This window comes from uncultured Gimesia sp., assembly GCF_963976445.1.
Lineage (GTDB): Bacteria > Planctomycetota > Planctomycetia > Planctomycetales > Planctomycetaceae > Gimesia.
The window spans coordinates 288,358-403,700 of sequence record NZ_CAXBKP010000002.1 but is presented as its reverse complement, the minus strand read 5'-3'; the positions used below and the strand labels follow the sequence as shown (position 1 = coordinate 403,700).

Annotated in this window: 73 protein-coding genes (2 of these 73 only partly in view); 39 read left to right on the top strand and 34 right to left on the bottom strand. The window is 46.8% G+C overall.

The genetic code is table 11. The annotated features are described in order from the left end of the window. Together AAC022_RS04040 and AAC022_RS04035 are read right to left on the bottom strand one after the other, a co-directional pair. On the bottom strand, positions 1-4,999 hold the 5' portion of the coding sequence (locus tag AAC022_RS04040; RefSeq protein WP_339728234.1) for a protein kinase. It extends 161 nt beyond the left edge of the window; 4,999 of the gene's 5,160 nt are visible here — the first part of the coding sequence; its start codon is at positions 4,997-4,999; the stop codon falls past the left edge of the window. Between the two features lie 129 nt (positions 5,000-5,128). Continuing rightward, entirely contained in the window at positions 5,129-21,526 is a 16,398-nt protein-coding gene (locus AAC022_RS04035) for a LamG-like jellyroll fold domain-containing protein (protein ID WP_339728232.1), read from the bottom strand. Positions 21,527-22,229: 703 nt separating this feature from the next. On the opposite strand from AAC022_RS04035, the gene AAC022_RS04030 reads away from it, so the two are divergent. Continuing rightward, positions 22,230-23,219: a hypothetical protein gene (locus tag AAC022_RS04030; RefSeq protein WP_339728230.1), complete on the top strand. Its 990-nt coding sequence runs from the start codon at positions 22,230-22,232 to the stop codon at positions 23,217-23,219. On the opposite strand, the gene AAC022_RS04025 is transcribed toward AAC022_RS04030, so the two are convergent. Next, complete coding sequence (locus AAC022_RS04025) at positions 23,216-24,412, bottom strand: enolase C-terminal domain-like protein (protein WP_339728228.1); 1,197 nt, start codon at positions 24,410-24,412, stop codon at positions 23,216-23,218. The two genes, AAC022_RS04030 and AAC022_RS04025, sit on opposite strands and share 4 nt — an antisense overlap. 139 nt (positions 24,413-24,551) lie before the next feature. On the opposite strand from AAC022_RS04025, the gene hpnH reads away from it, so the two are divergent. The 3 genes from hpnH to AAC022_RS04010 all read left to right on the top strand — a co-directional run bounded on the left by hpnH (position 24,552) and on the right by AAC022_RS04010 (position 29,394). Then, complete coding sequence (gene hpnH, locus AAC022_RS04020) at positions 24,552-25,712, top strand: adenosyl-hopene transferase HpnH (protein ID WP_339728226.1); 1,161 nt, start codon at positions 24,552-24,554, stop codon at positions 25,710-25,712. Between the two features lie 497 nt (positions 25,713-26,209). After that, positions 26,210-26,608, top strand: a complete 399-nt coding sequence (locus tag AAC022_RS04015) for a BlaI/MecI/CopY family transcriptional regulator (protein WP_339728224.1) — start codon at positions 26,210-26,212, stop codon at positions 26,606-26,608. Then, complete coding sequence (locus AAC022_RS04010) at positions 26,608-29,394, top strand: M56 family metallopeptidase (RefSeq protein WP_339728221.1); 2,787 nt, start codon at positions 26,608-26,610, stop codon at positions 29,392-29,394. Before AAC022_RS04015 ends, AAC022_RS04010 begins: the two co-directional genes overlap by 1 nt. A gap of 21 nt (positions 29,395-29,415) precedes the next feature. Here AAC022_RS04010 and AAC022_RS04005 read toward each other — a convergent pair whose 3' ends face one another. The 12 genes from AAC022_RS04005 to AAC022_RS03950 all read right to left on the bottom strand — a co-directional run bounded on the left by AAC022_RS04005 (position 29,416) and on the right by AAC022_RS03950 (position 39,530). Beyond that, positions 29,416-30,570 (bottom strand): hypothetical protein, encoded by a 1,155-nt coding sequence (locus AAC022_RS04005; protein WP_339728220.1) that lies wholly within the window; start codon positions 30,568-30,570, stop codon positions 29,416-29,418. A gap of 29 nt (positions 30,571-30,599) precedes the next feature. Continuing rightward, on the bottom strand, positions 30,600-31,088 hold the full coding sequence (locus AAC022_RS04000; protein WP_339728218.1) for a hypothetical protein: 489 nt from the start codon (positions 31,086-31,088) through the stop codon (positions 30,600-30,602). A 185-nt stretch (positions 31,089-31,273) separates the two neighbouring features. Continuing rightward, positions 31,274-31,474 carry a hypothetical protein gene (locus AAC022_RS03995; protein WP_339728215.1) on the bottom strand — a complete coding sequence of 67 codons (201 nt, stop codon included), beginning with the start codon at positions 31,472-31,474 and terminating at the stop codon, positions 31,274-31,276. Between the two features lie 105 nt (positions 31,475-31,579). Continuing rightward, complete coding sequence (locus tag AAC022_RS03990; RefSeq protein WP_339728213.1) at positions 31,580-31,981, bottom strand: F0F1 ATP synthase subunit epsilon; 402 nt, start codon at positions 31,979-31,981, stop codon at positions 31,580-31,582. 97 nt (positions 31,982-32,078) lie between these two features. Next, positions 32,079-33,533 (bottom strand): F0F1 ATP synthase subunit beta, encoded by a 1,455-nt coding sequence (atpD, locus tag AAC022_RS03985; RefSeq protein WP_339728211.1) that lies wholly within the window; start codon positions 33,531-33,533, stop codon positions 32,079-32,081. A gap of 74 nt (positions 33,534-33,607) precedes the next feature. Further along, complete coding sequence (atpG, locus tag AAC022_RS03980; protein ID WP_339728209.1) at positions 33,608-34,486, bottom strand: ATP synthase F1 subunit gamma; 879 nt, start codon at positions 34,484-34,486, stop codon at positions 33,608-33,610. Positions 34,487-34,532: 46 nt separating this feature from the next. After that, entirely contained in the window at positions 34,533-36,050 is a 1,518-nt protein-coding gene (gene atpA, locus AAC022_RS03975; protein WP_339728207.1) for a F0F1 ATP synthase subunit alpha, read from the bottom strand. Beyond that, positions 36,001-36,645 (bottom strand): ATP synthase F1 subunit delta, encoded by a 645-nt coding sequence (atpH, locus tag AAC022_RS03970; protein ID WP_339728206.1) that lies wholly within the window; start codon positions 36,643-36,645, stop codon positions 36,001-36,003. The genes atpA and atpH overlap by 50 nt, the downstream gene beginning before the upstream one ends. A gap of 77 nt (positions 36,646-36,722) precedes the next feature. After that, positions 36,723-37,340: a F0F1 ATP synthase subunit B gene (gene atpF, locus AAC022_RS03965; RefSeq protein ID WP_339728205.1), complete on the bottom strand. Its 618-nt coding sequence runs from the start codon at positions 37,338-37,340 to the stop codon at positions 36,723-36,725. Between the two features lie 91 nt (positions 37,341-37,431). Beyond that, positions 37,432-37,623, bottom strand: coding sequence for an ATP synthase F0 subunit C (locus AAC022_RS03960; RefSeq protein ID WP_232101088.1), 192 nt, complete (start codon positions 37,621-37,623; stop codon positions 37,432-37,434). Positions 37,624-37,844: 221 nt separating this feature from the next. Continuing rightward, positions 37,845-38,705 carry a F0F1 ATP synthase subunit A gene (atpB, locus tag AAC022_RS03955; protein ID WP_339728204.1) on the bottom strand — a complete coding sequence of 287 codons (861 nt, stop codon included), beginning with the start codon at positions 38,703-38,705 and terminating at the stop codon, positions 37,845-37,847. Positions 38,706-39,242: 537 nt separating this feature from the next. Beyond that, complete coding sequence (locus tag AAC022_RS03950) at positions 39,243-39,530, bottom strand: AtpZ/AtpI family protein (protein ID WP_339728203.1); 288 nt, start codon at positions 39,528-39,530, stop codon at positions 39,243-39,245. 909 nt (positions 39,531-40,439) lie between these two features. On the opposite strand from AAC022_RS03950, the gene AAC022_RS03945 reads away from it, so the two are divergent. Next, on the top strand, positions 40,440-41,549 hold the full coding sequence (locus AAC022_RS03945) for a DUF4912 domain-containing protein (RefSeq protein ID WP_339728200.1): 1,110 nt from the start codon (positions 40,440-40,442) through the stop codon (positions 41,547-41,549). Between the two features lie 48 nt (positions 41,550-41,597). Here AAC022_RS03945 and AAC022_RS03940 read toward each other — a convergent pair whose 3' ends face one another. From AAC022_RS03940 to ilvN, 3 genes are all read right to left on the bottom strand, one after another. Further along, positions 41,598-42,470 (bottom strand): radical SAM protein, encoded by an 873-nt coding sequence (locus AAC022_RS03940; protein ID WP_339728199.1) that lies wholly within the window; start codon positions 42,468-42,470, stop codon positions 41,598-41,600. A gap of 205 nt (positions 42,471-42,675) precedes the next feature. Then, complete coding sequence (gene ilvC, locus AAC022_RS03935; RefSeq protein WP_339728198.1) at positions 42,676-43,680, bottom strand: ketol-acid reductoisomerase; 1,005 nt, start codon at positions 43,678-43,680, stop codon at positions 42,676-42,678. 177 nt (positions 43,681-43,857) lie between these two features. Beyond that, the gene (gene ilvN / locus AAC022_RS03930) at positions 43,858-44,376 is read right to left on the bottom strand and encodes an acetolactate synthase small subunit (protein WP_339728196.1); all 519 of its coding nucleotides are present in this window, start codon (positions 44,374-44,376) and stop codon (positions 43,858-43,860) included. A gap of 342 nt (positions 44,377-44,718) precedes the next feature. Between ilvN and recJ the strand changes: the two genes are divergently transcribed. Further along, on the top strand, positions 44,719-46,482 hold the full coding sequence (gene recJ / locus AAC022_RS03925) for a single-stranded-DNA-specific exonuclease RecJ (protein WP_339728195.1): 1,764 nt from the start codon (positions 44,719-44,721) through the stop codon (positions 46,480-46,482). A 22-nt stretch (positions 46,483-46,504) separates the two neighbouring features. Here the strand turns inward: recJ and AAC022_RS03920 are convergent, their stop codons facing one another. Together AAC022_RS03920 and AAC022_RS03915 are read right to left on the bottom strand one after the other, a co-directional pair. Next, positions 46,505-50,851, bottom strand: coding sequence for a PQQ-binding-like beta-propeller repeat protein (locus AAC022_RS03920; protein WP_339728193.1), 4,347 nt, complete (start codon positions 50,849-50,851; stop codon positions 46,505-46,507). Between the two features lie 61 nt (positions 50,852-50,912). Continuing rightward, positions 50,913-51,083 (bottom strand): hypothetical protein, encoded by a 171-nt coding sequence (locus tag AAC022_RS03915; RefSeq protein ID WP_339728191.1) that lies wholly within the window; start codon positions 51,081-51,083, stop codon positions 50,913-50,915. Between the two features lie 428 nt (positions 51,084-51,511). Between AAC022_RS03915 and AAC022_RS03910 the strand changes: the two genes are divergently transcribed. From AAC022_RS03910 to AAC022_RS03830, 17 genes are all read left to right on the top strand, one after another. Further along, the gene (locus tag AAC022_RS03910) at positions 51,512-53,074 is read left to right on the top strand and encodes a DUF1549 and DUF1553 domain-containing protein (RefSeq protein WP_339728189.1); all 1,563 of its coding nucleotides are present in this window, start codon (positions 51,512-51,514) and stop codon (positions 53,072-53,074) included. Positions 53,075-53,087: 13 nt separating this feature from the next. After that, complete coding sequence (locus AAC022_RS03905) at positions 53,088-54,761, top strand: hypothetical protein (RefSeq protein WP_339728188.1); 1,674 nt, start codon at positions 53,088-53,090, stop codon at positions 54,759-54,761. A gap of 28 nt (positions 54,762-54,789) precedes the next feature. Continuing rightward, positions 54,790-56,412: a hypothetical protein gene (locus tag AAC022_RS03900; protein WP_339728185.1), complete on the top strand. Its 1,623-nt coding sequence runs from the start codon at positions 54,790-54,792 to the stop codon at positions 56,410-56,412. Continuing rightward, positions 56,409-57,452 (top strand): extracellular solute-binding protein, encoded by a 1,044-nt coding sequence (locus AAC022_RS03895; protein WP_339728182.1) that lies wholly within the window; start codon positions 56,409-56,411, stop codon positions 57,450-57,452. Before AAC022_RS03900 ends, AAC022_RS03895 begins: the two co-directional genes overlap by 4 nt. Next, positions 57,449-58,915, top strand: a complete 1,467-nt coding sequence (locus AAC022_RS03890; protein ID WP_339728180.1) for a hypothetical protein — start codon at positions 57,449-57,451, stop codon at positions 58,913-58,915. The genes AAC022_RS03895 and AAC022_RS03890 overlap by 4 nt, the downstream gene beginning before the upstream one ends. A 5-nt stretch (positions 58,916-58,920) precedes the next feature. Next, positions 58,921-60,783: an ATP-binding cassette domain-containing protein gene (locus AAC022_RS03885; protein WP_339728178.1), complete on the top strand. Its 1,863-nt coding sequence runs from the start codon at positions 58,921-58,923 to the stop codon at positions 60,781-60,783. Next, on the top strand, positions 60,780-63,827 hold the full coding sequence (locus AAC022_RS03880; protein WP_339728176.1) for a VWA domain-containing protein: 3,048 nt from the start codon (positions 60,780-60,782) through the stop codon (positions 63,825-63,827). The genes AAC022_RS03885 and AAC022_RS03880 overlap by 4 nt, the downstream gene beginning before the upstream one ends. A gap of 26 nt (positions 63,828-63,853) precedes the next feature. Beyond that, positions 63,854-64,870 carry a MoxR family ATPase gene (locus tag AAC022_RS03875; protein WP_339728175.1) on the top strand — a complete coding sequence of 339 codons (1,017 nt, stop codon included), beginning with the start codon at positions 63,854-63,856 and terminating at the stop codon, positions 64,868-64,870. A 78-nt stretch (positions 64,871-64,948) separates the two neighbouring features. Beyond that, positions 64,949-65,782 (top strand): DUF58 domain-containing protein, encoded by an 834-nt coding sequence (locus tag AAC022_RS03870; RefSeq protein WP_339728174.1) that lies wholly within the window; start codon positions 64,949-64,951, stop codon positions 65,780-65,782. Then, positions 65,779-67,662: a VWA domain-containing protein gene (locus tag AAC022_RS03865; RefSeq protein WP_339728173.1), complete on the top strand. Its 1,884-nt coding sequence runs from the start codon at positions 65,779-65,781 to the stop codon at positions 67,660-67,662. The genes AAC022_RS03870 and AAC022_RS03865 overlap by 4 nt, the downstream gene beginning before the upstream one ends. Positions 67,663-67,771: 109 nt before the next feature. Next, on the top strand, positions 67,772-69,865 hold the full coding sequence (locus AAC022_RS03860; protein WP_339728171.1) for a hypothetical protein: 2,094 nt from the start codon (positions 67,772-67,774) through the stop codon (positions 69,863-69,865). Positions 69,866-69,909: 44 nt separating this feature from the next. Then, the gene (locus tag AAC022_RS03855) at positions 69,910-70,857 is read left to right on the top strand and encodes an ABC transporter ATP-binding protein (RefSeq protein WP_339728169.1); all 948 of its coding nucleotides are present in this window, start codon (positions 69,910-69,912) and stop codon (positions 70,855-70,857) included. Continuing rightward, positions 70,854-72,731: an ABC transporter permease subunit gene (locus tag AAC022_RS03850; RefSeq protein ID WP_339728167.1), complete on the top strand. Its 1,878-nt coding sequence runs from the start codon at positions 70,854-70,856 to the stop codon at positions 72,729-72,731. The genes AAC022_RS03855 and AAC022_RS03850 overlap by 4 nt, the downstream gene beginning before the upstream one ends. After that, positions 72,728-74,638 (top strand): hypothetical protein, encoded by a 1,911-nt coding sequence (locus tag AAC022_RS03845; protein WP_339728166.1) that lies wholly within the window; start codon positions 72,728-72,730, stop codon positions 74,636-74,638. Before AAC022_RS03850 ends, AAC022_RS03845 begins: the two co-directional genes overlap by 4 nt. After that, positions 74,635-75,597, top strand: a complete 963-nt coding sequence (locus tag AAC022_RS03840) for an ABC transporter ATP-binding protein (protein WP_339728165.1) — start codon at positions 74,635-74,637, stop codon at positions 75,595-75,597. Before AAC022_RS03845 ends, AAC022_RS03840 begins: the two co-directional genes overlap by 4 nt. Next, entirely contained in the window at positions 75,597-77,162 is a 1,566-nt protein-coding gene (locus AAC022_RS03835) for an ABC transporter permease (protein WP_339728163.1), read from the top strand. The genes AAC022_RS03840 and AAC022_RS03835 overlap by 1 nt, the downstream gene beginning before the upstream one ends. Before the next feature lie 132 nt (positions 77,163-77,294). Then, the gene (locus tag AAC022_RS03830; protein ID WP_339728161.1) at positions 77,295-78,194 is read left to right on the top strand and encodes a TIM barrel protein; all 900 of its coding nucleotides are present in this window, start codon (positions 77,295-77,297) and stop codon (positions 78,192-78,194) included. An 85-nt stretch (positions 78,195-78,279) separates the two neighbouring features. Here the strand turns inward: AAC022_RS03830 and leuB are convergent, their stop codons facing one another. Continuing rightward, positions 78,280-79,353 (bottom strand): 3-isopropylmalate dehydrogenase, encoded by a 1,074-nt coding sequence (gene leuB, locus AAC022_RS03825; protein WP_339728158.1) that lies wholly within the window; start codon positions 79,351-79,353, stop codon positions 78,280-78,282. A 461-nt stretch (positions 79,354-79,814) separates the two neighbouring features. On the opposite strand from leuB, the gene AAC022_RS03820 reads away from it, so the two are divergent. Beyond that, positions 79,815-80,087 (top strand): hypothetical protein, encoded by a 273-nt coding sequence (locus AAC022_RS03820; protein WP_339728155.1) that lies wholly within the window; start codon positions 79,815-79,817, stop codon positions 80,085-80,087. Positions 80,088-80,153: 66 nt separating this feature from the next. On the opposite strand, the gene AAC022_RS03815 is transcribed toward AAC022_RS03820, so the two are convergent. After that, positions 80,154-80,741, bottom strand: coding sequence for a hypothetical protein (locus AAC022_RS03815; RefSeq protein WP_339728152.1), 588 nt, complete (start codon positions 80,739-80,741; stop codon positions 80,154-80,156). A 213-nt stretch (positions 80,742-80,954) separates the two neighbouring features. Between AAC022_RS03815 and AAC022_RS03810 the strand changes: the two genes are divergently transcribed. The 4 genes from AAC022_RS03810 (at position 80,955) to AAC022_RS03795 (ending at position 85,579) form a co-directional block, all read left to right on the top strand. Beyond that, positions 80,955-83,495: a hypothetical protein gene (locus tag AAC022_RS03810; RefSeq protein WP_339728150.1), complete on the top strand. Its 2,541-nt coding sequence runs from the start codon at positions 80,955-80,957 to the stop codon at positions 83,493-83,495. A 139-nt stretch (positions 83,496-83,634) separates the two neighbouring features. Beyond that, a complete protein-coding gene (locus AAC022_RS03805) occupies positions 83,635-84,093 on the top strand; it encodes a hypothetical protein (RefSeq protein WP_339728148.1) in 459 nt (152 codons plus the stop codon). 194 nt (positions 84,094-84,287) lie between these two features. Further along, entirely contained in the window at positions 84,288-84,515 is a 228-nt protein-coding gene (locus tag AAC022_RS03800) for a winged helix-turn-helix domain-containing protein (RefSeq protein WP_339728146.1), read from the top strand. 113 nt (positions 84,516-84,628) lie between these two features. Next, positions 84,629-85,579: a tetratricopeptide repeat protein gene (locus AAC022_RS03795; RefSeq protein WP_339728144.1), complete on the top strand. Its 951-nt coding sequence runs from the start codon at positions 84,629-84,631 to the stop codon at positions 85,577-85,579. A gap of 25 nt (positions 85,580-85,604) precedes the next feature. Here AAC022_RS03795 and AAC022_RS03790 read toward each other — a convergent pair whose 3' ends face one another. Together AAC022_RS03790 and AAC022_RS03785 are read right to left on the bottom strand one after the other, a co-directional pair. Continuing rightward, positions 85,605-88,202: a ComEC/Rec2 family competence protein gene (locus tag AAC022_RS03790; RefSeq protein WP_339728141.1), complete on the bottom strand. Its 2,598-nt coding sequence runs from the start codon at positions 88,200-88,202 to the stop codon at positions 85,605-85,607. A gap of 29 nt (positions 88,203-88,231) precedes the next feature. Further along, positions 88,232-89,182, bottom strand: a complete 951-nt coding sequence (locus AAC022_RS03785) for a glycosylase (RefSeq protein ID WP_339728139.1) — start codon at positions 89,180-89,182, stop codon at positions 88,232-88,234. Positions 89,183-89,341: 159 nt separating this feature from the next. Between AAC022_RS03785 and AAC022_RS03780 the strand changes: the two genes are divergently transcribed. The 5 genes from AAC022_RS03780 to AAC022_RS03760 all read left to right on the top strand — a co-directional run bounded on the left by AAC022_RS03780 (position 89,342) and on the right by AAC022_RS03760 (position 96,305). Next, positions 89,342-91,210 (top strand): ABC transporter ATP-binding protein, encoded by a 1,869-nt coding sequence (locus AAC022_RS03780; protein ID WP_339728135.1) that lies wholly within the window; start codon positions 89,342-89,344, stop codon positions 91,208-91,210. Positions 91,211-91,383: 173 nt separating this feature from the next. Next, complete coding sequence (locus AAC022_RS03775) at positions 91,384-91,839, top strand: CAP domain-containing protein (protein ID WP_339728133.1); 456 nt, start codon at positions 91,384-91,386, stop codon at positions 91,837-91,839. Positions 91,840-92,088: 249 nt separating this feature from the next. Next, positions 92,089-94,035: a peptide-binding protein gene (locus tag AAC022_RS03770; RefSeq protein WP_339728132.1), complete on the top strand. Its 1,947-nt coding sequence runs from the start codon at positions 92,089-92,091 to the stop codon at positions 94,033-94,035. Between the two features lie 111 nt (positions 94,036-94,146). After that, positions 94,147-95,133 (top strand): ABC transporter permease, encoded by a 987-nt coding sequence (locus tag AAC022_RS03765; protein WP_339728131.1) that lies wholly within the window; start codon positions 94,147-94,149, stop codon positions 95,131-95,133. Positions 95,134-95,195: 62 nt separating this feature from the next. Then, complete coding sequence (locus AAC022_RS03760; protein WP_339728129.1) at positions 95,196-96,305, top strand: ABC transporter permease; 1,110 nt, start codon at positions 95,196-95,198, stop codon at positions 96,303-96,305. 11 nt (positions 96,306-96,316) lie between these two features. On the opposite strand, the gene AAC022_RS03755 is transcribed toward AAC022_RS03760, so the two are convergent. The 3 genes from AAC022_RS03755 to AAC022_RS03745 form a co-directional block, all read right to left on the bottom strand. Beyond that, the gene (locus AAC022_RS03755; protein ID WP_339728126.1) at positions 96,317-98,650 is read right to left on the bottom strand and encodes a DUF3488 and transglutaminase-like domain-containing protein; all 2,334 of its coding nucleotides are present in this window, start codon (positions 98,648-98,650) and stop codon (positions 96,317-96,319) included. Positions 98,651-98,688: 38 nt separating this feature from the next. Beyond that, positions 98,689-100,101, bottom strand: a complete 1,413-nt coding sequence (locus tag AAC022_RS03750) for a DUF58 domain-containing protein (RefSeq protein ID WP_339728123.1) — start codon at positions 100,099-100,101, stop codon at positions 98,689-98,691. Positions 100,102-100,265: 164 nt separating this feature from the next. Further along, positions 100,266-100,802, bottom strand: a complete 537-nt coding sequence (locus AAC022_RS03745; RefSeq protein WP_339728121.1) for a peptide chain release factor-like protein — start codon at positions 100,800-100,802, stop codon at positions 100,266-100,268. A 288-nt stretch (positions 100,803-101,090) separates the two neighbouring features. Here AAC022_RS03745 and AAC022_RS03740 point away from each other — a divergent pair, with 288 nt between their 5' ends. Continuing rightward, entirely contained in the window at positions 101,091-101,498 is a 408-nt protein-coding gene (locus AAC022_RS03740) for a leucine-rich repeat domain-containing protein (RefSeq protein ID WP_339728119.1), read from the top strand. A 12-nt stretch (positions 101,499-101,510) separates the two neighbouring features. Here the strand turns inward: AAC022_RS03740 and AAC022_RS03735 are convergent, their stop codons facing one another. Together AAC022_RS03735 and AAC022_RS03730 are read right to left on the bottom strand one after the other, a co-directional pair. Further along, on the bottom strand, positions 101,511-102,893 hold the full coding sequence (locus tag AAC022_RS03735) for a sulfatase-like hydrolase/transferase (protein ID WP_339728116.1): 1,383 nt from the start codon (positions 102,891-102,893) through the stop codon (positions 101,511-101,513). Between the two features lie 62 nt (positions 102,894-102,955). Beyond that, on the bottom strand, positions 102,956-103,648 hold the full coding sequence (locus AAC022_RS03730; protein WP_339728114.1) for a phospholipase D-like domain-containing protein: 693 nt from the start codon (positions 103,646-103,648) through the stop codon (positions 102,956-102,958). 113 nt (positions 103,649-103,761) lie between these two features. Between AAC022_RS03730 and AAC022_RS03725 the strand changes: the two genes are divergently transcribed. Then, positions 103,762-104,682 (top strand): TIGR01777 family oxidoreductase, encoded by a 921-nt coding sequence (locus tag AAC022_RS03725; protein ID WP_339728112.1) that lies wholly within the window; start codon positions 103,762-103,764, stop codon positions 104,680-104,682. Between the two features lie 24 nt (positions 104,683-104,706). On the opposite strand, the gene miaB is transcribed toward AAC022_RS03725, so the two are convergent. The 3 genes from miaB to efp form a co-directional block, all read right to left on the bottom strand. Then, positions 104,707-106,248: a tRNA (N6-isopentenyl adenosine(37)-C2)-methylthiotransferase MiaB gene (gene miaB / locus AAC022_RS03720; protein WP_339728109.1), complete on the bottom strand. Its 1,542-nt coding sequence runs from the start codon at positions 106,246-106,248 to the stop codon at positions 104,707-104,709. Positions 106,249-106,344: 96 nt separating this feature from the next. Continuing rightward, positions 106,345-106,563 carry a hypothetical protein gene (locus tag AAC022_RS03715; protein ID WP_339728107.1) on the bottom strand — a complete coding sequence of 73 codons (219 nt, stop codon included), beginning with the start codon at positions 106,561-106,563 and terminating at the stop codon, positions 106,345-106,347. A 262-nt stretch (positions 106,564-106,825) separates the two neighbouring features. After that, positions 106,826-107,398 (bottom strand): elongation factor P, encoded by a 573-nt coding sequence (gene efp / locus AAC022_RS03710; RefSeq protein WP_339728105.1) that lies wholly within the window; start codon positions 107,396-107,398, stop codon positions 106,826-106,828. A 240-nt stretch (positions 107,399-107,638) separates the two neighbouring features. Between efp and epmB the strand changes: the two genes are divergently transcribed. Continuing rightward, positions 107,639-108,646: an EF-P beta-lysylation protein EpmB gene (gene epmB, locus AAC022_RS03705; protein WP_339728104.1), complete on the top strand. Its 1,008-nt coding sequence runs from the start codon at positions 107,639-107,641 to the stop codon at positions 108,644-108,646. Positions 108,647-108,649: 3 nt separating this feature from the next. Here epmB and murD read toward each other — a convergent pair whose 3' ends face one another. Further along, entirely contained in the window at positions 108,650-110,065 is a 1,416-nt protein-coding gene (murD, locus tag AAC022_RS03700; protein ID WP_339728102.1) for a UDP-N-acetylmuramoyl-L-alanine--D-glutamate ligase, read from the bottom strand. A 159-nt stretch (positions 110,066-110,224) separates the two neighbouring features. Here murD and AAC022_RS03695 point away from each other — a divergent pair, with 159 nt between their 5' ends. Beyond that, positions 110,225-112,204 (top strand): sodium:solute symporter family protein, encoded by a 1,980-nt coding sequence (locus AAC022_RS03695; RefSeq protein WP_339728100.1) that lies wholly within the window; start codon positions 110,225-110,227, stop codon positions 112,202-112,204. Between the two features lie 524 nt (positions 112,205-112,728). On the opposite strand, the gene AAC022_RS03690 is transcribed toward AAC022_RS03695, so the two are convergent. Beyond that, positions 112,729-113,199, bottom strand: a complete 471-nt coding sequence (locus AAC022_RS03690; RefSeq protein ID WP_339728097.1) for a hypothetical protein — start codon at positions 113,197-113,199, stop codon at positions 112,729-112,731. A 568-nt stretch (positions 113,200-113,767) separates the two neighbouring features. Here AAC022_RS03690 and AAC022_RS03685 point away from each other — a divergent pair. Then, on the top strand, positions 113,768-114,871 hold the full coding sequence (locus AAC022_RS03685) for a hypothetical protein (RefSeq protein ID WP_339728094.1): 1,104 nt from the start codon (positions 113,768-113,770) through the stop codon (positions 114,869-114,871). Between the two features lie 70 nt (positions 114,872-114,941). Further along, on the top strand, positions 114,942-115,343 hold the beginning of the coding sequence (locus AAC022_RS03680; protein ID WP_339728092.1) for a trypsin-like peptidase domain-containing protein. Its footprint extends 558 nt past the window's final position; the window shows 402 of its 960 coding nt (coding positions 1-402); the start codon lies at positions 114,942-114,944; the stop codon falls past the right edge of the window.

Genomic DNA, 115,343 nt, shown 5'->3' with positions numbered 1-115,343 from the left:
TGAGGATTTCTTTCCCTTTTTTAGCGTCCCAGAGTTTTGCGGTTCCATCTTCACTGGCCGTGAATGCGCGACTATCGTCTGGAGAAAATACCACGGAAGCAACGGGAGCCGTGTGACCTGCGAGGACTATCTTTTTCTGTGTGGCGATATCCCAGATGATCGCGTTGGTATCTTCCGATCCGGAAATCAAATGTTTGCCATCATGTGAATAGGCGACAACATTGACAGGCCAGGCATGTCCTTTAAATGTTGTCTTTTTCTGACCTGTTTTAGCATCCCACAACACAAGCGTTTTGTCGTCCGATGCGGTAACAATATGCAAGCCATCGGGAGAAAAGATGGCGCTTTTGACATGAGTGCCCGGTTGTTCGAGCGTTAACAGTACTGCGCCACTGCTGGCGTCCCAGAGCTTCGAGGTGCCGTCATCGCTGGCTGTCAAAATCTGTTTGCCATCGGGTGAGTAACGTACGGTATTGACGTATCCCTTATGTTTCTGTTCCAGTTTCTTTTCAGCATGTCCGGTCTGTGTGTTCCAAATTTTCGCGGAGTTATCCCAGCTGCCGGTGACCAGCCATTTCCCGTCAGGCGAGAACGAGGCTGAAGCAACAACGCCATGCGGGTGAAAAGCCATGACCTGTTTGGCGGTCATGCCGTTCCAGAGCCGTGCATCTCGACCACCCACGGTTAAGATAGAATCGTGATACGGTGAGAAAATGGCCGTCCATAACATGCCGCCCTGTTTTTTGAAATCGAGAAACGGGTTTAACTTTCCGTTTTTGCCGGGAACCAGTAGTTCTTTACCTGTATCTACAGACCAGACCTGAATCACTCGTTGTTGAACATTGGCTGTGAGTAATCGTTTATTATCGTGTGAAATGCTGACCGAATTGATCAGACCGTTTACTGGTTTGATGGTTTGAACGACTTCAGGCGTCGAAAGATTCCAGATTCTGACCAGCCCATCGGCACAACTGGTGACGGCTTGTTTTCCATTCGCAAATACTGCCAACGACAGAATGGCATCGGGGTGCTTGAGAATCTGTTGCCGGTTTTCTTTGCCAGTTGTAATATCCCAGTTTCCAACAGTGTTATCGCCGCTGGCTGTGAGTAGCGTTTTTCCATCGGGTAGAAAATTGACGGCGGAAATTCTACGGGTATGACCTTCCAACTGATGCAGTTGTTTGCCAGTGGCGACTTCCCACAACATGCACCGGCCGCTGGCATCGCCGCTGGCGCAGAAACGCAGATCGGGAGAAAAGGCGACCGCACTAACTTCAGATCGGTGGCCTGTCATCTCCCGAATTAATTTTCCAGTTTCAATATTCCAGATGCGGACCGTTTTTTTATCGCTACCTGTCAGTAAGAAACGTGAGTCAGAAGAAACATCAATGGCAGCGCTGCGGCCAGTGTGATCGAATCGCTTGTGTTCAGTTCCGGTCTGAATGTCCCAGATGCGTACAGAATTATCGACGGCGGCGGTTGCCAGATGTTTCTGGTCCGGTAAGAAAACGGCATTTGATGCCAGAAAGGCATGACCTTCTGTAAATTCGATTTGCGGTTTTCCGGTTGCGACGTTCCAGGAAATAGCAGTTTTGTCGCGACTGGCTGTGACGAGTTGTGTTCCGTCTTTGGAAAAGGAGACGTCCAGAATGGAATCGACATGCTGCGCGAGGACTCTGCCTTTTAAGGTACGGATTTCTTCATAGTCGGCGATGCTCCACAATTTTAACCGGGCATCGTGGCTGGCTGAGAGAATCCATTTTCCGTCCTTCAGCAAAGTCGCTGCCTGGACCCAACTATCATGTCCGCGAAACGTTTTAAGGGCTTTTGTCGTTTCGATGTCCCAGAGCTTCAACGTATTGTCGTGACTGGCAGAAATAATCATCGTGCCATCGGGTGTGAACTCAGCAGATTGAACGCTTTCCTGATGACCGTTGAAGGCGATATACGGCGGTTGCTTGTTTTTCTTACCAGAAACGATTTTAGAAAAGTCGAAAGGAACAATATCTTCCGGTCTCCATAACAGGATCCGCCGATCGTAGCCGCTGGTGACCACATGCGTGCTGTTGGTGTCAGGGGAGAAGTGCGCAGAGTAAACGGGACCTTGATGACCGGTGAAGGGGGCACCCTGTTTACCGGTTTCTACTGACCAGATGACGGCGGTTCCGTCCTGGCTGGCGGTAACGATGCGACGTTCATCAGTTGAAAAACTTGCATCCCAGACCCACCAGTTATGCCCCCAGAATCGTCTGAGCTGTTTGCCGGAAGCGACTTCCCAGAGACGTGCGGTTTTATCGTAGGAACTGGTCAGTAGTCGTGTTCCATCTTTCGAATAAGTAATACTCAAGATACCTTCGGTGTGTCCTTTGTCAAAGGGCATTATTTGTTCGAGGTCCTGAAATATACGTGGGATTTGTAAATGGGTTTCCAGATCCCAGAGTTTGATAAATCCTTTTCGGTCTTCACAGCCTGTCGCCAGCGTTTTTCCATCGGGACTGAAGGCGACTGCTAATACGGGGTTCTTGTTGTGATCGAACTTGGCGATCATTTTTCCACTGGCTCGATCCCAGAGCCGTGCGAAACCGTCTTTGCCTCCCGTGACGAAATGGGCCCCATCTGTGGAGACGGCTAAGGCATCAACTGGTGCCTGGGCGTTGAAAGTCCTGCTGCTTTGCGAGCAGAGGTGCATGAGACGTCCCCATTCCCAGTTGCGCAGTTCTTCAGGGCATCCTTTGAGTAATTGGATGGCACTTTCAAAAGCGTTTTCATCGATCTTGGCGGCTGCCAGACCGATGCGGGCGATGTAGGCCTCGTATTCTTCTTTTTCTTTTGCTGCGATGGCTTCTTTTTCAGACTCTACTGCTTTCTGGCGTGCGAGCATTTCTTCTTGACGTGCGACTGCTTCCTGTCGTTGTGCCTCTTCCGCTTTTTCTTTTTCCGCGATGGCTTCTTTTTCAGACTCGACAGACTTCTGGAGTGCGATTGTTTCCTGCTCACGCGCTTTATCCGCTTTTTTACGTTCCTCGATTGCGGTGTCCCGTTCTGTTTCAGCGACTTCTTCTGCTTTCAAGGCCCGATTTGCTTCAGCGCGAATCCAGAAAAAAGCACCGGTGACCACAACCATCACCGTTGCCAGCATACCAACAAAAACTCGTTTTGCTGCGCGGAGTCGTTGCTGCCTTGCGTCTCGTTCTGTCTGGGCTGAGCGGATTTGTTCGATCAGTTCCGTGTGTGCTGGATTCTTTTCATTCAGCATAGATAAACCGAGGTCGTAGTCCCCTTTCGAATACGCGGTACTGGCGTAGCTCAGAGTCGTTTTGTCTGCGCCTGCTTGTGCCGCGTGGTTTTTGGGCCAGAGAGAAAGTGCTTCCTGGAATCCAAATAAGGCCCGTGAAAACAGTTCATAATTTTCTGTTGCTTTTGCCCCTTTCAAATCGGATTGTGCTCTTGTCGCAAGCGAAATACTTTCCGAATGAGATTGGTAAGCCATGATGGCCTGTTGCAACGCCTGCACGCTGGGGAAGCGGTCCTTTTGTTGCGTGGCCATTGCTTTCATGGCGATGTCAACAAGTTCCCCTTTTTTATCTGTGGGGACAATTTCATTTTTCGCGGCCGCCATCAGGCATTTCATGGCAGTCTTGCCAGTATGTGGCGGACGCCCTGTGAGGATTTCGTATAAAATCGCACCTAACAGATACACATCAGAGAGCGGCGAAATTCTATCGACGGGGCCGGTTGCCATTTCCGGCGCCATGTAAGCAGGGGTTCCCCCCATGCTGGATGTGGTGATGATGCTATTGGACTTGCGAAATCCGGAGGTAGACTGTGCCAGTCCCCAGTCCATCACCAAAACTTCGCCGAATTCCCCAAGCATCACATTTTCGGGTTTTAAATCACGGTGGACAACGCTGCGGGAGTGTGCGAACGCAACGGCGTCTGCGACTTTCATCAGGATGTTTAAATTTTCAGCGAGAGAATTCTTACGAACCGTCTTCAGCCATGGGCGGCCTTCGACTTTTTTCATCGAGTAATACAAATCGCCGCTATTATTACTGCCCACGTCATAAATGGGGACGATATTGGGGTGATCCAGTTCGCCGGTGACGACCGCTTCTGCCAGGAATTTGTGGCGTTGATCACTGTTTTTGGCCGTTTTACTTTTCAGCATTTTGACCGCTACCTGGCGGTCAATCGAAGTCTGCCGTGCGGTATAGACAACGCCCATGCCACCCTGACCGAGTACTTCCAGTAATTCGTATTCGGCATTATTTAAGTATTCCGACTTTATCTTGTCACTGAAATCTCGTTTTTTAATGACGAGCGATGTTTGATTCGTCAGATCATCACTAGAAAGGTCCTCGGCTTTGATGGTCATTTCCGGGCCTTCCGGCATCGTCGCCATGCCATCGCCCCAGGCCGAATTCATTGTGGCTACCAGTTCCGGAGGGACATCATCAGAGACGATCGTAGCATCGATCTCTTGCGGCGCATTGTGGTCTTCAATCAAAGTTGCACCGATCACAGAAGCGTTGTCAGATTCGTCGAGAACCAGTGTCTGCTCGTGTACAGAATCGGAATGCTCTTCTTCTGGACTTTCGCTAATCGTTTGCGCGCCAGCCCAGTCTGCATGATCTTCTTCTGTGATTGTTCGCTCAAGGTCCGCAGATGCGGGGTCGACGATTGTGGCATTGATGTCTTCTGAGGCACTGTCTTCGACAATTGTATGATCGTTTACCGAGAAATCGTCTGCTGTACTCAATTCCGAATCGGAATCGTTTTGTGTTTGATAGATATCTTCAGCGCTGGAATCTTCGAGTGTCTCATTCCCTTCAGGGGAAATCGTTTCAGACTCCCATTGATCGGAGATGATCGTCTGATCATTTTCAGGAGCATGATCATCAGCATCAAATTCGAAATCGGATTGCGTCTGATCATTGAGAGAGCTCTGATCGTCTGACGATTCTTCGTTTCGTTGATCTTTGTCTGGGATGTTGTTCATAATGTTACTCGCATGCTGTCGTTGATTTCTTGGTTGAGAATAACGACGGTCTCATTTTATTTAAAATATTGTTTTACAGCTGATGATGTTGCTTAATGATATCATGAATGATGTCTGGGAAGACTCAGCTTAGTGGTTTCTTCTGTAAATATTGTAATGGCGATTCATTAGACGGTTGCCGTATTTCCCCATTGCTATCTCGCATTCTTCAGCCGTTGCCGGTTTTTTGAGTAGTGACTTTCCATGGAAGTATCCCGAAAGTAATGCAGCACTGCTCCATGCTTTTTCGAGTGATACGACCGGTGCGCTATTTGAATCTAGATTTGTGTTTGTGTTTTCGGTCGTGTTTGGGGTTAAGTCAGACGGGCTGTTAATCAGTAGTCTTTCCGAGAAAATTGGTTCAACGGAAAATTCTTTGGTACCGGTTTCTGTGATGATGACCGTCGACAGGTCTGCATAATCTGAGGACGACAGAGGCGCTGATTCTTCGATATCTTCTAACAGGGTTGTGCTGTCTGGCCCTGTGGCATCCTGCATTTCGGTTGAAGTGGAAGGATTCGCCTGTTCCTCGGTGACATCGCTTGCTTTGCCGTTACGAATGTCAACGTCCATCAGAAGTCGAATCCGTTCTTCGCCGGCTTCCTTTAAGTAAATCTGGTATCGTCCATCAGGCAGCGACTTGAATAACTTTGGGAAGTTATCCAGATCAGATTCATCAAGAGGTACATCTTCGATTGTATTTCCATTGGGTGCCAGTATTCGCAGAAAGACCAGACGTTCGACGTTTTTATTCGCTTCCTGGATCGCTGATTCGATTGACAGGGTATCTTTTGCTGTGAAAACACTCTGCTGATTGGAAGTTGCATCCAAGACCGCTTCAGTTTCCGGAAACAGTAATTGAGGAACCTGAGGAGTCGTATCGATGGCGACGTTTGCCAGTCCTTCACCGGGGGTTTCCAGTAATCCGGCTTCACTGTTGAAGTCCAGGCTGCCACCGCTATCAGAGAATGTAAATTGCAAATCTCCCTGCATCGTAACCAGGATTGGAATGTCTGCAGCCGGGTTTTGCGCACTCGGATTCGTGGCATAGTTATGCTCAAATTCGAAAGAACCTGGATCAGCAAAATTAAAGGTTTCGACGGTCCCATCACCCCAGTCAATGGTGATGAAGAAGTTTTGTTCTGAGAACCGACCGAAGTCTCCGGTTACAGTGGCATCTCCAGCGGCTGAAATTTGCGGCGTTAGAATATTCTGCAGAACAGGAGGGACGCCCGCGATGGCGCCCGTTTCCGAACTAAGTGTGGTGTTTGTGTCAATTAAAACACCACTCGCACCATGCCCCGAGAAGACGCCCGTGCCTGCGACGCTATGATCGGACGCGACTCCCGTATCGTTAATATCGAGAATTCCGTCGCCCGCTTCAACGTTAATATTTCCGTTGCCCCCAAAGGCACGCACGGATGCATTCAGGATTAAATCGCCAGGCCCCGTTGATTCCAAGCCAATGTTACCCCCCGAACTGTTAGTGACTTCTGAGTTAACGGTTAGCGGGCTGGCGTTTGTGATCATAATGTCGCCGGCGACTCCTGCTGAGTTGGTGATGCCATTAATGCCGTCGACCGTGCCGATGGTTAACAGGGCACCTCCCAGATCATTGTGGATTTGAATGTTGCCTGAATTCGTATTCAAAGAGGCAAGCAGAGAGACAGCTGTTTCCAGCGGGTCAGCAGAACCGGCGCCGGCTGCGGAGCGGATAACGAGTTCGTCTGCCGTGATGTCTCTGCCCCCAGTATCGCCTGCATCGACTACGCCACCGCCGGTACTGGTGAGCCTTGTGAAAGTGGTAGTGAATAATTGGCCGATGGTAAGATCATCGCCAGCTTGCAAATCAAGAATTCCGGTTCCGGCATCGAAGATAGTGCCGTCTGACATGGTGATACCACCGCCGTCTGTTCCTATAGAAGCGGAGTCAGCGAGCAGAGTGATCATTCCATTAGACGAGCTTAAATTACCGTCGCTGCCGAAGCTGAGGCTGTTCTGTGCTGTCAGGTCAATCGTGCCGCCAGCTGTGCTGAAGCCGTCATTGATTTCAATGGATGAATTCACGCCGGTGGCAGTCACTTGAATTATGCCTGCACCGTCTGTTGAAACCACGTTCGTCAGTACACCAAAGTTTTCAAAGGAAAGTGCACCATCCGCCTTAACGGTGATGTCAGAACCCGATGTGGTAATTTCCTCGAATGTGGTATTTTGTCCGCCAGTTTGTGAATAGTCGATTGTTCCACTGCCGGTAGTGATTCGTGAGACACTCACCGGGCCCGTTGCCATCGACGATGTGTTGGCAACGTCGATATTCCCGGTAGCGGTATTGACTGAGAGTGTTCTGCCAGCCAGTTCCACCAGTTGATTATTTCCGATTCCGTTGACTGCTTGCAAGGTGATCGAACCGGATGCGGCGTTCAGGTCGATCTCAGGAGTCATCTGATCGTTGAATGCGTCATTGATTTCTCCGGCTGAGGTCACTGTAATGACTCCATCCAACGCGGTGAGGTTACCCAAGAGGATATTTCCGAAGTTGATTGTGGAAACGTGGATCTCCGGCGTCGCACCACCTGCAGAGAGGGAAGTTAGTTCCAATGTATCCGACTGGGAATCTCCTTCGTTAGAGATGGTCATGGTTCCATCCTGAGTCATAGCGAGATCGATCGTTAATGCTTCATTACCGATCTGTTCCAACGCAATATTCCCGGTTCCGGTGGTGATGCTGGTGGCTGTAACAGAAGTACTGGCAGTGTTGTGTAACAGAATATCGCCGTTGGTGGTATCAGCCGAGAAGGTGTCGACACTCAATTCAAGCGTATCCCCGACGCCGATACCGGTGATGGCGTTCAGGTCCAAACTAGTGGAATTGATATTGAGTTGTCCTGGGATGCCGTCGTTCTGATCAGTAATCGCTGCTTTGGAATCAAGAAGTACATGGTCGGCAGCTGATTCGATCAGACCAGAGAGCAAAATGTTGCCGCCGGCAATGACATGAATGTCACCAGCCGTCGTCTGCAGAATATCGTGAATGATCACATCATCAGTTTCAATGATCCGGATTTCACCTGAGGTCTGATTCGAAATGTTGATCTGATCGACCTGCGTTTCGATTTCGCCATTCAAATCAGCGACTTTACCGGCTCCCAGAGAAGCGATGATCGTGACGCGGGCGCCGGTCGCATTGGCAATCAGGTCTTCTCCGGCATTGTCTCCGGCGTCGATTACGCTGCCTTCGGTTTCGAGGTGAATCGCGAAGTCAGTGGCATTGGTCGTGGTAATTTGACCGACCGTAATATCATCGATCGCTGTCAGTGTGACTGCACCATCGCCGGCATTGATGAGAGTACCGTCGGCCATTGTGATTCCGCCGAACAGCCCACCGGCTCCGTTGTCGGCATCCGCAGTGAGAATTACGTTGCCCGAGGTGCTGCTCAGATTACTGGACCCGTTGAAGATGATGTCATCGGCGGTTGCAATCGTCACGCTGCCCGTTTCACTTTGGATATTTTGATTCAGAATCAGGTCGGCGTCGGTATTCGTGGTTTCGATGAATAGCGTACCGGTTCCCAAAGTCTGCACCAGGTTCGTAACGGTAACACTGCCGACTGATGTCAGTGAAATATTGGTGTCTGTGCCTCCGGTCAAAGCCATCAAATCGACATTCAGGTCAACGAGTTCTAGAGCAGGGGAGTCATTCGTAATAATGAAATCACTGCCAGTGGCGGTACCATCAAATTGTTGCGCTGTGATCGCAACGGTTTCTGCAGACATGGATTGGAACAGAATTGCATCGACGGCGTTAATATCAAGGTTCCCACCGCCCGCGTTGATGATATCAGGCGCATCCAGTCGCAAGTTTGCTGTTTGAAACCCGGTAGGGACAGTGATCGAAACATCGGAGACAAAACCGATGGTGTCCAGTGTATTGTTGATTCCTGTTGTAACTGAAGCATCCAGCGCGCCGCCGGTGGCTTTGATGAAGGTGGTCCCTGCTGTGCCGGTGCCTGCATCCAGATTGATTAATTGAGGAGCGGTGCCTGTATTGTGAATGGCGATAATGTTGCCGCTGGTCAAGTCCAGGTGATCAACGGATGTCTGCAGTGGATCAAAGCCTGCTTCGGTAAAGATGCTGTTGATGCCGCCAATATTTTGTCCGGCAATGATCGTCAATTGATCGCCGACAGTGATGTTCATGTCGGAGCTATCGGAATCGAGTACATCACGGTCGGAATTCAGGATGATGTCTGCCGTGTTCTGGGCCGTCAAGGCTGTGACAATGATGTCACTGTCAGGGCCTGTTGCTGTCAGCGTGATTCCGTTATTCGTATCGGAAGCCGAGTTGTTTGCAGAATTGATGTCGAGAGCTTCAATTGTGCCGGCTGCGTTGATGGTGATAAAACCGTCGAACGTTGTGACCTGAGTCAGGGTGATACCATCCATTTCATCAAGACGGATACCGCCCGCGTTCGTGTTTACGTTTGCCGTGAGTGTGTTGACATCAGTATCGACGTCGATTCCATCCTGAGTACCACCGGCACTGCTGGATGTCAGCATCAAGTTGTCAGCGGTGATCCGGTTAGTGTCGGCACCGTTGGTGTCGAGGATACCGTCATCAGCGGTCAGTGTGACATCGGCGTTCCCGACGGCAGTAATCGTTGTAACCAGAATATCGCTGTTGGCACCCGTTGCAGCGAGTGTAATGTCGTTGCTGTCATTCGTTGAATTATTGGTAGAGACGACTGAGGTCGCGGTGATGCTGGCTGTGGCATTGATTATAATTTCACCATCAAATGTGGAAAGATCCAGCAGTTCAATGGCATTCGAGTTGTCGATGAAGAGATTACCCATCCCGGAGACGGTGGCAGAGAGTGTGCTGATTTCTGTTTCCAGTGGATTGCCATTACCAATACCCGTGACGGCGTTTAAGACAGCCGTGGATGCAACGAGATCTGTATGGGTATCTCCATTATCGACAATCGAGGCTGAAAGAGAATCAAGCGTCACAGTTCCTGTTGTCAGTAATCCACCTAGTAGTACGTTTCCATCTGCAGTGAGGTTGATGTCACCTGTCCCGGCATCAATTAAGGCACCATCAGTCATTGAAAGAGGGTTGCCATTATCGCCGGCTTCATTGTCGGCAGTCATGGTGATGGTGCCGGAAGTCGAGTCGATTAAAGCGACGCTGCCCAGCAGAATATCGTCTTCTGCTGTGAAGGTGACGGTTCCCGTGTTACTCTTGATGGTGGCGTCGAATTCAATGCCGCTGCCGGTTCCCGTTGATTCACCGATCAGTTCGATATTTCCCGTGTCGGTCGCCGCAACACTGGAGCTGTCTGAAATCTCAATGCCATTATTGCCGTTTGAGGTTCCGTTTAATGTGATGCTACCATTGGTTGAATTCACCTGTCCTGCGGCGGATTGAATCAGCACCCCATTGGAAACCGTTCCGCCTCCAGTTGAGATGCCTGTGATTGCAATATTTCCGTCTGATGATTTTACATTACTATTTATCGCCACGCCTGCATGGTCAGAACTGGTAGTACCATTGATGGTAATCGACGCTGCGTTGATACCAGTGCCAGTGGAAATAACCGTTGCTTGGTCAGCAAGCAGAAAACCCTCGCCGGTACTCGCGTTTGCAGTCAGCAGAATGTTACCGTCAACAGATTTTACATTCGTAGAGGTACCCTCAATGAAAATACCTCTGTTGTTGTCAACGCCAGTGCCCCCTGTTCCGTTAATCGAAACAGTGCCGGCTGATGCCCCCGTACTGGTGCCCATGACGGTTGCGCCTGCATGCAAGTGTACACCGTAATGGTTACTGGTCGGTGCGTCATTTCCACCAAAACCGGTCAATAAAACATTTCCATCACCGGTTGTGTGAATCGTGGCGTTCTCCGCTTCAATGCCACTAAAATTGCCTGCAGCCACGCCACCATTATTGGCCAGTAATGTGATGCCGCCATGAACGGTCTTCAGATTGCTCCCACTATTAAGTTTAATATTTCGAGTGGATGTGAGAAACAGGGCTCCGGTACCAAAGGTGGTAATTGTCGTAGCGAGATCGACGGTCAGTGTGTCGGTGGCGTCAAACGTGACGGAACCAGTGGCCGACTGAACGTCTTCATTGATGTCGAGCGTTCCCATGACATTCACCAGGATTTGTTGGTCTGCGTCCAGGCCGACCTGAGTGGTGATGTCCCCGATTATCAGATTCCCCATGTTGTCCAGGAACAGTCCGCCCGTACCTGCATCAGCTTCCAGGAAGGAGATGGCAGTGTCGATGGCATCCGCTAATTGGCCTACACCCATATTGGCGTTAATGACGAGTTGATTTGCGGTCACGTTTTTGGCGGCCGTCAAATCATTATCGGTGATACTGCCGTTAGTAGAAGTGAGATCGACGCGACCGCCAGTCGTCGTAACGGCAGAGACCGCGATATCATCATAAGCGGAGAGCTGAACCAGTCCGCCTTGCGATTCGACCGTGCTGCCGGAAGCCATCGTAATGCTGCCCGCGTTGGAACCGTCATTGTCGGCTGTCAAAGTGATAGAGCCGCTGGCCTGGCCGATGATCTTAGCTGTGGATGTCAGTGTGATATCGTTATCGGCCAGTATCGTGATGCTGCCGTCCAGACTGGTTAATTCTGAGGAAATCAGAACGTCCGAAGCGGCACCTTTCGCCGTCACGAGAATGGTACCTGCGCCGTTGACCGTGATGCCTCCATCAGTAATGGAACTGCTGCCGGCAGAGGTGTTGATGTCTACTTTTCCTCCGCCCGTTCCTGCCGTCGTATTGAAACTGCTGTTTAAAGCGGTGAAACCGGTGACTGCGTCAATATCGATATTTCCGCCATCCCCTGTAAGCAGGCTGCCGTTGGAAATATCAACTTTACCAAGAGTTGAAGTCACTGTGACTGTACCCCCAGAGGCCGCACCGAGCGTTGTATCGACCCCAGTGCCAGTGGATGTGATATCACCCTGTGCCTGAATCAGAACACTTCCCCCTTCGCCGGTATTAATGCCGTCGTCTTCGAGGGTGACTGTTCCCGTAGCGTTCAGCGTAATATCACCGAGTGAATTCACGCCGGTGTCACTGGTGGTGATGTTTCCATTATTTGCGTCGATGGTGATTGAAGTCGCAGAACCATTGGTTGTGGTCAGCGAACGTGCGGTGACGTTGGCACCGTCGAGATCAATTGTTCCCGATCCTGCATCCAGGCTGGAGCCGGCCAGCATGGTGAAGTCACCAACTCCGGATGTATCCGAATCTGCGGTCGCTGTCACATTTCCATCGGTTGTAAAAGTGCCGTTTAAGATAATGTTGTTCGTGGTTTTGATATCGATATTAACCCCGGTGCCGCCTGTTACCGAAGCATTAAAGGTAATATCTCCTGACGAGGTCGATACGAAGCTGGTAGACATACCCAGTGTGACGTCGTCATGATACGTCTGGGCGCCGCTGGTGGTTACGCTGCTTCCGTTGATTGCGGTTGCTCCATTGGCGTTCATTGTCAGGCTGGTTAAAGCAAATGTATTCCCGACTTGATCTTCAAACGTAGTTGTTCCTGCGGTGTTGACATCAAGCGAAAAGGCACCATTCAGTGTGGAAATGAATGTTATGGCGTCACTCGCGGAACTGCTGAGGATGGTGTCGGCACCGAGTAGGACAGCATCGTTAAAGGTCTGAGATCCTGTGGTGGCGATGCTGCCGCCATTGATGTTGGTTGTTCCGTTGGCGTCGGTGGTGAGGCTGGTCAAGGCGTCTGAACTGCCCACGGTTCCGTTGAAGGTGGTTACACCATTCGTGTTGATTCCAAGTGTAAAAGCACCGTTTACCATCTGGTTAAAGGTGATGGCGCCGCTGCCGGTACTTGTGAGGTTTAAATTCGCCCCCAGAGTAATGTCGTCATTAAAGATTTGATCACCAGTGGTATTGATACTGCCACCATTGATCTGGGTAATGCCGCCGACATTAGTTGTCAGGCTGGTCAGAGCGGCAGAGCTTCCGACAGCACCTCCGAAAATGGTGTTGCCCGTCGTGTCGATATTGAGATCGATGGCACCATCAATGGTTGAGTCGAATTCAATATTACTGCCACCGGAACTGGTCAGCGTAGAATTGGTTACAAAGTTGACCGCATCATTATAGAGTTGTGAACCGGTAGTGGTTACGGTTCCGCCGTTAAAGGTGGTACTGGTGACGCCTGAAGAACTAATCTCAACTGAGGCAGCATCGATATCAGCCAGGATGTCTACGGTTTCTGCGGTAACAAAAAGATCTCCTGTGGCGAGATTTGTCGTTGTCTGGAAGGTGATGCTGTCATCGCTGCCAGCCAGAATCGTCAGGCTGGCAGCGAAAGAACTATCGAGAGTGTTAACCAGAATTGTATCAATACCAGCGGGAGTCCCCATACTGTCGGTGCGAATGGTGATCGAATTCGTCGGGTCGAGGAAGAGCACCGATTCGCTGAGTGTGGAGTCGATGAAGGAATAATTGTCGCCAGCAACGCCATCGTCCGAAAGAGAGATCGTTTCGGTAGCATCGGTAAAATCAAAATTACGATCTGCGACGAGCAGGTTGTCGATAATCGGTTCCAAACCGGTGAACGTGATTGTGGTCGAGCCGTCGCTGAGACTGGCATCGGAAATGGTGATGATACCATCTTCACCTTCTGATGGAACGAGATCGGGAGTGAAAACGTATGCGACGGAATCGGCTTCGAGTGGCGTATTATGATTGATGAAAAGTGTATCACCGTCGACACCAGTGATCCCCAGAGAATTACCGTCGTTATTCTGTGAACCACCGTTAAAGATGATTCCATTTTCAGCATTGAAGAACTGGTTGTCGGGCTGATTGATGATCAATACATCGTCGCCCCCCAGTCCATTGAAGGTGATGGATGTAATGTCGGTGATAGCGACAGTCCCCAGAATCGTTTCGCCGGTACCGCCAATATCACGCGTCAGCACAAACGTAGCGGTGTTTTCTCCGGTCAATGTCAGTTCTAACTGATCATCTTCGCCGGTCCCAAAAATGACAATGTCACCTGTTCCATAAAGACCTGGGTAAACAGTGGGAGGATTCTGATAAGCACCAATATGCGGTGTGGTCGTGTTTGTATCGCCCGCGAATTCAGATGAAGTATAGGCGGCGGAAGAACCGAAGCCGATCGTGAACTGTTCTTCCAGTGAGTCGGTACCGACAAACAATAGATCGTTTGTATAAGCGAATAAGGGGTCGTTAAATACGTTGGTGGCATCCAATGAAATATTTGAATCAAGGTCGTTACCATTAAAAGCATTGTAGGTGATATTTGCATTCAGTGGTGCGATGACGCCAAAACCTTCAATTGGTGGCAGTGGAGGTTCGGCCTGCAGATATAGTGTGATATTGGTGCCACTGTCTCCTGATACGATAGTGGTGCCTGTCGCATCATCCAGATCCCAGTGTGCGACGAGACGTGCATCTCCGGTTAGTGCGGCGACACCATTATTCATGATATCAGCTCGATCAGAAGTATCTAACACATCGTTAAACCAGCCGATATCGTCCATCAGTCCATCGAAATAACGCCCCGCATCACCGGGGTCGCGGCCGACATTCATCAGACCATTGATTGTGTCGGTAAAGTGAGTACTGTCAAATCCAGCCAGATTTTCATCAAAAGAGGAAAGGTAGGGTTCCTCGGAACCATTCAGGTAGATGTGCATTTCGCCGGTGTCGGCGTCCCATGTGTATTGAATGTTGGTCCAGACGCCGGCAACGCCAGCCTGGCCTCCTTGCTGAATCGTGAAGTCGGCACCGTCCTGAGTTCTGCCATAGAACTGACCTCCATCGCTAGTGCGAAACTGGAATTCGAGACCACCATTATCAGGGCCTTCGAAGAATTGATTTCGTTTGCCTGTATCGTCCATGTTGACCCAGAAATTTAATGTTCCTTTGCGGCCCACATCAAAACTGGCATCCTGGAATGTCGCGAAATCATCGAGGCCATCGAATTCAAGTGCGCCGCCGAACTGACCGGCAGTGGTCTGGAATTCTGGACCAAAGGGGACGATACCATCTGTCGAGAGGAACATCTGAATGCCACTAACGTTGTCGACAGCGATATCCCCAGAGGCCTGGTCGAAGTCCCAATGAGCAACGAGTCGTGCATCTGCGGACAGTGTCGCGATACCCGATGCCCGAATCGTATTCAGGTCGGTCTGGTTCAGTGCTGCGTCAAACCAGCCGACATCGTCCATCAACCCATCAAAGAACCGACTGGTATTGCCGGGGTCGCGTCCCACATTCATCAGTTCATTGACGGTACTGACTGTGGCGGTCCACTGTGAGAGATCAGAATCGTAAGTGGAGCTGAGGTAGCCGACTTCGACACCATCGATATAAAGGTGCATTTCGGGATTTACACCACCGTTGAAATCCCACGTATATTGAATATTTTGCCAGACGCCTGTAGTGCCGCCAGCAGAGCCGTCTTGGATGACATAAGTGTTGCCATTCCCATCATTACGGTTGGGGCTACTGAAAAACTGACCGCCGCTGTTTGAGCGGTACTGGAATTCCATGCCGCCGTTATTGGGGCCTTCGAAGAACTGGTTTCGGCGTCCCTGATCATCCATGTTAACCCAGAAACTAAGTGTGCCGGATTCGCCGACATCGAAGTTCGCGTCCTGGAATAGACCAAAATCGTCGACGCCATCAAACTCCAAGGCACCGCCGAAAACACCTGCTGTCGGATTCCAAAGTGGATCGGTCGTCGGTTGAGGCCCCTCATAAGTGAAACCATTGAAAATATTGTCCGTGATATTGACGGTTCCAACAGCCACTGAAAGCGAAGGATCAAAGTAAACGCCACCGGGCTGGGCGTAGATGCCATTGGCGTTGGTCGTGGTTGAATCCTGCCAGTCGAACGTGTTGTGGATGATATCCAGTCCGTCGGTAGTCATACCGCCATTCGTGATTGTAACCGTATAGTTCTGGTCGCCGGCTTCCTGGAATGATCCTGCTTCAAGACCGTTACCGAAGTAATTATATGAGATGACACCACTGAAGTCGAAGTTGTTAGGATCACCGAATGTCCCTTGCGGACCAATGGCGATTGGCCCCCAGCGGAAATGGTCAGCTCGAAATTCATTGCGGGTGATTAGAAAGTTCTCGCCACTGCCGCCGTTGCCATCACGAATGGCTGCACGACCGAATTTGCCTTCAAAGATTGAATCAGAGACTTCGAGATTGTTAGCACCTTCGAAAACGACCGCACTGCGATAGTTATCGCCAAACAACAGATCATTGAGCGTGGTATTATCGGCTGCTGTGTAGACGGCATAGCCTTGGTAATCAGTGGCGGAAGTGTGTGTCTCCCAGCCGAGTTGGGCGCCGGTGATGGTCACATCACTCGCCGAAATGTTGATTGCGATGTCAAAATTACTCGTCGGAGCACCCGCTTTGCGAATTTCGACAACGTCTTTTCCTGCTCCCAGAATCGAAACGGATTCGTCAATATCCAGTGTGCCTGTGGTAAGGTAAATTCCTGCTGCGACATTGATCGTGCCACCAGTGCCTGCGACATCGACGGCGTCCTGAATGTCGGCGCCGCCGGTTGAGTCCAGGACATTCACGGTTGTGGCATCGCCAGAAACGTTATTCGAAACGAGATCGCCGTCCAGGTTAACTTCGGTTGCGTTGAAGGCAATTCCAGTGGCCGTCAATGTGATTGCATTGGCGACGTTGATTGTTTCGACGTTCAATTCCAGTGTGTTGCCAGTATTCAGAGAAACGCTGCCGTTGGCGTTAAGCGTATCTATATCTCCTTCGCCGTTTATTACCAGGGAAGCAGTGAAACTGGAAGTCAGCGAGTTTAGATCAATCACATCAGCGCCGTCACCGGTATTGATGGTGACCGTACCTGTAGGATTCGTGAAAGTTAATGTTTCACCGGCCGTGGAAGTGATCGTTGTTTGACCGCTGCCGGCATCGGTGATGGTAATCGTCTCAGAAACGCCGCTATAGTTGAGAGTAACATCCACAGCATTGATGGTCGAAGTGATCGGTTCCAGTCCAGTATAAGTGATGAAATTGTTTATTGAACCGTCGATACGAATTGCACCAGAATTACTGTCAGTAAAGAGGTATTCGACAGAGGTGGATGTTCCTAAGAGACTCAGGACATCGCCTGGATTTGTTGAATTGTTTCCTTCGCCGTCATAGTCGACAGTGATGCCTTCTGCGGCCAGGGCACTGTCCACAGTCAGGCTGTCATCGCCATCACCTGCATTGACTATGATGCTGTTGGTGTCAGCCAGCGAACTGGTGCCGATCAGTGTTCCCCCCAGACGATATTCGATATTCGGACCGACAACAAAAACTTCGATTACATCGTTGCCGCTGGTTCCATCCAGCTGAATGTCAACCACCCCGGAAAGTGCGAAGTTTTCGATTTCACTGTAAGTGATTGTGGGGAAAGTTCCCGTAACACTGCCTGAACCATCGCTGCTATTGGAAACCAGTGCGGTCCCAGCAGCCGACGTATCCACATTCAGCGAATCCCCCCCAGGGTTAGAGGTGGGGTCGCCACCCGTAATCTGGAACGCTTCTGAATCAGGAGTTACATCAAAAGTATCAGCATCACTCCCGCCATCGAGATTCACAAAGTTACTGAATTCCAGCGCGTTCGTGCTTTGGTACGAGTTTGTTCCGTTGAGCGTCCAGCTGGAAGCACTGTTAATGCCTACCAGGGAATTGGTAGCCGAGCCACCGGTTAGCTGGTCGATGTTGGCAAAGCTAACGGACTTCGAAGACTCGGTGCCGTCAAAACCATCGGTGCTGCTGATGCCGGTTAAAGTCACAGTCAGACTGGTGGTGTAGTTTGTTAAATCCAGATGATCGGTGCCGCCCTGGCCATCGATGGTGCCGTTCAGGAGAGAAGCATCATCGCTAAACTGAAAGATGTCGTTGCCCATACCCCCCAGCAGATTCAACGATTGGGAACCGGTAATTGTAAAGGTGTCGGCATCGCTGCCGCCGTTCAGGTTTTCTACATTCGTGAAGGTGACTGCACCGGCGAGTAGGCTCCCCGCGTTGACGCCATCAAGCAACCAGTCATTCGCCTGGTTGGCTGCGACCAGTGTATTGGTCCCGCCGCTCCCATCAAAGCTGATGCCGCCGGCTGGTAGAAAACTACCGCCACTTAAGTCGAGTCGTAGTGTGTTATCTAAGCCGTTCCCGGTAATCGTAACACTCGATACGCTGGCAAAATTGTGTGCAGGGACTATTTCAGTCAAGGTCCCTGTTTCGAGGACACGGAGTTGTGTTCCGTCTCTGACGATGGTGATATCGTTGGCCGACCAGTCACCCGCATCAACGACCAGTGTTTCGACGACGTCATTCAAGTTAATCGTAATTGTTGCTGCGGTTGTACCGCCGACGTTGTCGTCGACCAGGATGTCTAATGTGTAAGTCGGGTTAGTTTCGAAGTTGAGCAGGCTCTGATCCGTGACTAAGATCTGACCACTTGTGGTGATTTCAAAGGCGGTTGCTCCGGTTCCCCCGGTTTCAGTAAAGGTGAGTATGTCGCCGGGCTGGTCGGCATCAGACGCTACGATGACGGCTCCGACAGAAGTACCATTCGTGGTGTTTTCATCAATGTTACGAATCTGATTGGCGACGACCGGATCGTTATCGTTTAACGGGTAGAGGTTGATGGTAATCGTTGCTGTATCTGTGGCACCGATATTATCTGTAACCAGTATTTCCAGATCAAACGAAGTCACTGTTTCATAGTCCAGCAGACTCTGATTGGCAACAATGATCTGCCCACTGGATGTAATGTCAAAGGCAGTCGCACCGCTACCACCAATTTTTGAAAATGTGAGCATGTCATTAGGAAGATCAGCGTCAGTTGCGCTGATTGCCAATCCAACGTTTGTTCCGTTCAGCGTGTTCTCATCAACGTCACGTAACTGATCGTTAACGACGGGGGTGTTGTCATTGACAGGATTCAGATTGATCGTAATCGTTGCTGTGTCAGTAGCTCCGGCACTATCCGTGACGAGAATATTCAAGTCAAACGAGGTCGTAGTTTCATAGTCGAGTTCATTCTGGTTGGCGACGGTAATTTCACCAGACGAACTGACGTCGAACGCGGTTTGTCCGGTTCCGCCAGTGACGCTGAACGTTAAACTGTCTGGGGGGACGTCCGGATCGGTCGAAACGATCGTTCCAACCGACGTTGTATTGACTGTGTTTTCATCGACGTTAAAATTCTGATTGAGGGCAGCAGGGGGTGTGTTGACGGTCAAAGCGACATCGTTTCCGTCGCCTCCCTGATAGGTAATGTAGACCTGATTACCATTGAAGGTTAGCAGTGTGCCTTCTGCGAGCCCGTCAAAGATGCCGATGATGTCGTCGACCTCGTCATTGGCAATCAAGAGGAATTCATTTCCCGCAGCGGCGGTAAAAGTGCTGATCAAGTTGAGTGTGGTTCCCGAGAGATCGACAATGCCAGTGACTTGAATCTGATCGTAGTCGGTGCCTGCTGTGGTGCCATTAATTTCGACGTTCAAAGTTGAACTGGCAGTGAATGTCAGATCGCCCGTGCTGAGGATTCCGGGGCTCGAACCCGGGGTCAGAACACCGCTGGCATTGATGGTCACTGGGGCTTCGATGCTGCCGGAACCTCCCAATGTCGCTCCTGAGGAGACAATCACTTCTATTGTCTTCAGAGTTCCCTCGACTTCAAGTAAACCGTCCTGCACAGTAGTGGAACCGGCAATTGAATTGTTTCCGGTGAGAGTGAACTCACCGGTTCCCGATTTAGTCAGACTGCCATCGCCGCTGATGCTACCCGCAAACGTGGATGACGTAGCAGCGGCCTGATTCACATCAAGCGTTCCAGTAGCACCGCCTAGAAGCACTTTGCCGGCACCGGTTAGTGAAGTGAGTGAGACTTCATATCCATTCAGGTCGAGCACACTGGTGATGGCGGTTAAATCGACATTGGACGTATTCGGAATGGCAAAGGATTGCGCGAGTTGCAGGGTACCATCATTGATAATTGTCTGTCCGGTATAACCACTCGCTGCGTCAAGAATCACCGTCCCCATGCCATTTTTAATCAGGTTGGTCCCGTTTAATTGTGCTTTCACTGCGCCTGAGCGTAGATCCAGATCTGACTGGGCAGAGAGGATGCCGCTGGTAGCGATGATGGTGCCGTCTTCCAGAATAAAACCATCGACGGTTTCATTAAACGCTCCCAGATCGAGAGTCACGCCTCCAGATAATGTTAAGGAGACCGAATCCGCCAGTAGATCATTTGCGGTGAGTTGGTAGGCATCTCTGGGCTTCCCACTGAGAATCAAATCGGTGGGGGCAAATGCAGCGTCGAACGAATCCAGCGCAACCACTGAGTTGCCGCCGGACGCGTTTATGGTGAGTGAATGTGCTGGAACTGCAAACGTAGTGAACTCAAACGCGGCACTCAGGCTGCGGATTTGCATTTCTCCAGAAGTGAGCGAATTTTCCAGAACCGCATCAAGAGTTGACGTGGGAAGATTGATGATGACGTTATTGGCCGTACTGGTTCCACCAAACACGGGTTCGAGACCGGTGTAGCTGATTTCCGTAATCGCATTGCCGCTGAAATCAATCGAACCGGATCCGGGACCGGATAAATTATGTATTACCGTATCAAAGGTGCCGTCTGTGAACTCTAAAGCGTCATTGCCACCAATGCCCCCTTCAAATGAAATGGCGACATTCGTCAGATCGGTCGAACTGTAATCTAGTGTCAGGAAATCGGTTTCCCCATCGGTGCCAGTGATTTTGATTGAATTCAAACCAGCAGTGGGAGTTGAAAAGAGCAGGGGATTAGCACGATCCGGATCAAGGATTTCGAGGTTGGGGCCATTGATCTGGATGACAAAGGCATCGTCGGCATTCAGTTCGTTGGGTAAGATCACGTCGAGTTGATCGCCCGTCAGTTCAAATTGTCCCAGGTAGGTTACAGAGGATGCCGGATTGAACTGTGGGGGATCTCCCATACCGATTTGGAGTTCAATTCCGATATTCACGTCACCTGAAAATCCGGTGAGGTCGACGGGGCCGGCGATAACCAAATCCTGCTGGCCAAGAAACTGAATGGTTTGAGAAGGATCAGTGCCTGTTACCAGAATCGACGAAATCTGGCTGGCATCAAATTGCAGAATGCTGCCGGGGAGACCAAATCCGTCATCGACTTGAATTGTAGCACCACTGTCAACCACAGAGACAGTCGCTTCATCATTGGTGGCATCGAGATTGAGTTGAAGCACATCACTGGTCGTGCCTCCAATAGCAGCACTGACATTGAGTACAATTCGATCTTCCAGTCGAACTAACTCCAGCCCCGCATAGCTGTCTTCTCGAAAGCGATTGAACTTCAGATTATTCGATGATTCCGTTTTACCGAGGCATCGATTCAGCCATTTTAAAAATCTCACGTTGAGAAGCTCCTTCGAGTTCCTTGAAATGCTCTAAATTTAAAAGGCATATAATTTAGGACGACCATCGTGCCGCTACACAACAAATGAGGGGGTTTAAAAAAGGAAAGTTGCGTACGGTCTTTCCTCTTAACTCATCACTTATGTGCGAAACGACCTTCGGGCATCTATACATAATAGTGTATGAGCGGGCCTACTGCATATCCCTCCTATATTATCCTTGCTCTCTAAATGGTATGTCAATCATTTTTAACGGGGTACATACATCTGCTAAAAATGTAAACCTGGCGGCTACACAAACGTCATACCCGTGCTAACTAATCCGAATCCTACTGTCGTGCTCGAAATGATCCCATTGCCCCTATAATCATCTCAATTCTCATACGCTGGCATACATCTAAATAACGAATCAAGTTCTCAATCATTTCAGTAATCACGTGCAAAAAACGAGAATCAAGCAAATCCCAAGAGCTTCGCAGTGTTTTTATGTGCGCTTTTTTGTGGGTTAGCCAATTTAAAGGCAGTAATCAGGCAGGTAGGGGGTATTGCAAAGACCTTGCTGTTTAGTCCTTGGAAGATGTGCTGCCGCCATAACCCCTGCCGATATATGATAATGAGTCCCTTTGATCAAACGATATCTAAAATGCAGTCTGTCGCCTGTAAACCAACGCAGGCAATCTATCTCACTGGAGCGCCTGAACTTATGAGGTTGCTAACTGTTCAATCCTGGATCGTTGCCGGTCTGTGCTGTCTGCTTCTTGCTGGCTGCGCATCAAAACAGGTTGCGCACTTTTCGATCGCTCCTGAATTTGATCAACGCAAAATTAACGCGATTTCCAAGTCTGTTGCTGCCCAGACCAAGGGCACAAAGAACAAGACGAACGGACGCGTAAAATCTGACCCAATAAGGGTTACTGGCTTCAATAAACGGACGATCCCAAGCCGAATACAACAGCCCGAGACACAACCCGCTCCTTTGGGAACAGTAAAACCAAGCGAACCAGATTTACAGTTTGACGAATTTGAAGAGTTTCATTCGATCGCATTACTTGAAATCGGCTCCCCCCTAACTGCTGAAGTGAATTCTCCAGTTGAAGCACGCAAACCAGAGCTTACCGATGTGCAACCTGTCTTTGTGATGGATCTGCTGCCTGCCACAGAAGTGGTACTCAGTAAAAATAATACTGCTTTCCAGGCAGATCAGAAGATTATATCAGAAACCAAGTCACCTCATCTGGTTGAACTGGGACTGAAGCCGCTGAGTCAATTATCGATCAGCGCCAAACCCCCAGCGGGGGATCTGCCTAAGAACACGGCTGCGGAACAACTAGAAAAACTTCCTACCCGACAGGTTGTGATGGGAGAAACTCGGAACTGGGCGTTAAGTACTAAAGAATGGGAAGCGCCCGGCATTGCCTATAATCCGCTGTATTTTGAAGAACCTTACTTGGAACGCTATGGGTATAACTATGGTGCTCTGCAGCCTTTCCTTTCTGCGGGACGTTTTTTTGGACGCATTCCAGCGCTGCCCTACATGATTGGTGCTTATCCGATGGATGAATGTCGCTACCCGTTGGGATATGCCCGACCTGGAGATTGCCCACCGTATCAGGTAGAAAAGCTGCCTTTAAGTGCACGTGGGGTCTTATTTGAAAGCCTGACCGTTACCGGTCTGGTATTTCTGATTCCCTAACAGAGCTTCCAGTGCTGCTCGCGTTGAGTCAATTGCGCGAGTCGTTGCTCGTTCACCGTAATTCCCAGTCCGGGGCCCATTAAGGTCGGCGCTGCTCCTCCCCAGCCAAATGAAATCTCTTCGTTGATGAGATTCTGTACGAGCAGGAATCGATCAAAACTTCCTTCTAAAAATGTGATGCCTTTGACGGATGTTGCAAAGTGACGCCCGGCGGCTGAAAGAATTCCCGTTTCCCCCACCTGACAGCCGAGTTGATACTTGAGTCCCGCCTGCTGAGCCAAGTGCGCTATCTGTAAAGTGGGGATGACTCCTCCCAGCTTTGAAATACGGAGGTTGAAGTAATCACAATAGCCTTCTGTAATTGCTTGTTCGGCGTCTTGCTGACTGCAGAGAGACTCATCGAGCATCACCGGTGTTGCGATCTGGTTTCTGATATCTCGCAAGCTGGCTATGTTTTGATGTGCGACCGGTTGTTCGATGGAACTGACCTTAAAGGGGGTGAATTCACGATCTTTTTCTTCCAGAATCTCGCGTGTCCAGGCTTCATTAGCGTCAACACGCAGGTTCATTTTGCTCCCAGTCAACAGTCGCAGTTTTCGAAATAAAGCTTGGTCATCAATCTGTGGAAGTCCGACTTTCACTTTGCACTGCTGGAAGCCGGTCAGCCGGTAAACAAGTGCCAGCATGTATTGTTTGACGGGCTTCATGGAAGTTAGAACGCCACTGTATCGGACGGTCGTTTGTGGTTTGAGCAGATTCTGACAAGGCTCTAAATGTTGAAATATCTTAGAAAATGAAACATTTTCTGCACGGGTTGCCGCGTCAATGAGACTGATTTCCAACGCACAACGGGCGGCATTTCCAAAACAACCTCGGTGTAGGTACTCTGCCGGAGAATCTGTTGGTGTGGGCGAAGTGATTTCCTGGCAGAGTGCGATTAGTTCGTTTAACGAATGCCAGTTGTCCCCTAACATCGATAGAAAATCGGTGTTTTCATATTGAGAAAATACGGATTTGACGCTTTCGCCGGTTACGTATTCTCGCGGCACCGATTCACCCCAGCCTACGGTTCCATCTGTTAATTGGCAGCGGACGATGATGGACTGAGATTCAGAGCGACTGAAGGAAGCATGTGTGATTTTTCGCCGTAATGGTACGCGGACCTGATACGCCGAAATCTGGGCGATTCTCATTTTGCCGGATTTCCAACCTTTATTAACTCTAAACGGGATTATGACATACGTGCATTTTGGGGGTGACAAGCTATCGGAATAATGCTATGAAACTCTTATTCTGAATGGATTTAGGATTTTTCGCAATATGGAGGCGATTGTGGGTGTTCCCCTTTCCCAAATGTGGACTGTAGCAAAATATGTTTTGACACAACGGTTTAAAGGCGTAAAGCGTTATCCGCTTGTACTGATGCTGGAACCGTTGTTTCGCTGCAATCTCGCTTGTGCCGGTTGTGGAAAGATCCAATTTCCCTCTCATATTCTCAAACAGAATCTCAGTCCCGAGAAATGTTTCCAGGCGGTTGATGAATGCGGTGCTCCCATCGTTTCGATTCCCGGTGGGGAACCACTGCTGCATCCACAAATGCCGGAAATTGTCGCCGGACTCGTCGCACGCAAGAAGTTCATTTATCTTTGTACCAATGCGATCTTACTGGAAAAGCATTTAGAGAACTATCCCCCTTCCAAGTATCTTACTTTCTCGATTCATCTTGACGGTATACGCGAGGATCATGACGCCGCTGTCTGCCGTGATGGGATTTATGACAAAGCGATCAGTGCAATCAAAGCGGCTGTGAAAGCAGGGCACCGCGTAACTACGAATTCAACTCTGTTTGAGAATGCGGAACCGGAACGAGTCCGACAAATGTTTGATGAGCTAGCTGAACTGGGGATCGAAAGTATGATGCTCTCCCCAGGTTATCAATATGAAAAGGCACCCGACCAAGAGCATTTTCTGAAGCGTAATCAGACGATTCAAAAGTTTCGCGAGATCCTGGCGACTCCCAAAAAGGCATGGAAATTTAATCATTCGCCTTTGTTCCTGGAGTTCCTCAAAGGGAACTGGGAGCTGGAATGTACCCCCTGGGGCAATCCGACCTATAACATTTTCGGCTGGCAGAAACCTTGCTATCTACTTGAAGAAGGGTATGCCGATACCTTTGGCGAACTGATGTCTTCTACCAGTTGGGAACGTTACGGACGCAAGAGTGGTAACGAAAAATGCCGTGACTGCATGGTGCATTGTGGCCATGAACCGACGGCCGTGGATCAGACATTTTCATCCTGGAAGGGCTTTATGAAAGTGGTCTCTCTGACGCTCTTCGGGGCAAAAGATTCCAACAAGCCGTTACCAAAGCAGTCACCAGAAAGTATGCCTGCCCCGCACTACACTGTGGCAGACCACGAATTGATTCAATTGGCACCTGTCGACGACGCGAACTGCGATGAGGATGTGGAAGTGCTGAATCTCTTAAATTGATCGCTTTGTTTTTCCGTTTCGACCACGAAGATCCTAAAAGTGAAGAGGAGTAATCTCTGAATATCCCCTTCGTTTTTTTGCTGGTGAAGCATCAGATGTGATCTTTCAAGCTATGGCATTCGTAGAATTAAATCGAGTCTCATGAATTAGAAACAATCGTTTTCTAGTCTGGCCGATTCGTGCCGCTGATGACGCATGACTTCTTACGCTCATTTCATGTTTGTGGTAGAAAATATGTATTGATTCAATTTATTTCTATCAGGAAAGACGCGAAAATCACGAAAGGTCAAAGGGAAGCCTTCGATCTTTTTGCAATTTGATTTTCTGTTCGCACATGTGATTTCAGTGAGAACAATAACGCGCAAGTTTAGGTTCATGGCTTTTCAGACAACTTTTAAAAAACTGTTTGACAAATTACATACCCACAACTACTATAAAACCAAATCTAATAAACCAAATATCGATTATGTAATTTGAATATAAGCCAGGGAGGTCCAATGGCCAGGCCAAGAGCGAAGGAACTTACCGAGCGTGAGTTAGAAGTGATGCATGTTTTTTGGGACGAAGCTCAGTCGGAAGCAGCGATGGCGATCTCTGTTTCCGATGTGCGGGACGCGCTACACAAGTCGGGACGCGAGTTAGCTTATACGACTGTCGCAACATTGGTGCGGATATTAGTGGAGAAGGATTTTCTGAAGCAGACAAATGAGGAACGCCCTTTTCTTTACCGCGCAGCCCGATCGTTTGACGAAGTCTCAGGCAGCCTGCTGGGAGAGATGGTTCAGAAAGTGTTTGGAGGATCGCGGGAAAAATTATTGTTGCGACTGATGGATGAACGCAAATTAACGCGGAAAGAACTTAGGGCTCTAGAAGACATTTTACGGGAGAAATCCTGATGCATGAAATCGGTGTTTGTGTTGTCTGGTTGAGCCTGCAAGTGACAATTGTTGCGGTTGGAACGGCTCTGTTTTACTGGTGCCTGCGACGCCGGGGGCCTCTGATGCGGTCGCTCGTGATTTCTTCTTCTTTAGTTGTGACTCTACTTCTGGCGACATTCGTGTTGAGTCCTTGGCCTCGCTGGACTACACAACAAACACAGCAGAGGAGAAGCGAAGTATCACATGTGGAAAAAACCATCCGGGAGAATAATCCCACCGATTTGGCGGAGTCCCCTCTTCCTCAACAGAAGACAATCGAACTGGATTCCGTGTGGAGTTCTGCCTGGACCGGATTTGTCGAGGGGCTTAAAAACAAACAATCGGTCGAAAATCAGGATGCACCGCTGACATGGCCAGCCTTCATTGGATTTCTGTTTCTGGGGGGAATGGCACTGGGCTTTCTGCGTCTATGCGTCGGTTACATTCTATTGAAACGTGAAGTGGAACATTCGATAGAGTTAGATCACTCTGCCGCTCGAGAGCTTCTGGATAGATTACTAATGGAGCAAGATCATCCACCTGTACTTTGCCTTAGAGAGACTCAACGACTGGCGACGGCGGCAGTTGCCGGCTGGTGGCGTCCGATTATTTTATTACCTGCCAGCTGGCAAGCGTGGTCGACTGAGCAGTTAAAGGCCGTTCTGACGCACGAACTTTCCCATATTCAACAGCGTGATTTCTTGTCGAATCTCTGTGCTGAGATCAGTCGGTCGATTTATTTCTATCACCCATTGATGCATTGGCTGGTCGCTCGTTTGAGGTTGGAGCAGGAACTGGTGGCGGATGCAGCAGCAGCCGAAGCGGCCGGTGGACCAGAATCATATCTGGTTATTCTCGCTGAGATGGCGATGGCGCAATCCAACCGAGGGGTACGTGGACCCGCCCGCGCTTTTTTACCCACACAATCCACTTTTTTAAGGCGAATTGACATGCTCAAAGGAAAGAAAACGTTCCGCGGCACTGTGCCTGCAAGTACTCGTGCGTTTGCTGTTATGGTTATTGTGCTGATGGGGTTATTAGCGGTTGGGTTTCGTGGAGACCGCGTCAGCCTTGCTCAAGATGTCTCTCCCAACGTTGCTGATTCAGAGGAAGTAAAAAGGACGCCGGAAAAATTCCGCATCGATTTTGTTCCGAATAACGCATTAGCCATAATTGCAATTCGTCCCGCAAAAATACTTGACCTCAAGGTGATGAAACCAATCCGTCAATTGATAGAGTTGGATGAAGAAAAAAGGAAAGAGCCGGGGGCTATTCCTTTTAACCCGAAAGAAATTGAAACAGGAATCGTATTCTTTCTTCCTCCGGACCCGCAGACTGTTAACAAATCTCCCCTGAATAAAGTTATCGTGGTTCAGGTGCGGCAAGTATTTGAGCAGAAATCTGTTATGGAATCTTTTAATGGCCTTAAATACATTTCACAAAAGTATGGCGACAGAACGTATTTCAAGGTCCCTAAAACAACTAGTGCGCCAGCTTTATTATTTCTCAATGATCGTACACTCATGATCGCAGATAATGAGACTGCTTTGTTGAATGTAATCAACACCTTAGAAAGCAGAAGCGTATCTCGTTGGGAGAAGAAATGGGAGTCGCTTGAGAATGGTTCCCTGGCTGTACTATTAAATATGCGCCTGGCGCGTGAAATGGTCTGGTCCACGGGAGCTAGTATTGGTTTTTCTAATGCCACAACAAAGGGGCTCGTTTCGCCAATCTGGGAAAATACAGATATTATATCGCTCGGGATGAACATCAACCAAAAGATTTCTTTAAAATCGATACTCTATCAGGATGTAAATGGAACGAGGGTTCAGAAAACGCTCACTGCGATATTTACACTTTCAGAGAATGTATTGCAGCAATATAGAAAAGGAATACGAGTTAGAACTCTAGAAGAAAGACTCGCAGTCTTGGACGCGATTGATGTTGCAGAGAAGCTTGTTCGGTCGGTAGAGGTCAAGCAGGAAGGTGAAAATGTTAGTCTAACCATGTCTCTGCCTGCCACTTCTGGTGCCCAACTGGTTGCAGCCCTAATGCCAGCGATTACGCAGGCACAGAAGGCAAGCATCCGCACCCGTTCTCGGAATAATGTCAAACAGATCATGCTGGCATTACATAAATTTCACGACAAACATAAACATTTCCCTTCAGCCGTCTTGTTGGGGCCAGATGGAAAAACACCGTATAGCTGGCGTGTGGCACTCCTCCCATTTCTGGATCAACAAATTCTGTATGATGAGTACAACAAAAATGAGCCTTGGAATAGTGAGCATAATAAAAAAGTGCTTGCCAAAATGCCCGTCGTCTATCGCTGTCCTGCTGATAACGGTGCTGAGAACTATACCTCTTATTTTGGTGTAGTTGGTCAGAATACGATGTTCGGTAAGACTGGCCAGCTTGGTAAGCCGGGCCCCTTTGGTGGTGCCTTGGCAGCTGGCACGGACTCTAGAGGCGTTGACAATCTTGCAGGTAGCAGTCTGGATGGTGTTCGATTACGTGACATTGTTGATGGCACATCCAACACCATTGCGGTGGTCGAAACAAAACGCGAGATTCCGTGGACGAAGCCTGAGGACCTCACATATGATGGTAAGAAATTACCGAAACTAGGAGGATTTTACCAAGGAGGGTTCTTTGTTGGGCGTTGTGACGGAGCAGTGCTATTCACTGACCAAAATATAGACCAAAACATCTTGAGGAACCTGTTTTTGATCAACGATAGAAATCAACTTGATCCCCAACGTTGATCTGTGTCAATCATGTGTGATTCACAGCTTGACACGACCGGGAGCCTCTTCCAGTTCGTCAAATGAACCGGGGGAGCGAAATGGATTATCGCGGGGTTGCGATTGGACTTCATTGGCGGGAAACGTTTCTGATTCTTCGAATCCAATTTGTGACGGTCTCCATTGTGGCTCAGCACTGGGAGTGCTGTTTGACCAGTCGGGCTCTTCCAACTCGGCGATACGGGAATCAATGTGTGTGGGACGTGGTCCTGCAGAAGCTTCTCGCTGAACTGGGAACGAAGCTCCCAGATCCATTACGGGGTATCCTGGGATTTGTGGTAGCCCCCAGACTTCTGGAGGAATGCCTGCTGGATTGACGTCAATGTTCGCCATTGTCATGGTGAGGACGATGCCTGCTTGCGGCCAATCGAGTTTAATAACATGCGGCAGCGTCGCTCCGGAATTACTACAGACGCGATATTCGCCTAGAGTGGCTGTGGCGATCCTCTGTCCCCGGCTGTCGTAAAGTGATTGCTCGATAATATGACCGGTGCAGAGGTTGACGACCAGAATTTTCTGCACAAGTTTGCCATTTGGCATAAGGCGATCGGAAATCAACTTGATATTTGGTGAATTCTGGCCTTCTTTTTGAATGGAAAGCTCTGTTTCATTTAGTGGGACGACGCGTAATGCCTCGAGTAACCAGTCCGGTTCAAAGGGAATATTTAACTGCGAGCCCATCGACTGGTATTGATCGTGGCGAACGGTAAACACTCGTTTTTGGTCATTTCGTTTGACCCAGAACCAGAACCGTTCGTCGTTCGAGCCAAAGTCAACTTCTGCCCCCAAGGGAGAACTTGCGCGCAATCGGAATCGTTTGGGTTGTTCGACCGCCAGCATGGCATTCAAGCTGACCGGAATTCCCCCTTTTTGCCGCGCTCTGATTTTTACATTTGAAGACTGCCAGCCATAGACGCCTTCGATCTGTGAGTTCAAGTGAGTGACAATTTGAGTGTAGCTGGCGTTAGGAGGCAGCACGCAGACAGGGGGCTGTTGTGGGAGGAACGTTCGAACGGAAGCGCAAGCAGGTAGCAGCATCAGCGCCAGCAGCACGAGAGTCACTTTCGTGACCATAGAGCGCCAGTTTAAGGTGCCGTAGGATTGATTGTGTGCTGTTCTTCCATGAACATTCAACATGTTAGCGATCCATCATGGGGGCGTGCCCCTTATTCCCACTCTTCAAAAAATTGGTTATTCAATTGATTCTGTAGTTGTTCGATTTCAGATTCTTCCAGGTTTTGATCACGGATTTCGAAAGATCCTTCTCCATGAGTTCCAGACAGCTGGAGATATGATGCCTTGTCTTCCTCGCGTGACCCTTCCAGTTTGAGTCGGCGTTTTTGGACGAGAAATAAGGCAAGCACGTAGAGAAACTTTTCCTGTACCTGACTGGGGGCTTCATACAATTGTTCAAAGTATTGCATAAGTGCATCTGGATCGATTTTTTTCGTGCCTTGGGTCGCTGGTTCTGGTACCTGGCATTTCCATTCGCCAACAAAGCTTTCTGGAGGCCCAGTCCAGCCATCCTGTGAAAAATCGAGACGAATCAGTTGGCCATTTTGTTCGATAATGACAGAGTGAACCGTCTCGCCTGGGATAAATTCTTTTCCAGTCGAAGAGCAGGATTTTCCCAATGGTTTTAAATGATAATCCATTTAAGAAACTCGAAATCGGAATTCGGACAGTTGTTTCAGGGTCATTGTTGAGGCTTGTTTGCTGATAGCGAGCGAATCCTAGACTATTACAGGATTTAGCTCAAGGTGTTTCTAACGGGATCACACCTTTTCTGGCGATCTAAATAAAATTTTTATTCAGATGTAAGATATTTGTAGACAGAGGGTTATGACCCAGAAAAGAATTTACTGGAAGAACCACCATTTTCGACAATTGGAATTTCAATGGGGCAGGCGCAACGAGGACAATGCCCGGTATAAGCGGTTGCGGCATGGTTGATATAGATTTTGGAATAGATGTTACAGCACTTGAAATGAACACCAACAGACGGACGCTGCGGACTCGGTGAGGCATCTTGATCAGCCATAAAGGACTCCATAGAAAAATACGCTGAAATGCACGGAGCGATTTCAGCGTATTTATGAAAATCGATGATTTAAATCAAGAGATTTTGAAGTCTGCGTTTAATCTGTTATTTTTGATGCGATAGCATCAGCATGGCACGTGCCCGGCTTTGATCACGCTCGCGGGCATTGCATTGTTCATCACCAACTGCTGGTCTTGCCAAGGCTTCTTCAAGCAATTTTTCCGCATCGGCAGCGTTTAATTCGCCGACAGGAATCGCTTGTTCTGTTAGGACTGAAATCACATTTCCCTGAACCTGAAGAAATCCACCATCAACAAAATAAGTGATTTCTGCGCCATCGGTAGAGTCGAAAGCTAGTTCACCATAACCCAGGCGGCCGACCATTGGCATGCGACCTGGAAGAATTCCAATTTGTCCGTCAAATAAAGTACAGCGCAGACTCTGGATCGATTGATCTAACAGGGTCGTTTCCGGAGTAACTAATAACAGGCGAAATTCTTGAGCCATTGGCGCTCTAACCACATTGAAAACAGGAATTCAAATTGAACTTGTGAACGGAGCAAAAGTTGTCAGTTCACAATTTTGTCGATACTCTTTTAACGCTTTACTCTTCAGCCATCCGCTTGGCTTGTTCTTCTGCTTCTTCGACAGAACCGACATACATGAATGCGGCTTCGGGAAGGTGGTCCCATTTGCCGGCACAGATCTCTTCGAAGCTGCGAATGGTGTCTTCCAGCGGAGTGATTTTACCCTCTTTACCGGTAAACACTTCAGCTACGAGGAATGGCTGTGACAAGAAGCGTTCAATCCGCCGTGCACGATGCACGATGAGCTTGTCTTCTTCGCTTAATTCATCAACACCCAAAATCGCGATAATATCCTGAAGCTCACGATAACGTTGTAGTGTTTGCTGCACTTCACGAGCCACTTTGTAATGACGCTCACCCACATATTGTGGATCCAGAATACGGCTGGAAGATGCCAGTGGATCGATGGCCGGATAAATCCCTTTTTCTGAAATCTTACGTTCCAGATAGATGAAGGCATCCAAGTGAGAGAATGCAGTCGCGGGAGCAGGGTCGGTTGGATCGTCTGCCGGCACATAAACTGCCTGCACACTGGTGATCGCCCCATTTTTCGTTGAAGTAATTCGTTCCTGCAATTCACCTAGCTCTGTTCCCAGGGTAGGCTGGTATCCCACGGCACTTGGCATACGTCCTAAAAGCGCGGAGACTTCACTTCCTGCCTGTGAGAAGCGGAAGATATTATCAACAAAGAGCAGGGTGTCTGTTCCTGTTGTGTCACGGAACCATTCCGCCATGGTTAAAGCGGACAGAGCGACTCGCAAACGAGCTCCTGGAGGTTCGTTCATCTGACCAAAGACCATACAGGTTTGCTCAATCACAGAACGATCTGTTTGACCAATTTTTGTTTCCTGCATTTCTAACCAGAGGTCGTTTCCTTCACGGGTTCGTTCACCCACTCCAGCAAATACAGAGTATCCACCGTGAGCACTGGCGATACGAGCGATGAGCTCGGTCAAAATCACAGTTTTACCAAGACCGGCTCCACCGAACAGCCCCGCTTTACCACCACGCACGAATGGGGTTAACAGGTCAACCACTTTGATACCGGTTTCGAACAACTCGGTCTTGGCACTCAGGTTTTCCAGCAAAGGTGGTTTGCGGTGAATCGGCCAGCGTTCGTCAGACTCGACTTCACCACGACCGTCTACCGGTTCACCCAGCAAATTGAAGACGCGTCCCAAAGTTCCTTTACCGACGGGAACGGAGACCGGTGCACCAGTGTCGGTGACGTTCATTCCTCGGATCATACCATCAGTAGACGCCAAGGCCACACAACGAACACGACCGCCACCCAGGTGCTGCTGGACTTCGCCGGTTACATTGATCTCTATGCCCTTAATTGTGTCTTTCACAACCAAGGCATTGTAGATCTCTGGCATCTGATTTTCTGGGAATTCAACATCAAATGTTGAGCCAATAATCTGTGTAATTTTACCAACCGCAGTCGTTGTACTGGCTTCCGATGTCGCCATTGATATGTCTCTACTTTCTGATATTTATCAATTTGTAAAAAACCATAAAGTGCCTACGCAAGGCACGCCGGAAATTACTCCAAGGCAGCTGCACCACCAATAATTTCGAGGATTTCCGAGGTGATTTGTGATTGTCGTGCACGGTTATATTGAGCAGATAGAGAGCCCACCATGTCATTGGCGTTTTCCGTGGCACCTTTCATGGCAACCATTCGAGCAATCTGTTCGCTCACTGCTGCGTCCAGGAAGCACTTGAATAAACGTGCTTTGAATGCTGTTGGAACGATTTCCTCCAGAATTTCCTGAGCAGAGGGAAGAAATTCATAATCATATTTTTGAGCTGTTTCGGATGTCTCTGCCGAAGATCCGAGAGCACCAATCGGAAGCAGGGACTGGACAACGGTCTGTTGTCTGGATGACGAAACAAATTCCGTATAAGCAACATCCAAGCGATCAATTTTGCCTTCAATATAGTCCGTAATAAAGCGGCTTGCCAGTTGATCAACTTCTTCAAATGTCGGACGATCTTCAAAGTGCGTATATGTCTCTGAAGCAGCGATGTTCTGAAACTTTAAAAAGCTGATCCCACGTTTACCGGAAACTTCCAGATGAACGTTTAATCCAGCTGCCTGTAAATCTTGGTAGCGTTTTAAAGAAGCCTTTAGTACGCCTGAGTTATAGCCGCCACAAAGACCCCGGTTTGAAGTCAGGATTAACAGGACCGCATTTTGTTCGGACTCATGTTTTTCCAGCAGCGGGTGATGAAACTCAAGATTTGCTTGAGATAGATCCGCAACCAATTCCGAAATCTTTTTAGTATAAGCGGCAGCTTCCGAGGCACGGTCCATGGCTTTCTTAAATCGCGCAGTGGCGATCAATTCCATGGTCCGTGTAATCTTACGGATGTTTTTTACCGCTTTTAATCGTTTTACGATGGCACGTGCTTTGGCCATTAGATCCTGAACCTGTTTTTGATTATCTATTCAAACAATAAATCAATTACGCATTTTTTCGCAGATACTGATCAACGAATGTTTTCAGAACAGACGTTAATTGTTCGATGGTATCGGCTTCCAGTTTACCGGTTTCTGTGATTTTGTCAGTGATTTCCGGATACTGATCGTGAATAAACTGCAACATTTCTGTTTCAGCCTGTTGAACCTGTGGAATCGGAACTGAGTCAAAGAAACCTTTGGTTCCGGCATACAGACTCACGACCTGATCTGCCATGGACATCGGATTGAACTGAGGTTGTTTCAGTAATTCAACCATTCGATATCCACGGTCAAGCTGGGCTTGAGTCGCTTTATCCAGTTCCGTACCCATTTGCGCGAACGCTTCCAGTTCACGAAAGGCAGCCAGGTCCAAACGCAAACTACCGGAGACACTCTTGGTGGCTTTGGTCTGAGCATTACCACCGACGCGTGAAACACTAATCCCCACGTTAATCGCAGGTCGAATACCGGCGAAGAACAAATCCGGTTCCAGATAAATCTGACCGTCCGTAATGGAAATCACATTCGTTGGAATATAAGCCGAGACTTCACCTTCCAGTGTTTCAATGATGGGGAGGGCTGTCATGGAACCGCCACCCAACTCATCACTCAAACGGGCAGAGCGTTCCAGCAGTCGACTGTGACAGTAGAATACGTCCCCAGGATAGGCTTCACGTCCTGGAGGGCGTCTCATCAATAGTGATAATTGACGATAAGCCTGTGCCTGCTTGGAAAGGTCATCGTAGACAACCAATGTATGTTTGCCCTGATACATATAGTGCTCTGCAATGGCAGCACCAGCATAAGGGGCAATGTATTGGAGTGGGGCAGGGTCACTGGCTGTGGCACTAACAACAACCGTATAATCCATTGCGCCGTGTTCTGTAAGCTGATTAACAACACCCGCGATAGTCGCGGCACGCTGACCACAGCCAACATAAACGCAGATGACGTCTTTGCCCTTCTGGTTTAGAATGGTATCAATGGCGATCGCGGTTTTACCCGTTTTACGGTCACCAATGATCAATTCACGTTGCCCTCGACCGACTGGCGTCATGGCGTCGATCGCCTTGATTCCGGTCGCCATAGGTTGAGTGACGGGTTGTCTAGCGGCAACACCGGGAGCAGCAACTTCCAGAGGTCTGGATTCCGTTGCTACAACAGGACCTTTACCATCCAGAGGAATTCCCAGAGGATCGACAACTCGTCCCAGCAATTCATCACCAACTGGTATTGAAAGCAGAGTACCCGTGCTACGAACCTCATCCCCTTCGGCGATTGCTAAGTAATCACCAAAGATAATGATACCTACAGAGTTCTCTTCCAGGTTGAATACCTGCCCGCGAACTCCATTGGAAAACTCGACCATTTCACCAGACATGGCAGAAGAGAGTCCGTAAACGCGTGCGATACCATCGCCGACTTCAAGGACTCGTCCTACTTCACTGGTTTCAATTTCGCCGCGAAAGTCTTCAATTTCCTGCTGGATGACTGAAGCGATCTCGTCCGCTTTGAATTTCATGAATGCTCCTATTGCTCAAACGCCCTCGTAATTGTTTCAAACGAGTCCGAAGAGAACCATCATATACTGTGTCATCAACTTGAATAACCAGACCACCTATAACAGACTGGTCTATCGATGTTTTTATTACTGGAGAAAAACCCAGTGTGTCACTCAAACGTTGTTTAATGCTTGTTAAAGTATCATCCGAAAGCTCAAAAGCTGAACGCACAACAACCGCTTTTTTACCGGTTTCTGAATCACGTTGTTTTGATATTTGTGAAAAGATCTGTTCCAGCAGGTCCAACCTTTCATGTCGAACCAGAACTCTTAAAAAATTAGTAAGAAGTTCAGAGGCATGGGGAGCTACTACACGATCAATCAGGCTTAATCGTTCATCTTTATTAAGCGATCTTGATTTGAGTATCTTCCCGAAGGCCGGATTATCCGTGATCGCCACATTCAGAAACTCGGTAAACTCTTTGATTGCAGAATCCCTATCGGATTCCTTAATCGAACCAAGAAACGCTTTGGCATAAACCTTGGCAATTGATGTTGCACCGGGGTCTTCCATTACGCTTGGGATATGAGTCTTTACTTGTTTCTGATCGTTCACGCGGATCACAACTCACAGCTAAAGGATAAATAATTCAAACTTGACAAATAACGTTTGAATAAATGCCGTATCTTTATTTAATTTGAACTACTGGAGATCTGAGACAGTGCCTCTTCAATCAGTCGTTCGCGGTCTGATTCATTCAGAGCACGTCCCAGGACATGCTCTGTTGCATCAACAACCCGCCCATTCATTTGATCAAACAGATCTTTCAATGCAAGCTCACGAGCCCGTTCAATTTCACCAATGGCATGAGTCTTGATGGACTCTGCTTCCTGACGAGCCTGTTCGAGAACATCCTGCTTGATCCGATCTGCATCAGAACGAGCTTCAACCATCATTGCCTGAATTTCATCCTGAGCTGACTCGATTTTACGAGTATGCTCTTTGACCAGATCTTCTGATTCTCTTTGTTTTGACTCTGCTTCATCAATTGCGGTAACCACTCTTAATTCTCGCTCATCGAGAGCTTGAATAAGGGGGCCCCAGGCAAATGACTTAAGGACAAAGATAAAGGCAACGAAGACAATAAATGACCAGAGTGCTAAGTCGGTTTTCCAGTCTAATGGCGCCCCTTGAGCGCCATCAGCTGCATACAAGGATGCCTCGGAACCGATCAGCCCACTGCCTAGCACCATAACACTGAAAACAATCAGGATAATGATGGATCGGCTTGTAAATAGACTTTTAAACATGATCAAATATTCTCACATCGTGAATCAGAATAAGTGGTATAAAATTCGTACTCATAGAATGAACATCGCTTCTTATGGAAGCGTATTCACACTATTTACCCAGGCAGATAATGAGTGCAAAGAATGTTGCACCTTCGATTAAAGCTGCTGCAATAATCATTGCTGTCTGAATTGCACCACCAGCTTCAGGTTGACGGGCAATCGCTTCTACTGCAGAAGCACCAATCTTACCAATACCGAAACCAGCACCGATAATTGCGATGCCTGCACCAATTGCTCCCAGTGGAAGCGCATTTGGAGCTTCTTGTACTGCGGCCCCAGCCGCAGGCGCATCCGCAGGTGCTTCTGCTGCCATTGCAGGAATCGCTGTGGCCAATACAACAACGCATGTCATGTAGATAATCCGTAAAGCATGGATCATTGTTATTATCCCCTGACCTTTCTGAACGAGGAACACTCAAACAAAATATACTAAGCAAGTCTGATAGGCTGCTGCCTGTTTCTCTAGTGAGGGTTTACAGCAGCACCAATAAACAGAGTCGCAAGAAACGCAAATACATATGCTTGCAGGAACGCAACAAAGAGTTCCAGTAAGCCAACTAAAATCTGGGCAATGATACTGGAAGGCATCACAATTGCCCACATTCCAGAGTCAGCAGTCATCGCAATGAATCCCAGAAAGACTGCGATCACGGTATGACCTGCCATAATATTGGCAAACAAACGAATTGCCAACACGGCATGTTTAATTAAAAATCCAGCCAGTTCTATGAGCCAAATCATAGGGACTAGAACCAGTTTCAGTGCCAGGGGTAACTCCATCGGAGGCGCAAGAGACAACCAGAACTGAATTGGCCCTTGCTCTTTTGACCCAAAATAAACGACTGCACAGAAAGTAGTAAACGCCAGTGCAATCGTCACATTCAATTCGCCAGTCGCAGACCCCATCCAAGGGAAAACCCCCAGTAAATTACAAATCAATACATAGAAGAAGCATGAGAGAACAAACGGTAAATACTTGTCAGCCGGATGTCCTACTTTTCGTTCTTGATGATTTGTGTGGCTATGATCATCATCATGATGGCCTTCGCCAATCGTAGGCCGAACGACTTGGTCTCGCATGTAAAGAACAATAGACTCCCAAAAGTTCCACCAGCGTCCCGTTACAACCTGTCCGCCAGCAGCCCTTTTAGCTAACCCGCGAAAGACGAGAAAGATAAAGATGACAGCCACTAACTGCAATAGCATGAACTTCGAAATTTGCAGACCGAAGATATCCGGCAAATGCAACTTCAATTGCCAAGGAAGTTCGAAATGCGGGAAATCGCGAACATGATGAAATTTATCAGCGTGACCAGCGGCCATTTTTTAAGCTCGATTCAAAATTGTTTCTGATCAATACATCGTTAAATACAAACAGCTTCGGCAGATTACCGAATGATCAACAAGGTTTCAACCAATAGAGAGGCAAAGTAGCAAATCAATAACCAAATCGAAAAATTAGCTAGCCCAAAGTCAGGACGAATGTTTAAAATGATTAATGCACCGATTCCCGCGATCAGGATTCTAGTCAGAGTCGAGACGGCCATAACTGATGCTGGAGGTGCTTCACGGAAGAAGTAGCCGGACATCAGGAGAATAATGAGCCCTGGCACTAAGCAGAGCAGACTCGAATAAGCAAGTCCTTCAACGGATGTCACTCCAGCTGTCAAATACGCAGGAACGCAGAGAACCAAAAATACCCCCAACAGTGCACTGATAAGAATGCCACATTGCTTGAGGGGGTGTCTGCTTTGTGAATGCGTTGAAGAAAGCATGGTGTCGAGAAGGTTTTTGTTAATTGAATATTGGTTAATCTAATACATTGAAGCAATTCAGCTTGAATTTCTATACATCAACTACTTACGGAAGGCCATCGTGATGCTTATCAGCATTTTGTGATGGTTGATCTTTTCTCTTTCGTTTCTTGAGCTCCGCTTCTTTAGCCATTCGTAGTAAATGTGTCATACCTAAAGCGAACCCGAGTAAAGCTCCTATTGCTGCGAGCCAGGGTGTGGTTCCCCACTTTTTATCGAGCCAGTTCCCTAAAAATGCTGGTAACGCCATTTCCAGACTGACTGTTGTCAAACGGCTTACCCAGCGATGGGCTTCGGCAAGCGATGAATGACTCTGCCGATCAGGTAGCGGCATGGTGAATGCTTTCAGGGAGTCAGCAACAACATAAAATCATGTCTGTAAAAATCTGCATGACTGCAATGCTGAGACAAAACTGCTAGAGACTGTAAAGACAACTTAATAAAGAGTCAAAGTATCTGCTGTTGGAATCAGGCGAATCCAATTATTCTCAAAAATGAAATTCGGTAGGTTCATGTCCTATTTGTGTTAAGAAACAAGTGTAACTATGGAAGGCTGAAATTACGAACCTGGTAATTTGGAGACTGAGAGAAAGAACGAGACTATAAAGAGCACGTTGCGAAATAAGGTTTAAAATAGACTTCCTGTCGCTTCACCTTCGATTTGCATCCCTTCTGGTGAGTTAGATGAAATTTTGATGAGACTAAAATTATAAACACCGATAGAATAAGGTGATGCGTCGACAGGGGGTTGGTTTATGGATAAATCAGAACGTCGCAATAGTTGATTTTTGTTTCATTCCATGGTAAAAGTGTTCTCACGTTTCAAAAATGATTCCTCTGTCAAAGACTTTGCTGGAGAGTATGAATCAGAGGTAAAAAGCGGATTACAGCACTCAAATTGTGATACTGAGTCAGCTTAAACCACCTGTTTGAACGTGCAGAAGTTATGCAGGAAACAACTACGACTGTTTTTTATAACCAGTTTAGGTTCCTGAATTTGAGAATGAATATTAGTGGCTTTCTGTTCTGGGGAGAGTAGCGTCCTGGTCGAAATCTTGATTTGACGTATACATATTGTTCACTGCATTAGGATCGTGTGAAATAAAGGAGTTCATTTTTCTGCGATCAGTCGAATGTATTGGAACGGGGCAGATGTGCTAAAACTTATCCTGAGTGTCATGGACGACTAAGGCTTATTGAGACACCGACCAGTGTCTTGATTGATATCTGGGAGTCATTCCTCATGTCCCCAACTGTACTGAAATCCCTCGAGAGTCAAACTCGTCGTGATCTAGCCGCTACGGCGAAGTCTCATGGAATTGCCGGTTGGCATGGTATGAGAAAGCAGGAGTTGGTTAAAGCCATTGCGAAAATCAAGATGGCGAAATCGAAGCCCAAACGCAAGGACACTTCGGTTACTAAAAAAATGCCTCAGCCTGCGATTCCGAATCCGGCTGCTGTCCCTGCCTTTCCTTCACAAACCTCATCTAACCAGATTCCTACCGAGCATCAGGCACGAATTCAGAAATTACTGAAATCAAACGGGCAGAGTTCTCATAGTGAAAAGCTGCATCCGACGACGGAATCAATTGAGACCAAGCTCAGCGCTCAGGTCAAAGATTCCCACTGGTTACAGGCGACCTGGTCGATTACACAGGGAAGTCTGGACCGTGCGAAAGCAGCATTAGGCGCCTATTGGTATCAGGCTGTTCCTGTAATTCGTATCTATGACATTACGACGAACGAAAACAGTCGAACCAGTAAAACATACGTCAAAGATGTCGAGGTCAAGATTGATTCCGGTATGTGGTACGTACAAATCGATCAGCCTGCCCGCTCTTATAAGCTGCAGCTTGGTTTTGTGACTCCACAGAATAAGTTCTTTGGACTGGTCTATTCCCATAAGCTCACCCCACCGATGCCGGATGTGTGTGAAAAAGGGGGGAAAACCAAGCGTACTCTCGACAGCAACTATTCGGCAACGCGTTCAAGACGCTATACATCTCGTTCTGAAAACGGTGGAACCCCCATTTCTCGTCTTGCACTTCCTCTGACGCTTGATGCGAATGGCGACTCAAACGGGTCTCAAAATAAGAAGACAAAACGAGAATTCCATGTGGAAACCGAATTGCTGATCCATGGTACTTCCGATCCACAATCTGAAGTGACAATACTGGGAGAAAAAATTCCCGTCAGTAAAGAAGGACGGTTTGCACTTCGCTTAAGCCTGCCTAATGGCAGACAAGTGATTCCCGCAGTAAATACATCGTCGAATAAACGACGTCAGCAGACGATTGTACTTGCGATTGAACGCAACACGAAAGATCTGGAACCAGTCCAACTCGATGAGTAAGGAAAATGCGCTCGCAACGCCAGATGACTGACAGAGTGCGCTTCTCTGTCAGTCGGCGTTTCCGTAATAAACTTCGGTCGCGAGATTCGTTTGTTCTTTTACCTTGCTGGCAATCTGATCGACTTGTGCTGAACTGAGAGATGCAACATAGTCCTCGGTGGTCCTGCGAGCGATTGTATAAACCTGAACCAGCTTGATTTCGCCGCCGGATTTGAGGACCTCGTTCAGTCTCGCGCAATAAGCGTCTATCTCTGCTGCAGAAGGTGGTTCCTGGTTAATTCGCATAAACAGGCTCTGGATGACAATTGGTCGCTGTTTGGCTGCAAACGCGATGTTTTCTAGAATCTGTGTAAAATGAATTTTGGTTCGATCAACGGTTTTAAAATAGCTTTCCGTTCCGGCATCCAGTTTTGCCCAGATCTCCCCTTGATGCTCATCAAATATTTTTAATGCAGCCTGAGTACTGGCTCGATGCAACATACTTGCATTGGTGATTAAGACCATTTTAACCTGGTCAGCCTGATGCTTCTGCTTTAAGTCTGCGACTTCTTTGACGATCTGGTCAAAATTGCGGTATGTTGTAGGTTCCCCGTCGCCAGAAAAGGCAATATCGTTTAATCGCCTGAGTTTCAGTGGTATCTCAGAAAACTTCGCATCTTGATAGATTTCACCGCTGAGTACAATTTTCAGCATATGATCAAGCTCATCAAGTAGCTGATCAAGGCCAACAAAACGGGTCTCTGATTCTTCCCTGCGATCGACCTGGCAATAAATACAGTCAAAATTGCAGATCTTGTCCGGGTTTAAATTGACGCCGATGGAAACTCCCTTGCTGCGTCGGGACAGCACCGGATAGACAAACTTATTCTCATGATAAGTTCGCTGGTGTTGTGAGTGCAGCGGGAGTGATGAGGATGGCATAGCTTAAATTCCAATAAAACGTAATTGTCTCTCTCTTTTTATATGACTGCTCTCTCTGAAAGACAAGGGGAGCTGAAATTGTAATCACTACAGAAAAAGAATCTTCGACTATCGTTGAATGCTACCCGTCAAGCAAAAAACGCGGCAAAAACTATGGTAAGTTTTTGCCGCGTTTGTGCTTATGCTCTCGGATGGCTGAATCGGACTACACTTCTTTCGAATCGATCCAGCTCATCATGCGTCGTAATTCTTTACCGACGGTTTCAATCGGATGCTGTCTGTTCAAGCGTCGAATTGCTTTGAATGAGGCCTGATTGGCTTTGTTTTCCAGTAACCAGTTTCTCGCAAACTCACCTGTTTGGATTTCGGTGAGGATCTTTTTCATTTCTTTACGAGTTTCATCAGTGATGATTCGGGGCCCGCTAGAATAATCGCCGTACTCAGCAGTGTTGGAAACACTGTAACGCATGTAGTTCAAACCGCCTTCGTAGAACAAGTCAACGATCAGTTTTAATTCATGCATACATTCGAAATAAGCCATTTCGGGCTGGTATCCGGCTTCAACCAGTGTGTCATAACCCGCTTTGACTAACTCACTGACTCCACCACAGAGTACAACCTGTTCGCCAAATAAGTCTGTTTCTGTTTCTTCGGCGAATGAGGTTTCAATGACGCCCCCACGGGTTCCGCCGATTCCTTTGGCATAAGCTAATGCCAGTTGACGAGTGCTATCTGCTGCTCCATCAACTAAAGCGATCAGGGAAGGAACACCTCCCCCTTTGACGTATTCGCTACGAACGAGGTGTCCGGGGCCTTTAGGAGCCACCAGAGCAGCATCGACACCAGTAGGCGGGACAACCTGGTTGAAGTGGATATTAAATCCATGCGAGCATAAGAGAAGATTTCCCTTGCTCAAATTAGGCAGGATATCGCTTTTGTAGAGATCTCCCTGGACCTCATCAGGAAGCAGAATGTTAATCAGATCGCCTTGTTTGGTCGCTTCGGCGATAGAGACAGGCTCAAATCCATGGCTGACAGCCAAGTCGTAATTTTCACTACCTTTGCGTTGTCCAATAATAACATTGCAGCCACTGTCGCGAAGGTTCTGAGCTTGCGCGTGTCCCTGACTACCGTAGCCAAGAATGGCAATGGTTTTGTCTTTCAACAAAGACAAATCTGCATCATCATCGTAATAAATTGTTACTGCCATAATCCTGATCTCTTGTTTTGATGTAAGGCTGAAAGAAGTAGAACCTGATCTGCTTCTATAAGAACTTTAGAATTTGAACAGTCATGCGTTGTCTCAAATTCAAATTAAGAAACAACTTCCTGCTCGGGGAGAACAAAACAGCCGTGATTCAGTTCTTTGCTGCTCGTTCTAGCGGAATTATTTAACAATTTCCACAGTCTCTGAATTCACGTCTGCTTTCATTGTTTCTGAACGTAATAGCGCGATCCTTCCTGTACGGACGATCTCCAGAATTCCAAATGGTCTCATTATGTCAATAAAGGAATTGATTTTGGATTCCTGACCGGAGATTTCGATCATCACGTTTTCAGAGCTCACGTCAACGATTTTCGCACGGAAAATTTCGACTAATTCACGAATTTCTGATCGCGTTTTTCCGAGAGTCGAAACTTTCATTAACATCAAGTCGCGTTCAACAAAGTCCTGGCCTGAAAAGTCGACGACTTTCACAACAGTCACCAGCTTTTCCAGTTGCTTTCTGACCTGATCCAGTTTGTTGTAATCCCCTACGACAAAGGTGATTCGGGAGAATTCTGGTTCTTCTGTTTCTCCGACGGCCAAGCTTTCAATATTGAAGGCGCGCGAAGCAAGCATACCCGAAATATGGGCCAATACACCCGGTTGATTCACTACCAGAGCAGAAAGAACGTGTTTCATCCCAAAACCTTAATTTGTAATTCAATCAGAAATCTAAGTACCATGTAAAGCGATAGAAGCATACAGTCTAGTCTTGAAGTGAAGCACAGACAAGTCCCGTTGCCGATATCTCTAGACGCTCAGCTTATGATCAGGTCGATTAGAGCGATTATACAACAAGCACACTGTTTGAGCTGACATTTCAAAGGGGGAACGGGTTCGTTTTTGCCTGAAATCCAGTTGAGTCTTTCATTTTGTACATTTAGGCAATACAGAAGTTTTGACAGTCAGGCTCAACTCTGTTTTAATAATTTAACACGATACTGCTGAATTCAAACCTTCTGAATCTGATCGAGAGCACGGATGACTCAAAACTGGCGATTTGCTCCCCACGATGAATCTCGGATACGCGGCCTCAGTTCTGAGATGCGGATCTCACCGCTTCTGGCACAAGTCTTAATTGCACGTGGGCTCAGGGACGCATCCTCTGCGCGGAGCTTTATTGATGCCCGGATGAGCGAACTGCTGGATCCCTGTTCCATGCCTGGCGTGAATGATGCTGCCGAGCGAGTCATTAGGGCACTCAATGCGAAGCGTCGCATTACCATCTATGGTGACTATGATGTGGACGGCATGACGGCCACCAGTATTTTACTGCAATGTATTACTTTGGCGAACGGACGCTGCGATTATTTCATCCCAAATCGTTTGGATGATGGTTATGGCTTAAATTGTGATGCAGTCCGAAACTTACATGAAGAAGACCCTGAGCGACTGCTGGTGACCGTGGATTGTGGAATTACCAGTGTTAAAGAAGCGGCTCTTGCTAAAGAAATCGGTTTGGAACTGATTATCACAGACCATCACCAGATGGGAGACGAACTCCCGGATGCGGATTGCCTGGTTCACCCGCGACTGCCAGACAGTGACTACGAATTTCCACATCTGTGTGGTGCAGGCGTTGCCTTGAAGCTGGCCTGGGCGGTTTGCCAAAAGCTGGGGGATGGACAGAAGGCATCTCCTCAAATGCGCGAGTATCTTAAAACTGCCGTTGGTCTGGCTGCGATAGGTACTATTGCGGATGTCGTTCCTTTACTGGGAGAAAACCGTATCCTGGTCCGATATGGATTAGGTGCACTGACTGAGCGTGCCCCCATGGGTTTGCTGGAATTGATGAAAGTCGCCGAGATTAAATCCGGACAAACGCTTGATACAGAAGATATTGGATTTGCACTTGCTCCCCGGTTGAATGCAGCCGGGCGACTCGGACAGGCAAGGCTGGCGGTAGAGCTATTAACAACAACGAACCTGGACCGTGCGACCCAACTGGCCGCTTATCTGGATGAATTAAATAAAAACCGCAGAACCGTCGAGCGTCGGATTATGAAGCAAGCTCGGGAGATGGTTGAAGAGCATGAAGAGTGGAATGACCATCATACGCTAGTTCTGGCACACCATGACTGGCATCCGGGGGTCATTGGAATCGTTGCCAACCGGGTAGCAGAACATTTCGAAAAGCCTACCGTTCTCATCGCTTTGGATGCCAGTTCTCGTACCGGGCAGGGGTCTGCAAGATCATTTGCCAGTTTCGATCTGCATGCCGGCTTCACATCCTGTGCCGAACATGTGATTCGCTATGGAGGTCACCAAGCTGCAGCCGGACTCAAAATCGATGAAGACAAAATTGAAGACTTTCGGCTGGCATTTGCTGAATATGCTGCGAGTGCGCCCCAACCCTCTGAGCATGACCTGCAAGTGCGAATTGACGCAGAGGTTTGCTTAAACGAAATCACAAAACGATCCGTGCGAGAATTGGATTGTCTCGGACCGTTTGGTCAAGAGAATCCTCGCCCTCAATTTGTAGCAACGCGAGTCGAACTGGCAGAGCCCCCACGTACGATGGGTGAAGGGGGGCGACATCTTTCGCTGGTCTTTCAACAGCATAATACAAAAATTCGTGCCATCGCATTTGGAAAAGGGGAGTGGGCGAGCCAGATGGAAGAGGATGGCGGGCCGTTTTCGATCAGTTTTGCACCGGGCATCAATCGCTTTCGCGGCTTTGAAAGTGTGCAACTGCAATTAAAAGACTGGGTATCCGAAAAATCTAAAAGGCCAGTTACATCCTGATCAGGGATTCTGGAGCCCCCTGTCAGTTTTCGCTAATGACTTCGACACCGGAAATGACGGGTGGATATTCCGAACCATCTGCAGAATCAAATTCCACTTCGATCTGAGCGGTGACAGGAATCCCCTGGAACTCTTTTACCAGACAACGCATGGACTGTCCCGTTTCCTGAATAATATCAAGGTTTTCCAGTACTGTTTCGCCTTGTAAGCGTACTTGAAATCTTCGTTGACCCGGTTTGACACTTTCGTCCGGCTCTGCAAACGTGAGTTTGATGGTATAACGATTTTCAAGAACTGGTTCATCCGTTTGAGACGGTGAAGTTTTCGCTTGTCCGTTTGGAGCTTTGGTCTTAAGGACCAGGCGTGCCGACCCGGATTTTGCCCCTTTGTACGATTTGGCGATCCTGGTTCCCGTCCCCGTAATTAGAAAACAAATGGAATTCCCTGATTTCCAGTTTTTCTTTGACTGAATTTCTTTCAGAATCGAAGTCAGATCAGGGGTTGCCTGGACTGAACCATGCGCTCCCACCTTTCGCCAGGCTGGGGGTGACCATTCGACTGAAGCTCTGGTTCGTTTTCGCGCTGATAGATTCTGTTTCGTTTCTTTGAATGGTTTAGAATCAGTAGCATCCTCCGCCTGGATTTTCAGGTGGCTCGCCGATTTGCCGGTTTCATCGACCGTGAATTGAATCGTGGCGGTTTCCAGTTCGTCAGACGCAGATAATGGAATGTCAGCAAATCGAAGTGCGACAACTTGAGGATCGTCTTTATCAAGCCCCAGTTCCAGATCACTGCTGTGCAATTTGACTTCACCGTGTGAATCTTCTTCTGCATCGTCTTCAACGCCCGCAATGGGAATCCCGTCGAGTTGAGTCTGTTTTTCGTGCTGCTTGATGGCAATCGTGATCTTTTGGGGATTAATAATTCCGGAAGCCGCAACCCAGTTCAAGCCATATTCAGGCAGAGGTTCAATGACTTTGAGTGCGTGGTGCCGGAAGCGATCATACTTCTGATTAGCAACACTGACTTTCAGGTCTGGCGACTGTCCGCCCACGCTCGGATAGTCGAGCCATAAAGTACCGTTCTCGGCACGTCGATCACCGGGCGCACCAAAGTTGATCCCCGCCTGCTTGACAGTCGTAGATGACTTTGAGTCTGTGCCCAGTTGGCTATTAGTCCAGACCTCAATCTCGGGCATGTGGATTAATGCCAGCGAAGTCTGATTCTGGTAAGAACAGCTGCATGTCCGTGTATAATCGGGGGCATTGAGCACACCATTCGCCACCACTAGATTGGAGGTACAACTCGATTTAAATCCACCAAAATTACCGGTGCCGCTTTGAGATTCTAAGTCATAAAATCCGGCTGCTCCCGAACGAAAGGTCAGCAGATTCTCACTGGCAATCACGTAATTACAACCATACGTGCGCGAGAACTTGAGTTCCTCTTTTTGCTGCGTTATCGGATTAGTAATCGTGTAGGGTGTTCCATCTAAGATATTGAAAGCGCCGCCTGATACTTCGTACGAGTTCGCCGATGTTATAATGAGGTCGTTATGTATCACACAGGGACCAGTATATTTGCGGTCTTTATTATGCCAGATGACGGAGCCATTATTTCCCTGATAGGCAATCATGCCCTGGCCAATTTCATCACTCAGACGATCTTTGGCTCGTGCTCCCGCTTGAAGTAACAAATCATGTTTTTCAGAATATCCTAACCAGGACCCAAAGATACTTTCCTTTGTTGACCAGAGTTCTTTGCCCGTATAGATATCAAAACAGACGATCCGATATTGAGCCGGATCTGCCAGACCGCGCCGGGAGAGTTTTTTCTCAGCACTGGCGGGTAGTTTATCCAGGCAATAGACTCGATCTGCGCCTGCTACGATTCCGTTATGCAGGAAAGAGTGAATGGCAGCAGTGCGCCACAGCTCCTTACCGGAATGCCGGTCATAGGCGATCAATCCGCGACTGGCAGAAAGGTCTGTTGCTTGCGGACCATCTTTCCCCGGTTTTTCATTCACGCGTTTTCCAAAATGGGCAAATCCATTTCCCGCCAGCAGAATCTCGTCATAAACAGCGATAAAAGCCCAATCTTGCTGAGGGTCGGGCAATTTAATAATCTGCCGAGTCGTTCCGTCAGACGCATTCAGAACATGACACTCAGAACCGATGGCGAGATAGACCTCGTCGGATGTCGCGATATAGTTTGTGCCGCGGGCATTGGCGCCGGGAATATGTTTCTGATTATATTTTGTGCTCAGCGGCGTATCTTCATATGTCGTATTAAAATAAATCCCAAAGGTACCCAGGTCTTCAAATTCTCTTCTCCAGAGAACTTCCCCCGTATAAACATCTCGCGCACTGAGGCTATTCATGCCTTCCAGGAACGTTCGGCCTCCAATGACCTGTTCCGGGGGACCATGACTGTGCCGAGGCAAAATATCATCGTGCGTATTTCCACCGAACCAGAGAACTCCTAGAGGAAGTTTGACCCGTTTGTCATTCGATTTCACCGTGTTGGCGATATCACCATACTGATGAGTCCAGTCGGCCGAATCTGGTAATGCCCCCTCACGCTGAATCAGAATTCCGTCCGACAGTGTGGTCTGTTTCGCCTTCGGTAATTTTATCTGTCTGGCCAATGACTCAACCCGACTGCTTTGTGTTGGATTTTCGATGGGGATCCAGATGGCACCACCATAGGGGCGAACGGATCGATAGATTTGTTCGAGTTGACTTGATGTTAAAGACTTCGCAAACGACTTACTCAGTAACGTGACTCGGGCGATATGCTGGGGCGCCTGAAAAGATTGAGGCGTTCCTTGATGCACGGAAATACGTGAACCGTATAGTCCTAATGAGTCGTATCTGGTTCTGAGTTTCAGTACTTTCTTTGCATCCTCTTCAACCACAATCAGTCTTAGTTTCGAATTTTGCAGCAGGGCATCTAAAAAGGGTTTGTTGTCCGCCCCGTAGCTGATGGCATAGCCGGTCTTGGCCTGAGTCATCTCGCTTAACTTCTTTGTCGTCGTACTGGCCTTTGGATCAGAGATAAACTGCCCCGATGACTGCGTTGGGGATGCTGACCGCGCGATGCGTTCTCCGGAGGCGCCGAACGCTTTGACTTCACCGTTTAATGTTACGGCGAATAATTTATCATCTGCGGCTAATAAACGTAAAATCTTTCCTTGAGCGGGTAACTGCCAGGCAATTTCGGGTTCTTTTTCTGCATTTGCTGGCAGCGTGATTGCCGAGATTGTTTTTTCGCCAGCAGCGTACAGACGCTTGCCGGCTCGAATCAAATCTCCCTGTCCATCGGCGTGCACAGACCAGAGTGCCTGATGTTTCTGGCTATATGCCTGAACCAGAGGTTGTTTGTTCTTGAGAATCGCCGAGTAGAGGGTCTGGTCATGCAGAACTGGTTCATTATGCACAAACAGTGTGGGCAAGCCTGTCTTGAGATTGTAGGTGCGAACGCCTCGATAGCGTGTGTGGACGAAGAATTCAGTCGAGTTGGCAATCACAAAAGAACCGCCGTTTCCTTTGCCTCCCAGATGAAAATATTTCAGTTTTCCCGTCTTGCGATCCAGTGCTGCGGGCACAGAACGACCGCCGGGAACCAGTAATAATTCATCGGTTGCAACCAGTGTGCCTTGGGGAGCGACTCCTGCAAAGGAAGGTGCACTATGTGGTTGTTTGATATAGCTGGCACTGGTGGAATCATTCACCCAAATGACATTTCCGGTCTCGGCATCCAGAGCATAAATGAACGTTCCCATGAAAGGCCAGATGCTGGCTGCAAAGTAAACCGTATCCTCATAGAGGACGGGACCTCCACGGGCAGGCCAGGCAGAGATGACTCGTCTATTCCCAAGTGTCTTTTGCGCTGCGGGAGCACCACGGAATTTCCAGGCGAGTTTTCCAGTTGTCACATCCAGGCAATATAAATAGCCATCGTCGCTAACAGTATAGACTCGTTTTTTTGACACCACGGGAGCAAAACGGATCGGACCATCTGCATAGAACGTCCAGAGGGTTTTACCATCCTCGGTATTAATCGCCAGCAATTTATCGGAATCGTTAAATCCGATTAACATTCGTTTTCCAACAACAACCGGTTCCAATATTTTGTCGTATGTCATCAGGTCATTGTTGAGAGGATCGTCCCAGACTTGTTCGCGTTTCCCAAATGCGCGTGACCAAAGCGGAGTGAGTTCGTCAGGAAGATTCTCGGGAGAAGATGCAGAATGACCGGCGTCATAACGCCACATCGGCCAATCACCAGCAAACGCCGATGTTCCAATCAATTGCAGAATCATGATGGCGAATAAAGATACTTGAAATCGAGCAATTCGATTTTGCATGAATTATTCCAATGTATAGAATTAGGTCGGTTTCACGTGAGCTCAGGATTACTGAAGTGGTTCACGATTCCCCCGTTTTTTTGAAATGCAGACAAAACGTCACGATTCCCCAGGCGATCATCGAATATCCTGCGGTTTTCCAAAACCAGGAGAGCTCTTTATCCTGCGTCGCAAAATAAAGGCAACTCCAGCCTCCGATGATGGCAAACAGATCATCTCGATATTTCTTCATTCGTAGTCCTGCTCCTGATTTTAGCAGCAGGAGCACCTTCTCTGGATAAAATATGATTAATTTCAAGTTAGATACGCAAAAACAGGTGGCTCACGAGTCTAATCTTAGAAGGTTTATCGCAAAAGTCCCCCAACATGGCAGAAAAAAGGCAAGATTTTGATCTGTGGTTCGATTTTAACAGCGGGATGTAGCGATCTGTAATAGTAGATCACTCTTGTATTGCTTTTTGCTGATTGTACAATTGACTATATGTTTAAGGGGCTTTCGTCACAATTTAGACTGATTTTGCATTTCGATTAAACAACACCTGGTTGCCAATTCTAAAGGACTGTAGCAAAGTGTTGCCTGTTTTCCGCCATCATCAAGATCAATCCTGTAGATGCATTGTGACGTGCGTTCTTGTCGCGCTCCTGCTTCAGGCAAGTCTTTTGCATAGTCCTGTTTTTGCGTCGGACTCTCGCACAACAGTCCAGAACAGTCGTCTTTCAAATCAAATCGATGACTTGATTGAGCAAGCCAAGAAAAAGGAAGGCGTCGTTTCTGCGCCGCTTGCGACCGATGCCGAGTTTATGCGACGCGTTTCACTTGATCTGACAGGGAAAATTCCTCCCGTTGCTGAACTGCGTTTGTTTCTGACAGATCAAGATCCCCTAAAACGGGAGAAATTGATTAATCGTTTACTGTCCAGCCCAGGATTTGTTGTGCATTTTACAAATACCTGGCGCGATATCCTGTTGCCTGAGGCGGCGACGGATCTGCAGACGCGAGGGCAGATTCCGGAATTTGATGCCTGGTTACGATCTCAGCTACAGGAAAACGTGCACTACGATGAGCTGGTCAGAAAAATTATCGATGCACCACTGGGTGCGACAACTAACAGACAAGTGGCTCGCAATTCTCAGGATCCGACTCCCCGTGCGTATTACATCACGAAACAATTAAAACCCGAGAATCTAGCCGCGGGAACATCACGGGCATTTCTGGGAGTCAGAATTGAATGTGCCCAATGTCATGACCATCCTTTTGACGATTGGAAACAGCATCAATTCTGGCAATATGCGGCCTTCTTTTCGAATATTGATCAACGTCAACAGAACGCTGTGAATGCAACCGACGTTCGGGAAGTCCTTGGGAAACCACAAATTAAAATTCCCGATACAAATCGGTTAGTTGATGCGACTTTTCTTGATGGCGCTCAGCCTGAATGGGATAAAGAGCAAATGAATCCCAGAACACGACTTTCTGACTGGGTCACTTCTGCTCAAAATCCGTATTTCGCGAAGGCGACTGCAAACCGAGTTTGGAGTCTGTTCTTTGGTCGTGGCATTGTTGATCCCGTTGACGATTTTTCATCAACAAATCACGCTTCGCATCCAGAATTGCTGGAATTATTGGCCCGTCGATTCCAGGAGCAGCACTACGATCTAAAATATCTGATTCGTGAAATCACCAACAGTCAGACTTATCAACTCACCAGTAAACAAACGGATCCGAGTCAGTCTCGCGTTGAATGGTATGGAAAAATGCCGACGCGGGGATTAACGGCCGAACAGATCTTTGCCAGCCTGGTTCAGGCAACCGGCTTCTTCCGGCAAACCACAGAATCAAATGCCTTGTTAGTTGGCGCTGGAACCAATACTCCGCAAGCAGAATTTTACGAACTATTTCAATCGGATTCAGAAAATCAACTGGATCCCAAGGCATCCATTCTTCAGGCACTGGCTTTGATGAATGGTACTTTTATCACGAATGCGACTTCGCTTGAGCAATCCGATGTTTTTACTGCTATTGTAGACTTTCCTACACTTTCTGTTGAGAAAAAAATAGAGGCGTTTTACCTGACCACATTATCTCGATTTCCAACAGAAGCGGAATCACAACGACTGACGGCTTATGTCTCAGCAGGAAAATCAGACGCAGACAGAACTCATGCCTATTCCGATTTGTTTTGGGCGCTATTGAATAGTAGTGAATTTTTGTTGAATCATTAAAATGAAACACAATTTGAACAGAATATGTTTTATTGCTGTTTATATGCTGGGAACTATTTTGAGTTCGTATGCGTTGGCGGGAGAGGTACAACCAGAGGCTCTTGCCAAGCAGAGTGGCCAGAGATTGATCCTGCTAGCTCCCTCGGCTCCGTTCATCCTTGAATTGAGCTTACAGATCGATCATGGTGATTTTCGTGCAACGACGACTGATTATATCGAACGCCTGTTCCAGTCACTGGATGGGAATCAAGATGGTTATATTGACCTGAAAGAAATGGAAAATGTTCCTGCATTCGGGATCAAACAGTTCGATCAAGGTAGCCCGGCACTGCGACTCAAAATGCTTGAGACAACTCCGACGGACAACCGTTTAAGCCTGGCAGAATTTGCTTCGTACCTTAATCGTGCGCAAGGCACCGCTTTCCGAATTGCCGGCGCTCCCTCTCGAAGCTCACAGGTAATTGAGTTATTCCGAAAGCTAGACCAGAATGGTGATGGTTCCGTGAGTGATGGAGAGTTCATCGCGAGTTCTGAAACATTATTCATGTATGATCGTGACGAGGACGAGGTACTCAATCTTGTCGAGCTACGTCCGTTTATGTCTGACCCCAATGCGGTAGTTGCACAACCTGTCTCCAGACAAACTGTCGAGACACCTTTTCGACGTCTGGACAATGATCGTTCCATAAATACTGTCATTGATGAGTTATTTAAGAAATATGTGGAGTATCATAGCGCTGAAATCAATGCAATTTCTCTGGAATGTTTTCATCAGGGGCAACCTGATTCCACTGTTCTCCAAGACCATGATCTCAATGCCGATGGTTTTTTAAACCGTGATGAATTATTTGCCTATCTGCAAAAACCAGTTGTAGATCTTCGGATTCAGGTTTCACTACCTCGACAACAGTCATTTCGTCCGAGTATAAAAATCCTGGAAAAGCAATCAAAGCGTGTGAGTGATATCAAAATAAGCTCCCGTTCTAAAGTCGAGTTCCGTGTTGATAGATTGTTACTTGAGCTAAGAGTAAAAAGTTCGCGTCATATGTTTGCGGATACGGTACGGTTTTATCAAACACGATTCCGTGTCGTGGATGGCGATAAGAATGGTTATTTAAATTCCGCCGAATTTGCACAGCTGAATCTGCCAAATACAGAATATAAAAAGGTAGACAAAAACAATGATGCGATGTTAAATGTGGATGAATTGACAAAATATCTGCTGAAAGACACGGCAGCCGTTCAGGATCAGGTCGTAATGACAGTCGACAATGATGGAAAATCACTATTTGAAATTCTCGATACTGATCTGGATCTTCGTTTAAGTTCACGTGAACTTAAACGAAGTCTTCAGCGTGTGAAGGAGTTTGATGGCAATCAAGATCAGTCACTTGATCATTCTGAGTTACGTGGTCACTTCAGGATCACAGTCGAATTGGGAAAACCGGAATTATTTGTCTTTGATCCCCGCGTCAATTCGATGGCAATGAGTCAGAGTCGTAGTGTACAACGAACTTTATCGGGCCCGCTTTGGTTTCAAAGAATGGATCGTAACAGGGATGGTGATATTTCACGCAAAGAGTTTCTGTTTGATCCTGTTTTATTTGAGAAATTAGATCGTGATCAAGATCAGTTGATCAGCCCTGCAGAAGCTGACGCTTATCAGAAAAAACAATCCAAAAACTAGACATCCTCCCGCACATAAGGGGAATAAAATGGAAGACATGAAAAAAACGACACAACTAATTGAACGTGTCCAACGTCGTTTATCGCTGGCGTTGTGGGGGCGGGCGTTGTTTATTTCCTTTGTGTATGTCTTGACTGCCTATTTAGCATTGCTTCTTTTCAGCCGATTTTCAGGTTATTTGAGAGAGTGGTTTCCTCCCGAATCCTTAGGAGTGGTTCTTATTGGCACTCTGGTATTGTCGTTTGTCTTGTTCCGGAAACCGGAAAAAGAACAGGCGGCACGTTTAATCGATCAAAACCAGGGAACGAAAGACCTGTTCTTAACTGTTACGATGCTGGAACAAGCGATCGGCAATTACAAACCGCTAGTCATTCAGGATGCTGAGAAGAAGGCCGCAAAGATTCAACCGGCGGCTATTGTTGGCTTTGAGTGGCAAAAGAGATTAGCTACTTCGTGTGCAGGCGCACTGGTGTTGTTTTTGGTTTTAGAATATGCACCTCAGCTTGATCCCTTTGGCGAAGTTCAGGCTGCAGAAGTCGAACAGGAAAAGGCAAAAGAATTTCAGAATACCAAAAAGGCGACCAAAGCACGGCTGGCAGAACTGAAGAACAAAGATACGGGTGAAAGCGATGAAGAATCAAAAAATGTTAAAATGGCTGTCCAAAACCTGAAGTCTGACTTCCGAAAAATGAAGCCGGGGAAAAAACAAGAGAATTCCAAAGCTCTAGCCGGTCATCAAAAATCACTTGGCGGAAAATGGCGAAAAATTGCCGAAGAGAAAATGAAAAGCCTGATGATGAAGGCGAATCAATCACAAAAATTCGGCGGGATGTCGAAAAATGAAGGCATGAAGAAGTGGAGCAAGGAGTTGCAGGAAGGCTCAACTCAGTCACTCATGAAAGAGATGGATGAATTGAAAGAGCAGTTGCAGCGCTTAGCCAAAGAAACGGATCCCGTGAAGCGTGAGCAGTTAAAAAATGAAATCCAGAAAAAAATGAAGGAAATGGAATCCTTTGCTCGCGAACAAACCAATTCCAAAGCGATGGCAGCAGCACTAAAACGGGCGATGAAACAGATGCAGATGGCTCAGTCAAAAGGCATTAAGGCTGATGAAGCATTCAAGGAAGCCATGCAATCGATGGATCTTGCTAAAATGGAACTCAAAGAGATCGCCCAGTCAGCCAAAGATATGAAAAAACTGGAAGAAGCCCTCAAAGTGCTGCAGATGGCAAAAAAAGTGAATGATAAGTCGGGCCTCGATGGTGAAGCATGTGAAAACTGCATGACGCTTGAGGATTATGAAGAACTGTATGCTCAGATGATGGGCGATATGCCTGGTGATGGAACAGGCGGTGAAGGACAAGGAAGCGGCGGCAAAGTCGATGAAGATGATACCGGCGATAAAGGTTTTAAAACAGAAAAATCGAAATCGGCGATTACCGCTGGCAAGGTCCTGTTGTCATTCAAAACGAAGGGGCTCAGTGATCGCGGAGAAGCAGAAAAAAAATACAATAAATTATACACTGACCTCAAACAGGGTATGAGCGAAGCAATTATGCAGGAGCAGATTCCGCCTGGATATCACGATGGAATCAAAAAGTATTTCAATTCTATTGAGAAAAAACCTGAAGAAAACGCAACTAAGAAATGAATCAAAAATCAGGGAGAGGGCTTTTTTCCGGATGGTTCATTCTGGCAATCGTAGAAGCTGTTGCCATCGTAGCCGTTGGATTGGTCTTTTTTTATCAGCAACAAAGTGATGCACTCGTTGTTTATTGCGCACACGATGCCGTGTTTTCAGAAGAAATCCTGAAAGCTTTTGAACAAAAGACGGGAATCAAAGTCGAGCCACGTTTCGATACGGAAGCCACCAAATCACTGGGCTTAACGAACTTGATTCTCCGGGAGCAAGACCATCCACGTTGCGATGTATTCTGGAATAATCAAGCATTAGGTACAGCCGCTCTCAAAAAGCAAGGCGTGTTAGAAGCATATCAAGGCGATGGATACCACAGGATTCCGGCTGAGTTTAAAGATCCGGATGGCTATTGGACCGGCTTTGCTGCACGACTGCGCGTTTACATCACCAATGTAGATAAGATTCAAACTTCCCCAGAGAGTATTGAACAGAAATTAGCAGGTCCCCTTGATCATGTAGCGATCGCTAAGCCTCTCTATGGCACAACTTTGTCTCACTATACTGTACTCTGTGATGCGTGGGGACTGGAGCGACTGAAGGCTTGGCATCACTCTCTGCAGGAACGTGGGATTCAGGAAACTTCTGGAAACGCGAGCGTTAAGAATCTGGTTGCCAGTGGCGCTTGTGAACTGGGATTCACAGACACCGATGATTATTTTGTGGCTGTCGATGAATCAAAACCGGTTGCCGCTTTGCCAATCACAGTGAACGAGCAAGCAATATTGATACCAAATAGCGTTGCCATCATCAAAGGAACCCAAAAACGAAAACAGGCTGAGGCGCTAATGGATTATCTACTTTCTGAAGAAGTTGAGCTGAAGCTGGCACAATCACAGTCCCGTCAAATCCCGTTAGGACCTGTGGATTGGGATCAGGTTCCTGAAGCAGTAAAAGAATATCGTCCTTATGTCACGAAAGCATATCCTTTAGCAAATCTAGTAAAACAGCGGGAAGAAACGTTAGCCTGGCTTAAATCGGAGTACTTGAAATGAGCCTGGCCACAGCTTGTGGCGTGACAGTGTTACGCAGTTTATGTATTTCAATATTGGGAGTCCTTTTATCCAGACACTTGTCTCGGCTGGTTGAGACAGGGTATTCACGCCGTTCCGTTTTTTTACTCATACTGATCCTGGCCCCTTTATTAGTTCCTGAATTGATTGTGGGATATGCCTGGTGGCTGATTTCACTGAAACTGGTGCATTATCCCTTTTTAATCGAGTTGATTTATTCGGGTCTGGTCTTATTGAAAGTGGTTCCTGTGGGAATGATCTGTTTTTGTCTATCAGCCCCCTCTGCGATTTCACCAGAGGCCGATTTTATCAGAAAATCGGTCAAATCGCCTTCGGCACAGATTATCAAAGCCCGAGCACAATGGAGTTTCTTCCTGTGGAAGACTGTGATTCGGCTATTCCCCGTTGCGGCATTGTTGTTCCTGTTGGCATTTCAGGAATTTGAGATGGCATCGTTACTTTATCGGGATTCATGGACAGTCTGGATATTTGATGCCCAGGCTGGTGGGGTTCCGGTGACCAAAACCCTGGCGTTTCTGACAGGGCCGTTCCTTGTGGAATTGATCCTGATTGCTGGCGTTGTAATGGTCCTGTCGCGACTTCAAAACCGACCAGCTCTCAATCAACCATATCAAACGAAAAACGTAACACGTGTTTCAGCATTCTTATCGTGGGGATATTTGCTTGCTGCATTTTGCATCATAGGATTAGTTCCTTTTCTATTCATAGGCTGGGGCAGTATGCTGGCATTAGGAAGCTTGCTGCAGAATCAATTACAATTGAAGGGCACAATACAGGAATGCGTCTGGGGGCTATTCTATGGGACAACATCCGGTATTGCCGCATGGGGGCTGGCATCATTCTTTTTTGCCTCAAAACAGGCACACCGATTCAAAGTAGCCGGTTTTATATGCTGTCTACCAGGTCTTTGTGGCGCATTGACGCTGGCGTTGTTGATCGCTTCCGCATTTTTATCACATTACATCTATTGGCTCTATGATACTCCTTTGGCGATATTTGTTGCTTTGGTATTATTCCTATTCCCCAGAGCCGTTTTTCTAAAACTGATACTTCAGACACACTCGAAGAACGATGCCTCTTATCTGGCACGACTGTTGAGCCAGTCAAAAAATAAAGTTCAGGCACTGAAGGGAGACCGGTTGCGTTGGGCAGTGAATGGGAGAATGCAGTATTGGGCAGTTGTGATACTGGCTTTCTGGGCTTATTGGAATGTCACACTCAGTTCTATATTAGCGCCGAGTCAAGCGCAACCATCTGCCGTTCGCCTTTATAACTTGATGCATTACGGACAGAATTCAGTTCTATCTGCAATTACCTTGCTCAGTCTTGGCATACCTGTTTGCGTAAGTCTGTTACTTTTACCAGTTGTCAAAAAACTATGGATCTTAAGTTCAAACCGTTCTGGTTTGACAGAGACTGAATAAACTTAATGACTGTTGAAACCTTACAATCAAAAGCCTTGTTGTGGTCACTGAAACATGTCAGTTTAAAGTCTGCGACCAGCGTCCGCTTAGCTGAGGTTGACCTTGAGATCTCACAAGGCGTGACTGCAATCATGGGGTACTCTGGCGCGGGGAAAACATCGTTACTGAATCTATTAGTTAACTATGAAATGCCTGACCAGGGAACCATTACTCGCGGATCAGGAACGTTTCCGTCCGAATTCGATCTGGATCTGTTTTGGGTGCCCCATAATCTTGGTTTGTGGCCGCAATATACTGTTCAAGACCACTTAATGCTGGTTCTTCCGGACCTTGATTCAGAGCCGAGTTTAATTGAAGAACTGCTCTCGGCATTTGATTTATTGCGGGTTCGCGATCAATATCCAGGGCAAATTTCGCAAGGAGAGGCTTCGCGATTAGCTGTCGCCCGAGCTCTGGCCAGTAAAGCGAAAGTCTTGGTGATGGATGAACCTTTGGTGCATGTGGACCAGACGCATTGGCCTTTCTACTGGAACACCATTCGTGACTATTGTCAGAAAAACAAAACATCGCTTGTATTTTCAACACATCAACCAGAACTGGTGTTGAGGGAAGCAGAGCACGTGATCTGCCTTGACCAGGGGCAGGTGATCTATTCTGGTATCGTTAACGATTTGTATGATGCTCCCCCATCGTATCACACTGCTACCTATCTAGGGCCAGTCAACGATCTTGCATTGATGAGAAATGACTCTCCAGAGCAGGAAACCGACAATGCAGCCAAGCTGATTCGGGCCGAACAACTCACCTTGGACAAAGACGAACAGAGTTTGTGGGAAGTGCAATCGACCCGATTCAGTGGCTCAATCGAGGAAGTTACGGTCTCACATCGCGAGTCCGAGTCTACTCAGACTTTATATCACCGCCCTGTCAGGTCAGTATTACAAAAAGGGGATCGGGTTTCTCTTCGTTTGTTGATGTTATGCTTCTGCTTGTTTTTCTGCTCGGGTTGCTTTTCTGACTCTGCCCCGGAACTTGTGTTTTCCAAAATCACACAGTGGTCTGTTCCCTCTGAAGGCATCATGGTTCCGGCGCCACGTAGCGTGAATATCGGGCCGAACGACGAACTTTATGTACTTGATAATGCTGGTCGGGTTCTGGTTTATGATTCAAATAACGAACTGATCAGGCAATGGAAGATGCCTGAATCTGAAGTGGGAAAACCTGAGGGAGTCTGTGTTTTAAAGAATGGTCAAATTGCGGTTGCTGACACACATTACCACCGGGTCATTTTTTTTGATGAACAGGGAAATGTTCAAAAAATGCTTGGCGAATATGGTGTTGAACCAGGACAATTTATTTATCCGGTCTCTGTGGTACAGGATCCTGAGGGGAATATTTTCGTATGTGAATTTGGTGAGAATAATCGCATTCAAAAATTTTCCGAGCAGGGAGAATTTTTGCTCGAATTTGGAAAAGTCGGCACCAATCCCGGAGAATTTCAGCGACCTGCCGGAATGGTCTGGCATAATGGGAAAATCTATGTTGCTGATGCCGCCAATAACCGGATCCAGGTATTTTCGGACGATGGCACCTTTTTAGAGATTTTAGGAACAAAAACCGGGGGAATTCCACTCTATTATCCTTATGACATTGCCATCGATCAGACTAATGAAGCGCTCTATATCGTGGAATATGGAGCAGGGCGGGTCACCAAAATAAATTTAGCGGGTGAAATATTAGGCAGATTTGGAAGAACAGGGATGCGGCAAGGGGAGTTTTTAACTCCTTGGGGACTTACCGTAAATTCAAAAGATCAAGTGTTCGTCGCTGACACTGGCAATCGTTTAATCGTAAAATTGATACCATGAAGATCAAAGAACTCTATCACCAATTCGTTCCCCGACCGCGCATCGCTTTGACCTGGCGACGTGTGATGCCTTTGATCTTCTTTCTGATTATGTATGCCATCGTTTGTATCGGCCTCGAACTGTCTAACGTTTTGTTGTTTGCCCGTCCCTGGGCGTTTGGGCTGATTCTTTTTTCAATCTGGGTCTGGTGGCTTTCGGTTGCTGGTTATGGTGGTTTAAGCAAAGGCCGCGCCTTAGCCGCACTGTTTTCGCGGTTACTGATGCTGGGGCTTTTCGTCATGCTGATCGCAGAGCCTCGTTCGGTTCGCGTTCGTGATGTGATCTCCGTTGTGTATGCAGTGGATCTCTCTGATTCGATCGGTGAATCATCGGTTGAAGACGCTCTGGAATTTGTCACGAAGACAGTCAAAGAAAAGCCACAGACTGATGAAGCGGGCCTCGTGGTATTCGGGCGAAATTCCGCTGTTGAACTGCCGCCACGTGTTTCATTTCCATTTGAAGCTCTGAATTCACGTATTGACCGCGATGCGACAAATTTACAACAGACGCTTTCGCTGGCAGCTGCCATGTTGCCGGAAGAAAATCGCGGTCGGATTGTATTGATCAGTGATGGAACGGAGACAGAAGGCTCGATTTCACAAATTCTGGAAGAGCTTAAGTCACGGGATATCGCCGTTGATGTTTTACCCATTCAATACGAATACGACAAAGAGGTCTGGCTCGAAAACCTGGAGCTCCCGCGGTTCGTCAAGCTGGGAGAAAATTATGAGGCGGCTGTTGTACTCTCGTCCTTACAAGATGGCTCAGGCAAGCTCGTGTTACGAGAAAATGGCGAGCCGATCTATGAGGAAGATGTTTCGTTCAAAGCAGGTAAGAACCGTTTTGTGGTGCCGATTTACCTAAGGGAAGCGGGCTATTATGAATATTCAGCAACCATTGAAACGAAGCGTGATGAAGACCAGGTGCGCGAAAACAATACCGTATTGAACTACATCTATGTCGCAGGGGAAGGCAAAGTTCTGGTGGTTACCGACCCTGCGGGTGACGACCGGGATTGGCAGTCTCTGGTGAAAGCAATTCGCGAAGGAGAGCGCAATGTCGACACGGTCTCTGCCTATGAGTTTCCCAGCGATTCCCTGTCACTGATGCCCTATGACGCGATCGTGTTTGTCAATGTTCCCGCTGATGCCTTCAATGTGATTCAGTTGAAAGCCGTCCATGATTCGATCTTTAATCAGGGAATCGGTTTCATGATGGTCGGCGGTGAGAACAGTTACGGCCCCGGAGGGTATCATCGTACGGTAATCGAAGACGCACTACCCGTGACGATGGATATCACCAAAAAGAAGATACTTCCCAAAGGTGCCCTGGCGATCATTCTCCATACTTGTGAATTTCCTGAAGGCAATACCTGGGGAAAACGGATCACAAAACAGGCGATTAAAGTGTTAGGGGCGCAGGACGACGTTGGCGTTTTGATCTATGATTACATGGGAGGCGAAAAATGGTTGTTTGAGCTAACTCCCGCCGATGAATATGAAAAAATGGTTCCCAAAATCAACGGGGCACAAATCGGCGACATGCCAAGCTTTGCAAACACGATGGAATTAGGTTTAAAAGGGCTGATCAAAAGCGATGCGTCCACAAAACATATGATTATCATTTCGGACGGCGATCCTCAGCCTCCGTCTCCCCAGCTCATCAAAAAGTTTCAAGATAACAAAGTCAGTGTGTCGATGGTCGCGATCTATCCTCATGGGGGGCGTGATATTTCGACGATGCGAGGAATCGCCGGAGCTACGAGGGGGCGTTATTATTTTCCTTCCGATCCCAATCAACTGCCGTCCATCTTTATTAAAGAATCGAAAACTCTCAAACGGAGTATGATTCAAAACGAGACCATCACTCCCGAAGTAGGAATGATTTCCCCAGTACTGAAAGGTGTTCAAGAAATACCGCCCTTACATGGGTACGTGTTAACGACGATGAAACCTCGGGCAGAAGGAATTTTAAACGCTCCTGAAAAGAAAGACGCGGAAGGTGAGATTGATCCCGTGCTCTCCTTCTGGCGATATGGTTTAGGAACCACGGCTGCATTTACTTCTGACCTTTCACCGAACTGGGGCGCTGATTGGGTGAATTGGGATCATTATCAGGCATTCATCAAGCAGTTAATGATTAAGATCTCGCGTGTGCAAAAGCAGGAACATCTGAAAATGTGGAGTCACACTTCTGGTAATAATGCCACAATTATGGTCGAAGATTATCATCCTGAAGAATCGTTTTTGAATGTCGCGGCAAAAATCACCGGTCCACATGATCGTGAAGAAACAGTTGTACTCAAGCAGGTCAGCCCGCGCCGGTATCAGGCTTCGATTCCTCTTTGGGGTAAGGGACGATATCAGGTGATGTCTGTTGGGAAATCAGGGGATCGTGAAGATCATACAAATGGTGGATTCATTGTGCCTTATTCACCAGAATTTCTCCGCTTCCGTTCGAACCCCATTGTTCTGGAGGAAATCGCCGAACGAACTGGAGGTCAACGACTTGATCTGGAGAACGCAGCGAAAGTTATTTATGGTCGCCGCGATCCCAAGCAGAGTTCAAACCCGGTATTTGACTGGTTATTGATTGTGCTGGCGATCTTAGTACCACTGGATGTGGGAATTCGACGCGTTCAATTGGATTGGTATGTCATTAAAGGCTGGTTCGGGTTCGGTCCCGAGAAACAAAGCAGTACTGCAACAATGGGAGCCCTCCTGCAACGGAAACAGGGGGTGACCGAGGAAATGGACCACCGTAAAGGAACGGCTTCAACGACCAGCAATCAGAAAAACGCCCAATCAACCATTTCCAAACTTCAAGAACAGAAACAGCAGTCTTCACGGCAGTCACAACAAAAACGGACTGAGATAACTAACTCGGATCATTCTGGAAAACCTTCTACACAGACACCACCGGCCGATTCAAACGAGAACAAATCGACGACAGGACGCTTACTGGATCTCAAACGTAAACGGCAATCAGACGACGAAAAACAATAGACTTTTATTCTGCGGAGACAATTAATATGAACCAGCCAGAAACAACAGAAGAGCCAACCGTATTGCAGGCTGAAGCAGACCATTTCAAGAAAGTCTTTAATGAAGTGCGATCTGAAATTGGGCGAATGATCATTGGACAGGAGAAGGTCGTTGAATCGACTCTTTACGCGTTGTTCTGTGGGGGAAATGTCTTACTGGAAGGCGTTCCGGGTTTGGGAAAAACCGAACTCGTTAAAGCGCTATCAAAAGTACTGGAACTGCATTTTCAGCGAATTCAATTTACGCCTGACTTGATGCCAGCTGATATCATTGGAACCAATATCATGAGTACCGATGAAACGGGTACTTACCGATTTGAATTTCGGAAAGGCCCCATCTTTACGCAATTGTTGTTAGCTGATGAAATCAACCGCGCTTCTCCTAAAACCCAATCTGCGCTCTTGGAGACAATGCAGGAAGGAACGGTTACAGCCGGAGGGACACAATATCGACTGGATCAACCATTCTTTGTGTTGGCAACGCAAAATCCGATAGAGCAGGAAGGGACTTATCCTTTACCTGAGGCTCAATTAGATCGATTTATGTTTAAAGTGAACGTGCCTTTTCCCAATCGTGATGAACTCAACATGATTGTGCAGCAAACGATTTTGAAACAGCCTGTTGAGTTGAAAAAGCTATTGAACAGCGAGCAAATCCTTGAATTACGGAGTGTGCTGGAAAAAGTGGTGGTAGTGGAACCGATACGGGATTATGCCATTCGTCTGGTCCTGTCCACTCATCCCGGGACTGATTTTGCCACAGATGAAATACGCCGTTTTGTGCATTGGGGAGCAAGCCCACGTGCAGCACAATCACTGGTAAAAGCGGCACGTGTCCGCGCCCTGAGTGAAGGACGTGCGCATGTCGCATTTGAAGACATTCGCTATTTTGCGAACGAAGTGCTGCAACACCGTGTGTTACTGAATTACGATGGTCAGGCAGAAAACGTCGGGGTAGATGACTTGATTACGAAGATTTGCAAAGATCTACCAGAGAAGGAATAAACGTCAGTGTCACAGGGAACTCAACCCAACCAGTTTACGTCGTTATTTGATAATAAAACTTTATCCATGTTGGAGAGAATGCGCTTAAACCCAACGCGACGTTTAACGAATCGAAGTCGCGGCGAGCACCTTTCTGGTAAGGGAGGAACCAGCACCGAGTTTTCAGATTATCGAAACTACGTTCCCGGCGATGATGTGCGTTATATTGACTGGAATATCTTCTCCCGGCTAAACCGTCCTTTTATGAAGCAGTACCAGCATGAAGAGGAAATGCATGTCGTCTTGATTCTAGACGCCTCATCCTCAATGGATTACGAAGACAAATTTTTACGCTGTAAACAGTTGGCTGCTGCGTTTGGCCTAATGGGATTGTTAAATTTTGAAAAAGTCAGTGCTTATGTCTGTAACCAAAAAGGAAGCCGACCGGAGAAATTCTCACCTGCGACTGGTCGAATCAGTATGAAACGCTTGTTTGACTTTATGATAAATATCGAAGTGGGCGGCGATTCACCAATTGAACTGGCAGTGGAAGATGTATTACGCACTCATCGCGGAAGAGGTATTGCCGTCGTTCTTTCCGATTATGAGTCATTTGGCGACCTACAACGTCCGTTTAATATGCTATATAGCGCAGGCCTGGAACTGTTTGGGGTTCAAATATTAGGCCCCTCTGAAATCAACCCGGAACTCAATGGCGATTTGCGTCTGGTCGACAGTGAAAGCGGTCAGACCCTGGATATCTCATCCGCGGGTGACTTGTTGGGACTTTATCATGAGCATCGGGTATTACTGGAAGAACATCTGGCAATGCTTTGTCGGCAACGTTCCGGGCGTTTTATGACCATTAATAGTGGCGATTCCCTGGAACATATTTTGTTTGATCAGTTAAGGCGAAAGGGGTGGGTCTTATGAACTTTTGGCCTGGCTTTTATTCGCTCCAGGGGGCCTGGTATCTGCTATTGCTGCTGCCTTTAATAATCTTCTATTTTTTAAAGTTGAAACGACCGCATAAGCGTGTTCCTTCATTGGCGCTGTGGAGTCAGGTCATTAATGACCGACGTGTGAATTCTCCCTTCCAGAAATTTAAACGTAGTATCTTACTATTGCTGCAAATATTATTGCTGCTGTTTTTAGTCTTATCACTGATGCAGCCATTTATCCAAAGCGGAGCTGAGCGAGCAGAGTATTTGCCGATTCTGATTGACTGTTCTGCCAGCATGGGAGCCACTGATCCAAAAACAAAACAAACACGTCTCGATCTTGCAAAAGAACAAGTTACCGAATTGATCGATAATTTGCTTCCAGATCAGCGAGTTTCCTTAGTTGCTGTCAGTTCCACGGCTCGCAGATTAACGGACTTTACCGATAACCAGCGCGTCTTAAAGAAGTCACTCGCCGGATTAACGGTCGATGATGTTCCCAGTCGGCTGGAAGATGCATTACGCATGACACAGGCACTTTCGCGGACTGCACCGATCAAGACGGTCCTGTTTTATTCCGATGGGAATTTTCCGGAAGAAGTTAACTTTGAGCTGCCATTTGAATTAAATTATCAGCGACTGCCATCAGCAGGGGCGAATCTGGGAATTACGTCTTTCAATGCCCGGAAAAATCAGGATGGAAACTGGGATGTGTTTATTCGAATTGAGAACTCCAGTGACACTGAAACGCCGGCCACAATCGAGTTACTTCAAGATGGCCAAGCAATAGCCAAAGAAGATGTTGTGTTAGGTACAGGAGATTCACAACGGTTGGAATTCTCAGTTAATGCCAATAATGCGTCGTCTCTTGAAGCGGTTTTGGTCCCGGGTGCATTTGACAGTTTGTTATCAGATAATCGAGCCTTTCTCAAAATTCCCCAGGCAAGATCTTTGCTTGTTTTCATTGACCCGGATCTATCGAGTTACCGTTACGCACTCGCCGACAATAAAGAGGTGGAACTGTATCCGGAAGCAGGAGAAACTGTTGGGCTTCCAGAATATGATTTGATCATTTCTGCCTCTGAAAAGAATTTAGAGAAACAGGCACTAGTGAAATTGGGGGTCGGTTTTGTCCCCGAAGATCTAAAGAAGTATATTCAGCTTGAAACCAAATTAACTGATGTTGTCGATTGGAACCGGAGTTCTTCATTATTACGGCACGTTGAATTGAATGATGTGCAGATTACAGAACAGCCGGTCTGGGAAGAGGACGCCGGTGTCGAAAATCTGGAAGAATTAGGCTACGAGGTCTTAGTGCACGGCCGACTGGGACCACTCTTATTACAAAAACGGAATGCAGGTGATTTGGAATTTTATTTTCTGTTCAATACCGATCGCTCAACAATGCCTTATCGTGTTGGTTTTCCGATTATGGTTTCGAACCTGCTCCAGCTTACAATGCAGGAAGCGGGGAGTGCAGAAGTGCAAGCAGCGGCGACTCCGGTTTTACCGGCGGTCGAATTTCTTCCTGAAAAAAAATATGAAATCAAAACCCCAGATGGCAAGCAGTTGAGTATCGAAAGCAATCAGAACGGACTGGTTTCAGGAATTGCCGCTTTGCGTGTAGGCAAATACACGATCAGTGGTGAGGGCGCCAATTCCGACCAAATTAGTGTCAGTTTATTGAACCCTTTAGAAACTTCTCTCGTTTCCGTGGAAGAGATACAGTTTAGTGAGGTGCCCGTCACTGCATCTCAAGCACAAATCGATAGCGACAAACCTTTGTGGAGCGAGTTTGCGATCATTGCATTTGTTTTGCTTCTGGTAGAGTGGTGGTATTTTCAACGCCGACCTGCCGGTATCCCATCTTGAGTCATCAAAAGAAAGACTGGAATTATTTATTATGTTCCGGAACGTTTTCTATTCAGTCTGTTTGTCATTAATATTAATTCCAGGGATGGCCTCCGCACAAAAACTCCCGATGACCGTTGATATTCATCAACAGACTCAATTTCCCAAAGGGGATGGCCCGATTGCTTTTGTCTGGCAATGTTCGGTTTCTACAACCGGATTACTGGAAGGCTACTTTCTTGTCACTGCACACGATGGCATGGAACCGTTTGGGCAATTTCGATCCAATGATGTTGCTCTTCACTCTGGATTCCATGAAATACCTATGCTGCTGCCGCCAATCAAGGTGGACAATAATTATTCGGAAGCCAAGTTGAAACTGAGTTTTATCACATCTGAGCGACGCTATGATATTAAAAAAGAATATACGTTAAGGGTGGGGCGGACTTTTCAGCGAACTTTTGCTCTTGGGATCTGCGACCCGTTTGATAGTAATTTATCTCAAGTAACAAAAGACTTTCTGGACACATTGAAATTTGAGTCAATTAGTCCGAACACACCAATTCGGGTTCAGATTGATCCTAAAACGCTTCAAGTCCATTCTTCGATTATTAGTTTAATTAATAATCAATCGATGTCTCTCAATGCAAACACCGTATCCATTCATATCCTCTCCGATGAATTCCCCCAACTACCGATTGACTGCCATCAATATGATATCATGATCATCACACCACGCGGGTTTGATCTATTGGAGTCTCGTCACTTAAAAGCAATTCACCAGTGGGTCAGGTCAGGTGGAAGCTTATGCCTGATCACCGGGACTATGGTTGGGCCATCGCAACTTAAGTTTATGAATGAATTATCAGAGGACGAAGCGGGTTCACCTTTTCTGCTCAATTCTGAAGGCAAGTTGGATATCGATCCCGCCAGTCAGGTCTGGTTCCAACGAACAGGCTGGGGAAGAAGCGTGATCGTGTTATCAGAATCGATTGAGAAGGATCTTCTATCCAAACAGGAGAAAATTCAGATCCCCTTTTTTTTATGGAAAATAAGAGAATCACAACGAAACTATTTTGAAAAAGAAAACAAGTGGGACTACCAGGCACTGGTCAACGATTTTATTAAAACACAACAATCATCGAACTACCGACATGTCGACCCCTATTCGGCCAGACAAATTCTGAATTTAAACTATCGGCCGATTAATACTGGTGGGGCAGTTGTCACTGACTTAATGCCGTCAGAGATGCGGATTGTTCCCACCTGGATTATCGCAAGCATTTTGTTTAGCTATGTGCTTCTGGTTGGGCCGGGAGAGTACTTTATTTTGGGAAAGTTCAAACTGAGACGGTTCACCTGGATCACCTTTCCGTTCATCTCGATTTGTTTTGCAGTGTTTGTCTTCATGATTTCTAATTATTTCATGCAGACATCGTACGAGCGAAAAAACCTGACCATTCTGGATCTTGATGCTCAGGGAAAGCCGGTAAAAGAAAATAACATCGAGTTGTTATTCACTGGTTCCTATCAAACAATTGAAACAAAAGTGAAATCGGGATTGTTTTCTGCTCTCAATCAATCTGAATTTGGAATGACTCAAAATTATAATGTCTATAATCGGAATATACCTCCGGCGCTGGTAGGGCCCCCATTTTATTCTGGATCAATTCCCACTCAATATTCCGTTTTGCAAAAGATGCCTCAATGGACACCACAGCTCAATCGGATCATTTCTAATTATCCCACTGAACTACAGACAGGCTTTGACTGGTCTTCAATTCAAGTAACCGAATTGAATTCTGAACAAGGGCGACAAAAAATTCGAAATCAAGTTTATCAAGCATTCGGAGACAAGGCACTGTTATTGATATACCAGGGTGCCAGTGGTGGGAAAGCCAAAGATTATCGATACCTTTCCACAGGCTCGAATACCCAGGCTCGTTATTCGAGAGCAAATGCATTAGTAAATCCGGTCATGCCACACTATCCAGGACGCCCTGTAGATCGACAGAACCAGCGGAGTTTTATGGATGATCTGTGTGTGAGAAATCAAAGTGGACTGTTTCAGATCGTAACACAAACATCTCCATCGGGTGGAAAAAGTTATGAAGACTTGAGCATTCTGGACCCGACTGATCCCAGGCAATGGCTCGTTGTTATTTATGTTCCAGGCGATACAAAAGATACGATTTACAGGCAGCTGATCGTGACTAAATCTTAAACCATGCCTTACTCCGCTATTTAACGAGAAGAATACACATTCCTATGAGCATACAACCTCCAATGGTGGAAGTGAAAAATCTGTGGGTACGTTACGGAAAGTATGAAGCGGTCAAGGGGATTTCCTTTTCGATCCCTAAAGGGGAAGTCTTTGGCTTTATCGGTCCGAATGGCGCTGGAAAATCTTCCACGATCAAAGTGCTGGCGACGCTACAGCGCGACTTTGAATGTGACGCGGTCAAGATTAATGGGATTTCCGTAAATAAGGCCCCTCATCTGATCCGAGAAATGATCGGATATATGCCTGATTTTTTTGGCGTATATGAAGATCTGACCGCCCGGGAATATTTACATTTTTTTGCAGCCGCTTATCGGATTAACAAGAGTCGACGTAAAGTCATCGTTGATGATGTGCTGCAATTGACCGATTTAACCGAAAAAATCGATGCACCGGTTGATTCATTATCACGCGGCATGAAACAGCGTCTGGCATTAGCGCGTGTCTTATTACATGATCCCGATTTATTATTACTCGACGAACCCGCCAGTGGTCTAGACCCCCGTGCCCGGATTGAAGTCCGTGAGTTACTCGTCGCCCTCAAGGAAATGGGGAAGACGATTATCATCTCGAGCCATATTCTGCATGAGCTATCTCAACTCTGCACGAGTATCGGAATCATTGAAGCTGGAAAATTTGTAACGCAAGGCCCCTTAGATCATATCTATAAGCGACTGGAATTAAGTCGGGTTGTTCATGTTCAAATTGTAGGTGAAATGAATGGGGTCTGTCAGAAGATTGAGAATATGAATGGGGTCAAATCAGTCAGCGTTCAGGCTGATCGACTGGCAATACAATTGCAGGAGGACCAACTGGCAGTCGAAGACCTGCATGCACAAATCGCTGCGACCGGTGCAAAAATTCGCATGTTTCAAGCAGAAGCAATGGATATGGAAACGGTGTTTATGAAGTTGACGGAAGGGAAGACGGCATGAAACGGCGAATATTCCAATTCAGTCTTCCTCTGCTATCTAAAGAATTAGCTGAGATGGCGAACCGACGGCGGACTTATATCATCAGGACGATTTATGCGCTGTTATTTCTGGGTTGCGTCGGGTTTATTTACATCGACCTGATGTCAGGAGTTCGAAATAACCCGATGGCAATTCTCGGTCGTGGCCGCGAAATCTTTGAATCGATGATCTATCTACAATTTGTGGCGATCTACTTATTTCTACCTGCGATTACTTGTGGTGTCATTACCCAGGAAAAAGAACGAAACAGCCTGGGCTTATTGCTCATTACGCGTCTAAGTCCTTCTACGATCATCCTGGAGAAGTACCTGGGACGTCTGATTACGATGGTGACGTTCCTGATGCTGGGGCTCCCCATCCTGGCATTTGCTTATTCACTGGGTGGTGTTTCGCCGGCAATGTTTATTAATGGACTCTGGTTATTAACCATCACGATGTTCCAGATTGCTGCGCTGGGAGTCTTATGTTCAAGTTTCTTTCGTACGACAGTGGCTGCATTTATCGCAACTTATATTTTCGGCTTATTGATTTTATTTGGTCCCTCCATTGCATATGAATTGAACCTGTTCTTTTACGGTGATTACATCCGGCTAATGGCACAGGTATTGAAGACAAATCCATTTTGGAGTAACTATTTTTCGGGACGGGAACGGGATCTCAATTATTTATTTTTTGCTCCTTACTGGCTTGACCGTTTTGGACGGTTTGCTGGAGGTGGTATCGGGGCTATTGTGGGCGTTTTTCTTTTTAGTATTCCGATTTTACTCAGTACGTTTCTATTTCTGATTTTCGCACATTACTTTTTAGTACGCCGCGCTTTTCTTCCCGCGAAAAATCTGCTGTTAAATATATTCAAAAACCTGGACCGACTGTTTTCGAAAATTAATAACAACCGTGTCACAAGAGGCGTTGTGCTTATAAAGGATCAGGTTCACTTACCTGACAATGATCCGATTGCATGGCGTGAAACGTCAAAAAAGTCTTTAGGCACGGTCCGGTATCTGTTTCGTATTCTTGTGTTGCTGGAAGTTCCGGTACTCCTGCTATGCTTGCTTATTGCATCGAGCAGTCCCGCTGCCGTTGTGCCTGGTGCTGTCATACTCCTATGGCTAGTCTGGGGGCTGTCTGTCTTGCTACTTGCGGTTTCTGCCACCAGCCTGATTTCGGGTGAGCGTTCGCATGAAACACTGGATGTCTTACTAACCACTCCTATTTCCGGAACACAACTGCTTGAGCAAAAAATTGCCGGCGTGAAACGTTTGTGTCTGGTGTTACTAATCCCCCTGTTAACGATTGTATTCTTTGAGTCCTGGTGGAGATGGGAATACGCACAGATTAATCCTCACAACAGAAATGAATATGCACTTCAATGGCTACCTTATTTAATTGGATCACTGCTGACCATCGGTATTTATCTGCCGATGTTAATCTATCTATTCTGCTGGATCGGTATGAAAGTCAAATCTCAAACAAAAGCAATCCTATCAGCCTTAGGAGCAATCATTATCTGGTGTATCCTGCCTTTCATATTAGCGTTTCCTATTTTTATAATGTATCCATCATTTAATGAAGACTCTATTATATATGGCGTATTTCTCAGCCCGGCATCGTATATTGTGCTCAATGAAATTGCGGAGTTTCACGAATTTGGTTCGGCATGGGGGCCTCTAGTTGTCAATACATTTATCTATGGTGGTTGCTATCTTTTATTTCGTTCACAATGCCGTAACCATATTGATGAAAAACTTGGTAGACTGGGTGATGGTGATGCGGATCTTTCTCGCTCCCCCGGCATCTCATTAGGAAATCAGCCTTTATTAAGTTCAAAGTCATGAATGGTCTTTTTGTGAAAAAACAATTTATAACGAATCGCAATCGCCACTCACAACTTCTCTTCTGCGTAGGGATTTTATTAATTCTGCCCAGTTCTGCTTTTGCTATTGATATTGAAGAAACCATCTGGGGGTTTAATAACCAGCAATCGAAGGGAATGTGTATCCCGCTATCTCTCAAGCTGAGTAATAATACCCCTGAGGTATTTGATGAATTAGTTCAATTGAACCGTCTTCAATACAGTGGTAGCAAAGTCGGTGCGCCGCTTTGCCGAAAAATATTTCTTGCCCCCTATAGCTCACAATGGGTCCAGTTTTATCCTTATATCATTGATGAAAGACAGGATGAATGGTCCCTCAACTGGGGACCACGTTTTATCTACAGTCGTAAATTCTCCCGGAATGGAGCAGCTTACAAAAAGACTCCAAACGCGAAAGCCCCGCTTTCACGGATTGTTCTTACCAGTTCAAACTCTCTGTCGCAAAGTGGGAGTCGCTTTAAACGATATCCCGAAGAACTGTTTCCCCCAATGGTAACGGCGACGGATTCTCTGGATGAAGTGATTCTAGACCATGTTCCGCGCTGGGACACAGCCCGTAAAGAATCATTTATGGACTGGCTGTATCGGGGAGGCACTCTTCATTTGCTGCCTGATTCTTCCGGAGCAAACTTGAATTTTACAACAAGCATGGCGAACCTCAACACGCCGCAGGATCATTTTCGTGTTGGCTCAGGTCTTATCATTCGCCATCAGGGAAAGCTGACTCAATTAACTGAAAGTCTCATTGAGTCAAAGGTGCAGGACGCCCACGCAGAAGAATCTCCGGCTGTTGCACCAGCACAATCGACGACTAAAGAAAACAAGCAAGCAACAACCCAACAAGAGGATGACTCGTATTATTTCGGAGATGTGAATGCGAAACTGCTTCAAACAATTTCAGAAATGACACGCCCCGATCATAATTGGAGCATCATTTATGTAATGACAGGGTTTTACATTCTCTTAATCTATCCTGGGTGTTATTTATTTAATAAGAAACAAAAGAGCTATCACTATCGCAATTCTTTATTGTTCCTACTGATTACGGTGGCGCTATTCAGTACCGTATTCTGGAGTATCGGAAAACGAGGCTATGGAGAAACCACAACCATCAATAGTTTGGTTATCGCAAGCCCGCTCGAAGGAGATCAATACGATTTAAAGTGTTGGGTCAATACTTTTGTTACAAGTGGTGCCGAATATCAATTTTCTTCAGCAGGGAATGGTATTATTTTTACAACCGCTCAAGAAGCAGAAAAAGTCCGTGGCGCGATCTTTAATGGACTTGATGGCAGTTTTTACTCTGATATTCCTCCATTTTCTGCGCGGAGTTTCATGTACCGAATAAAGGCGCCCTATAAAGAACAGAATATTAAAGTGATCGATTATGAGGTCAACACAAATTCGGAACTGACATCATTGTTGATTGAGGCCAGTTCCGCTCTGCCTGATAACATCTCTAAAGTCCAAGTGATGTATGATCTAAAGATATATGAGTTGAAACAGTCAGAGGAAGACGCGCGTACTTACTGGGTATTGGGAAATGGTCGCAGACCACTTTCTGCATGGAAGTCAAAACTGATGTCAAATGCAACGAATGCGCGTCGGTACGGGTATCAGAATGAAGAAATAGACACCTCTAAAGTATACGACGGTCTGTACGAAATAATGGTCATGAGAAACTTAAATTTGATACGCCCCAGCCAGCTCAACCAGTATCAAGGTGAGAAGGCACGTATCAAATTATTTCTTTATTGCGATATCCCAGAAGAATTCAAACTGAAGACAAATGTACAAGGCGTTCAACAAGGCCGCGTTCTCTTTGCATACGATTTGCCACTCCCTGAAAAAAAGATCGACAAAAAATGAATGAACCAATATTTGATCAGCCTGTGATTGATATTAAAAATGTGTCCCATTCCTTTAAGGGACATCGTGCGCTGCAAGGGATCAGCTTTCAGGTTCAGCCACGATCTCTGCATGGGTTTGTGGGGCCGAATGGTGCGGGGAAAACAACGACGCTAAAAATAATCTGTACGCTGTTACGTCCTCAAGGCGGCAAAGTAGAAGTCTTCGGTAACGACGTACAGTCTGCCGTCAAAGATATCCGTAAACGAATTGGCTTTATGCCAGACCATTTCAGTACTTACAGGCAAATGACGGTATTTGAGTATCTTGACTTTTTTGGTGCCGCGTATGGGCTGGGTGTCGAACAGCGAGACCAGGTGATCAATGATGTATTGACATTAACAGATATGGATGGCCGAAAAAATTCGCTGATCAGTGGCCTCTCCAGAGGGATGCAGCAGCGGGTTAGTTTAGCGCGTGTCTTAGTGAACGATCCTGATTTATTACTGCTTGACGAACCAGCTTCAGGGCTTGACCCTCGCGCACGAATCGAACTGATGGAAATTCTTCAAGAATTAAAACGCATGGGAAAAACGATCTTTATTAGTTCCCATATTCTAAGTGAATTAGCAGAACTGTGTGATAGCGTAACGATTATTGATCGTGGGTTGATCAAGTACAGCGGTTCAATGGATGGTCTGTTAACTCATGAGCAGGAACACCCCAGTTATAAGGTAGTATTGGAATCAGACGTGGATGAGGGGTTCATCGAATCACTGGGAAATGAGCCAGGGATTCTTTCTGTAAGTAAAACGGAAAAATCTCGCGAGCTCCGTGTTTCCTTCGATGCAACATTAACCTCGACAGGAAACCTTTTGTCGAAAATCATTGAATTGCATGGCTCGGTCGAATCGTTCCAACGAGACAAGAAGCACTTGAATCAGGCATTTTTAGATTTAACAGAGCAGGGAGTTCGTTAATGTTTCAAGGCACGTTTGCACTTTTTAATCGCGCTTTGAGTGTCGACTTTCGATTGACGCGAGCACACTTGTTTCGCTTTCTGTTCGCGATCCTGATTCTATTGTGCTTAATTTCATCACATATGACCAGTCGTGTCGTTGGTGCAGCGGGGCTAATGCTATTCACACAAATTATCTATCTCAATTTTGTCTTTATCTTAATGGCGGGAGTGAGCTTTTTCGCAACTGCGATTACAGAAGAAAAGGAAGAGCAGACGATCGGCTTACTATTAATGGCGGGAGTGAACCCTATTTCACTGCTATTAGGTAAATCATTGCCTCGATTAGTCTCTGCTCTTTTATTGTTGTCAGTCCAGTTCCCGTTTACGCTGCTCGCCATCACTCTTGGCGGCGTGACGTTCACGCAAGTGATCGCCGCTTACACAGCTTTAGCAGTCTTTTTGTTCTGCCTGTCAAACCTGGGACTGTTCTGTTCTGTCGTTTGTGCACGCTCCCGCGCTGCCTCAACACTTGTTGTGATTTCTCTCGCAGCATATTTCTTCGGAGTCCCTCTCTTTACATGGGCATTAAAAGGGATGGTACAAGAAAAATGGATCGCAGAAGGTTCGCTCGTGGTGACTTCGACGAATTTCGTTCTCGACTGGCTTGGCCAATCATCAGTTTTGAAACAAGTTAACTCGATTCTTATGTCAGGTTTCAGTGAGTCCCCCTGGGGAATGCAATTTTGGAGTAGTCTGATCATGGGAATGGTCTTATTTCTGTTGGCCTGCCTGTTTTTCAACCGCTTTGCGTTGACTGAGATCTCAACCAGCCCAGGGCGTGGAGTGATTACGAAAAAGAAAAGCACGTTATTTTCACCAGGTCGTGCCTGGATCAATGCATTAATGTGGAAAGATTTCTTTTTCGTTAATGGCGGCTATGGGATGTCCTTGATTAAATTGATCTGCTATGGCCTCGCGTTATTTGCATTATGCTCTTTCATTCAATATTCATCACGCAGCTATTCCTATCAGGAAATTGGCCTGACTGTTTTCTGGACAATGCTTATTGTACTTTTAATTGAAATAAGTCTGATTTCAGCACGAGTCTTTCACGTCGAAGTGCAGTGGAACACACTGGTTTCGACAGCGATGCTGCCGCAGTCGATGGCAAGCATTGCGTATTCAAAGGTTTTCGGATGTCTGCTCGGCCTTGTTCCGGCTTTGGTATATCTATTTATCGGGAGTGTTCTTGGACTTCAAGAAATGGCGTACGATATCGGGTTGATCTTCGCCGAACCCACCTTCTGGATGATGTGTGTCGAAGTGATTTTTTTCTGGCATTTGACCGCATTGCTCTCAACCCATATTAGGTGGGGCGCTTTACCCTTGGCTTTTATCTTAATGTGGATTGGTAATATGTTTTTCTTTTTTTCAATCAGCCTGCTTTCACTCAGTGCCGGTTTTACTGGAAGGTCAGGAATCATGGAAGCGTTCAGTCTCTTATTTACATTGGCTATGTCAATCGGTATTATTATTTCACACTTTCTGATCAAGGAACGTTTAATCTATCTCGCTTCACGCTAACCTGTGTTCAGAGTTTATTGTAGCCTCTTCAGGTCCATTTAAGATCGAGTAGCATATCAGGAGATGTTATGCTTGAACGGGGCGTTCCAGAGCATGCAACACGAATCAGTACCAGTCATAAAAGAGGTTATTATGAAATCAAAAATCAGCCGAAGAAAACTCTTGCAACGTTCCGGAGTAGTCGCTGCCTCGGCATTCGGGCTGGGAGTTCAGCAGTCTCATGCCGGCGAGAGTAAAGAGATATCAACTCAACCTCTGAAAGGCAATATCAACCAGTCAGTCGTTCACTGGTGTTTTAAGAAATATTGGGATCTTGAAAAAACGGCACAGATTGCCAGCCAGCTGGGAATTAAGAGTGTCGAACTAACACCTTCTGAAAACTGGGCGACGCTCAAAAAATATGGCTTAACGTGCGCGATCTCTTCCAGCCACGGTTTTAAAGTCGGATTCAATAATCCCGAGAACTGGAATCAATGCATCGAAATCCTACGAAAGCGAATTGATGAATGTGAGGCGGGCGGCGTTAAGAATGTGATCACTTTCACGGGGATGCGGGATGGCATCAGTGATGAAGAAGGAGCCAAGAACTGTGTTGCCGGATTCAAAAAAATCATTGGTTATGCCGAGAAGAAAAAAGTTAATCTCTGTCTGGAAATGTTGAACTCTCGTGATGATAGCCATCCCATGAAAGGGCATCCCGGCTATCAGGGAGATCATACTGAATATTGTATTGATATTATCAAACAGGTTGGCTCTGATCGAATGAAACTGTTGTTTGATATCTATCACGTCCAGATTATGGATGGAGATGTGATTCGACGTCTCAGAGAGCATAAAGATTATATTGGCCACGTTCACACAGCCGGCAATCCGGGACGAGGTGAATTGGACGAAAAACAGGAAATCAATTACCCTGCGATCATGCTGGCATTACAGGAAATTGGTTATCAGGGTTATGTTGGCCAGGAGTTTATACCCACACGTGATCCCTACCAGGGGCTGAAGCAAGCCGTTGAACTCTGTGACGTTTAATTCAGTTAACGTTTAACTTGATACTATAAAAGCGAGGACGAAGTGATTCGTCCCCGCTTTTTTTATCTTTTCCGAAAGTTGAAGCTCAGGCTGAAAGTTCCTGAATCACAAGATCTCCCATTTCGGTTGTTGAAATGCTGTTACCACCAGCGGCGATATCCGCAGTCCGGTGTCCTGCAGCCAGAACATTCGCCACAGCAGCTTCGATTGCAGCCGCTTCTGTTTCTAGAGACAGAGAATGTCGCAGCAACATAGCCGTTGCCAGAATTGTGGCCAGTGGGTTCGCGATTCCCTTGCCAGCAATGTCGGGAGCAGAACCATGAATGGGCTCATAAAGCCCTGGTCCCGATTCGCCCAATGAAGCAGAGGGGAGCAAGCCCAACGATCCGGGCAGCATTGACCCTTCATCGGTTAGAATATCTCCAAACATGTTTCCGGTGACAACAACATCAAAATCGGAGGGGCGGGAGATCAAGTGCATCGCCATCGCATCGACCAACACGACTTCATATTCAATATCGGGAAACTCATTTTTCACAACATCCTCAGCCACTTGTCGCCAGAGTCGTGAGACTTCCAGTACATTCGCTTTATCGACCGAAGTCAGTTTGCCGCGACGAGTGCGAGCAGACTCAGCCGCCAGGCGCACAATGCGTGCGATCTCGGATGTTGTATAAGTCATGACACTAAAGGCTTTTTCGCCATCCGGATGTTCCATTCTTCCGGACTCACCAAAATAGATACCGCCCGTTAATTCACGGAAAAAGAGGATGTCAGTCCCCTCAATGATTTCGCGTTTTAAGGGAGATGCATCCAGTAACTCCGGGTAAGGTTTGATTGGTCTTAAGTTGGCAAATAGACCTAATTCTTTCCGGATTTTGAGTAAACCCGCTTCTGGGCGAGTCTTGGCTGATGGATCATCCCATTTAGGACCGCCGACAGCGCCCAGTAGAATCGCCTGGGATTCTTTACAGGTTTCCAATGTTTGAGAGGGAAGCGGGTCACCAAATTCATCAATGGCATTTCCTCCCATCGGACAGGATGGTGTTTCAAACTGATGACCAAACTTGTCAGAAACAATATCCAAAACCCGTTTTGCTTCTGCTACGATTTCTGGTCCGATGCCATCGCCGGGCAATAATGTAATCCGAGCTTCCACTTGTCATTTCCTCGCTTGGTTTCTCGATGTCTGAGACAATCTATTGATTTTTCACTACGAAAAGGCCAATTTAGCGTCTGTATAGCCAAAACTCCAGTCGGCATCGCGTCGCTTTTTTAAATGGAACCAAACTCCATCAGGGGAAAAAACGGATGAGACCAGATTTATAGTATGTTCAGTAGCGAGGGAAGGTCCATTTTATCGTTACAACCGGGCGGTAAGAAAGAAGGGACGATTATTCTTGGCCGTACAAAATCAAGAGTTTTGGCTCAGAATCCGATAAAATGATTAGATCCCGCTCTCCTCAGATTGTATTGCAGTAGTGGGCTAAACTTTAAATATCGTCGTCGATTCGCATTTAAAAGCCCCGAAGATCAGGAAGGTACTTTGGAAACAGGGCTGATGCTCAGGAGGAGCAAGCGAAATAGAAATCGATGTATGCTACAGGACAGGGACATCGCATGTTTCGCTCTACGTTTTTTGCTGCTGGATTATTTGTATTGCTGACGGGAACATCATTTCTCTTTGTCGACAAAATGGTGCTGACACATAAAGTTGTGGTGGAAGAGCCGGAACCCGTTCGTGAACCAGAGTTCCGCGGCTTTCTGGGAATGACCAGCCTGAATGATGATAAACAGGAAGTCTTAAACCCCCCAGATTGGGCTGCCTTCAGCATGATGTCAATCGGCGCTGTGACAATGCTTTACGCCGCCGCCTTACCAAAGCGCCGCTAAACGCACAACATTATAATACACTTCGAAGCAGCGATGACATGAAATTGCCATCGCTGTTTTTCTATTTCAGGCTTCTAACCGCATTGTAGCCCATAAGCTGGGATCTTGACCGACTGGAAATTCATGATCAACAGTCATGAATTGTTCTCCCAATTCAGAATCGAAGATCGTGTAGTAAAATCCCATTTGCGGATAGGAACCTGGATCAAACCCTGTAAGTTCGGTTGCCGGAATCCAGGCTTCCAGGTTGTATCCTGTTGATTTTATCTTGGACCAGAGTTGTATTTTTGAAAGATCACTCTGCGGTGCATCTGCTTGTGCCCGATTGATTGTGAGTTGAACGCAATCTGGCTGAGACGGATTCTGAGCATTTGCGACAGGCCGAAACTTGAATAAGTGGCAGTATCGATTTGCACGATGGATCGTTTTGGTATCTCGTGTGTCGATCCAGATTTGGACGTATTCCGCATCGGTCGTTGGGTGCTGTTTTTGCCTTACTTCCAAACTAATCCCCAAGCCATTATCATTCCAGCTGAGCCGAATTTCTCCCCAATGGGCTGTTTTTGCTTTGAAGGATAAATCTGGAATCAACGCCGATTCAGGCAGTTTTAATAATTGGCCACGCTTGCGGGGGATTGCTTTTATTTCTGACACAGAAATAGAATGACGAAAGTAAAATGAATGAGGGATGATCGACATTGTTAGAAATGAGTTTATTGCAAAAAGAACTATAAAAGATGTATGAGGCTGCTAAAATCATAGCAACTGAGAATCATTCGTACCATCAAACCACGACAACTATCTTCATAACTGTCTGTCTTCACCACAATCAGCGAGTGAACCTCATTCGATCCTCTAAAGTGTCCTATGCAAGAACAGCCTGACAACTACATCCACATTCGTGGAGCACGGACCCACAACCTCAAAAATATCGATGTCGATCTTCCACATCAGCAGTTGACGGTGATCACAGGCGTCAGTGGCAGTGGTAAAAGCAGCCTGGTTTTTGACACAATTCATAGTGAAGGACAGAGACGCTTTCTGGAAAACCTTTCACCAGGAACGCGCCAGTTGTTCAGCCAAATGCAGCCCGCAGATGTCGACCTGATCAGTGGGCTGCCTCCTACAATTAGTGTTGGTCAAACTCAGCGTGTTCATTCTCGACGCAGCACGCTGGCAACAATGACAGAGATCTACGATTATTTCCGCCTGTTGTTTGCACAACTGGGAACGGTTCATTGTTCCCAGTGCCAGCGGCCACTCCATCAACAATCTGCCGAACAAATCGTTGACCTGATTCTCTCCTTGGAAGATCGGCAAAAAGTGATCATTCTTTCTCCTGTCATTACGGAGAAAAAAGGTGATCACACAGCCGTTTTAAATAAAATTGCAAAAGAAGGATTTGTTCGCGCCAGAATCGATGGTGTCATCGTAGATGTTAGCCAGGCACAGGATCTCAAACAAAATGACGAGCACAACATTGATATCGTAATTGATCGAATTATCGTCAAAGAAGGGATTGATGCGCGCCTCAAAGAATCCATTGATCTGGCACTAAAACATGGTAACGGTGTCTGTATTGTCAGCCAGGAATCAGAAGCGGGCTGGTCAGATCGGTTTCTGAGCACCCGACTCGCCTGTGGGAAATGTCAGCTCAGCTTTCCTGATCCAGAACCGCGCGCTTTTAGTTTTAACAGTCCTTATGGGGCGTGTTCGAACTGTCAGGGCCTGGGTGTTATTGAAATGCCCGAGAATCCAAATCAAGAGCCGGTTTGCCCCGAATGCAAAGGGGCAAGGATCAATGAATATGGGCGTTCTGTCAAATTAAAAGATCAATCCATTAACCAGGTAATCAGTCAAACTGCCCCAGAAGCATTGTCATGGTTGAATCAATGGGAAACATCTGAGTTAACGTCTGGAAATACCAAAGGTCGGGAAATCACGGATCAGCTTCTGCCACCGGTCAAAAGCAGATTGGAGTATCTGACTGAAATTGGTCTGAACTATATCGATTTGAACCGTCCTGCGCAAACGTTGTCGGGAGGAGAACACCAGAGAGCCAGACTCGCATCGTTCCTAGGGGCAGAGACAACGGGAGCTTGTTATATACTGGATGAACCAACGGCTGGCTTACATGTGAATGAAACAGAGAAACTTCTGCGAATTTTGCGTCGGCTCAATCAGGCTGGAAATACAATTCTTGTCGTTGAACATGATCATGATGTCATTAAAGCAAGTGACTATATACTTGATTTGGGCCCTGGGGCGGGAGAAGAAGGGGGGATGGTTGTGGTTTCTGGATGTTACCAGGAAGTCATGCAGGATCGTCGCTCTTTTACCTCACGTGCTTTGAATACTGAATATGAGATCAAACCTCTCGATGGTCTCCTTAAGTCTGGACCGGAACTTGTTCTGGAAGGGGCGAATCTCAACAATTTAAAAAATGTGACACTCAAAGTTCCATTACAGAAGCTGGTTTGTGTCACTGGTGTTAGCGGGTGTGGGAAGAGCTCTCTGATTCTGGAAACCCTGGTTCCCGCATTGAAAGCGTCATTGAAGGGCGAATCCAGGCACGTTTCGGAATATCACTCTCTTGAGGGGAGTCAGTTCCTGCAACAGGTCAAAGTGATTGATCAAGCACCGCTGGGCCGAAGTGGACGTTCCAATCCAGCAACGTATTGTGGAATCTGGGACGAAATCCGAAAACTATTTGCGAAAACAAAATTGTCCCGTATGCGTGGTTATACCGCCAGACGTTTTAGTTTTAATGCCAAAGAGGGCCGCTGTTCCAATTGCCAGGGGCAAGGTTTTCGGCGTGTTGATATGCAATTCCTGCCTCCCCTCTATCTGCCGTGTGAGAAATGCAAGACAATGCGATTTAATCAACAAACACTCGCAGTCAAATATCGTGGAAAATCGGTCAGTGATATTTTAAGCATGTCCGTAGACGAAGCCGTTGTTTTTTTTGATCAGATTCCCAAACTCAAAAAAGTATTACAGGTCCTTAAAGAACTCGGATTGGGTTACCTCGCGTTAGGTCAACCTTCAAATATGTTGTCTGGAGGGGAAGCACAAAGAATCAAAATGGCCTCGGAGCTAATATCAAACCCTGCAGGCATGACCCTTTTCGTTCTGGATGAACCAACAAGAGGTTTACATGCAGCCGACATTGATCGCTTTTTGGTAGTCTTAGATCGGTTGATACAAGATGGGAATTCGGTACTGATGATCGAACATCACCCCCAGGCAATTCTCGCTGCTGACTGGCTCATCGATTTAGGGCCTGAAGGAGGCCAATCCGGTGGATATATTCTTGATGCAGGGACTCCCGAAAAGATTGTTTTCCGTAAAAAAGGACAAACGGGCCGAATGTTGAGCGAATTCATTTCGAATTCACGACACAGGTGAGTATATCCTTAAAAGTTAGAAGCCGGAGTCCTTCAAGAGATTCTCGAACTCGCTATAATTCAACGAGCGTTCAACCCGATGTGTTGAACGAAGAGAGATCTATTTATCATATTTTTAGTCTTAGAATCTATTTGAAATCATGAACTTATTTAACGAATATGGAATTTCTTTTGAGTATCCCGCTGACTGGGAGCTATCAAAAGAGGTTGATGAAACCAACGGCGAAATCCAAGTTAGTGTCCACGGAGCAGATTCCTCATTCTGGTTGATCTCATTGTATTTTGCTGAGATCTTGGAAGAAGAGTTGCTTAAGGAGTCAGTTAAGATTTTTCAGGATGAATATCCTGAGCTCGATATTTACGAAGTCAAAACGATACTGGCGGGCAAAGAATGTTTGGGATCTGATATAGAATTTGTTTGTTCAGAATTAATTAACAGTGCCTACCTGCGTATTTTTAAAACAGAATTGTTTACAGCATTTGTCTTATATCAAGGGACAGATCAGGACCTGGAAACAACGCTGAAAGATTTGGAAGCAATCTCGACCAGCCTGGAATGTTTTGACAATGATTTTGAGGGATATTTGAACATCGTATGATGAAATTCTTGATTGACGAACAAAACTTGGGAAATCAATGATTGCGTCCCAAAGTTCTTCGGTTCTATAATGGAGAACATCTGATAGTTGGCATATTTTGTATTGTGTATATGGATATCAAACGCGTCAAAAACAAAATAGAAACACACGTTCTATTACCGAATTCATCAGGTTTATAGTTCAGGAGCAAGTTGATGTCAGCGGAAATTGAGTCACACCAAGTCGAGAGCATCGGAGTCGTTGCAGGAACTGTCTGGGAATATTTGAGTCACCATGAGCCTGTTACATTAAGTAAATTATCGCGCGAAATTGAAGCGCCGCGCGATCTTGTCATGCAAGCCGTCGGCTGGCTTGGCAGAGAAGGAAAAATTGAGTTTCACCAAGGTTCCCGAAGTAAACTGATTTCCCTTGTAAGAGACTGAAGTCGTTTTGTGCCATTTCCTTTCCCTGATAGCAGAGAGCAGGGCACATTTCTGCAATCAGGGAGAAGGAATTAGAATTTTCCTGGATAGCCCTGAAGGAGAGGAACTCGATCATGAGTGACTCAAAAATCAGAGAACTGTTCCAGCAAGCTCGTAAGCATTTAAAAGACCGCGATATTGAGCAGGCAGTCATCATTTACCAGAGAATCCTGAGCATTAAGCCCGCCGAGAAAAAAGCACATGCGGGTATTGCTGCTGCCTATTTTCAATCAAAGCAGTACCAGGATGCGATCCGGCATTTTGAAGAATTGACTCGTTTATCTCCTGCGGATGCCTCACCTTATATCAATATGGGAGCGATCTATAATCGGACGGGCGAATACAAACAGGCGTTAAATGAGCTACGTAAAGCTGTTCAGAAAGATAAAAAATCAGCTGATGCATTCTACAATATGGGCATTGCACATAAAGGATTAAACCAGTTAAGTATGGCCGTCACAGCCTACAAGCAGGCGCTCCTCTTTGACCCGGATATGGTGGATGCGCACTTTAATCTAGGGAATGTCTATCTGGAAATGAAGAATCATAGCCAGGCTCATTCGAGTTTTACGAGATCGCTTGAAATTTCACCCCAATTTAAAAAAGCAAGCAATGCACTCAAGCTCCTGGACATTGAATCAACAAAAGAAAAACAGAAGATCAATCCCTTTGGCAGGTTGGTTGATGAAAAGTCTTTGAGAAAAAAAGACACTTCCATTTCTACGAAAGATATGTCTGCAGAAGAACGTGAGCAAGATCGCAGAGATATTCATAATCTCTGTGAAGAAATAAAAGAAGCATCCCTTTCAATCGTGAGTGATCTGAAAAAAGGCTTTATCCCCAATCTGTTGAATATGAATCGTTGCATCTCTCAGGGCGAAAAACACTATTCTGAACTGGAAGCAGCAAATGATAAATTCCAGAAAACGGTAAAATCGCTGAGTGAAATGCGAAAACTTCTTAAACACAGAGTGCTTGAAATCCGAGCTCACGAAGAGTTAATGAATTCTATTGGCCTGGACTGAAAACAAACGGCTCGAAGTTTATCTTTCAGTTCATCTCTGGCCGAAAAGGGATGACTTCCAAATTTCCAGCATCGTCGATCAGGCAAGTAATTGCCCCATGCTTGCTGGTTGAATAAATTTGGGTGCTGGCTGAAAAGACTTTTTGTAATTGGGGGATGGTCTGCTTTCTGCCACCACTGACAATCAGATACCCAGGCCTCGCCCAGCGGTCCAAATCAGAGGTATTTGCCGAAAAGCTGCCGTGATGCGGGGAAAGTAGAATATCTACTGGTCCGGCAGTAGTTTCAGTCAGTAGCTTTACCAGTCCTCTCCCTTCCAGATCGCCTGTAAGTAGTATTTTCCGGTGATTGTGTGAAAGCAAGATTGTTAAGCTGGCTGGATTATCTTCTGCATACTGATCTGCAAAGCCTGGATGCAGTACTTCGATTGCTGTTCCGGCTCCAAAATCGATTTGATCTCCCTTGCCAATGATCCTGATTGGAACATGATTCTGTGCTGCGATATTGCACAACGAAAGTGTGCCTGGTTGCTTTTTGCTGAGGAAGGCCTGCGGAAACGCGAGCTCGCGAATATAGTGATTTGAGATCAATTCGGCAGCTGAATTATAATGATCGCGGTCTGCATGGGAGATGAGCAGTAAGTCAACCCGCCGAATTCCATGAGCCAACAACGTATTTTTGATCTTCGAACAGGTTTGCTCGACAGGAGACATGGAACCAGCATCATATAGAATCGTTTTGCCATCAGGAGATTCGATCAAAATAGAAATGCCATGATTGACGGCGATAAATGTGCATTGCACCGATCTCGAGTTCGTAGAAAGTAGCGGTATCAGCAGCCCGACGATCACCCATACAGGAACCACTGCGAGTCGAGATTTTTGTAGCAACCAGTTCCCCTTGAAATTGAATTTTGAATAAACAGGGATGATGGAGAAAAGAATCAGGGAATAGTACACGAGTAACCACCAGGCAGGTGGTCCCGGTAAATCAAAATGTGCAAAAGGAATAGACGACGCGAATTCGACAATCCAATTCAGGAGCCGGAGGCTATAGTCAAAACAAATCCCCAATATGCCCGCCAGAAATGGAACTACCGAACCTAAGAAAATCAGCAAGTATCCCAGCAACAGGATCAGGAACAAAAAAGGAAAGATGAGCGTGTTGACTAGAAGCCCAATCGGAGCGAGTAAATGAAAATGATAGAGCACAAGTGGCGCTGTCACGAGCCAGATGAAAAAAGTGACCAGAAAAACACTGTAGAGTAAACGGAAGTATCGTATCAAAAACCATTGAACGGGCGTTTGCAAAACAGGGGCGCTGGCGAGAATTCTCCAACGTAGTGGAATCCAGTGTTGCTGAAACGGGTTTTGAAAAAATTCCTGCTGAACCGTCCAGAGAATTGCTGCAACGGCAAGAAACGAAAGCTGTGTTCCAACATCAAATAAATCGGTCGGATTGATGATCAAAATGAAGACCGCCGAAATGCAAACCAGATTTAATGTGGTAATTGCACGCCAACTGATCAGCCCCAGTGTGACCAGCGCACAAAAGGAAGCAGCACGGAGAATGGGAGGACGAATTTCAATAATCGATAGATAAAATATAATCGCAAACAGCAGCAACGCGACGGCAACAGTTCTGGGCAAATTCAACAGATGACAGATACCCCAGATAAAAGCGCTGAAAAAACCAATGTGCAATCCAGAGATGGCCAAAAAATGGATCAAACCGGATTGACTGAATTTTTTTCTAACCTGGGTACTGATTTCTGAACGGTCACCTAGTAAAAGTGCCAACCCAATCGGCTGTGTACTTTCACTTGTGTTCTCGCGAATAAGGCGTGCGAATGAGTCGTGGACCTGTTTCTGGAGACTGCTCCAGGATGAAGCCGGGACCTTACTAATGAGCTGAACTGCCTGTGAAGATTTCAGCGTCAGAACGGCATCAATTTGTTGTTTTCGAAAATGATTTTGAAAGTCAAAATCGTGTGGGTTATCTTTGGGGGAGAACATCCTTAGTTTTCCACACACGTCAATGGTGTCACCAATAGAAAATGGATGGGGCTGCTTTCCTTGTAGTAAGCTCACTTGATCATAGATGGTGACAAAGATCTTTCCTGTGACAGGAATGTTTGTCGATCCTGTATGGAGTTCCCTGCAGTCAAGAATCAAGTTTGTCTGTTGTGTAGGCTGTTTCGGATTGAACTGCTCCTCGTCGGCGGGAGTCTTGATCTGCGGCCTTTTGCAGATCACTCCTGTCACCCGAATAAGTTGAGCCTGGTCTTCTGAATGCTCCGGACTTTTTAAGAGGCGGCTGATATGATTGGGAACGTGACAGAACCAGAACTCATGGTGCCGCATTCCCCCCAGACAGATAGTCAAGAGCAAGAGTGCGATCGCTGAACTGGAATGTTTGTGTGAGCGATAACCGAGAGCCCAGACAGCTGAGAGAATGATACTAAAAAGAAGCCAGTAGACCAGTTCCAAATCAAACCAGGAGTCAATTAAGATTCCCAGAGAAAAACAGATGAGTACGGTTAAAGCAGGGGAACGTCCTATTGTGCTCTGAGCCGAACCCCGATCCATTGCCTGTGGAGTGCTAAGGGGCAGGGGGTTGTTCATAGATCAGGCCACTATATTTGATTCAAGTATCAGGGATCCTGCGGTAAATTCAGGTCGACTTGATTGTGCATTGTATAAAGGCGAAATCGTTTACCGTCTGGGATTAAAACCCCACTGGATTGATTCGCTGCAGGTTTTGTCAGAGGATTGCCAGAATATTTTGTCCAATGCAGGAGGTCTTTTGATGCTGCAATATTTGTTGTCCACAAAGAAGGTTTTTGGGCCGCATCGGTTCCATGAAAGATCATGTAATAAGTCCCCTGGTATTTAATAATCTGATTCATGGCAATCATCTTCTGATCATAGGGTTGGGGACCAGGCTTCATGACGGGCTGGTCATGGTTCAAATTTGTCCAGACTTTCTGATCTGGTGAACTTGCCAGCCAGATCCCGGCATCGCGCCGTTCATAGAAGAGATACCACTGGCCATCCTCAAACCAGACAACGGGAGTGCCGTACGGCCCCTCGGGGATAGGAGTTCCATTTGCCAGTCGAACATCCAGGGGACCAACACGCTTCCAGTTAATGGCGTCGTTGGAAATAAGATGCTGAGCGATATCACCTTTGCCTTCGGCAAACATATGATAGATCTTCCCATGTTTGAGAACCATCATATCTTCAACCCAATGTTTCTTGTAGATCGGGTTGCACGGAGATCGGGTCCAATGGATCCCATCACAGGACCAGGCATATCCCAGCATCTTTGAGCCAGACCGGGTTCCATCGTAGCCGGTAAACCAGAGATGGTAAAATTTACCTTCCTTGAGAATCCACCCGCGTTCACGTATTTTTACATCCCAGTGCCCCGGGCCTGCTGCTTGAAAGATGGGATTATTTGAGTAGGGAACAAACTGAGTCAAGACTTTGGGAAACGTAATTTCTTCCGCGAAAACAAATTGACTGGCACTCAAAACCATCAAGGCCAGAAACAAATTGAAACGAAGTAATCTAATAATGGAACTCGAAGTAATGCCGTTCATTTTTTCCCAATCATCAGGTTTATTTAGTTTCCTCTCCCATCCCACAGAAGTTTCGCTATTATACGCAAATCACTTTCAAAAATACAAAGTGCGACAGATGAATTTTGAATGCGCCGGAAAGATCCAGGTGATTTCAAATTGATTTCAAAAGGAAATCCCATGACAGAGAACACTGCATTACTCGATATCAATGGATTAAAAACCTATTTTCACACAGGCCGTGGCCTGGTGAAAGCCGTTGACGATTTGAATATAAAAATCGAAAAAGGAAAAACTCTGGGGCTGGTTGGAGAATCGGGATCAGGAAAATCAGTCACTTCATTATCAATCATGAAGCTGCTGCCTGATACGGCTGCAAAAATTGATGCTGGCTCAATTTCCTTTCTGGGAAAAGATCTGGTGAAGTTATCGGACCCGGAAATGCGGAAGATTCGTGGGCGTGACATCAGCATGATCTTCCAGGAGCCGGGAACGTCGTTGAACCCGGTTTTTCGCGTTGGAAAACAGGTGATGGAAACAATTATTCTGCACCAGAAAGTCACTTCAGCTGAGGCAAAACAAAGAACGATTGAGCTGTTTCACGAAGTAGGTATTTTAGACCCGGAACGTAGATTTTCCAGCTATCCGCATGAGATGTCCGGGGGACAAAAACAGCGGGTGATGATCGCAATGGCGTTAAGTTGCAACCCCGAATTGTTAATTGCTGATGAGCCTACAACAGCACTGGATGTTACAATTCAAGCACAAATCCTGAATCTGCTCAGGAAACTGCGCGATGAACGTGGGATGTCGATTCTATTCATCACGCATGATTTAAGTGTGATTGCTGAAATTGCCGATGATGTCGCAGTCATGTTCCGTGGCAAATTAGTCGAATACAAGCCCGTGATTGATATCTACGAAAACCCGGAGCATCCTTACACAAAAGGTCTGCTGGCCTGTCGCCCCGCTTTAGATACCACTTTTAAACGGCTGCCAACGGTTTCGGATTTCATGGATTTTGAAGAAACAGAGCCCGGTGAATATTTAATCACGGAAAAGAAATTTGATAAAAGCCAGTTCAATAATCTGACATCACATGGGCGCCCCCGCTTATTACACCCCCTTTCCGAATTGGCAACACTCGGTTATCAGGCAGATGATGTCAAAGCACTTCCGGAATCTCAACTGGTCAACGAAGGGGAGAAACCCATTCTGAGTCTGGATCAGTTACAGGTCTATTATCCCATTAAAAGCGGTATTCTTCGCAGAACCGTTGATCATGTGAAGGCCGTTGATGGCATTTCCTTAAATATTTATCGAGGCCAGACGCTGGGATTGGTGGGAGAGTCCGGTTGTGGAAAAACAACCACCGGCAAGGCAATCGTTGGTCTCGCTCCCGTCACAGGTGGGAAGATTCTATTCGAAGGGAATGACCTCGCTCACATGAGCCAGTCGGGGCGAAAGCCGTTCCGGCGTAAAGTTCAGATTATTTTCCAGGATCCTTACAGTTCGCTGAATCCACGCATGATGGTTTCCACAATCATCACGGAATCAATGATCGCGCATAATTTAGGTTCGTCAAAGCAGGATCGACGTGACCGGGCAGCCTCTTTACTGGAAGAAGTCGGATTGCCTGTTGAATATCTGGACCGTTATCCCCACGAGTTTTCAGGCGGGCAGCGTCAAAGAATTTCGATTGCACGCGCATTAGCGGTCGAGCCTGAATTTGTCATTTGCGATGAATCTGTCTCAGCATTGGACGTATCCGTGCAGGCACAAGTCTTGAATTTACTCAAAGATTTGCAGGAACAGTACGACCTGACTTATATTTTTATCAGCCATGATTTAAGCGTTGTAAAATTTATGTCTGACATGATGGCGGTGATGAATCAGGGAAAACTGGTAGAGCTGGGTCCGTCGGAAATGATCTATCAAAACGCGCAGCAGGGGTATACAAGAAAGTTGATTGATTCCATTCCCGTCGACGATCTGACGCAAATCAAGAAACGGGTTAATGATAGGAAAAAACAGGCATTTAATGCGTAAACAAGGGATGATATGTAGATTTGTCAATATGAATTGAGATGCTAATTTTCTGCTTTCCGTACAGTAGACCAGAGGATTTGCCGTTGCTAACCTTTCCTCCACAGTCTACGGGACCGGCAAACTTTGTGCCGGTGAAATATTTTGACATCCCTTACGGAAAGTCCAGGAAAGAAATGATGACAATAAAACCAGCATGGAGAGTCGTTTTAGCAAGTCTGTTATGTCTGATGCTCATCCAGCCTGTTTCTTCAGAAGAAACACCGAAAGAAGCAGCAAAACCAAAGAAGGGTGAGCATGATTGGTTGATCAAGCATCCTACGATTCTGAAATTGTTGAAGCTGCACAATGTGGAACGAGCCAGAAACGGATTACCTGCTCTTTCGCTTAACACGAAGATGTGTTTGAAAGCGCAAGAGCATGCAGATTGGATGGCAAAAACTGGCTACTATCAGCACAGCAGCTTGCCTTGGCCCGAGATCATCTTTCAGGGCCCCACATCGGCAGCCGCTGCCGTCAATGGCTGGATTGCTTCTCCCGCCCACCATTCGATTATGCTCACAGGATCACAGGCTGGATTCGGCTATATGGTTCTGAATGGTCAATATTACTGGGTTGGTGTCTTTGAATAAGATGACCTGAGGACTGACTACGCTTGAGCGTAGAATTGCCACCTGATAATTATAAGGCTGGTTTTGGTAGATGTTAAGTCTAAACGCAACTTACGTTTAAAACCAAAATCAGCCTTGTTCTATTTATCAGAGTCTGCCACAATCTAGCCTGAGACGTTCGAATCTTTTGAATTTGTTTTATGCAAATAATCAACTTCGTCCTCCGATGAATTTTCCGACTTTTCAATGGAGTTAATTGAAGGAATATCCATGTATTTAGTTTCCCGCCTGAATCAATTGCTTTTGACAATCCTACTCATCGTATTTCTCACAGGATGTCCTGGACCTTCGACCGATATGACGGAAGAGTCATCGGAGAATTCGACCGCGTCAGAATCCAAGGATGATGCGACTCCAGAGCCCATGTTGGAGCCATTTGACGCTCCCAGTCTCACCGATCTGGATGCTGAGGTTGAATGGGAAGAACAGCCTGTGCTGGATAGCCTGGAGCTACTTCGGGAGCGGCAGAGTAAAGAAAAGCCATTGGTCAGCGTGAATGAAGCGTTAAAACTGAAAAATACGAACCAGGAAATCAATGAAAAGATTCTGAGTGCGATTGGTCGGCTTCCTGAAAATGCGGAAGCGGTAGACTGGAACGCGACGATCAATCGACATGTCGGAGCCGACATGAAAAGTACAAACCCAATCATGGGTAGCTCGGCTGTCGAATTTGAAGTCTCTTCGCTCACTGGTTTTGGTCTGTTTAGTTTCGATTGGAACTTCAAGCCTTTTGCTGTTTCAGACACAGTGGCTTCCTGGCAGTCTAGTAAAGACAAGCTGTACGATAAAGTTGTTTTGCGAGATGACTTAACCTGGTCAGATGGGACTCCCATCACAGCGCATGACATTGTGTTTACTTTTCAGACGATCATGAACCCCAAGGTTCCCGTCCCCGCAGTTCGCTCTGGTACGGATCAGATTAAGTGGATTCAAGCCTACGATGATCAGACTCTGGTCTATTTCCATAAAGAAGCGCTCCCGACAAATGTCTGGAATCTCAACTTTCCGATTATCCCCAAGCATATTTATGAGAAAGAACTGGAAACAGATCCGACCCTGCAAGATAGCAAATACCATGTTAAGTATGAAAATGAACCTGTTACCGGCGGGCCTTACGAATTCGAGAAAAGAGTGCGCGGTCAGGAAATTGTTTTAAAGCGTCGCGAAAGCTGGTACATGCAAGATGGCAAAGAAGTCCGTAATCGGCCTTATTTTGAGCGAGTCCGCTTGAGAATTATCCAGGACCCGAATACTGCATTACTCGCGCTGAAAACAGGGAAGATCGACGAAATGGCGCTCAACCCTGAACTTTGGAAAACGCAAACTGAAGACGAGGAATTTTATAAAACCTGCACCAAAGCGAACGGGCTGGAATGGGTTTACTTCTATTTTGGCTGGAACTGCGAAACACTATTTTTCCAGGACAAACAAGTACGGCAGGCGATGTCATATGCCTTCAATCATAAAGAAATGCTGGATGAACTTTGCTATGGATTGTACCAGCCTTGCACCGGTGTTTATCACGAAACGGCCTGGATGGCTCCCCAGCCGATGACAAAACCATACCATCAAAATTTGAACAAGGCTGAAGAGCTTCTGGATAATGCGGGTTGGATTGATTCCGATGGTGATGGTATCCGAGACAAGGAATTTGATGGGAAGGTGATCCCGTTCCGGTTTACGATCATGACTGCGAACAAGCCATTGTCGCTTTCAATCTGTACCTTACTTAAAGAAAACCTGGACCAGATTGGAATTATCTGCGAAGTAAAACCAACCGAATTTACCGTGATGCAGGAAAAAGCCCGGAATCATCAGTTTCAAGCGATGTTTGGTGGCTGGGGAACAGGAACAGACCCTGATACATCAATCAATTTATGGAAAACCGGTGCAGGCCGGAATTACGGTCAATATTCAAACCCGGAAGTTGATAAGCTCTTTGCAGAGGGCCGTCGAGAGTTTGACAAAGACAAACGGGCGAAAATCTATGGCAAGATCCATGAGATTCTCTATGAAGACCAGCCCTATACCTGGCTCTACTTCCGTAATTCCTTCTATGGATTCAACAAGGATTTGAGAGGATATGTCTTTAGTCCTCGTGGTCCTTATGGCTACGGACCAGGCTTTGGAAGTCTCTGGAAACCTGTCAGCAAATAGCTTGACTGTTATTCCTTTGAATCGATCATAGAGCAATCCAGCCTACAAGCTGGATTGCTTTCTCAGTCGCTACTTTTTTTGTTGATTCTGTTATTGGATTGATTGAAAAGCATGTTCAGCTATCTTGTGCGTAGGCTCTTCATCGGCTTGGTTACTCTCGTCTTGATTACCTTTATCATTTTCGGGCTGATCCGGAACATGCCAGGGTCACCCATTTCGGTGAATATGGCAATGATCGATCCTGGCAAAGAATTGAACCCGGCTGATATAGAACGTATGAAAAAAGCATATGGGTTGGATAAGCCCTGGTACCAGGCGTATGGTCTTTGGATCGGAAATGTTTTTCAGTTCGATTTTGGCAGGTCCATTTCGCGAAAACAGCCAGTAGCACGTCTGATCAAGGAACGCATGGGACCAACCCTGATTTTGTCACTGAGTTCTTTATTGCTAACCTATCTATTGGCGATACCAATGGGGCTCTACTCGTCTGCACGACAAGGGAAGCTGGATGAACGAACGGTGGGAACCATTCTCTACATGCTATATTCGTTTCCCAGCTTCGTAGCGGCCCTATTTCTGCAGATCTATTTAGCGAAGAAATTGGGCTGGCTGCCATTATATGGAATGAAAAGTGATGGATATTCATCCATGACTGCAGCGCAACAAACCTGGGATATATTCAAACATGCTTTGATGCCAGTGATTTGTTATACCTATGGTAGCCTGGCTTATTACAGTCGTTTTATTCGAGCCAATATGCATGAGGTTTTGAGACAAGACTATATCCGCACGGCGCGCGCGAAGGGACTGGGGCCGATTAACGTGTTAGTCAAACACGCGTTTCGGAATACATTCATCCCACTGGTGACTTTAATTGGTCTGACTTTGCCTTCTCTATTGGGTGGCTCTGTGATCATCGAACGAATTTTCAACTGGCCGGGAATGGGGCAACTCTATTTCGAGTCAATTCTGGAACGAGATTATCCCACCATCATGGGATTAACACTCATGTTTTCCATTTTGACGTTAGCAGGTCAGCTTTTAGCAGATATCTTTTATGCAATGGCTGACCCGCGTGTCAAAATTGCTGACCATTAACAAGAGATTCCTCAGTTCTTATTTCTCATCTTTGTCGCATTCCTTTTGAATCATACATAACTATGCAAAAGCAATCAGAAGAAAACACGAACTCTTCAACTGAGAAGAAGGCAGTCTCGAAGTCCCCCAGTTTCTGGTCTGAAACCTGGCAACGTTTCAAGGGGAAAAAGATGGCAATGCTGGCCTTGATCTATATCGGCTTTCTCGGGTTTGTTGCAATTTTTGCCCCTGCGATCGCTGGTACAAAACCGATCATATGTAAATACAAAGGTCACATCTATTTCCCCGCAATGGGGTATTTTCGACGCGCTTGGGAAAATCCAATCTTCTATAAAGATCGATTTCGAAATCGCTTTCCTGAAAATCTGAAAAAGAACGACCCCAATAGCTGGGCAATCTGGCCTTTAGTCTATCAAGATCCCTACCGCCGTGTTTACGACAATGAATGGAAAGGACTACCTGGAAATCCAACCCAAAATAGCGGCGCCCCCAGTCTCAGAAATTGGTTTGGGACCGATCAGCGTGGTGTCGATGTGTTTGCGCAAATGGTACATGGCACAACCATTGCGTTATTAGTCGGTTTTGTCTCGATGGGGATAGCGGGCGTGATTGGAATCATCGTTGGTGCATTAGCCGGCTTTTACGGTAAATGGATCGATATGGTCCTCAGCCGTCTGATTGAAGTCGTGATGTGTATTCCGACATTGATTTTAATTCTCGCGATTATTGCCATTATTGATTCGCCTACCATTTGGCACATGATGGCCATTATTGGCTGTACTGGTTGGACCGGAATTGCCCGGCTGGCGCGTGCAGAATTTATGAAGCTCCGCGAAAGTGATTTTGTTCTGGCTGCAAAAACAACGGGAGTCGGTCAGTTTCGAATCATTTTCCGCTATATCCTGCCAAACTCTTTGGCGCCGGTACTTGTTCCAATTACCTTTGGAATTGCCGCTGCAATCTTGATCGAAAGTGGCCTCAGTTTCCTGGGGTTTGGTGCGCCCCCTCCGAATCCAAGTTGGGGCACCTTGCTCAACCTGGGACGGCAAAACTTACAGATGTGGTGGTTGATCGTCTTTCCCGGAATGGCTATTTTCCTGGCTGTGCTGGCCTACAATTTCATTGGTGAAGGACTTCAGGAAGCCTCGGATCCTCGATTACGCGATGCTTAAGCAATCACAAGTCAACCTTTTGATTGTTCCTCTTTCAACAAAACAGATTCGAGAGTCGTTATTTTTTGTTGAATTTCAGCGGTTTCGCGTGGTTCCAGAGCATGATTCCCATATCGAACATGATAATAGAGTTGGGTGACCTGGTCGGGATACTCTGAAATCTGGGCCTCTGTCAGTTCTAATCGTAAGTCTGTTTTCACGTGATCAGAGAACTCTTTTTGAGTTTCTGAACGACTACGCACAAGCCCCTTCTTAGCAAGTAATGATTGAAACTTCTCATAGAAGGCAATCTTCGCAGAGCTATGTGCCCCTGATTGATCTGTTTCTTTATTAAACAGAAATCGGAGAAATCTGATTGTAATTTTCGATAACCATTTCAAACCAAAGAACAAACCGGCGATGATAAAGACGGCTGCACCTCCCTCCCAGCTGAACCAACGGCGGGGTGAAGAGAGAAAGCTTCTGACCGTTTTCACAGCAGCAGCGATCGTTGTCCGGAAATTCAATAGTTGTTTGCTCAGTTTTTTTCCGGCCCTGGTGATCGGCTCATAAAAAGCACGCTTTTGACGTTGTAATGAAACTCCAATTACATAGTCATGCCAGAATTGGGTCAACATCTTGTTAGCCCCTTTCCAGCTACTAAAAGAGGCTGCATTTTTTGCGACCATTTCTGCCCGTTGTAAGGCGGGGGTCGCGTCCATCGTCTCCCAACGATCATTCAGGTATGCCTCAATCCAGGAATGAGCGTGGCGTTGTTGAACTTCGAAATTATTTGACAAATATTTTTGTTCGCCACCTTTGAATCCGGTAATTACACGCGTGGGGACACCAATGGCTCTCAACATTAGTGCCAGAGCTGACGCATAGTATTCACAGTGTCCCGACTTACGATTAAAAAGAAAATCTTCAACAGGATCAATTGTGGGATCCTCAATCGACATATTCAGGGTGTAACTATATTCGCCAGAATCACGTAAATACGTTTCAATGAATTTGGCTTTCTCCCTATCTGTTTTTAATTCCGGGTGAGCTGCAATCAAATCTTTGGTATATCGAATGAGTCTCTTAAGATCCTTTCGTGGTAATCCTAAGTAAATGTCCTCACGATATAGTTGGTACATTTCACTATTCTGGTTCGCATTTTTTGCTGTAAAAAGATTGTACTTTGTAGTCTTGTCTTTACCTGGCAGCAGTTTTTGTCGAATTTCAGATGTTTCCACGTCTAAGCTGTTGTCACCGTCACTGACCATGTCCATGGCCAAAATCGGTTGCATAATAAACAAGACTTTTGTCCCAATCGGCTCCAGTATAAATTCCTGCCGATAAAGATTTTGTACGTCTAATTCTTTTGATCTGGTAGGTCGCCAGTCAGAATAGTCACGCCTTCGTCTGCGTCTGCGTCTTTGGACTTTGCTCCAGCTTCCATTTTGATAATTGGAAAGCACGGTGCCCCGGAAGAGAGGTTCGTCCATACCAAACGTTTGAACAAATTCTGTGATCGTGACTGGTTCGTCTGTTTCATCATCATAAACTGTTAATTCCAATACGCGTTCTGAACTTTCGAGAATCTCTCCCATTTCACCGAGTTGCACTTTTTCAGAAAAACCGACAAGGGGCTTGTTGCCTCCCTGGATAGTTTCGTTATTGAATAAAGACCGGTTTACCCACAAGCGTGGAATCAGCAGAAAGAAACACATTGAAATCAATAATGCTGTAATCGAACAGCCTATTGTTGCCCAGAAAAATTCAGCAGTGAGCCACCGTCGGCTTTGGTCAGATTGCACGCCACCTTGAACCTGACTGGATTGCTGAAACGGCGAAACGGCAGTCCGTTCTACATTGAGCCGGGGAAGGCCCCCAGTCGACTTTTGTTGAAAAAACGTGTTTCGTGTTCTGTAAAGTGAGAAGACTGAAAGAGTCCAAATCGATAAAAACATGTAGATGACAAGCATACTTCCATAAAAACCCGATTCAGTGAGGACCGCACCAACCGCGATTTGCAGGAATCCCAATGCGCATAACCACCAATATTGCGTATCACTTTTCTTCTGTAAAAGAATAATCCAGGTTAGATAAACTAAAAAGTGGGCACCGGAAAGCAAACGCCCTTCGATGTTCGAGAAAAACTCTGCACAGACAATCAGAAATGCCAGCAAGCCTAAAATGTTTGCCCAAAGAGGACTGAGGCTGAACTTCTCCCAACGGTCAGTAAAAAACAGCGTTAAAATCCCCAGAGGAACTGTTAAAAGTTGGGGAAAGAGAGCCTCTTCCGCCATCATGAACATGATGCTGGATAAAGCGACGAGCAAATAGATACTAACTTGAAATGTGAGAGTTAAATTCACAAGTGTTTCTCAGCTATTAGGAATTTTAAAGAGCGAATTCAATCTGTTTCCAGAACGAGCCAACGCGAGAGTATTTCAGGATCTGCTTCAATCATTCTCCATTGTCCGTGTACGTCGACCCCTTGTTGCTCAAAGATTGTTTGCAAGCGATTGTGTTTTTTGGATCCACTCTCGTTTCGCGTAGTAAGTAGAACAGTCCTTGAGCGAGGTGAGCTCATTTGTGAAATCAATTTTGCAAATTCACCATCTGTCTGAGACTTACCAGGTTGCAGCGTTGCCAGAAAATCCAATAAATATTCCAGCCCCATTGAACCAATGCCGACTTCCAACAGCTCAAGAGTCTTCCCTTGAGAAACCAAAGTCAGCTTTGTATCTCGGCTGTATCGTAAATGCTCTCTGCAAAGAGTGCCCACAAAACTAATTGCCCATTCGACTCGTTCAGCTTGATTCTCATTGGAAAATGATGGTAACCACAAATCCAGACCAATGATCAGATCATAGTTACGATTTTGATGGTATTCCTGAACCATCAGTTCTCCCTGTCGAGCCGAACTTCTCCAGTGTATCGCTCTTTGACTGTCACCAGAGCGGTATTCACGGATGTGATTAAACTCGTCATCAAACACACCACGTCGGCTCTGATTTTGCTGCGCCATTTCTTCGATAGAAAAAAAGTCGTCCGCCCAATTACTACTCAATCTACCGATTTGAGGATGCACTATGATTTCACTATATTCGGAGAAAACGGCACCACGTTTGACGAGCCCTAGAGGATACCGTGTTGAGACCTGCAATGGCCCGAATTGATAAATCCCTCTACGCCTTAATTTTGCATAATAGTGAGCCGATAAATTCTGGCGTGGGCCAACTCGCCTGAAGACCACTGATGCTTCCAGTTTATCATCGTGATTTTTGAAGGTATCACTCACTTCCATCAGGTAGGCTGCGATGAGTCTTTTATTGTTTTCCAAAATAATTTCAGCGGTAAAGGTTTCACCGACCATCACTCTTTGTGGAATGATCCGTTTTAACTTAATGTTCTTTAACATGCTGTAAGTAATCCAGCCATTTAAAATAAATGGGCCAGTCATCATCGCAAACACCAGCATCAACATGTTTTCACGAGAAAGTACAGATCCCACGAAGAGCACCATCATGATCAGTAAATAGACAAGACCATCTCGCGGGAGTGAAACTCGGTTTCGTCCGATCCGTTTTAACTGGAAACGTTTTAATTTAGGAAAAAACGAAATGAGAACATGCTGAAGACCCCAGAGAAATGTGCCGCCAGCGACGATCCTGAGCATCAGCGGCAGATTACGGTGAAAACGTGCCAGCGTAAATGGGGCCTGAAATGTATATATCAAAATAAATACGGAGACAAATATGACAACCAACCCCGGACGCCATTCCTCACGTTTTTGCCAGAATTCGTTTAGTCGATGTTTCATATCAGATTATCTAAAAACAGCATCACTTAAACTGGAGGGACACACAACACTCTTCCTGTGATACTCTTATTTTATCAGCCAGCGGGGAAAGATCTATGGCGAATAATGCTGAAAAACTGGTATTAATGCTGATACTCAGTCAAACGGAACGCGAAATCCCACACTTATTTTAACAGGTGAAGACCAGTATCCTGCCGCCTTTGATTTAACCAGCTAAAGGCGCGTGACTCCTTCTTACAAAACTTAACCAATTGAGATGAAGAGCATCCCAGAAACTGGCTTGCTGCCTTCACATCAAATTGAAAATGGGTAATCGAGTCGAGCGACTCTGCTAGCAATGCCGGGAAATCATCATGCTCCGGATTTACTTTGAGAGTCCCGTTAGTAAGTCGGTGTTGCCAGAGAGTAGAGGGGATGTCTGAATGATCCAGCATGCGATACTCAATTGCCAGATTGACCCGTAATCGGAATAACGCAACCTGACGATTTCGAGCCTGCTGCCGTGTTTCAGAAGCTTCACCGATGATATTTGTCGGAAGATGCTTGATGACAACTCCTGTTTCCACTTTGTTACGATGCTGTCCTCCAGGCCCCGATCGTCTGACATGTTGGATTTTACAATCTTTGAGCAACAACTCCGGGTCAAGGCAAGCAGGGTGGACCTTTCCTGAGAGTGGTTTGACAGAATCAGCCGATGTCATTACGAATCACTCTACTTTGTAAAAGAAGCCAGGATGTGTTTCAGCGTGCTTCACAGATCTGAAAATTCCGATTATGATACTGGGACGATCTGCTATTATAGAGCATCTCGATTGCCTTTCGCTAGAAGTATCCAGCCAGAATAAATGGCTCCTCAAGAATCTGGAAGTGACATGCTGAACATCACCCTAACTCCGTTAGCCAACAGACTCTTTTCTGGAATGTGCTTCATCATGATCTGCCTCCTCGTTAGTGGCTGTAGAAAGACTCATGATCCGAACAGCAGAGAAGTGACAGAATACGTTCTTCAGGCAGGGGGGAAAGTCATTCCCGTCCACAGTGACCTTCCGATCAACACAACGGCTAAAATACCCGAAGGTAATTTTGCCGTTCGTGAAATCGATTTAACAGACGCCAAAATCAAAAACCTCGACATGAAAAAGCTAGTCAATTTACCCTATCTGGAATCTCTGAACCTCCATGGAACCAGTCTGACTGACAAAGGCCTGGCAAGTATTTCTGGTCTACCCAAACTAAAGTCCCTGGAAATTGCCTATACTCGTGTCAGTGATGAAGAAGTCAGCAAGTTGACACGATTTCCCCAATTACGAAAGATCTTTCTCTACGGAACCGCCGTAAAGCCTCAGACGATTGAAGATCTCAAATCAAATCTGCGCGGCTGTGTGATTTATAAGTAGGCATTGTAAATCTCATTCAGATGTACTTGAGATCGGTTTCTGCCAGGGAACTGTTCCATAGCGCTGGATCTCAGCCCTTAGTAATGCAGACATCTGGTTGAATTTCTTTCGATTTTTGTCAGCAAGATTATTCTTCTCCAGTGGATCTGCTTTCAAGTTGTAAAGCTCCAATGGCGCGAAGGGACTGTTCTGCAGTAATTTCCAGTCACCACTGCGGACTGCCTCAATAGTTTTCCCCCCGTACCGTATTCCTCCTTCTCGTCTTCGAAAGAACCAGTTCTGTCGTAACGGGGCTTGCGTCTTACCTTTGAGAGTGGGCAAAAAGCTGACGGCATCCAAATCAGCCGGAATTGTAATTCCAGCCGCTTCGCAAACAGTCGGAAACAGGTCCATACTCATTGCCGTGAAATCGCTCTGGGATTGGGGGGCAATCCGATTTTTCCAGACAATTCCTGTTGGGACTTTCAAACCGCCTTCGTAAACGCTCTGTTTGCCATCACGGAGATTTCCGTTGTTCGCCCCCACGCTTAATTGTCCGCCATTATCAGAGCTGAATACAATTATTGTGTTGTCACTCAGGCCAGTCCGATCGAGTGTCTGAATCACCTTACCGATTCCGGCGTCTAGATGTTCGATTAACGCAACTAGCTTTGCCCGCTTCGGGTCAATGCCGGGTTCGCGTTGTACTACTTTTTCAACCCACTCTTCCGGTGGCTGTATCGGGGTATGGGGCGCATTGTAAGCGAGATATAAAAAGAATGGTTTTGTGCTCGATGTTTGTTGCTGCAAAAACTCACAGGCCCAGTCTGTAAACAGATCTGTGGCATGTCCCTCGGGATCAATCGTTTTCTGATTGAACCGCATATAATTCACGTTGTGCCTGCGGTGCTTGTAATAATCATCCATCATGTCGCCTAGAAATCCATGAAAATAATCAAACCCGCGTTCGTTCGGAGTGTTAGGCGACTCCAGCCCCAGATGCCATTTTCCAACGATTCCGGTGGTATAGCCTGATTGCTGAAATACATCGGCTAATGTAATTGCCGTTGGCAACAAGTACCCCCAACTGTTCTCGGGGTTCGTTCTGATGACTCCCGGAACGCCGACAAGGTCCTGGTATTTCCCGGTTAATAAAGCGGCTCTGGTCGGTGAGCATACCGGACAGTTTGCATAAAAGTTCGTGAACTTCATCCCACGGCCAATGAGCTGGTCGATGTGAGGCGATTTTAAATCTGAGGCACCGTAGCTACTCAGATCACCGTAACCTAAATCGTCCACCAAAACCACAAGTACATTGGGCCTGGCTGATTTTTCTGCGGCATGAAGCGACAAAACATTGCAGAGCAATATTGGAAGCAAGAATAATATTTTATTGAGCATATTGATTACGGGCATCGATTCGATTTCTTTCGTTTAGATGATTCTTTGTTTTCAGGCTCTCTGATATTAATCCAGAATTACTCTTCAAATTCGTCCCAGAGTTTTTCAAACTCAGATGCAAAACGTATCAATAGAGCAGGGTCATTCGTGATAATCAGGTTTTCGGAATTATTTTTGGAGGCACTGCGGGTCCAGTTATAACTGCCGGTTAATATGAATTCGGAATCAAACAACGCAAATTTATGATGCATATGATATTCTGTTTTATCAATCCGAACTGGAATGCCAGACCGTGAAAGCTGTTCGATATCTGAACCCAGATCATACGATTTATCATTGTCTGAGATAATTCGGACTTTGACTTTCCGTTTATGGGCGTCTTGAATGGTTCGTGTCACTCGATCGTCTGTGATTGTGAACACACAGATATCAATTTGTTTTCGGGCAGAATCAATCAATCGACAAATGCGATGCGAACAGTCATCGCGGGGACTGAATAACGCTTCCGATTTTAAATCCGGCTCCCGACTCTTTGTATTGGCTAGAATTTTCATCACATCTTCCAGCCAACTTAGACTCTTCTCATCAGGAAGGTGTGCTGGTTTATGTTCCCGGAAAATCTCAAATGCTTCTTTTCGGACCAGAGCCAGATTATGATTTGTGAGAGTGATATGAGAAAAGATCTGGTTTAATGCAGCGCGTTCGCTGCGCGTCATCTGATAATCTTCAAATGTTTGCAGTAACATATTCTGAATTTGTGAACGGTCCATTATTTGGCCTTGATCCTGTCAGATTGCATTAGGAATTTATCGCATTGGTATCTAGAATGTAATGTCGTACCTTTCATGGTAGCGTGAATTCTCTTGCTGGAAAAGACTCTCGTATGAAACTAATGATCTCAGGTAGCTCTGGACTAGTCGGTTCTCAGTTATGTCAGAGGTTGAATTCCGATTCTGCTTTTGAAATTGTGCGTCTAGTCCGGAATTCCGCTTCGGATGGTCTTGGCCCATCTGTGATCTGGCAGCCTTCCGAGGATCGTCTCTCTGCGGATCTTTTTTCAGGAATCGACGCTGTGATTCATCTGGGAGGTACGAACATCGCAAATAAACGCTGGTCCCCGGAAGTCAAAAAAACGATTTACAATAGTCGCGTGCAATCGACCCGCCTGCTGGCAAATACGTTGGCCTCTCTTGATAATCCACCCGCCACTTTTTTGTGTGCTTCTGCAATTGGCTATTACGGAGATCGGGGATCCGTCCGAGTTGATGAAAATAGTCCCAGAGGGCTGGGGTTCCTGGCCAATGTTTGTGAAGCGTGGGAGCAGGCCACTCAGCCGGCAGTGAAGGCCGGAATTCGCGTCGTGAATATGCGGTTTGGAATGATTCTCGACAAATCAGCAGGGGCGCTTTCGAAAATGCTGACGCCGTTCAAACTGGGGGCAGGCGGTAAAATTGGTTCTGGCTCACAGTACTGGAGTTGGATCGCCTTACCCGATGTAATCAATGCGATTTTATTCTGTCTGCAAAATGAAGGAGTACAGGGCCCCGTCAATTTTGTTGCGCCAGACGAAGTGACGAATCTGAAATTCACAAAGACATTAGGCAAAGTTTTATCGCGTCCGACATGCTTACCGGTTCCCGCTTTTGGAATAAAAACACTATTCGGCGAAATGGGACAGGAGCTGATGCTGAGTAGCGCTCGCGTCACCCCGGAACGACTGCGGTCTGCTGGATTTGAATTCCAATATGCAAAACTGGAAGACGCCCTGCGCAGTATTTTATCAAACGAGTCTCACTCCAGATAAGCAGTCACAGAGGTTTGCAAAAGATTACTGCAAGATAGGGAGTGATGAGCCCGGGTTATGTTGATGCTCTTTCGTGATAATCGAACCGATCATAGTGGTCGGCGTCACATCAAAGATTTCCACACGTGCCAGAGAACCTGCTAAACGCGGATTGCCATCAAAGACAACGATGCGATCACAGTTCGAGCGTCCCATCAGCTGTTCGGCTAGAGAGCCATCGACGTCTTCATTCGCTTTCAGCGCCGATTTACTGCGTCCTTCAACAAGAACTTCCACTTCCTTGCCAATGAATTCTGCGTTATCTTCTTCACTGACTTCGTTCTGCACCTTCAACATTTCATTGTTGCGACGCTTTTTGATTTCGTCCGGGATATCATCCTGATAACGCTCTGCTGCTTTGGTACCCGGCCGCTCACTATATTTAAAAATAAAGCTGTTCTTAAAGCGAAACTCGCGAATTGACTCCAGACTTTTCTGATGCGCTTCTTCCGTTTCTCCCGGATGACCAACAATGAAATCGCTGGAAACCGAACAGCCAGGCAGAATTTCATTCACCCGCTGCATCATGTCCCGGTAATCTTCGACGGTATAACCACGCTTCATGATTTTTAAAACGTCGTTGCAGCCATGCTGTAAGGGAACATGTAGATAACGCGTTGCTTTAGGGAGATCCCGAATCGCTTCCAGAAGATCATTCGTCATATCTTTAGGATAACTCGTGACGAATTTGATGCGTGAAATCCCCTCAACATCGTTAATCAGATACAGCAAATCGGAGAGCCGAAACAGCTTGCCGTCCTGCGTATGCTTATAGCTATTGACGGTTTGTCCCAATAACGTGACTTCTTTAACCCCCTGGTCAGCGAGTACTTTCACTTCGGAGAGAATTTCGCGGGGGGAACGGCTCTGCTCTGGACCTCGTGTTGAAGGAACCACACAGTAAGAACAAAACTTATCACAGCCGATCATGATCCGCACAAACGCCTGATAAGGTGAAGGACGCATTTCCGGATCACGCAGGGGATCATAACTTTGGAAACTGTTGGTGATCTCAGCAAGCTTTCCATCTTTGCGGCCTAAACCAACCGCCAGTTCACGGCTCCGTTCGCTTTTGCTGTGATGAACTCGTGCTTTATTAATTAGTTCCGAAACTTGAGCCAGTTGGCCTGTACCGACGACAAAATCGACCTGAGGCGCTTTTTGAAAAATCAGTTTTTGATCTTTCTGCGCCATACAGCCCATGACACCGATGACTTTCTTCGGGTTCTTACGGGCCCCATATCGCAGTCGACCTAAAGAGCTATAGATTTTATGCTCTGCATGTTCTCGGACACTGCAGGTATTGAACAGAATGGTCTCTGCCTCTTTCACATCCTTTGTGAGTTCATACCCACGTTTACGCAGGTCGGCCACCACCAGTTCGCTGTCCAGCATATTCATCTGGCAGCCTACGGTTTCGATGTAGAGCTTGTGGTTATGGTCTGTCACGACATCGGGCAGGACTTCAGTCGAAGCGACAGGAAGCTGCTCTGAATCGATGTTACTGGTTTGATCAATCTGGGACATGAACTGATTCAACTACTCAAAAAAAGAAAAACGCAGCTCAAGCGGGATACTTTCCCACCAGATCTACGAATATTCAAGGGCCTGTCATAGCAGAGTCTAAGCTGCTGATGCATTCTGATCCACAGAAGCAGGGTCTGCTTCCGCGTTTAACAAATCACTACCGGACGCTATCTTCCCCTCTTGGGATATTTCCTGCGTATACTCAATGGCCAGTTGCTGGATGACGACTTTCTTGTGATGTGTCATCAATGAAGCCAGAGACTTCAACGCCAAAAGTGATGCGACAACATACAAGACCAGATTCCAGACATCCATGTCAATCCTCCTTGAGATCCATGGTGGCACTAATTGTGATTTTGGTTGCGACCTACAGTTAACAACTCCCTTAAACCCGTCGCTCACAAGCTGATACGAGGCTTGAATAAGTATTTTTGGCAACACCTGTTAATATATCAATATCAGTTAAGCCAGTTTCATGAAACCCACACAAAAGAATCACAAAAAACAGGCATTTCTATGCTGATTTGCGAGTTCGAGGAGCTTTTTCTACCAAATAAACTCACCAGCCCCTATCGATCTAGTCGCGAATTCGTTCTACATAAGACCCGGACGCCGTGTCGACTTTGATTTTTTCACCAACATTGATGAAAGCAGGTACATTGACCGTAGCCCCCGTTTCAATCGTGGCTGGTTTCGTCACATTGGTTGCCGTGTTCCCTTTAGCCGCTGGTTCCGTGTAGGTCACTTCGACAATCACCTGCTGTGGCGGATCCATTCCAATCAGTTGGTCATTCCAGAATAACAGGCTGCAAATCGCCCCATCCAGAAGATACTCCGCGGCATTTCCACAGACTGATTCGTCAATGGAGTATTGTTCAAACGTTTCATTGTCCATAAAGTGCAGTCCGTTCGCATCTTTATAGAGATACTGTCCATCACCTTTACGGATATCAGCTTGTTCCAGGCTCTCACCACCACTTTTATAAGTACGGTCGAGAATGGTTCCTTTGAGCAAATTTCGCAATTTAGTCTTATATAAGGCTTGGCCTTTGCCTGGTTTGACGAAATTGATTTCGATCATTTCATAAGGATCACCATCGAGGATCACTTTAACACCCTTGCGAAAATCGCCTGTACTGATTTGTGGCATCGCTAAATTTCTCTGACAATAAAAGTGTTGTAAAAAAATATCTTTGTGTTTTGTTTCCAAGCCCGAGAGAATAACATATCTTAATCCGGTTGCAAACGGAGAGCGGGGAAATGTCGATCAATTTCTGCCGCCTTATCGTCTGAGGGATGCCTTTTCGCGTAAGAAGAAGCTCACTGTTTCCCGCATACATAAAGACCACGCGTGGCTTTCTCTACTGAATTATTTGGAAAATTGTCTTTTATGACCTCAACGATTTCAGAATCCACCTGGCAAAAGTCGCTCGCACAGGCCATCCGTGACCCAAGACTACTGATTTCCCGGCTAAAACTCCCTGAATCCCTGCTGACTCCGGCTCAAAACACTGTTCAATCGTTTCCACTGATGGTTCCTTTGAGCTATCTGGATCGCATCGAACCTGGCAATCCAGGAGACCCGCTTCTCAAACAGGTCCTGCCAATTGATCTCGAAAACCAGACCGTTCAGGGGTTTTCCGATGACGCCGTCGGTGATCTGCAAGTACGTCCCACTCCAGGGATTTTACACAAATATCAGGGCCGCGCACTCTTGATGGTAAGTGGAGCCTGCGCAATCAACTGCCGCTACTGCTTTCGTAGACATTATCCTTACAGCACTGAACCCCGCACGCTGGCTGAGTGGGAACCGGTCTGGGATGCGCTTTGCGCTGACGCATCAATCCAGGAAGTGATTCTGAGTGGAGGAGACCCGCTTTTACTGACCGATCTTCGACTGAAGGAACTCTGCGAGCGGATCGCGGACATTCCGCATGTGAAGCGGTTACGAATCCATAGTCGTTTGCCAGTGGTTCTTCCCGATCGAGTCCACTCCGGGTTGCTGGAACTGTTTCAACGGCTCGCAGAAAATGGGACTCTCGTCTGGATGGTGATTCATGCCAACCACCCGAACGAAATTGCAGAGGATGTTGAAACCGCACTCAAACAACTTCTTTCCGCAGGGATTCCGGTTCTCAATCAATCCGTGCTGCTGAAAGATATCAACGACAGTGCTGACATACTCGCCAGTCTCTCGGAACGCTTAATCAATCTGGGGGTGACTCCCTACTACTTGCATCAACTGGACCGCGTTGCGGGCGCTGCGCACTTCGAAGTACCGGAAGAGCAGGGGAGAGCCATCATTCGCGAGTTGCGCACGCGGCTGCCCGGTTACGCTGTGCCACAATATGTCCGTGAAATCGCGGGCGAATCTCACAAGATCTCTTTATTAGGTTGAGATTCAGCTTCTCTGTGCCAGGCTGTGAAACAAATCGATAAACCGATCCCCCCGTTCGGCGAAGCTGGAAAACCAACCATAACTGGCGCATCCCGGTGATAATAAAATGACATCACCCGGTGCCGATTGCTGAAACGCCCAGTCAAAAGCGGCTTCAAACGAAGTCTGCGGATGAGAAATTACTGCCGAAGTATTCATACCGGAACGCTCTCCCAAATCTTGCATCATCTCAGAAAGCACCGGCCCCGTCTCTCCCATTAAAGCGATCGCTTTCGTCTGCCTCAGGATTTGAGTGGCAAATTCTGTCAAATCGACTTTTTTGTCTGAACCTCCTGCCAGCAGAATGATGGGGCATTCCTCAAATGCTTCCAGAGCACAAATCGCAGATTCTGGAGTCGTGGCAAGGGAATCATTATAAAAACGGCGATCCCGATATTCCCCGACGAATTGTAATCGGTGCGGTAATCCCTTGAAAGTTTTCAGCCCTTCTTGAATCGTAGCGAGATCGACGCCGGCACAGTCACAAGCAGCAATCGCTGCTGCCGCATTCATGCGATTATGCCTGCCCGGAACAGTCAAGTGTGGCTCAAACGTGTGGTTCTGCTTCGTCAATTCAAAAGCATCCCCCTTGAGCAGGACATCAGATAGAGAGTCGTGGGTAGATCCAAACCGGACCACTTTACCGGTGGCACACCAACCCTGCAGTTCCTGTTCATCGGCATTGATAATGCTAAAGTCGTTTTTCGTCTGCCAGCGAAAGATACTCTGCTTCGCATTTCGATAGTGCTCTACTGTTTGATGCCAGTCGAGATGATTGGGGCTAAAGTTCGTGACCACACCAATCTGCGGGCTGGCCTGAATCCGATTTAGAGCATCCAGCTGGAAGCTGCTCAGTTCCAGAATCACCCAGTCCTCAGGTTGAATTTGATCGACCACCGGTAACAGGCTGATGCCGATATTGCCTCCCAACCAGCATCGGGCACCAGATGCTTTCATGATCGCATGAATCATCGCTGTCGTTGTCGATTTTCCATTACTCCCGGTCACGCCGATGACTCGTGCTGGATTCAATTGCCAGAAGAGTTCCATTTCACTGGTCACAGGAATCTGCTGCTTCTCTGCGTCTTTCAGCAAAGGATGTCTGGGGGGAATCGCAGGATTGACGACCAGCAAATCGGTTTTCGGCAATTCGGTCGGTGCGATTCCCAGTTGATATTTGATCTGAGACAGCGGTTTGAGTTGCTGCAGGGAATCGGCAAGCGACGCTTCATCCCTGGCATCGATTACCGTGATCTGTGCCCCCTGAGCCGCAAGATACTTGACAGCGGCGATCCCTCCACCGAATCGGCCTAAGCCTAGCAGGGTAATTTGACTTCGGTTCAGATCAAGATCTTGGATCAAAAATGACTTTACAGACATAGGGTAATCAGACTCTTTCTAGAGTCGGTGAATGAATGATTTGATTCAGGTACACTTCAGAGTGTTCTTGCATCAGTAGGTTTGCATATTTGGCAGTTCCTCGGTAGTCTGATTTCGGAACAAAATTTATTAATCATCCCTCATTCAGAGGTTCAGCCAATGATACTTGCTGCTGAGAAGAATGCCTGGCTAGGGCTCCACACCGCCGACTGGATTGTACTGGCTTTGTACTTTGTCGTCATTCTCGGGATTGGTCTTTGGTCAGTCACAAAAGTAAAAGATATGACTGACTTCTTCATGGGGGGCCGCCGGTTCGGTAAAGTCTTCATGATGTTCTTTGCCTTTGGGTCAGGCACAAGTAGCGAACAGGCTATCAGCGTGGTGGCAGGAACTTGGCGCGCAGGTCTGGCAGGAATCTGGTGGCAATTTCTCTGGCTCTGGGCGACTCCCTTTTACTGGATCGTCGCACCGATCATGAGGCGTATGCGCGCTCTGACCACCGCTGATTTCTTTGAAACCCGATTTAACGGCCCTACCGCAGTCCTGTATTCTTTCTATGGGATTGCAATCTCGATCACGTTTATCGCTGGCGGTTTGTTTGGCACCGGGAAAATGGTCGACGCTTTGACGGGAAATGAACTCGACCGGATGGCGATTCAGGCCAATATTATGGTCCCCGCCGCCGAATGGAATGCGAAAGAGAAATCGTTTCAAATTACAGAACGCCGACTGCAGGGCTATGAATACGCCATCCTGGCGGTGACGGTCATGTTCGTCATTTATGGAATGGCAGGGGGGCTCGGCGCAGCGATTATTACCGACTTTATTCAGGGCATTCTGACGATCATTTTCTCGTTTTTACTGTTACCGTTTGTCTTTTATGAGATCGGGGGCTTTGGCAAACTTCATCCCCAGTCAGAACTCAAGCCGGGCATGCTCGATCTGATTGCCAGTCCTGAAATCGCCGCCACGCTAGGCAGCGAACCGATTACCCCGTTTTATGTTTTCATGCTTTCGGTGACTGCACTGGCAGGAATTGTGATCCAGCCGCATATTATGGGGGTCTGCGGAGCAGGAAAAACCGAATATGAAGGCCGTTTTGGGTTCACCGTAGGTAACTTTCTCAAGCGATTTTGTACGGTCGCCTGGACCTTTACCGGCTTGGCTTGCATCGTCTGGTATATGGGTGACAACAGCCCCCTGAAGACCTCTCCCGATCCAGCAGATCAGGCGATTTACCAATCGTTGATCATGCGAGCCAGTCCCGAATTCCATGAATTACCTGCGGTCGAGAAAGCGAAAATCGAGACAACCGATCGTAATTTTGCCGACCAACTCTTCGGAATGGCGGCACATGATATTCTTCCCCGCATCGCACCGGGATTGATCGGTTTGCTGCTGGCTTCATTGTTGGCAGCTGTCATGAGTACCAGTGACGCCCAGATGATTATTTCCAGTGGTCTGTTTACCGAAAACATCTATAAAAAGAGTCTGGTGAAAAACCGTTCTCAACGTCATTACCTCTGGGTCGGGCGTATCGCAGGGCTTGTGATTGTGATCCTTGCGCTCATCTTGCAGACCACTTTCACTGATATTATTGCGGCTTTGAAAGTGATTGTGAAAACACCCGCCTGTATCGGAATCAGCCTCTGGTTCGGGATTGTCTGGAGACGTTGGAATGTCGTTTCCGTCTGGGCTTCCACTGTAATCGGAATTCTGACCTGGATTACGGTCGCCTTCTATCCCGACTCGTTACATCAATCAGGAATACTTCCCGAATTTATGTTTAAGGTCGATGGGACTTCGGTCAAAATGTGGGACGTCTGGCAAATGTTTTCCTTCATGAGTCTGGCGATTGGCAGTGGGATCATCGCCAGCTTCATCACGCCTCGACAAGCACAGGAAAAACTCGACCATTTCTACAATTTAATGCATACTCCGGTGAGGTTGAATGAAGTCATCAACTCACCTTGTACGCTACCGGAAAACCCGGAACCGGTCGGAAAGAGACTCTTTCCTAATTGGAAGGATATCGAAATTCCCAAGCCAACATTTCAGGATCTCAGCGGCTTTATCCTGGCCTGGTGTGCCGTCGGTGCGATTATCTGGCTGACGAAATATCTCGCGGCAGTCGTGTAAGGGAAGGGGCTTCTGTTCTCTGTTGACAAATATAAGGCTCCGTTTTCGTAATGGATGCGTCTGAAACACCCTATTTTTCAGGGGATGGGCCCCCTCTTGACTCCCTCAAGAAGAACCCTATAAATGGCGCACATGCATCGCGCGCGTGAGAGAGCAGTCAATCAGTCGGAAATTCCTGAACAGAATGAATCGTTTCTATTCAGTTTGAGAAATGCCAGACGATCGAAATATCGCTGATTTCAAGACCGTTTTGGAATAATCCATGCGAGTAATCGGTTATAAATCCTATTGAAACAGCACCTCTATCGATTACGTTCGCAGGTGGTTCAGGGAAGATCATCGCATGATCAGAGGCCATCAGAGGTAGATCAAGTGTCGTTCAAAAAAGGTAACGATTTTCACACATGCTGAGCACGTACTACTCAAATCAACCGTCAATCGTTTCAGGTCGCGCATAAAAAAACAGCCGGAAACAAAAGTGCTACCGGCTGTTTAAAATTGTGATGAAGCTGCTTAACTCGTGATTAACTGCGATAAGTCACAGTGACTTTACCACGGTGAGATTCAACCACCACACTGTATTTACCATAATCAAATATTTTGCGACGGCCATCTTTACTGCAGCGAACACACTCACAGGCACAACCTGGAGCACAAATTTCTACAGCAACACACCCAGGCTCACAACAACCGCGTTTGGGAGCACAAGGATCAACAATCGTGACCAACTTCGGATTCGAGCAGGGGGCAATGTTGCGAGGCCGCTTGTATTTAACACAGTCGAATAGCGGAATCGCGTTGGAAGCAACATGATGCTTATACGGTTGAGGCATCATCTCTGGCATTGGCTCAGGAGCAAATGCAGACGCAGGGGGCGCTGCAGTCGTTTGGCTTAAATAAACACCCTGTCCTAAATCAAATGCAGGACCTTGTGCCTGAGCTGCCGTAACAGTAAGGGCAATTATGCCCAATGTGTAACAAACAATCTTGTTCATCTCTGAATACTCCTTTTGCTACCATGGTGAACTCCATGAAGGTAGCGATTGATAAAAATCAATAATGTCTCTCCCTGACGACGTGCCTGGCCATTCTCCAGAATGTTAATATTCAGGCAATTGAATAGTCGGGATTTTTTCTCGGTTGTCCACCACCAAATTATACACCCTCTGAAACAGGGGGCTGGATTTTTCGAGTAAGGTGATGAAAAACCGGTACCAGTTACGAGTCTGATTATGATCAGAGATAATAAGTGAACTTTGAGCTGACAAGAGCGATTCACACTTTTTTTACGCAAACCGGCAAACAGTCCTGGCCTACCCGATCGGTATATTTTTACACCATCGCTATCCAAAGCCTTTTGCGACAGGGAATTGCAGCATCACCAAAGCAAATACGTCATTCTCGACACGTGGGTTGTGAGAATTAAGGCTCTCCTGGTCTATCGAGCGTCGCTTGAGACCCGAAAATAGGATTTAAACAAATGAGGTAAGCTGGAGTTGCATCAGCGGCAGAGATCACACATAATCTAATCGGTTTAATTTCAAGGACTTGAGGGAGATATCCATGAACGAGCCGGAAAACCGGTTGAGACAGAAACCAATCTTGCGATCAGCAGCGTTGTCTTATACTTGCCTGTCTATTTTGTTGCTCTTCACGGGCTGCGGTGGTGGTACACCACCGGCAACGCCTCAGCCTCAACCAACGGCGACTCCCGCACAAGCTCCTGCGACTTCCGTCGCCCAGACGGCACCAACACAGCCCGCCAAAAGTGACGAGAAGAAAGATAGCCGTAAAACGATTGACGGCATCCCTTACGACGTCTGGTTCGATAACCCCTTAGCAGTGGCGGGAAATAATCAGGCAGTCGCCCCCGTCTCGTTACCAGGAAATACGGTCGCAGCCACTCCCACAACCCCCGCACCAGCAGGTGAGATGAAACCAGCGGCTGCTTCCGGTACACCGACCTCAGGTGGGATTGACTGGAAAACCATCATGCCGATGCCGGTACTGGAATCCCAAGTGAAGGATATTCGCAATCGACTGACCAAAAACATGCAGTCGGTTGGAACCTACAATAACAGCTACTTGGAAATTCCCATGTTCACATCAACCTTGGCTGCGCTGGCAGGCATTGTCACTGAACACCCGGAAGACGTGGGCTGGAAAAAGAATGCCAAGCATCTTCGTGATCTGGCTGCCGGAATTTCAGCAGCACCTTTGAAACGCGGTGCCAAATCGTTTCGTGAGATTCAGGTTCCTTATGAACAGATCATTGTGATCATGAATGGAAGCCTGCCTGCTGGAATTGCAGCTGCAGATGAGAAGAAACCTCTGTCCGAGGTCGCTTCGATGGGAGATCTGATGAAGCGAGCCGACATTGCTTCCAAATGGTTGAAATCAAATGTCGGAAACGCAGACGCGTTGAAATCGGAAAAAGAAAAAGTGATTGAAGAAGCGCATCTTTTAGCCGCCATCTCGAAAATCATTACGACAGAGGGATATGGTTATGTCGATGATAAAGGATTTTTAAATCACGCCAACCCGATGTCAGACGCCAGCCTCAAAATGGTCGAGGCTGCAAAGGGTGACAATTTCCCCCAGTTTGATGAAAGTCTGACACGCGTCTATAAAGCCTGCACCCAATGCCATAGCGAATATAAAGAATAATTCCTGTCGTTGCAGCGCACGCCAAAATCTTAAAAATCAGCAAGCAAGTCACAGAGAGGAAATCGAAGGAATGAGACACAATTGGTGCCACGCAGGGATGAGAGTCTGCTTGTTGATCATGATTCTGGGAACGGGTGATTTTGTCCGGGCAGATTGGATTGAACTGGTCAGCGGACATAAAATCCAGGGAGATGTTCTCAAGGAAAGCAGCAAGCACTTATTGGTCGATATCGGCATCGAAGTCCTGCGGATTCCCGTAGAGCAGATTCGCTCACGGACCAAATCCGAAACACTTCCTGATGGCAAAAAAACGATCACAAAAAACAAAGACAAAATCTATTCCGTTGCCGAACTTCCGCTAAAAAGTATCAAGGAACTGGCTCGAATCTATGGGGAAGCGGTCACTCTGGTCCAGACCCCCAGCGGACTTGGCTCCGGCTTTATCATCAATGATCGCGGATACTGCGTCACG

Bases quoted from the DNA above. Each gene is read 5' to 3' on its own strand.
- AAC022_RS04030 (WP_339728230.1), top strand. From the start codon at position 22,230: ATGAGGTTGCTAACTGTTCAATCCTGGATCGTTGCCGGTCTGTGCTGT.
- AAC022_RS03940 (WP_339728199.1), bottom strand. From the start codon at position 42,470: ATGCCATCCTCATCACTCCCGCTGCACTCACAACACCAGCGAACTTAT.
- AAC022_RS03835 (WP_339728163.1), top strand. From the start codon at position 75,597: ATGTTTCAAGGCACGTTTGCACTTTTTAATCGCGCTTTGAGTGTCGAC.
- AAC022_RS03900 (WP_339728185.1), top strand. From the start codon at position 54,790: ATGGAAGACATGAAAAAAACGACACAACTAATTGAACGTGTCCAACGT.
- AAC022_RS03725 (WP_339728112.1), top strand. From the start codon at position 103,762: ATGAAACTAATGATCTCAGGTAGCTCTGGACTAGTCGGTTCTCAGTTA.
- AAC022_RS03830 (WP_339728161.1), top strand. From the start codon at position 77,295: ATGAAATCAAAAATCAGCCGAAGAAAACTCTTGCAACGTTCCGGAGTA.
- AAC022_RS03765 (WP_339728131.1), top strand. From the start codon at position 94,147: ATGTTCAGCTATCTTGTGCGTAGGCTCTTCATCGGCTTGGTTACTCTC.
- AAC022_RS03950 (WP_339728203.1), bottom strand. From the start codon at position 39,530: ATGCCGCTACCTGATCGGCAGAGTCATTCATCGCTTGCCGAAGCCCAT.
- AAC022_RS03775 (WP_339728133.1), top strand. From the start codon at position 91,384: ATGATGACAATAAAACCAGCATGGAGAGTCGTTTTAGCAAGTCTGTTA.
- AAC022_RS03780 (WP_339728135.1), top strand. From the start codon at position 89,342: ATGACAGAGAACACTGCATTACTCGATATCAATGGATTAAAAACCTAT.
- efp (WP_339728105.1), bottom strand. From the start codon at position 107,398: ATGCCACAAATCAGTACAGGCGATTTTCGCAAGGGTGTTAAAGTGATC.
- AAC022_RS03695 (WP_339728100.1), top strand. From the start codon at position 110,225: ATGATACTTGCTGCTGAGAAGAATGCCTGGCTAGGGCTCCACACCGCC.
- atpF (WP_339728205.1), bottom strand. From the start codon at position 37,340: ATGTTTAAAAGTCTATTTACAAGCCGATCCATCATTATCCTGATTGTT.
- AAC022_RS04025 (WP_339728228.1), bottom strand. From the start codon at position 24,412: ATGAGAATCGCCCAGATTTCGGCGTATCAGGTCCGCGTACCATTACGG.
- AAC022_RS03750 (WP_339728123.1), bottom strand. From the start codon at position 100,101: ATGAAACATCGACTAAACGAATTCTGGCAAAAACGTGAGGAATGGCGT.
- AAC022_RS03870 (WP_339728174.1), top strand. From the start codon at position 64,949: ATGCGCTTAAACCCAACGCGACGTTTAACGAATCGAAGTCGCGGCGAG.
- AAC022_RS03860 (WP_339728171.1), top strand. From the start codon at position 67,772: ATGACCGTTGATATTCATCAACAGACTCAATTTCCCAAAGGGGATGGC.
- AAC022_RS03890 (WP_339728180.1), top strand. From the start codon at position 57,449: ATGAGCCTGGCCACAGCTTGTGGCGTGACAGTGTTACGCAGTTTATGT.
- AAC022_RS03795 (WP_339728144.1), top strand. From the start codon at position 84,629: ATGAGTGACTCAAAAATCAGAGAACTGTTCCAGCAAGCTCGTAAGCAT.
- AAC022_RS03730 (WP_339728114.1), bottom strand. From the start codon at position 103,648: ATGGACCGTTCACAAATTCAGAATATGTTACTGCAAACATTTGAAGAT.
- AAC022_RS03685 (WP_339728094.1), top strand. From the start codon at position 113,768: ATGAACGAGCCGGAAAACCGGTTGAGACAGAAACCAATCTTGCGATCA.
- AAC022_RS04010 (WP_339728221.1), top strand. From the start codon at position 26,608: ATGCATGAAATCGGTGTTTGTGTTGTCTGGTTGAGCCTGCAAGTGACA.
- AAC022_RS04015 (WP_339728224.1), top strand. From the start codon at position 26,210: ATGGCCAGGCCAAGAGCGAAGGAACTTACCGAGCGTGAGTTAGAAGTG.
- atpA (WP_339728207.1), bottom strand. From the start codon at position 36,050: ATGAAATTCAAAGCGGACGAGATCGCTTCAGTCATCCAGCAGGAAATT.
- AAC022_RS03840 (WP_339728165.1), top strand. From the start codon at position 74,635: ATGAATGAACCAATATTTGATCAGCCTGTGATTGATATTAAAAATGTG.
- AAC022_RS03820 (WP_339728155.1), top strand. From the start codon at position 79,815: ATGTTTCGCTCTACGTTTTTTGCTGCTGGATTATTTGTATTGCTGACG.
- AAC022_RS03995 (WP_339728215.1), bottom strand. From the start codon at position 31,474: ATGGCTGATCAAGATGCCTCACCGAGTCCGCAGCGTCCGTCTGTTGGT.
- atpD (WP_339728211.1), bottom strand. From the start codon at position 33,533: ATGGCGACATCGGAAGCCAGTACAACGACTGCGGTTGGTAAAATTACA.
- AAC022_RS03770 (WP_339728132.1), top strand. From the start codon at position 92,089: ATGTATTTAGTTTCCCGCCTGAATCAATTGCTTTTGACAATCCTACTC.
- AAC022_RS03875 (WP_339728175.1), top strand. From the start codon at position 63,854: ATGAACCAGCCAGAAACAACAGAAGAGCCAACCGTATTGCAGGCTGAA.
- AAC022_RS03990 (WP_339728213.1), bottom strand. From the start codon at position 31,981: ATGGCTCAAGAATTTCGCCTGTTATTAGTTACTCCGGAAACGACCCTG.
- AAC022_RS03715 (WP_339728107.1), bottom strand. From the start codon at position 106,563: ATGGATGTCTGGAATCTGGTCTTGTATGTTGTCGCATCACTTTTGGCG.
- AAC022_RS03945 (WP_339728200.1), top strand. From the start codon at position 40,440: ATGTCCCCAACTGTACTGAAATCCCTCGAGAGTCAAACTCGTCGTGAT.
- ilvC (WP_339728198.1), bottom strand. From the start codon at position 43,680: ATGGCAGTAACAATTTATTACGATGATGATGCAGATTTGTCTTTGTTG.
- atpG (WP_339728209.1), bottom strand. From the start codon at position 34,486: ATGGCCAAAGCACGTGCCATCGTAAAACGATTAAAAGCGGTAAAAAAC.
- AAC022_RS03805 (WP_339728148.1), top strand. From the start codon at position 83,635: ATGAACTTATTTAACGAATATGGAATTTCTTTTGAGTATCCCGCTGAC.
- AAC022_RS03845 (WP_339728166.1), top strand. From the start codon at position 72,728: ATGAATGGTCTTTTTGTGAAAAAACAATTTATAACGAATCGCAATCGC.
- AAC022_RS03735 (WP_339728116.1), bottom strand. From the start codon at position 102,893: ATGCCCGTAATCAATATGCTCAATAAAATATTATTCTTGCTTCCAATA.
- AAC022_RS03690 (WP_339728097.1), bottom strand. From the start codon at position 113,199: ATGAACAAGATTGTTTGTTACACATTGGGCATAATTGCCCTTACTGTT.
- AAC022_RS03865 (WP_339728173.1), top strand. From the start codon at position 65,779: ATGAACTTTTGGCCTGGCTTTTATTCGCTCCAGGGGGCCTGGTATCTG.
- AAC022_RS03785 (WP_339728139.1), bottom strand. From the start codon at position 89,182: ATGAACGGCATTACTTCGAGTTCCATTATTAGATTACTTCGTTTCAAT.
- miaB (WP_339728109.1), bottom strand. From the start codon at position 106,248: ATGTCCCAGATTGATCAAACCAGTAACATCGATTCAGAGCAGCTTCCT.
- AAC022_RS03790 (WP_339728141.1), bottom strand. From the start codon at position 88,202: ATGAACAACCCCCTGCCCCTTAGCACTCCACAGGCAATGGATCGGGGT.
- AAC022_RS04000 (WP_339728218.1), bottom strand. From the start codon at position 31,088: ATGGATTATCATTTAAAACCATTGGGAAAATCCTGCTCTTCGACTGGA.
- AAC022_RS03745 (WP_339728121.1), bottom strand. From the start codon at position 100,802: ATGACATCGGCTGATTCTGTCAAACCACTCTCAGGAAAGGTCCACCCT.
- AAC022_RS03880 (WP_339728176.1), top strand. From the start codon at position 60,780: ATGAAGATCAAAGAACTCTATCACCAATTCGTTCCCCGACCGCGCATC.
- ilvN (WP_339728196.1), bottom strand. From the start codon at position 44,376: ATGAAACACGTTCTTTCTGCTCTGGTAGTGAATCAACCGGGTGTATTG.
- AAC022_RS03810 (WP_339728150.1), top strand. From the start codon at position 80,955: ATGCAAGAACAGCCTGACAACTACATCCACATTCGTGGAGCACGGACC.
- AAC022_RS03920 (WP_339728193.1), bottom strand. From the start codon at position 50,851: ATGCAAAATCGAATTGCTCGATTTCAAGTATCTTTATTCGCCATCATG.
- AAC022_RS04005 (WP_339728220.1), bottom strand. From the start codon at position 30,570: ATGTTGAATGTTCATGGAAGAACAGCACACAATCAATCCTACGGCACC.
- murD (WP_339728102.1), bottom strand. From the start codon at position 110,065: ATGTCTGTAAAGTCATTTTTGATCCAAGATCTTGATCTGAACCGAAGT.
- epmB (WP_339728104.1), top strand. From the start codon at position 107,639: ATGACCTCAACGATTTCAGAATCCACCTGGCAAAAGTCGCTCGCACAG.
- AAC022_RS03850 (WP_339728167.1), top strand. From the start codon at position 70,854: ATGAAACGGCGAATATTCCAATTCAGTCTTCCTCTGCTATCTAAAGAA.
- atpB (WP_339728204.1), bottom strand. From the start codon at position 38,705: ATGGCCGCTGGTCACGCTGATAAATTTCATCATGTTCGCGATTTCCCG.
- AAC022_RS03885 (WP_339728178.1), top strand. From the start codon at position 58,921: ATGACTGTTGAAACCTTACAATCAAAAGCCTTGTTGTGGTCACTGAAA.
- AAC022_RS03760 (WP_339728129.1), top strand. From the start codon at position 95,196: ATGCAAAAGCAATCAGAAGAAAACACGAACTCTTCAACTGAGAAGAAG.
- AAC022_RS03800 (WP_339728146.1), top strand. From the start codon at position 84,288: ATGTCAGCGGAAATTGAGTCACACCAAGTCGAGAGCATCGGAGTCGTT.
- AAC022_RS03895 (WP_339728182.1), top strand. From the start codon at position 56,409: ATGAATCAAAAATCAGGGAGAGGGCTTTTTTCCGGATGGTTCATTCTG.
- recJ (WP_339728195.1), top strand. From the start codon at position 44,719: ATGACTCAAAACTGGCGATTTGCTCCCCACGATGAATCTCGGATACGC.
- AAC022_RS03915 (WP_339728191.1), bottom strand. From the start codon at position 51,083: ATGAAGAAATATCGAGATGATCTGTTTGCCATCATCGGAGGCTGGAGT.
- AAC022_RS03855 (WP_339728169.1), top strand. From the start codon at position 69,910: ATGAGCATACAACCTCCAATGGTGGAAGTGAAAAATCTGTGGGTACGT.